This is a genomic window from Enterococcus sp. AZ119 (assembly GCF_050546175.1).
In the GTDB taxonomy this organism is placed as follows: domain Bacteria; phylum Bacillota; class Bacilli; order Lactobacillales; family Enterococcaceae; genus Enterococcus; species Enterococcus faecalis.
This window is the reverse complement of record NZ_CP172951.1, coordinates 807,501-922,843: the sequence shown is the minus strand read 5'-3', so window position 1 is coordinate 922,843 and position 115,343 is coordinate 807,501. Positions and strand designations below refer to the sequence as shown.

110 protein-coding genes, 2 other RNA genes, 2 pseudogenes, 2 riboswitches and 1 other annotated feature (2 of these 117 cut by a window edge) are annotated in these 115,343 nt (G+C 37.4%); of the genes and pseudogenes, 29 read left to right on the top strand and 85 right to left on the bottom strand.

All coding sequences use genetic code 11. The annotated features are described in order from the left end of the window. From IGL37_RS04520 to IGL37_RS04510, 3 genes are all read right to left on the bottom strand, one after another. Positions 1-1,218: the 5' portion of a UDP-N-acetylglucosamine 1-carboxyvinyltransferase gene (locus IGL37_RS04520; RefSeq protein ID WP_002357969.1), read on the bottom strand. The gene continues 75 nt to the left of window position 1, outside the view; the window shows 1,218 of its 1,293 coding nt (coding positions 1-1,218); the start codon lies at positions 1,216-1,218; the stop codon falls past the left edge of the window. A 173-nt stretch (positions 1,219-1,391) separates the two neighbouring features. Further along, entirely contained in the window at positions 1,392-2,261 is an 870-nt protein-coding gene (locus tag IGL37_RS04515; RefSeq protein WP_002357972.1) for a class II fructose-bisphosphate aldolase, read from the bottom strand. 202 nt (positions 2,262-2,463) lie between these two features. Next, positions 2,464-3,420, bottom strand: a complete 957-nt coding sequence (locus tag IGL37_RS04510) for a YitT family protein (protein ID WP_002381974.1) — start codon at positions 3,418-3,420, stop codon at positions 2,464-2,466. Positions 3,421-3,654: 234 nt separating this feature from the next. Here IGL37_RS04510 and IGL37_RS04505 point away from each other — a divergent pair, with 234 nt between their 5' ends. Continuing rightward, the gene (locus IGL37_RS04505; RefSeq protein WP_002357974.1) at positions 3,655-4,149 is read left to right on the top strand and encodes a YajQ family cyclic di-GMP-binding protein; all 495 of its coding nucleotides are present in this window, start codon (positions 3,655-3,657) and stop codon (positions 4,147-4,149) included. A gap of 16 nt (positions 4,150-4,165) precedes the next feature. Here the strand turns inward: IGL37_RS04505 and IGL37_RS04500 are convergent, their stop codons facing one another. The 16 genes from IGL37_RS04500 to IGL37_RS04425 form a co-directional block, all read right to left on the bottom strand. Beyond that, positions 4,166-4,849 (bottom strand): HD domain-containing protein, encoded by a 684-nt coding sequence (locus IGL37_RS04500; RefSeq protein ID WP_033918046.1) that lies wholly within the window; start codon positions 4,847-4,849, stop codon positions 4,166-4,168. A gap of 21 nt (positions 4,850-4,870) precedes the next feature. Next, positions 4,871-5,836 carry an asparaginase gene (locus IGL37_RS04495; RefSeq protein ID WP_033918045.1) on the bottom strand — a complete coding sequence of 322 codons (966 nt, stop codon included), beginning with the start codon at positions 5,834-5,836 and terminating at the stop codon, positions 4,871-4,873. Next, positions 5,833-8,295, bottom strand: coding sequence for a helicase C-terminal domain-containing protein (locus tag IGL37_RS04490; protein ID WP_002386632.1), 2,463 nt, complete (start codon positions 8,293-8,295; stop codon positions 5,833-5,835). Before IGL37_RS04490 ends, IGL37_RS04495 begins: the two co-directional genes overlap by 4 nt. Positions 8,296-8,331: 36 nt before the next feature. Further along, positions 8,332-8,850 (bottom strand): GrdB-related putative oxidoreductase, encoded by a 519-nt coding sequence (locus IGL37_RS04485; RefSeq protein WP_033786039.1) that lies wholly within the window; start codon positions 8,848-8,850, stop codon positions 8,332-8,334. A 17-nt stretch (positions 8,851-8,867) separates the two neighbouring features. Further along, complete coding sequence (gene celB, locus IGL37_RS04480) at positions 8,868-10,223, bottom strand: PTS cellobiose transporter subunit IIC (RefSeq protein WP_002384702.1); 1,356 nt, start codon at positions 10,221-10,223, stop codon at positions 8,868-8,870. Between the two features lie 18 nt (positions 10,224-10,241). Beyond that, a complete protein-coding gene (locus tag IGL37_RS04475; protein ID WP_002357981.1) occupies positions 10,242-10,571 on the bottom strand; it encodes a PTS sugar transporter subunit IIB in 330 nt (109 codons plus the stop codon). A 19-nt stretch (positions 10,572-10,590) separates the two neighbouring features. Beyond that, positions 10,591-11,544: a N(4)-(beta-N-acetylglucosaminyl)-L-asparaginase gene (locus IGL37_RS04470; RefSeq protein ID WP_002361636.1), complete on the bottom strand. Its 954-nt coding sequence runs from the start codon at positions 11,542-11,544 to the stop codon at positions 10,591-10,593. A 169-nt stretch (positions 11,545-11,713) separates the two neighbouring features. Next, on the bottom strand, positions 11,714-13,012 hold the full coding sequence (locus IGL37_RS04465) for a Sapep family Mn(2+)-dependent dipeptidase (RefSeq protein ID WP_002396912.1): 1,299 nt from the start codon (positions 13,010-13,012) through the stop codon (positions 11,714-11,716). Next, positions 13,009-13,773, bottom strand: a complete 765-nt coding sequence (locus IGL37_RS04460) for a GntR family transcriptional regulator, LSA1692 subfamily (RefSeq protein ID WP_002357984.1) — start codon at positions 13,771-13,773, stop codon at positions 13,009-13,011. Before IGL37_RS04460 ends, IGL37_RS04465 begins: the two co-directional genes overlap by 4 nt. Positions 13,774-13,946: 173 nt before the next feature. Next, entirely contained in the window at positions 13,947-14,594 is a 648-nt protein-coding gene (gene nth, locus IGL37_RS04455; protein ID WP_002357985.1) for an endonuclease III, read from the bottom strand. A gap of 14 nt (positions 14,595-14,608) precedes the next feature. Next, positions 14,609-15,325 carry a DnaD domain protein gene (locus IGL37_RS04450; protein WP_033918044.1) on the bottom strand — a complete coding sequence of 239 codons (717 nt, stop codon included), beginning with the start codon at positions 15,323-15,325 and terminating at the stop codon, positions 14,609-14,611. A 32-nt stretch (positions 15,326-15,357) separates the two neighbouring features. Further along, positions 15,358-16,854, bottom strand: coding sequence for a carboxypeptidase M32 (locus tag IGL37_RS04445; RefSeq protein ID WP_002360566.1), 1,497 nt, complete (start codon positions 16,852-16,854; stop codon positions 15,358-15,360). A gap of 18 nt (positions 16,855-16,872) precedes the next feature. Further along, a complete protein-coding gene (locus IGL37_RS04440) occupies positions 16,873-18,036 on the bottom strand; it encodes a THUMP domain-containing class I SAM-dependent RNA methyltransferase (RefSeq protein ID WP_002357989.1) in 1,164 nt (387 codons plus the stop codon). A gap of 237 nt (positions 18,037-18,273) precedes the next feature. Continuing rightward, positions 18,274-18,642, bottom strand: an RNA gene (gene rnpB, locus IGL37_RS04435) — RNase P RNA component class B. Positions 18,643-18,749: 107 nt separating this feature from the next. After that, positions 18,750-19,160: a cell division regulator GpsB gene (gene gpsB, locus IGL37_RS04430; RefSeq protein WP_002357990.1), complete on the bottom strand. Its 411-nt coding sequence runs from the start codon at positions 19,158-19,160 to the stop codon at positions 18,750-18,752. A 93-nt stretch (positions 19,161-19,253) separates the two neighbouring features. Next, entirely contained in the window at positions 19,254-19,796 is a 543-nt protein-coding gene (locus tag IGL37_RS04425; RefSeq protein WP_002360568.1) for a DUF1273 domain-containing protein, read from the bottom strand. Positions 19,797-19,858: 62 nt separating this feature from the next. Here IGL37_RS04425 and recU point away from each other — a divergent pair, with 62 nt between their 5' ends. Then, the gene (gene recU, locus IGL37_RS04420; protein WP_002388848.1) at positions 19,859-20,476 is read left to right on the top strand and encodes a Holliday junction resolvase RecU; all 618 of its coding nucleotides are present in this window, start codon (positions 19,859-19,861) and stop codon (positions 20,474-20,476) included. Between the two features lie 41 nt (positions 20,477-20,517). Beyond that, positions 20,518-22,854 carry a PBP1A family penicillin-binding protein gene (locus IGL37_RS04415; RefSeq protein ID WP_002360569.1) on the top strand — a complete coding sequence of 779 codons (2,337 nt, stop codon included), beginning with the start codon at positions 20,518-20,520 and terminating at the stop codon, positions 22,852-22,854. 83 nt (positions 22,855-22,937) lie between these two features. Here IGL37_RS04415 and IGL37_RS04410 read toward each other — a convergent pair whose 3' ends face one another. The 3 genes from IGL37_RS04410 to IGL37_RS04400 form a co-directional block, all read right to left on the bottom strand. After that, on the bottom strand, positions 22,938-24,548 hold the full coding sequence (locus IGL37_RS04410) for a CTP synthase (RefSeq protein ID WP_002357995.1): 1,611 nt from the start codon (positions 24,546-24,548) through the stop codon (positions 22,938-22,940). Between the two features lie 307 nt (positions 24,549-24,855). Continuing rightward, positions 24,856-25,473 carry a DNA-directed RNA polymerase subunit delta gene (gene rpoE, locus IGL37_RS04405; RefSeq protein WP_002357996.1) on the bottom strand — a complete coding sequence of 206 codons (618 nt, stop codon included), beginning with the start codon at positions 25,471-25,473 and terminating at the stop codon, positions 24,856-24,858. A gap of 76 nt (positions 25,474-25,549) precedes the next feature. Next, on the bottom strand, positions 25,550-25,987 hold the full coding sequence (locus tag IGL37_RS04400) for a DUF1934 domain-containing protein (RefSeq protein ID WP_002382132.1): 438 nt from the start codon (positions 25,985-25,987) through the stop codon (positions 25,550-25,552). Positions 25,988-26,318: 331 nt separating this feature from the next. Between IGL37_RS04400 and IGL37_RS04395 the strand changes: the two genes are divergently transcribed. Genes IGL37_RS04395 through yidA form a run of 3 tightly spaced genes read left to right on the top strand, consistent with a single transcriptional unit; the run spans position 26,319 to position 29,332 of the window. Further along, positions 26,319-27,134 carry a lipoate--protein ligase family protein gene (locus IGL37_RS04395; protein ID WP_016618669.1) on the top strand — a complete coding sequence of 272 codons (816 nt, stop codon included), beginning with the start codon at positions 26,319-26,321 and terminating at the stop codon, positions 27,132-27,134. Next, the gene (locus IGL37_RS04390; RefSeq protein WP_002407097.1) at positions 27,131-28,501 is read left to right on the top strand and encodes a dNTPase; all 1,371 of its coding nucleotides are present in this window, start codon (positions 27,131-27,133) and stop codon (positions 28,499-28,501) included. The genes IGL37_RS04395 and IGL37_RS04390 overlap by 4 nt, the downstream gene beginning before the upstream one ends. A gap of 18 nt (positions 28,502-28,519) precedes the next feature. Beyond that, on the top strand, positions 28,520-29,332 hold the full coding sequence (gene yidA, locus IGL37_RS04385; RefSeq protein WP_002361624.1) for a sugar-phosphatase: 813 nt from the start codon (positions 28,520-28,522) through the stop codon (positions 29,330-29,332). Positions 29,333-29,398: 66 nt separating this feature from the next. On the opposite strand, the gene IGL37_RS04380 is transcribed toward yidA, so the two are convergent. After that, positions 29,399-29,845, bottom strand: coding sequence for an NUDIX hydrolase (locus tag IGL37_RS04380; protein ID WP_002363716.1), 447 nt, complete (start codon positions 29,843-29,845; stop codon positions 29,399-29,401). Between the two features lie 148 nt (positions 29,846-29,993). Here IGL37_RS04380 and gloA point away from each other — a divergent pair, with 148 nt between their 5' ends. Continuing rightward, positions 29,994-30,368 carry a lactoylglutathione lyase gene (gloA, locus tag IGL37_RS04375; RefSeq protein WP_002358003.1) on the top strand — a complete coding sequence of 125 codons (375 nt, stop codon included), beginning with the start codon at positions 29,994-29,996 and terminating at the stop codon, positions 30,366-30,368. Between the two features lie 142 nt (positions 30,369-30,510). Beyond that, entirely contained in the window at positions 30,511-31,233 is a 723-nt protein-coding gene (locus IGL37_RS04370) for a gamma-glutamyl-gamma-aminobutyrate hydrolase family protein (protein WP_002358005.1), read from the top strand. 50 nt (positions 31,234-31,283) lie between these two features. Here IGL37_RS04370 and IGL37_RS04365 read toward each other — a convergent pair whose 3' ends face one another. Together IGL37_RS04365 and IGL37_RS04360 are read right to left on the bottom strand one after the other, a co-directional pair. After that, on the bottom strand, positions 31,284-32,156 hold the full coding sequence (locus tag IGL37_RS04365) for an aldo/keto reductase (protein WP_002393437.1): 873 nt from the start codon (positions 32,154-32,156) through the stop codon (positions 31,284-31,286). Between the two features lie 28 nt (positions 32,157-32,184). Beyond that, positions 32,185-32,547 carry a hypothetical protein gene (locus tag IGL37_RS04360; RefSeq protein WP_002358008.1) on the bottom strand — a complete coding sequence of 121 codons (363 nt, stop codon included), beginning with the start codon at positions 32,545-32,547 and terminating at the stop codon, positions 32,185-32,187. A gap of 169 nt (positions 32,548-32,716) precedes the next feature. Between IGL37_RS04360 and IGL37_RS04355 the strand changes: the two genes are divergently transcribed. Then, positions 32,717-33,637, top strand: coding sequence for a mechanosensitive ion channel family protein (locus tag IGL37_RS04355; RefSeq protein ID WP_002382128.1), 921 nt, complete (start codon positions 32,717-32,719; stop codon positions 33,635-33,637). Between the two features lie 44 nt (positions 33,638-33,681). On the opposite strand, the gene IGL37_RS04350 is transcribed toward IGL37_RS04355, so the two are convergent. From IGL37_RS04350 to ulaG, 10 genes are all read right to left on the bottom strand, one after another. Next, positions 33,682-34,851, bottom strand: coding sequence for an N-acetyldiaminopimelate deacetylase (locus IGL37_RS04350; protein ID WP_033918043.1), 1,170 nt, complete (start codon positions 34,849-34,851; stop codon positions 33,682-33,684). 36 nt (positions 34,852-34,887) lie between these two features. After that, positions 34,888-35,589, bottom strand: a complete 702-nt coding sequence (dapD, locus tag IGL37_RS04345; RefSeq protein ID WP_002410358.1) for a 2,3,4,5-tetrahydropyridine-2,6-dicarboxylate N-acetyltransferase — start codon at positions 35,587-35,589, stop codon at positions 34,888-34,890. 80 nt (positions 35,590-35,669) lie between these two features. Continuing rightward, positions 35,670-36,158, bottom strand: a complete 489-nt coding sequence (cbpB, locus tag IGL37_RS04340; protein WP_002358013.1) for a cyclic-di-AMP-binding protein CbpB — start codon at positions 36,156-36,158, stop codon at positions 35,670-35,672. A gap of 256 nt (positions 36,159-36,414) precedes the next feature. Further along, complete coding sequence (locus IGL37_RS04335) at positions 36,415-37,125, bottom strand: L-ribulose-5-phosphate 4-epimerase (RefSeq protein WP_002378186.1); 711 nt, start codon at positions 37,123-37,125, stop codon at positions 36,415-36,417. Continuing rightward, positions 37,115-37,975, bottom strand: coding sequence for an L-ribulose-5-phosphate 3-epimerase (locus IGL37_RS04330; RefSeq protein WP_002410357.1), 861 nt, complete (start codon positions 37,973-37,975; stop codon positions 37,115-37,117). Before IGL37_RS04330 ends, IGL37_RS04335 begins: the two co-directional genes overlap by 11 nt. Positions 37,976-37,979: 4 nt before the next feature. Then, positions 37,980-38,618 (bottom strand): 3-keto-L-gulonate-6-phosphate decarboxylase UlaD, encoded by a 639-nt coding sequence (locus IGL37_RS04325; protein WP_002381985.1) that lies wholly within the window; start codon positions 38,616-38,618, stop codon positions 37,980-37,982. A gap of 13 nt (positions 38,619-38,631) precedes the next feature. After that, the gene (locus IGL37_RS04320; protein WP_002358018.1) at positions 38,632-38,931 is read right to left on the bottom strand and encodes a PTS sugar transporter subunit IIB; all 300 of its coding nucleotides are present in this window, start codon (positions 38,929-38,931) and stop codon (positions 38,632-38,634) included. 14 nt (positions 38,932-38,945) lie between these two features. Continuing rightward, entirely contained in the window at positions 38,946-40,433 is a 1,488-nt protein-coding gene (locus tag IGL37_RS04315; protein ID WP_002361608.1) for a PTS ascorbate transporter subunit IIC, read from the bottom strand. 12 nt (positions 40,434-40,445) lie between these two features. Beyond that, complete coding sequence (locus IGL37_RS04310; protein ID WP_002366459.1) at positions 40,446-40,904, bottom strand: PTS sugar transporter subunit IIA; 459 nt, start codon at positions 40,902-40,904, stop codon at positions 40,446-40,448. 17 nt (positions 40,905-40,921) lie between these two features. Beyond that, a complete protein-coding gene (gene ulaG / locus IGL37_RS04305; protein WP_016634750.1) occupies positions 40,922-41,989 on the bottom strand; it encodes an L-ascorbate 6-phosphate lactonase in 1,068 nt (355 codons plus the stop codon). 193 nt (positions 41,990-42,182) lie between these two features. Between ulaG and IGL37_RS04300 the strand changes: the two genes are divergently transcribed. Beyond that, positions 42,183-42,947: a DeoR/GlpR family DNA-binding transcription regulator gene (locus IGL37_RS04300; protein WP_002382117.1), complete on the top strand. Its 765-nt coding sequence runs from the start codon at positions 42,183-42,185 to the stop codon at positions 42,945-42,947. 93 nt (positions 42,948-43,040) lie between these two features. On the opposite strand, the gene IGL37_RS04295 is transcribed toward IGL37_RS04300, so the two are convergent. From IGL37_RS04295 to racE, 3 genes are read right to left on the bottom strand one after another with little or no spacing between them, the layout of a single operon-like run. Further along, complete coding sequence (locus IGL37_RS04295) at positions 43,041-43,553, bottom strand: metallophosphoesterase (protein ID WP_002386618.1); 513 nt, start codon at positions 43,551-43,553, stop codon at positions 43,041-43,043. Between the two features lie 12 nt (positions 43,554-43,565). Further along, positions 43,566-44,921, bottom strand: coding sequence for a ribonuclease PH (gene rph / locus IGL37_RS04290; protein ID WP_002358026.1), 1,356 nt, complete (start codon positions 44,919-44,921; stop codon positions 43,566-43,568). Then, positions 44,914-45,741 (bottom strand): glutamate racemase, encoded by an 828-nt coding sequence (gene racE, locus IGL37_RS04285; RefSeq protein WP_002358027.1) that lies wholly within the window; start codon positions 45,739-45,741, stop codon positions 44,914-44,916. The genes rph and racE overlap by 8 nt, the downstream gene beginning before the upstream one ends. A 264-nt stretch (positions 45,742-46,005) precedes the next feature. Here racE and IGL37_RS04280 point away from each other — a divergent pair, with 264 nt between their 5' ends. The 4 genes from IGL37_RS04280 to IGL37_RS04265 are packed head-to-tail and all read left to right on the top strand — an operon-like array spanning position 46,006 to position 49,035. Then, entirely contained in the window at positions 46,006-46,737 is a 732-nt protein-coding gene (locus IGL37_RS04280) for an amino acid ABC transporter ATP-binding protein (RefSeq protein ID WP_002358029.1), read from the top strand. Between the two features lie 34 nt (positions 46,738-46,771). Continuing rightward, a complete protein-coding gene (locus IGL37_RS04275; RefSeq protein ID WP_002360586.1) occupies positions 46,772-47,599 on the top strand; it encodes a transporter substrate-binding domain-containing protein in 828 nt (275 codons plus the stop codon). A 45-nt stretch (positions 47,600-47,644) separates the two neighbouring features. Beyond that, positions 47,645-48,358 (top strand): amino acid ABC transporter permease, encoded by a 714-nt coding sequence (locus tag IGL37_RS04270; protein ID WP_002363695.1) that lies wholly within the window; start codon positions 47,645-47,647, stop codon positions 48,356-48,358. Between the two features lie 11 nt (positions 48,359-48,369). Further along, positions 48,370-49,035: an amino acid ABC transporter permease gene (locus IGL37_RS04265; RefSeq protein ID WP_002382114.1), complete on the top strand. Its 666-nt coding sequence runs from the start codon at positions 48,370-48,372 to the stop codon at positions 49,033-49,035. 197 nt (positions 49,036-49,232) lie between these two features. Here IGL37_RS04265 and pheT read toward each other — a convergent pair whose 3' ends face one another. The 9 genes from pheT to IGL37_RS04220 all read right to left on the bottom strand — a co-directional run bounded on the left by pheT (position 49,233) and on the right by IGL37_RS04220 (position 64,658). After that, entirely contained in the window at positions 49,233-51,656 is a 2,424-nt protein-coding gene (pheT, locus tag IGL37_RS04260) for a phenylalanine--tRNA ligase subunit beta (protein ID WP_033918042.1), read from the bottom strand. Between the two features lie 7 nt (positions 51,657-51,663). Beyond that, positions 51,664-52,710: a phenylalanine--tRNA ligase subunit alpha gene (gene pheS / locus IGL37_RS04255; RefSeq protein ID WP_002396900.1), complete on the bottom strand. Its 1,047-nt coding sequence runs from the start codon at positions 52,708-52,710 to the stop codon at positions 51,664-51,666. Between the two features lie 56 nt (positions 52,711-52,766). Next, positions 52,767-52,985: a binding site (T-box leader), on the bottom strand. Positions 52,986-53,028: 43 nt separating this feature from the next. Further along, on the bottom strand, positions 53,029-53,373 hold the full coding sequence (locus IGL37_RS04250; RefSeq protein ID WP_002358035.1) for a winged helix-turn-helix transcriptional regulator: 345 nt from the start codon (positions 53,371-53,373) through the stop codon (positions 53,029-53,031). A gap of 69 nt (positions 53,374-53,442) precedes the next feature. After that, positions 53,443-57,237, bottom strand: coding sequence for a helicase-exonuclease AddAB subunit AddA (gene addA / locus IGL37_RS04245; protein ID WP_033918041.1), 3,795 nt, complete (start codon positions 57,235-57,237; stop codon positions 53,443-53,445). Further along, a complete protein-coding gene (locus IGL37_RS04240) occupies positions 57,230-60,820 on the bottom strand; it encodes a PD-(D/E)XK nuclease family protein (RefSeq protein ID WP_033918040.1) in 3,591 nt (1,196 codons plus the stop codon). The genes addA and IGL37_RS04240 overlap by 8 nt, the downstream gene beginning before the upstream one ends. Before the next feature lie 110 nt (positions 60,821-60,930). Beyond that, a complete protein-coding gene (gene lepB, locus IGL37_RS04235) occupies positions 60,931-61,479 on the bottom strand; it encodes a signal peptidase I (RefSeq protein WP_002358039.1) in 549 nt (182 codons plus the stop codon). A 220-nt stretch (positions 61,480-61,699) separates the two neighbouring features. Beyond that, positions 61,700-62,419 carry a LutC/YkgG family protein gene (locus IGL37_RS04230; RefSeq protein WP_033918039.1) on the bottom strand — a complete coding sequence of 240 codons (720 nt, stop codon included), beginning with the start codon at positions 62,417-62,419 and terminating at the stop codon, positions 61,700-61,702. Then, the gene (locus IGL37_RS04225; protein WP_002361596.1) at positions 62,412-63,884 is read right to left on the bottom strand and encodes a LutB/LldF family L-lactate oxidation iron-sulfur protein; all 1,473 of its coding nucleotides are present in this window, start codon (positions 63,882-63,884) and stop codon (positions 62,412-62,414) included. The genes IGL37_RS04230 and IGL37_RS04225 overlap by 8 nt, the downstream gene beginning before the upstream one ends. 12 nt (positions 63,885-63,896) lie before the next feature. Beyond that, on the bottom strand, positions 63,897-64,658 hold the full coding sequence (locus IGL37_RS04220; protein ID WP_002360596.1) for a (Fe-S)-binding protein: 762 nt from the start codon (positions 64,656-64,658) through the stop codon (positions 63,897-63,899). Between the two features lie 369 nt (positions 64,659-65,027). Here IGL37_RS04220 and IGL37_RS04215 point away from each other — a divergent pair, with 369 nt between their 5' ends. From IGL37_RS04215 to IGL37_RS04200, 4 genes are all read left to right on the top strand, one after another. Beyond that, positions 65,028-65,315: a hypothetical protein gene (locus tag IGL37_RS04215; protein ID WP_002386008.1), complete on the top strand. Its 288-nt coding sequence runs from the start codon at positions 65,028-65,030 to the stop codon at positions 65,313-65,315. Positions 65,316-65,495: 180 nt separating this feature from the next. Beyond that, the gene (locus IGL37_RS04210; protein WP_002358046.1) at positions 65,496-65,681 is read left to right on the top strand and encodes a hypothetical protein; all 186 of its coding nucleotides are present in this window, start codon (positions 65,496-65,498) and stop codon (positions 65,679-65,681) included. A gap of 170 nt (positions 65,682-65,851) precedes the next feature. Further along, positions 65,852-67,204: an amino acid permease gene (locus IGL37_RS04205; RefSeq protein ID WP_002390076.1), complete on the top strand. Its 1,353-nt coding sequence runs from the start codon at positions 65,852-65,854 to the stop codon at positions 67,202-67,204. 111 nt (positions 67,205-67,315) lie between these two features. After that, entirely contained in the window at positions 67,316-67,717 is a 402-nt protein-coding gene (locus IGL37_RS04200) for a YxeA family protein (RefSeq protein WP_002369637.1), read from the top strand. Here the strand turns inward: IGL37_RS04200 and IGL37_RS04195 are convergent. The 3 genes from IGL37_RS04195 to IGL37_RS04185 all read right to left on the bottom strand — a co-directional run bounded on the left by IGL37_RS04195 (position 67,714) and on the right by IGL37_RS04185 (position 72,403). Continuing rightward, positions 67,714-68,448, bottom strand: a complete 735-nt coding sequence (locus IGL37_RS04195) for a class I SAM-dependent methyltransferase (RefSeq protein WP_002403296.1) — start codon at positions 68,446-68,448, stop codon at positions 67,714-67,716. The two genes, IGL37_RS04200 and IGL37_RS04195, sit on opposite strands and share 4 nt — an antisense overlap. 69 nt (positions 68,449-68,517) lie before the next feature. Continuing rightward, a complete protein-coding gene (locus IGL37_RS04190) occupies positions 68,518-70,113 on the bottom strand; it encodes an ATP-binding cassette domain-containing protein (protein ID WP_002371336.1) in 1,596 nt (531 codons plus the stop codon). 124 nt (positions 70,114-70,237) lie between these two features. Continuing rightward, on the bottom strand, positions 70,238-72,403 hold the full coding sequence (locus IGL37_RS04185; RefSeq protein WP_202583859.1) for a collagen binding domain-containing protein: 2,166 nt from the start codon (positions 72,401-72,403) through the stop codon (positions 70,238-70,240). A 334-nt stretch (positions 72,404-72,737) separates the two neighbouring features. Here IGL37_RS04185 and IGL37_RS04180 point away from each other — a divergent pair, with 334 nt between their 5' ends. Together IGL37_RS04180 and ssrA are read left to right on the top strand one after the other, a co-directional pair. Next, a complete protein-coding gene (locus tag IGL37_RS04180; RefSeq protein ID WP_002360604.1) occupies positions 72,738-73,043 on the top strand; it encodes a DUF898 family protein in 306 nt (101 codons plus the stop codon). 138 nt (positions 73,044-73,181) lie between these two features. Then, positions 73,182-73,548, top strand: a transfer-messenger RNA (tmRNA) gene (ssrA, locus tag IGL37_RS04175). A 134-nt stretch (positions 73,549-73,682) separates the two neighbouring features. Here the strand turns inward: ssrA and IGL37_RS04170 are convergent. The 3 genes from IGL37_RS04170 to IGL37_RS04160 form a co-directional block, all read right to left on the bottom strand. Next, the gene (locus IGL37_RS04170; protein WP_002384733.1) at positions 73,683-73,868 is read right to left on the bottom strand and encodes a hypothetical protein; all 186 of its coding nucleotides are present in this window, start codon (positions 73,866-73,868) and stop codon (positions 73,683-73,685) included. Further along, positions 73,853-74,365, bottom strand: coding sequence for an enterococcin EntV (gene entV, locus IGL37_RS04165; protein ID WP_002358120.1), 513 nt, complete (start codon positions 74,363-74,365; stop codon positions 73,853-73,855). Before entV ends, IGL37_RS04170 begins: the two co-directional genes overlap by 16 nt. 359 nt (positions 74,366-74,724) lie before the next feature. Continuing rightward, the gene (locus IGL37_RS04160) at positions 74,725-74,928 is read right to left on the bottom strand and encodes a DUF378 domain-containing protein (protein WP_002381996.1); all 204 of its coding nucleotides are present in this window, start codon (positions 74,926-74,928) and stop codon (positions 74,725-74,727) included. A gap of 195 nt (positions 74,929-75,123) precedes the next feature. Between IGL37_RS04160 and IGL37_RS04155 the strand changes: the two genes are divergently transcribed. After that, a complete protein-coding gene (locus tag IGL37_RS04155) occupies positions 75,124-75,417 on the top strand; it encodes a hypothetical protein (protein WP_002358125.1) in 294 nt (97 codons plus the stop codon). A gap of 67 nt (positions 75,418-75,484) precedes the next feature. Here IGL37_RS04155 and srtC read toward each other — a convergent pair whose 3' ends face one another. The 4 genes from srtC to ebpA all read right to left on the bottom strand — a co-directional run bounded on the left by srtC (position 75,485) and on the right by ebpA (position 83,211). Next, positions 75,485-76,339, bottom strand: a complete 855-nt coding sequence (gene srtC, locus IGL37_RS04150; protein WP_002369656.1) for an Ebp pilus assembly class C sortase — start codon at positions 76,337-76,339, stop codon at positions 75,485-75,487. Positions 76,340-76,432: 93 nt separating this feature from the next. Continuing rightward, positions 76,433-78,316, bottom strand: coding sequence for an endocarditis and biofilm-associated pilus major subunit EbpC (ebpC, locus tag IGL37_RS04145; protein WP_002407083.1), 1,884 nt, complete (start codon positions 78,314-78,316; stop codon positions 76,433-76,435). Further along, a complete protein-coding gene (ebpB, locus tag IGL37_RS04140; protein ID WP_033918037.1) occupies positions 78,313-79,743 on the bottom strand; it encodes an endocarditis and biofilm-associated pilus minor subunit EbpB in 1,431 nt (476 codons plus the stop codon). Before ebpB ends, ebpC begins: the two co-directional genes overlap by 4 nt. Before the next feature lie 3 nt (positions 79,744-79,746). After that, positions 79,747-83,211, bottom strand: a complete 3,465-nt coding sequence (gene ebpA / locus IGL37_RS04135; RefSeq protein WP_002371344.1) for an endocarditis and biofilm-associated pilus tip protein EbpA — start codon at positions 83,209-83,211, stop codon at positions 79,747-79,749. A gap of 174 nt (positions 83,212-83,385) precedes the next feature. Here ebpA and IGL37_RS04130 point away from each other — a divergent pair, with 174 nt between their 5' ends. Beyond that, complete coding sequence (locus IGL37_RS04130) at positions 83,386-84,807, top strand: helix-turn-helix domain-containing protein (protein ID WP_002382000.1); 1,422 nt, start codon at positions 83,386-83,388, stop codon at positions 84,805-84,807. Between the two features lie 185 nt (positions 84,808-84,992). Here IGL37_RS04130 and IGL37_RS04125 read toward each other — a convergent pair whose 3' ends face one another. From IGL37_RS04125 to IGL37_RS04030, 20 genes and pseudogenes are all read right to left on the bottom strand, one after another. Then, positions 84,993-85,388 carry a DUF805 domain-containing protein gene (locus tag IGL37_RS04125; protein WP_002358131.1) on the bottom strand — a complete coding sequence of 132 codons (396 nt, stop codon included), beginning with the start codon at positions 85,386-85,388 and terminating at the stop codon, positions 84,993-84,995. A 70-nt stretch (positions 85,389-85,458) separates the two neighbouring features. Further along, positions 85,459-86,172: a DsbA family oxidoreductase gene (locus tag IGL37_RS04120; RefSeq protein WP_002371347.1), complete on the bottom strand. Its 714-nt coding sequence runs from the start codon at positions 86,170-86,172 to the stop codon at positions 85,459-85,461. 139 nt (positions 86,173-86,311) lie between these two features. Beyond that, positions 86,312-86,758, bottom strand: a complete 447-nt coding sequence (locus IGL37_RS04115; RefSeq protein ID WP_002386013.1) for a GNAT family N-acetyltransferase — start codon at positions 86,756-86,758, stop codon at positions 86,312-86,314. 369 nt (positions 86,759-87,127) lie between these two features. Further along, on the bottom strand, positions 87,128-87,370 hold the full coding sequence (locus tag IGL37_RS04110; protein ID WP_002358134.1) for a hypothetical protein: 243 nt from the start codon (positions 87,368-87,370) through the stop codon (positions 87,128-87,130). Positions 87,371-87,440: 70 nt separating this feature from the next. Beyond that, positions 87,441-87,872: a universal stress protein gene (locus IGL37_RS04105; RefSeq protein ID WP_002382001.1), complete on the bottom strand. Its 432-nt coding sequence runs from the start codon at positions 87,870-87,872 to the stop codon at positions 87,441-87,443. A gap of 52 nt (positions 87,873-87,924) precedes the next feature. Further along, positions 87,925-88,230: a hypothetical protein gene (locus tag IGL37_RS04100; RefSeq protein WP_002358136.1), complete on the bottom strand. Its 306-nt coding sequence runs from the start codon at positions 88,228-88,230 to the stop codon at positions 87,925-87,927. A gap of 17 nt (positions 88,231-88,247) precedes the next feature. After that, the gene (locus IGL37_RS04095; protein WP_002358137.1) at positions 88,248-88,445 is read right to left on the bottom strand and encodes a hypothetical protein; all 198 of its coding nucleotides are present in this window, start codon (positions 88,443-88,445) and stop codon (positions 88,248-88,250) included. A gap of 71 nt (positions 88,446-88,516) precedes the next feature. Next, a complete protein-coding gene (locus tag IGL37_RS04090) occupies positions 88,517-88,906 on the bottom strand; it encodes a hypothetical protein (protein WP_002358138.1) in 390 nt (129 codons plus the stop codon). Between the two features lie 4 nt (positions 88,907-88,910). Next, a complete protein-coding gene (locus IGL37_RS04085) occupies positions 88,911-90,233 on the bottom strand; it encodes a Y-family DNA polymerase (protein WP_002386016.1) in 1,323 nt (440 codons plus the stop codon). A gap of 144 nt (positions 90,234-90,377) precedes the next feature. After that, positions 90,378-91,532, bottom strand: coding sequence for a multidrug efflux MFS transporter EmeA (gene emeA, locus IGL37_RS04080; protein ID WP_002358140.1), 1,155 nt, complete (start codon positions 91,530-91,532; stop codon positions 90,378-90,380). A gap of 192 nt (positions 91,533-91,724) precedes the next feature. After that, on the bottom strand, positions 91,725-92,165 hold the full coding sequence (locus tag IGL37_RS04075) for a GNAT family N-acetyltransferase (RefSeq protein ID WP_002378167.1): 441 nt from the start codon (positions 92,163-92,165) through the stop codon (positions 91,725-91,727). Positions 92,166-92,188: 23 nt separating this feature from the next. Beyond that, complete coding sequence (locus IGL37_RS04070) at positions 92,189-92,947, bottom strand: aminoglycoside adenylyltransferase domain-containing protein (RefSeq protein WP_002386017.1); 759 nt, start codon at positions 92,945-92,947, stop codon at positions 92,189-92,191. A gap of 30 nt (positions 92,948-92,977) precedes the next feature. Then, positions 92,978-93,490 carry a GNAT family N-acetyltransferase gene (locus tag IGL37_RS04065; protein WP_002386019.1) on the bottom strand — a complete coding sequence of 171 codons (513 nt, stop codon included), beginning with the start codon at positions 93,488-93,490 and terminating at the stop codon, positions 92,978-92,980. Positions 93,491-93,556: 66 nt separating this feature from the next. After that, on the bottom strand, positions 93,557-93,856 hold the full coding sequence (locus IGL37_RS04060; RefSeq protein ID WP_002384750.1) for a hypothetical protein: 300 nt from the start codon (positions 93,854-93,856) through the stop codon (positions 93,557-93,559). A gap of 27 nt (positions 93,857-93,883) precedes the next feature. After that, positions 93,884-94,201 (bottom strand): annotated as a pseudogene (locus IGL37_RS04055) (hypothetical protein); the annotation flags it as partial. Between the two features lie 160 nt (positions 94,202-94,361). Continuing rightward, a pseudogene (locus IGL37_RS04050) lies at positions 94,362-94,587 on the bottom strand (AAA family ATPase); the annotation flags it as partial. Between the two features lie 9 nt (positions 94,588-94,596). Continuing rightward, positions 94,597-95,601: a LacI family DNA-binding transcriptional regulator gene (locus IGL37_RS04045; RefSeq protein WP_080296913.1), complete on the bottom strand. Its 1,005-nt coding sequence runs from the start codon at positions 95,599-95,601 to the stop codon at positions 94,597-94,599. A 6-nt stretch (positions 95,602-95,607) separates the two neighbouring features. Further along, positions 95,608-97,098, bottom strand: a complete 1,491-nt coding sequence (gene galT, locus IGL37_RS04040; RefSeq protein WP_002360623.1) for a UDP-glucose--hexose-1-phosphate uridylyltransferase — start codon at positions 97,096-97,098, stop codon at positions 95,608-95,610. A gap of 14 nt (positions 97,099-97,112) precedes the next feature. Continuing rightward, positions 97,113-98,102 (bottom strand): UDP-glucose 4-epimerase GalE, encoded by a 990-nt coding sequence (gene galE / locus IGL37_RS04035; RefSeq protein ID WP_002361578.1) that lies wholly within the window; start codon positions 98,100-98,102, stop codon positions 97,113-97,115. Between the two features lie 15 nt (positions 98,103-98,117). Then, positions 98,118-99,281, bottom strand: a complete 1,164-nt coding sequence (locus tag IGL37_RS04030; protein WP_002382071.1) for a galactokinase — start codon at positions 99,279-99,281, stop codon at positions 98,118-98,120. Between the two features lie 198 nt (positions 99,282-99,479). Between IGL37_RS04030 and galM the strand changes: the two genes are divergently transcribed. The 3 genes from galM to IGL37_RS04015 all read left to right on the top strand — a co-directional run bounded on the left by galM (position 99,480) and on the right by IGL37_RS04015 (position 101,574). Continuing rightward, the gene (gene galM, locus IGL37_RS04025) at positions 99,480-100,538 is read left to right on the top strand and encodes a galactose-1-epimerase (protein ID WP_311921499.1); all 1,059 of its coding nucleotides are present in this window, start codon (positions 99,480-99,482) and stop codon (positions 100,536-100,538) included. A gap of 130 nt (positions 100,539-100,668) precedes the next feature. Next, positions 100,669-100,815: a hypothetical protein gene (locus IGL37_RS04020; RefSeq protein ID WP_002384758.1), complete on the top strand. Its 147-nt coding sequence runs from the start codon at positions 100,669-100,671 to the stop codon at positions 100,813-100,815. Positions 100,816-100,935: 120 nt separating this feature from the next. Continuing rightward, positions 100,936-101,574, top strand: coding sequence for a sugar O-acetyltransferase (locus IGL37_RS04015; protein ID WP_002379300.1), 639 nt, complete (start codon positions 100,936-100,938; stop codon positions 101,572-101,574). Between the two features lie 44 nt (positions 101,575-101,618). Here the strand turns inward: IGL37_RS04015 and IGL37_RS04010 are convergent, their stop codons facing one another. The 5 genes from IGL37_RS04010 to IGL37_RS03990 all read right to left on the bottom strand — a co-directional run bounded on the left by IGL37_RS04010 (position 101,619) and on the right by IGL37_RS03990 (position 106,957). Continuing rightward, positions 101,619-102,050 (bottom strand): VOC family protein, encoded by a 432-nt coding sequence (locus IGL37_RS04010; protein WP_002399473.1) that lies wholly within the window; start codon positions 102,048-102,050, stop codon positions 101,619-101,621. Positions 102,051-102,116: 66 nt separating this feature from the next. Next, complete coding sequence (locus IGL37_RS04005; protein WP_002360627.1) at positions 102,117-102,596, bottom strand: GAF domain-containing protein; 480 nt, start codon at positions 102,594-102,596, stop codon at positions 102,117-102,119. A gap of 234 nt (positions 102,597-102,830) precedes the next feature. Next, complete coding sequence (locus IGL37_RS04000; RefSeq protein WP_430598815.1) at positions 102,831-104,048, bottom strand: amidohydrolase; 1,218 nt, start codon at positions 104,046-104,048, stop codon at positions 102,831-102,833. Further along, a complete protein-coding gene (locus IGL37_RS03995) occupies positions 104,045-105,295 on the bottom strand; it encodes an amidohydrolase family protein (protein WP_195757647.1) in 1,251 nt (416 codons plus the stop codon). The genes IGL37_RS04000 and IGL37_RS03995 overlap by 4 nt, the downstream gene beginning before the upstream one ends. Continuing rightward, on the bottom strand, positions 105,296-106,957 hold the full coding sequence (locus IGL37_RS03990) for a peptide ABC transporter substrate-binding protein (RefSeq protein WP_002406993.1): 1,662 nt from the start codon (positions 106,955-106,957) through the stop codon (positions 105,296-105,298). A gap of 380 nt (positions 106,958-107,337) precedes the next feature. Between IGL37_RS03990 and IGL37_RS03985 the strand changes: the two genes are divergently transcribed. After that, a complete protein-coding gene (locus tag IGL37_RS03985) occupies positions 107,338-109,008 on the top strand; it encodes a PucR family transcriptional regulator (RefSeq protein WP_002358159.1) in 1,671 nt (556 codons plus the stop codon). Positions 109,009-109,062: 54 nt separating this feature from the next. Here the strand turns inward: IGL37_RS03985 and IGL37_RS03980 are convergent, their stop codons facing one another. The 3 genes from IGL37_RS03980 to IGL37_RS03970 form a co-directional block, all read right to left on the bottom strand. After that, positions 109,063-109,488, bottom strand: coding sequence for a universal stress protein (locus IGL37_RS03980; RefSeq protein ID WP_002358161.1), 426 nt, complete (start codon positions 109,486-109,488; stop codon positions 109,063-109,065). Further along, complete coding sequence (locus IGL37_RS03975) at positions 109,488-111,086, bottom strand: Nramp family divalent metal transporter (RefSeq protein ID WP_002382010.1); 1,599 nt, start codon at positions 111,084-111,086, stop codon at positions 109,488-109,490. The genes IGL37_RS03980 and IGL37_RS03975 overlap by 1 nt, the downstream gene beginning before the upstream one ends. A 268-nt stretch (positions 111,087-111,354) precedes the next feature. After that, positions 111,355-111,870: an AAA family ATPase gene (locus IGL37_RS03970; RefSeq protein WP_033918208.1), complete on the bottom strand. Its 516-nt coding sequence runs from the start codon at positions 111,868-111,870 to the stop codon at positions 111,355-111,357. A 314-nt stretch (positions 111,871-112,184) separates the two neighbouring features. Then, positions 112,185-112,352, top strand: a riboswitch (M-box (ykoK) riboswitch). Positions 112,353-112,396: 44 nt separating this feature from the next. Between IGL37_RS03970 and IGL37_RS03965 the strand changes: the two genes are divergently transcribed. From IGL37_RS03965 to IGL37_RS03955, 3 genes are all read left to right on the top strand, one after another. Further along, positions 112,397-114,169, top strand: coding sequence for an ABC transporter permease subunit (locus IGL37_RS03965; RefSeq protein WP_002384764.1), 1,773 nt, complete (start codon positions 112,397-112,399; stop codon positions 114,167-114,169). An 88-nt stretch (positions 114,170-114,257) separates the two neighbouring features. After that, positions 114,258-115,037 carry an ABC transporter ATP-binding protein gene (locus tag IGL37_RS03960; RefSeq protein ID WP_002360638.1) on the top strand — a complete coding sequence of 260 codons (780 nt, stop codon included), beginning with the start codon at positions 114,258-114,260 and terminating at the stop codon, positions 115,035-115,037. Positions 115,038-115,099: 62 nt separating this feature from the next. Further along, a riboswitch (M-box (ykoK) riboswitch) is annotated at positions 115,100-115,267 on the top strand. A 64-nt stretch (positions 115,268-115,331) separates the two neighbouring features. Continuing rightward, positions 115,332-115,343, top strand: the 5' end (the start) of a protein-coding gene (locus tag IGL37_RS03955) for a hypothetical protein (RefSeq protein WP_002363651.1). The gene runs 249 nt beyond the window's last position; only the first 12 of its 261 coding nucleotides appear in the window; it begins with the start codon at positions 115,332-115,334; its stop codon lies beyond the right edge, outside the window.

Below are 115,343 nucleotides of genomic sequence, written 5' to 3'. Positions count from 1 at the left end.
CTTTTCGATAATGTGGTCGTACCCACGTAAAATATATTCTACATTATAAATAGTGGTCGTACCTTCAGCCATCAAGCCGGCAGTGACTAGGCAAGCGCCTGCCCGTAAATCAGAGGCGACTACTTCTGCACCGTGCAATTGATTTGGACCATTTAAAATAATCATATTGCCTTCAACCGAAGCATCAGCCCCCATCCGCACTAACTCAGGGATATGCTTATTTCGTTGAGCATAAATCGTATCAATAATTTCACCAGTTCCTTGCGCTTTTAAAAGTAATGGCGTTAACGGTTGTTGCAAGTCTGTGGCAAAACCAGGATACGGATAGGTTTTCACCGTCGTCATTTTCAGATCATGTGACGGATGAACTTCAATCATGTCTTCTTCAATTGTCATCTTAACGCCCATTTCTTGCAATTTCGCAATGAAGCTTTCTAAATGCTCATAAATAACATTTCGAACCTTGATTCCTTCACCCATAGCTGCTGCCATAGCTAAATAAGTCCCAGCTTCAATTCGATCTGGAATAATCGAGTGACGACAGCCATGTAATTCTTCGACACCTTCAATCCGAATAACGTCCGTTCCAGCTCCTCGAACTTTTGCACCCATGTTATTTAATAATGTAGCAATATCAATAATTTCTGGCTCACGCGCAGCATTTTCAATAATCGTTTTGCCTTTGGCTTTAACTGCGGCTAACATGACATTGATTGTAGCGCCAATAGATACCATATCCATAAAAATTCGGGTTCCTTGTAAGCCAGCTTCGTCTGTTCTCAAGTACATCGCCCCATGTTCGTTGGTTACATGAGCGCCTAATGCTTCAAATCCTTTGATATGTAAATCAATTGGACGAGGGCCTAAGTAACAACCGCCAGGTAAGCCGACAACGCCTTCCCCAAATCGACCAAGAAGTGAGCCCATAAAATAATAGGACGCACGTAAGCTATTGATTTTTCCTTTTGGCATTGGCACAGAAACAACTTCTGTTGGGTCAATAATTAATGTATTATTTTCAAAAGTAATTTTAGCACCCATAATTTCTAAAATTTCAATTAATGAGTGAACATCCTGAATGTCAGGAACGCCATCTAAAGTCACGGGCGAATCTGCTAAAATAGCAGCTGGAATTAAAGCGACCACACTATTTTTAGCGCCGCTAATGGTTACTTCGCCTTTTAATGGACGATTCCCATTGATTACGATTTTTTTCATTTATATTCTCACCTATCTGTAATATACGTTTTCTAAATAAACTACCCAATCATTCTATCATAATCAAGCTTAAGAAAAAAGAAAACTTCTCAGGTATTTTAATAGAATGAAAAAATAACAAAAAATAAAAAAGACAGCCACGTGCTGTGGCTGTCTTTAACGTAACTAGTTGATTAAGCTTTGTTAGCTGAACCGAACCAATCAATGTGTTCTTCTGCATCTTTGATGATTGCAGCTTTACCTGGTGCTAATAATTTACGAGGGTCAAATCCTTTACCTTCTAAATCTTTACCAGCTTCAATATATTCGCGCGTTGCTTTAGCGAATGATAATTGGAATTCTGTATTTACGTTAACTTTTGAGATACCCATTGAAATTGCTTTTTCAATTTGTTCTTGAGGAATACCAGAACCTCCGTGTAATACTAGAGGTACATCAGAACCGACAGCTTCAGCAATTGCTTGTAAGTGATCAAATGCTAAACCTTTCCAGTTTTCTGGATATTGACCATGGATGTTACCGATACCACATGCTAAGTAGTCAATACCTGTAGCAACCATTTGTTTACATTCTTCGATATCAGCTAATTCGCCAGTACCGATGATTCCGTCTTCTTCACCACCGATTGAACCAACTTCACATTCAACAGAAATACCTTTAGCATGAGCTTTTTCAACTACATCTTTCGCTAATTTTAAGTTTTCTTCGAATGGTAAGTGAGAACCATCAAACATGATTGAAGTATAGCCAACTTCGATACATTCTAAAGCAGCTTCGTAGTCACCGTGGTCTAAGTGAATTGCTACTGGAACTGTGATATTCATTGAGTCTACTAAATTAGTAATCATGTCTTTAGCTACTTTGTAGCCGCCCATGTATTTAGCAGCGCCCATTGATGTTTGGATTAGAACTGGTGCTTTTTTAGCTTCTGCTGCTTCTAAAATCGCTTGTGTCCATTCTAAGTTATTTGTGTTATAGCCACCTACTGCATAGCCGCCTTTACGTGCTGCTTTTAAGAATTCTGCTCCTGATACTACTGGCATAAAAAATTCCTCCTAAGTTTTTAAAAACTTTATTTGTTAGGTGTTCCCTAACCAACGGTTCTATTTTAGCAGAATTCCTGACACTTTTCTAGTAAAATTCCCTTTTTCAGAAAATTTTTGTCTATTCTTTCACATAACCTTCATTTTTATAAAAAAACCTCCAGTTTTCCCGTTATCACTTTGGGATCTGAAGGCCGACTTGCTATTTTAATTTTTTCTTTGGTGGATAACGTTTCACCTTGTAGGATTGAAGCTCAGGAAATGTTCCTGTACTATGAAAAATCCGTTGTTCATCTTCATTGGCAAAACGCCCTAAAACCGATTGTGTTGGTAAAATATTTACAAAGGCATTCTCATCGATACTGTAAACTGCTTGTTCTAAATCATAGAGCTCGTAGCGAGTAATGACCATCATAATCATCCGACCTTCTGCACCTGAATAGCCGCCGATTGAAGGCAACAAGGTCATGCCACGAGCGATTTGTTGAGAAACTTCTAAGGCAACAGCTTCTGGTCTCGTGGTGACAATCATTGCTGTGACTTTTTGGTGACTAGTATGAATCATGTCGACCACCTGACTCAAACAGTAAATAGAAATAATAGTATACAACGCACTTTCCCAGTTAAATACAAAACCAGCCAACAGCACAATAATACCATTTAATAAGAACATAAAATTACCAACTGTTTTCCCTGTTGTTTTTGAAAGAATCAGTGAAATAATGTCCATGCCGCCAGTGTTAAAGCCCATTTTCAATGAAAGCCCTGCGCCAACGCCGACTAAGACACCACCCATAATTGCGTTCATCAAAGGATTCGTTGTGACTGTTACGATTGGCACAAACATAGTGACAACGGAAATGCCAATAACATTGATGAAACTAAGAATCGTTGATTGTTTCCCTAATTTTACAAACCCTAGAATGAAGACGGGAATGTTTAAAAATAAAATGAAGATCCCTGTATTAATATGGATTCCTAAATTTGTATATAATAATGTAGCAATGATTTGAGCAATTCCGTTCATCCCTGCCGAAAAAACTTTTGCCGGAATCAAAAAGAAATTCAAACCGACCGCAGAAGTCAAAGCGGTTATCGCCATCACTGCTATTTTTTTTATCGATTCATTTCTTTGGTAAGTACTAACCAATCGACTCATTTTTCTTCGCTCCTTCGCTATTCTTCTGACTTAGAATAACAGGTTCTATCCTAAAAGAAAAGGGGCTAAAAGCGAACATTGAAAAAAATTTTTTTGCAACGTTTCCATGAAAGAATGCGGGAAGATATCCCTAAAAACTGATCTTCTTATTTCTCTATTCAAAATGATTCTAGCCTAACCTTTTTTACTATTTCATGATATGATGAAGCAAAGAATATTTTAGGGGGTTTTTACATGGCTGCAAAAGAAGCAAGTTTTGATGTAGTTTCAGAGGTCAATATGGAGGAAGTCAAAAACGCGATTCAAATTGCCTTGAAAGAATTGAAAAATCGTTTTGACTTTAAAGGGTCAATTGCTGATATTAAATTGGAAAACGATAAATTAGTAGTCGTAGCTGAAGATGATTATAAAGTCGAGCAAGTGAAGGATATTTTATTTGGAAAATTAGTCAAACGCAATGTTCCGATTAAAAATATTCATTTCTCAGAAAGTGAAAAAGCCTTAGGCGGTACTGCTCGCCAATATGGTGATTTAATCAGTGGTATTGATAAAGAAAATGCGAAAAAAATCAACACAGCTATCAAAAACTCTGGGATTAAAGTTAAGTCACAAATCCAAGAAGACAAAATTCGGGTAACTGGAAAAAGTCGGGATGATTTACAAAAAGTCATGGCTCTTTTACGAGAATTAGATTTACCAATGGCTCTTGAGTTTAATAATTATCGCTAAAAAAATCCTTCAACTGTTAATGAACAGTTGAAGGATTTTTTAGTTTTGGTACCGGCCATTCTTGATTATTCAATAAAACGATTGGTCGGCGTTGGATTTTTTCTGAAAAAGCGGCAATTGCTTTGAAAACCTTTGGCATAAAATAAAACGCATTTAATTCTTCTAAATCCAGTTCTTCTTCTGCCGTAAACGAGACACAAACCTCTTGTTCTGAAAGCATAATTTCAATTTTCTTTAAAAATTGAAATTGCCGCATTCCTGGCACGAAATAACCAGCCTTGGCAACACGAGAGGTTGTAATATCTAACTTATCACTAATGATTAGCGCTAGTGTCATTAACTCTTCCGAATCAAAGCCATTACTATGATTTTCTATAGAAGATAAAATTTCTGCTTGATAAGGCAAACAAATCTTTTGCTTACGAAAATATGCTTCTGCAAATTGTTTCCCACGAAGTGCATGTCCTGCTTTTCCTTGTAGCGCACCCACATCATGGAGCAGTGCCGCAATTTTTGCCGCCTCTAAATACTCCTCTGAAACAGCAAGTTGTTTCAAAATCATTTCCGTCATGGCTACGACATTGGTTACATGAAACCAATTATGGTATGCCCACCCAGCTTCTTCATCTTCCATTTGACCAATTGCATCATAAATTTGTCGAATTTCAGTATCTTGATGAATGCGTTCAAACAGCTTCATTTATTTTCTCCTTAAAATTAGTTACTGTTCCAAAAATTCTTTTAACTCTGCAGGATTTTTTCCGCTGTTTAAACCAACAATTAAACGAATCCGCGCTTTCGGTCCGTTTAAACCACGGGCAAAAACGACCCCCATTTTTTTCAAGCCAACGCCACCACCAGCATAATCATAGATATCTTCAGCAATGCCATTGGAACAACGAGAAACTAAAACGACTGGAATCCCGTTATCTAGCATTTTTTGTAATGCTGGGAGCGTTTCTGGCGGTAAATTCCCCGCACCTAGCGCTTCAATTACTAACCCATCCGTTTCTGGGGTGTTTAATAATTCAAACATCCGTTCACCCATCCCCGCATAGGCCTTCACTACGTGAACATTTCCTTTCACAGAAGAAACATCGCAGACTTCTTGCGGTAAGACCTCTTTCGCAAAAAAAGCACGTTCTTTCGCAATGGTTCCTATTGGTCCAAAAGTTGGCGTCCGAAACGTCGCTACGTTCGTTGTATGTGTTTTTGTCACATAACGCGCCGTATGAATTTCATCATTCATCACGACTAAAACACCTTTATCGTACGATTCTTCTGAACAAGCAGTCCAAATAGCACTGATGAAATTATACAAGCCATCACTACCGATTTCGTTACTTGACCGCATTGCTCCTGTTAAAACAATGGGGATTTTTTTCTCTAAGGTTATATCTAAAAAATAAGCAGTTTCTTCTAATGTATCTGTTCCATGCGTAATAACCACGCCATCAATTGGTTCAGAATAAGCTTTTTGAATCCGTTCTTTTAATTGAAACATCCGTTCTAAGGTCATGTGTGGTGAGGGAATATTAAAAATATCTTCAACAACTAAATGAACCTTGCCAGAAAATAATGCTTCTTGTTCCATCAACGGATTTTTTTCATTCGGGGCAACACTTCCTCCTGCTACTTTCGACATGGAAATGGTCCCACCTGTATGAAGGACTAAAATGGTCTTCATTTGTTTCCTCCTTTGTTTTCTTTATTTTTTAACCAAAATTGTTTCACTTGTTGAATGAGTTGTTCATTGGTGTTTGCCTTACGATGCGCCAACCAATGCGGCGGAAAGAAACGCTGGACACTTGGTAATTCAAATCGTTCGTCTAATAACAACACAAAGCCTTTATCTTGCGCATCTCGAATGACACGTCCAGCCGCTTGCAAGACTTTATTCATGCCAGGAATTTGATACGCAAATTGAAACCCTTGCCCTCGCTCTTCTTGATAAAAAGTGCGAATCAGTTCTTGCTCCGGATTCATTTGTGGTAGCCCGACACTAACAATTATCGTACCAATCAATCGGGTACCTTTCAAGTCAATTCCTTCTGAAAATATACCACCTAAAACACAAAAACCGATGAAAGTTTCTTGAGGATTCTCTTTAAATTCAGCTAAAAATGCTTCTCGCTCTTTTTCGTTTAAGTCCGTTCCCTGAATTTGAGTTTTTACTTGCGGGTAACGTTGGCTAAATACTTGATAGACATCATCCATATAGGCATAAGAAGGGAAGAAAATTAAATAATTACCTGTTTTTGTTTCACTTAACTTCCCTAAAAGTTCACTAATCTGTGGATAACTTTTTTCACGGTTTTTATAGGTTGTTTGAAGATGACTACCAATCATCAACAATTGATTTTCTTCTGGAAAAGGATACGGAATCCGATAACGTAGGCTTTCTTCACCTCCACCAAGCACTTCTTGATAATAATTCAGAGGTGTTAAACTTGCCGAAAATAAGATACTCGCTTTCCCTTTATCTAATCGTTGTGACAATAAATAAGCCGGATCGACACAAAATTGTTTCACAACGCAGTCATAGTTTCGCAAAGAAATAGACGTATAAAAGCCGTTGTCGTAATACTCGCTGATTCGAAGATAACTTAAACAATCAAAATAAAAACTGAGAATCGACGCCAATTCCTCAATGTGTTGATTTTCTGGCAACCATTCTGCAATTACTTCTGTTAATCGATGTATCTGTTTAACTAATGAATCAATTGGCGCACGTTGGGCAAAAAAATCCGTGTCTTTTTCTTCACAGATTGCTTCAATATCATCAAACGTAGTTAAGACTTTTTGACAAGCTCTTTTTAATTGAACAGATTCTTTTTGCAATCTTTTTTGAATTTGCAAAACCGCATTTCTAGAAATAGCGGCCGAATACATCTCCCGTGAACGATTAACCAAATTATGGGTTTCATCCACTAAAAAAATATTCTCTTCTGCACTTTGGGGTTCTTCAAAGAAGCGCCGTAAATAAACCGTTGGATCAAATAGATAATTGTAATCGCCAATAATTAAATCACACCAAAGACTTGCATCTAGCGACAACTCGAATGGACACAATTGGTGCTTTTGTGCATACCGTTCAATAACCTCTCTCGTTAAATGATTTTCATGTTGCAATAAATCCCACAGTCCCTCATTTAAACGATCATAATAGCCGTCAGCAAACGGGCAATGTTCTGGTGTACAATTTCGTTCAGTTAAAAAACAAATTTTATCTTTTGCTGTTAACGTAATACTCTTAGTTTGCGCTTGTTTTTCGGACAGCGCTTTGACGGCATCTTCAGCCACTTGCCGCGTGATGGTCTTAGCTGTTAAATAAAAAATCCGTTCGCCTTCTTCTTCACCAATTGCTTTCATCGCTGGAAAAAGAGTGGACATTGTCTTGCCTGTTCCAGTTGGTGCTTCCACGAAGAGCCGCTGTTTACTAAGAATTGTTTTATAGACGGCTACCGCCAATTCTCGTTGCCCTTTGCGATACTCCCCGTAAGGAAAACTAAGATTTTTTAATGATTTATTTCTCAAAATACGCCATTCTTCTTTAAAAATTACCCACTGTTCATAGCGCTTCATCAAATCAGTAAAAAACTCCGCTAATGCAGCTTCTGTAAAATGGCGTTCTTGTCGTGTGATTTGTTTTGTGGTGGTCTGATAATAAGTGAGTTGAAGCGTTATTTCAGAAAGTTGTTCTTGTTGGCAATACATGTGACCATAACACATCGCTTGATACCAAAACAATTCGACCTTTTCTGGCGGCAATTCTTCAAACGCTGGCTCGGATGTTTTAATTTCATCAATGACCACTTGCCCAGTTTCTTTCACAAAAATGCCGTCTGCACGACCTTCTACACAATAATTATGGCCATTTAAAGGCACCTCAATTTTTAAAGATACTTCCTTTTGATAAAGGCTCCCCGCTTCCTTTTGCAACATTCGATGAAGGCGACTACCTTCTTGTGGTGTATGTTCACTCACATGGCGAGAATCGATACTTCCCCGCCTTAAAATAAATTCGACCACTTGACGCACCGCAATTTTTCTCGTTGATTTCACGTAATCCCACCTATCTGCCTCCCTATTATAGAACATACATTCGCTAAACAAAAGCAAAAAATCCAAAACGAACACAATCATGCGTTCATTCTGGATTTCTCTTTAGATTATCAACAATTAAAAACAACTTGTTTCTTCTAACTGTTTGGTTTCTTTTCCATTTGCTTTTGCCACGACCAATTGCGCCATTTGTTTAAACGAATTATTTAAACCAATGCCGCCCTTTTTGGGCATCTTCACAATCGGTACTTGCTGATAATAGTGATTAACTGCTGGATTTTCTTCTGCCATCGCTGCAATTGCAGGAATGCCCGCAGCATTAAACTTACAAGCTAGACGAGCGGCCATTTCTCCAAAATTAGGATAATGCATGGCAGGTCCGCAAAGAACCACATCGGCATGAAACTTTTTTGCAAAGCCAATAAATTTCTTTGCTACCTCTTCCTCGTTTTCCAAATAATATTGGTCACCACAATAAAGTGTCGCAACAATTTCCGCTCCTTGCTTCTGTAAAAATGGTAGCAATGTTACCCCTGGCCCTAAGGGAGCTTTTTTACCACTTGGTTTCAGCTGAGCTTGTTCATCACTGCCAAATCCTGCTAAACTGTGGTTTAAGACTAAAAGGATTTTTTTCACGCCTATTTCCTCCTTTTTTATAAATCATCGAAGTCAAAGGAATCAAAATCAATTTCTTCACTCTCTTCTTCTTGTGCTTTCCATTCTTCACGTAAATATTGGTCATCCATAACTCGAATAAAAGGATAATAAATGAACATTCCTAGTACCAATAAGAGAGCTTGCAGAATTGATCCTTGCCAACCGCTGACTAAAAATCCTGAGATAATTGGTGGGGTCGTCCACGGCAATTGAATACCATTCGTCAATGGAACTAAGCCCCAATCCATAGCAAAATAGGCAATAATAATATTAATTGCGGGTACTAATACAAATGGAATTAAAAGGATTGGATTTAAAACAATTGGCAACCCAAAAATGATTGGTTCGTTAATCCCAAAAACACCAGGAATTAGTGAAAGTTGCGAAAGCTTTTTAATTCGTTGACTTTTACAGAATAAGACCATCACAATGATTAATGAGAGTGTGGAACCGGCGCCACCAAATGTTGCAAACATATCTTGAAATTGTCCAGTGATGATGTTGGGAATTTCATGACCGTCTTTAAATGCTTGTAAATTTTCAACAGACAATGCCCGCAAAACAGGATTAAAGACTGCGCCAACCACACTACCTCCGTTAATGCCAAAGAACCAAAAGAAGTGTAAAAATAAATAAGCAATGCTCATTGCACCTAAGGTATTACCAAGACTCAATAAGGGCGTTTGTAGAAATTCAAAAATAACATCTTGTAAATTACCATAAGGAGTTAAAGCAGCCAGCCAATTGACTAAAAACATGAGAGTAACAACTAAAAAACTCGGAATCAGGGCCTCAAAAGACTTAACCACTGTTGGTGGCACTCCTTCTGGCATTTTTATTGTCCACCCTTTACGAACAATGGCCACAAATAAACGAGTCGCAATTAATGCGACAATCATTCCTAAAAACAAGCCACTGGAACCCATCCATTTTAAAGGTAAACTAGTAACTTCATAAACCTTTGAACTATTTTCCGGTGTAAATAATGTTTGATAAGGCGTTACAATAAAAAATGAAACCAATGCGATAATTCCTGCTTGCATTGCATCCACATTGAATTGTTTTCCTAAACTATAGGCAATACCGACAACGGCCAGAATAGTCATTACATCAAAACTAGCACTAGCTGGAACAGACATCATTGTCGCCCAGTCTTTACCAAGCAAATGAGACATCCAAGTATCCCATTGTGGCAAAGGAAAATTAGCAATTAATAAGAAGACCGAACCAACAATCAACAAGGGCGTTGATAAAAGGAAGCCATCACGAATCGCTACTAAATACTTATTTTCTCCTATCACTTTTGCCAAAGGGGTCAATACGCGCTCTAACCAATCCAAAAATTTTTGCACGGTCGTCACTCCTATCTATTATTTTTTATTTTGCTTAATTAACCGCAGCGCTTCTTTCAATGCTTTTTCGCCATCCATCATGCCATAAATTTCTGGCGCAATTGCAGCGACAGGAATCCCTTGAGGAGCAAATTGTTCTTTTGTTTTTTCTAATAAAAAACGGACTTGTGGTCCTAATAAAATAGCAACAGGCTTCTCTGCTTCAACCACTTCTTGTGCTCTTGCAATAGGAAAAGCAGTAATCATTAAAGGCATTTGATGTTTTTCCACCACTTCCATCATTTTATTCACCATAATACTTGTAGACATCCCTGCATCACAAAAAAGATAAATTTGTTTTTTACTCATGTTCCTTCACTCTCCTCATTTATTCAATTGGTGCTTTGATTCTTTTTTCATAGGCCGCTAACCATTCTTGTGAAATCGGCTGAATCTCTGTGGTATGATTCTTGCCTGGATTTGCAATATAGATTTCTGGTTGCTGCATATCAGTACCAACCGTAAAAGTAAATTCCACATTCGTAGCTACGCCCCAGTCTCCCTGTTTGTTCATGGCCACTAGTGAAAAAGCTCCTGCTTTCCCATAACGTTGGGTCAATTTTTCATGAAAAGCATAGACGGCTTGATCACATGCTTGTTGTGGCGAGCGCCCTTCCCCCATTAAACGAACGATTTCATAAGAAAGACAGCCTTTCATTAAATCTTCACCTAAGCCTGTAGCCGCAGCACCACCAATTTCGCTATCAACATAAAAACCAGAACCTGACAGTGGTGAATCGCCAACACGTCCTGCTTTTTTCATGAAGAGTCCCGAACTGGAAGTGCCAGCTGCCATTGATCCTGTTTGGTCTAACGTAATAGCGCCGACAGTATCATGCCCATCATAGGGGTTCAACTGATTTTCCTGAATTTCTTTTAAACGCTTTTGCCACCATTGATTAGCGCGTTCTGTCAACATATTCTTTCTTTCAAAACCGTGCAACATTGAATATTTCGTTGCACCTGCGCCAACACGAAAACTATTAAACTTCTCTTTACTTAATGCTTTAGCCACTGAAATCGGATTTTTAACATCTGTAATTCCTGCCACAGCACCAATTGCAAATGTGTCTCCATCCATATAGGCAGCATCCATTTCTAAAATCCCTTCCTCATTAGGTAAACCGCCGTAGCCCACTGACTTATAAAAAGGATAGTCTTCTACTTCTTTAATTAATTGTTCCACGGCCGTGCCTGCAGCACCTCCTTGTTGTAATTCTTCTGTAGCTTTTAGTAACCCATCATGTGCCATCCGCCATGTCGCAATTGCACCCCAAGTCATTTTCCATCCGCCCTTTCGTTAACGCTTACATTTCTTCACCATTATAAACTAGTATATACTGTTTTGTATATACTGAAAATGAAATTTTATACAGAAAAATAGAAGATACACGTATGCGACCTCTACGAAACACATTGGCTTCTTCTCATACGTGTATCTTCTATTGGTTTTACGCTTCTGTTAATGCAATCATCGCTTGCATATAGATTTCCAGATTAAGCAGTAAATCTTTTTCATCCATATATTCATCTTGGTTATGCGCAATGCCTTTTTGACCAGGAAATGATGGACCAAAAGCAACGATATTCGGCATAAAACGAGCATACGTAGCACCTGTAGTTGTGACTGGCGTCCCATCTAAGCCAGTAATTTGTTCATAAACCTTGGTTAATTTTTGAACATTGCGCTCATCTTTTGGAAACAGCGTACTAGGGAGGCGGCGGATGACGGTCACTTCACTTTCTGGAAATAGTGCCTTCGTTAGCTGCGTGGTTACTTCGTTTTCTGTAATAGAAACAGGATAACGCACGGCCAATGATAACACCAATTGCTGTCCTCGTTTTTCCAACGCATAGGGCGTTAAAATCAATTGCCCACTATCCTGATCCTTAAAGTCCAGAGCTACTCCTTCGCCATAGTGCTTTTCGTGAAAACTAGCGGTTAACCAGTCGAAATACTGTAATAAATTTCCTTTGACTAACTGTTCCTCGCTAATTTTCTGTGCCAATAAAGTAATCGCGTTCTTGCCTAGTTCTGGCGCATTGGAAGGGGCGCGTTTTCCCGTGATTGCTGTTGTTTTTCCCGCAATCACCACACTTAATTGATCAGGTACGTGGTCTTTTGCTTGATCACCCATAATCTGACCAATTTGTTCACTTGAATCATCTGGGATGGTCGTTGTGATTTCATAATTAACAATCCCTCGCTCCCCATAAACTACTGGATATTTACAATCTGGAGTAAATCCAAAAACGGGTGCGTTTTCCTTCTCTAAATATAAGGGGATATCTCCACTCCCACTTTCTTCATCCGTGCCAAACATTAAGCGAATGGTTTTCTTTGGTTGGTAACCAAGTTCTTTCAGTAATTTCATTCCATACAGGCAAGCCAAGATAGGACCTTTATTATCTAGAATTCCTCTACCATACAAACGTTGATTTTTTTTCGTTAATTGAAAGGGCGGCACTGACCAACCAGAACCTTCTGGTACTACATCTAAATGACCAATAATTCCCAGATATTCTTCCGCTGTTCCCCATTGCGCATAGCCAACTGCGTCATTGACAATCCCAGTTTGAAAACCATAACGCTCTGCCAGTTTCAGCGTTTCTTCCAAGGCTCTTTTCGGTCCTTCGCCAAAAGGTGCCTCTTTTTTAGGCGACCCTTTCACACTTCGAATCGCCATAATTTTGTTTAAGTCTTCATAAAATAAATCTTTTTGAGCGGCTATTTCTTCTTTTATCTTCATTCGTTCCAAGAACCTCCTAGCTCCACTTGGTTGTTTTCAGACGGGCTATAGCGGGTCAGTGTGTTTTTAAATGTGTACCGATCTGCTCGATATAAAGAGACATCATATAAAATGGGGGTTGCATCAAGCGCATAGGTGATAGAATGGACTTGTAAAAGTGGTTGGCCCACAGGAACATTCAATAATTCTGAAATTTCCGCTTCAACTAAGATTGCTTCAATTTCTTGATGCGAATAAGCAATCTCGACGTTCTTCTCGATTAAGCAGAAAAGAGAGCCCTCGAAGTCTTGCTTCGTATGGCCTTGTACGTATGCCTGTGGCAAATAAATTTTTTCAACTGTCATTGGCTCGCCGTCTAACATTCGGCGGCGAATCAGTTCATAAATCGCCTCATTTTTGCCTACTTGGAGCGCCTCCCGAATTTTCTCAGCGGGATGTACTACTTCTTCAAAGGAAATGACTTCTGTCTGGCTTTTTTTCCCGTAAGCTTTGGCTGCCTCAGTAAAACCTTGTAAGCCAGCGCGACCACTTTGAATTTTCGCTTGCGACATCACATAACTACCTTTACCATGTCGTTTTACCAAAATATTTTTGCGGATCAAATCATCAATCGCTTTACGGATGGTCAAGCGACTGCAGTTATATTCTTTAGCTAAATCATATTCTGAAGGTAATTTTTGTGCACTTACATACAGACCGTCTCGAATCTTCTTTTCAATTTCTGCAGAAATTTGCTTAAATTTGGGTGCATTTTCTGTCATTTCATCGCCTATCTTTCTTCAAAAAAATAAATTTTCTAGTATATACCACACTGTCTATACTAAATCAATTTTTAAGAAACCGCAATCATTTGTTGCGTTTCTTAAAAATCAAAAAAAGAAAGCGAGCCACAAGTCGGTTGGACTTGTGGCTCGCTTTTTTAGGAAAAAATGTGTTATTTCCCTTTCATCCGTTCTTTGCCTTCTTGACACATATAGAGTAGCGGACAGGCTTCACATTTAGGCGCTCTTGCTAGGCAGTGATAACGCCCAAAGAAAATCATGGTATGGTGCGTTTTCACCCAGAGTTCTTTCGGAACTTTACGCATTAAGGTTTGCTCAACTTCAGTAACATTCGCATTTAGCTTACAAATTCTAAGGCGCTTGGACACTCGTTCCACATGTGTATCTACTGCAAAAGCCGGTTCGCCGAAAGCATCTCCCATTACTACATTGGCTGTTTTTCTCCCCACGCCAGGTAAACTGACCAGTTCATCTCTGGTTTGCGGAACTTCTCCATTGAAACGTTCTAAAAGTTGTTGTGCGCACGCTTTAATATTTTTTGCTTTATTGCGATATAAGCCAATGGTTTTTATTTTAGCAATAATCTCCTCCACCGGCGCAGCTGCTAAAGCTTCTGGTGTTGGAAAAGCTGCGAATAAACCAGGAGTCGCTTTATTTACCGATACATCGGTTGCTTGCGCACTTAAAATCACAGCAATTAATAATTCAAAAGGATTCTTATGTTTTAATTCACATTCTGCATTTGGAAACATCTCATACATAATTTCAATAGCTTCCATCGTTTTCTCTTTTGATAGCATGGCCCACCTCCTTTTTATTCACTGTCTTCTGGATTTAACCAATTGTGTAATGTAACCTTTGGTAACGATTCTTGTGTCTGACCTTGTTGTTCAATCTCATTTTGAATCATAGAATCTTTTCGTTTTTTCTGATCAGCAGCCACTTGTTCTTTGGTGGTAATATTTTTACGCTCCCACGCAAGTAAAATACGATCAATATATTTCAAACTATACGCCTGATTTAAAACGGCTTCTCGCAACGCTAACCGGATTAATTCAGGGGAATAATGGTCCGTGTTCAACCACTGACCAATCATTTCTAATTCAATTGGTGAAAGTGGACGTCCGAATTCTTTTTCAAAGCCTTGGTAAAGCTGTTTAATTTCATCTTCGTGGTTTGCGACAACTTGTTTTTCTTTGCTCGTTTGTAAAAATAATTGAATCTTTTGAAAAACAGGCAGTAAATCATACGTATCCATCATTTGACCTTTTTGGTTTTGTTGTGTTTCAATTCGAATAAATCTGCGAGAAACCAATTGATTTAACAACTTATAAATCGTATCTGGCGTTTTGCCCATCGTCTCTGCAATCGCCATTAAGTCTGGAAATAAATCGCCTGCATTTTGCGAACGAAAAAGTTGCAGTAAAAAGAGAAATTCATCATCTTTCAAACCAATTTTTTGGTAATGATCAAATAGTAAGTTTGAGATTGTTGTTTCACCAGCTTCTAAATATTCACGAATTGATAACATTGTTGTTGTCCACTTCCCCTTGCTTGTTTCACTTATTGCACATGATAAACATCAAAATAAATAGCTTTCATATAATCAATTAAATAACTAGGATTCAATTCTTCTCCCGTTGCATCATAAATTAATTGATTTGGTTTACGTGAAGCGCCGTACTGATGAATATGTTGTGTTAACCATTTACGGATATCAGAATAATCCTCCGAAGCTAAAATTTCATCAACAGATAATTCTTGTTTCATTGCGTGAAATAGTTGCGCGGCGTACATATAACCCAAGGCATAAGATGGGAAATAACCAAAGCTACCTCCAGACCAATGAACATCTTGAAGGACACCTTCTAAATCATTTTCAGGTGATACGCCTAAGTACTCTTGGTATTTTTCGTTCCACACTTTTGGCAAATCAGCGACTTCCAAAGAACCATTAAACAACATTTTCTCAATTTCATAACGAATAATGATATGCAAAGGATAGGTGAGACTATCGGAATCAATCCGAATCAAACTTGCTTTCGTTTCTTTTAAAGAAGCATAGAAATCTTCAAAAGCAATATCATCAAAAGTACCTTCTGCGCATTCTTGGAAAAACGGGTATTGTTTTTGCCAAAAAGCCCGGTTGCTACCAATGATAATTTCATTAAAGAGCGATTGTGATTCGTGAATCCCCATAGAGGCACCTTCGCTTAGCGGCGTAAAGTCAAATTTAGGATCAAAATTTTGTTCATACATCCCATGACCCGCTTCATGAATCACACCAAATGTTGCCATTGAGAAATTATTTTCTTCCCAGCGCGTAGTAATCCGCGCATCATTTCGATTTAGAGCTGTCATAAATGGATGAACTGTATCATCTAATCGGCCTTTTGAAAAATCATAGCCTAATTGTTCAACCACACCAATCACAAAACGGCGTTGTTGTTCTTTGGTCATTTTTCTAGATAAAAAGTCAGTTCTAGGCGGCGTACCTTTTTCCGCTAAAACGGTCCGAATTTCTTGAATCCCTTGTTTTACTTGGTCGAATACTTGGTCTAGCTTCTCAACCGTCATTCCCGGTTCAAATTGATTTAATAACACATCATACGGAGTTTTTTCTTCTTTTTGCCAATAAGGAATGAACTCTTTTTGGAACGCAACGACCTTCGTTAAGGTTTCTTCTAACAAGCCGAAATCTTGTGCAGCGCGTGCTTTTAGCCAATCTGTATGTGCTTGGTTTAATACTTTAACATATTCTTGCATACGTTCAGCTGGAACATTTTTATTCAAAGCATATTCTTCTTTTACTTTTTCAAAAACCAGTTTCCCTAATTCAGATAATTCTTCAGGGCGTGTCTCAAAATAGGCCAATGCTTCTTGAATAACTGGGCCAATACTTCGTTCAAAATATAATCCGGTTAAATACCCTTCTACTTCTCCTCGAAAAGGACTACTTTTTTCTGGCATCCCAGTTGATGAATCCCAGTCTAATAATGTCAAGGCATTTTTTAGTAATTGAATTTCTTTCACTTCTTGTAAAAATACAGCTTCCTTCATTTTTTTACACCAGCTTTCTTAGTCTTCCCGTGGTTTTCTTGGTGGACGTGTTCCCCAGTATTGGAATAAATCTGTTCGTAAGGCTCCGTTGTAAAGCTTCCGTTTTTTAGTAGCTTTGGCACCATAATATTCTTCAAAAGCAAGATCACTCGTCAGTATATACTTGCTCCAAGTAGTTAACGGACGGAAAACATGGCCCATTTCTTTATACAAACGACGAACACTTTCCTCTTCTCCTAAACGCTCACCATAAGGCGGGTTAGCTACCATTACACCATATTCCTTCTCGGTTGTAAAATCTTTTAATGCCAATTGTTTAAAGGTAATTGAATCACCTAAACCAACTTCCTCAGCATTCGCTCGTGCGACTTCAATCATTCGCCCATCAACATCTGAGCCACAGATATCTAATTCAACATCGTAGTCTGCCTTTGCCTCGGCTTCGTTACGTACTTTTTCAAAAATTGCTGGATCAACCCAATCCCATGTTTCACAAGTGAAACTACGATTAAAGCCAGGGGCAATGTTATGGCCAATTAATGCTGCTTCAATACAAATTGTTCCAGAACCACAAACTGGATCATAAAAAGGACGATCTTTGCGCCAATTGGTCAACATCACTAAAGCAGCTGCCATGTTTTCCTTAAGAGGTGCGCCCCCCTTTTCAATGCGATAGCCTCGTTTAAATAAACTTGGTCCAGTCGTGTCCAACGTCAACGTCACTTTATCTTTTAGCAGAGCCACTTCTAATTTAAACAAAGCTCCTGTTTCGGTTAAAGGCACCGTCGCTGGACGATGGTAAACTTCTCTTAAACGGTTAACAATGGCTTTTTTGGTGATGGCTTGGCAATCAGGAACACTATACAATTTTGACTTAATTGATTTACCTGCAACTGGAAATTCTGCATCTAAAGGCAAATAATCTTCCCAAGGAAGTGCTTTAACTTTTTCAAATAATTCATCAAAACTATAGGCGTTAAATTCGCCAACGACGATTTTAATCCGATCTGCTGTGCGTAGCCATAAATTGGCAGTAGCAATTGTTTCAACAGTGCCTTCAAAGACGGCCCGGCCATTTTCTACTTCACAGGGAATCCCTAAATCACGCAATTCTTTTCCAACTAATGCTTCTAAGCCACTAGCAGCCGTTGCAACAAGTTTGAATGTTTTTTCTTTCGTCATAAAAACTCCTTCTTGACTCTTTTTTATTGTCTGGAGCTAACAGTCCTGCCGACTACTGCTCCGCTTGTTTTTTATAATTGTCCGCTTTCTCTGAACTAAACGGTCCTGTCGCGGCCTCTTTAGAACAGACAGCTTACTACTTTTATCTCAGTTTCTTTATTTTAACATTTTTTTATTCTTTTCGTAAAAAAAGCCTTCACAACTACGTTGGAAGGTCTTCCTGAATTACTTGTAATTTTCTATAAGCCATGTTCTGTATCACCAATTCTTCAGGAAAAATTGGTGACGGTCATCATCTATCTGCAGAGTAAACTCTGCCTCTTCTACTCGTTCATTTCCTTTAGAAGAGCGCCCCTACCATTGTTTGGGTTGCTCGCTCGAGGGGTTTACCGCGTTCCACCGATGGAGTTTCCCACATCGCTTCGTCACTGTGGCACTTTCAAGGATACTTTGACATAGTCGAAACCTTAGTCATTTTTCCTGCCGTTACTCTAAAAGAGTACCTTAGCTTATGATTTCGCTAAGCACGAACACTACAAGCATCTCAGCTTGTGCGAGCATGGACTTTCCTCAGCTTGCAAAAGCAAACCGCGATCACCCGAAAATTACAAATCTGTTTAGACGAACAGCAAAAATTTACACACTACAACAAGTGTCCGCTATTCTAACAAATGCTTTTTGTTCCTCGTGAAAACTTGACTTAAATTGTCTTGTTAAAATTGACGTGTTTGTGCATTATCAACATCATGGTTCGCTGGTTCTGCAGTCATTGACGGTGCAGAAGGCGTTACAGGTGTTGAAGGTGTTTCATCTAACTTTTTACCAAAAACTTCACGCTCTAAGTTTGATAAACGTTTTAAAATATCAAAGTTGGTCACTGCTGCACTTTTTGGTACTTCTTGAGCAACACGAGGCGTTGGTTGGGCTTTTGATAATTGGTCTAATTTTGCCATTAAGCGGCTGTTTTCTTCTTGCAAGCTTAATAATTCTTTATTATAAGCTTCGTAGTCTTTAATAACATTGTCTAAAAATTCGTCTACTTCAATTGGGTCATACCCGTTCATCATTTTCGTTTTAAATTCTTTTTGTAAAATGTCTTTAGGACTATATACTAAATTTGCCATGTTTACACCTCATTTGTTTATTTACGATAGAAAATTTCATAGTTCCACAAATACTATTGTAACGAAAAATAGCTAGAAAATCAAACAGATTCTCTAATCAATCACCGAGTTTTGTAAATCATCCATTGTAATTAAGCGAATATCATAGGGTTCTCGTTCCGAAAAATGTTGTGCGTCCTTTAAAAAATACTCCGTTTTGCCAGGGTACTCTTTGTCATAAATAAGTAAGCTGCCTCCAGAATGTTCCAAAAGAAATTTTGTATGCATTTTTAATTGTGCTGGCGATTGATAGGGCTGGTGACTTACTGAGTTGATATAATCAGCCAAACTTTCCGCTTTCGTTAACAGTTCTCGATTTTGTTCATTCCAATTATTGCCAAAGTCTTTAAATGGATAAAGCAAACCTAGCTGAACTTCTGGATATTCCGTTTTTAATTCCCCAACTACTTCAGCTGTCCAAAGTTCAACACCTAAATTGCCAGAAATCAAAATCCATTCTACTCCCGCTTCAATATAACTGGCTAACTCTTTTTTTAAGACATTTTTAATAACTGTGATTTTCGGGTCTTTTCCTTGAAATATCCCCAATTCAAAGCTGCGATAACCGGTGACATAGAGGGTTTTTATCATTTCCATAAGTCATCCCTTTTCTTTCAGGTCTTTTTTTTGGTATAATACAGGCTAGGAGTGTGATAAACGTGACGTTCCATTATCCTAACGGAATACCTTATAATCATCATGAAGCACAATCACCAAAAAAACAAGTAAAAAAGAAACGCCCCGTTGAATTTGGTAATCGCGGGATGGATTTCGAAGAAGCGATCAATCAAAGCAATCAATATTATCTATTGAATAAGCAAGCAGTCGTTCATAAGAAACCCACTCCTGTTCAAATTGTTAAAGTAGATTATCCCAAACGAAGTGCGGCTGTTATTAAGGAGGCCTACTTTAGACAAGCTTCAACGACTGATTATAACGGTGTATATCAAGGCCGTTACATAGATTTTGAAGCGAAAGAAACGAAAAATACCACGTCCTTTCCCTTTAAAAATTTTCATCAACATCAAATTGATCATATGGAACAATGTATAGCACAACAAGGGATTTGTTTTGTGCTATTATGGTTTTCAAGCTTAAAACGCTGCTTCTTTTTTAGTGGTGAAAATCTAATAACGCATTGGAAAAACCAAGCAGTTACTGGAAAAAAATCTATGCCGCTTGCACTCATCGAGAAAGAAGGAATTGAATTATCTTTTGGAATCGCACCGCGAATCCCTTATCTCGACGCAGTGGAACAATATATTCAGACACACTAGATTCATAAAGTTTTGAAAGTATAACAAAGGAGTTGCTATTTATGCCAACCGCAAATTCAGGCTCGCGAGCTGCTAGACATGCATCCAACACCTCATCGAAGTCGAGTTACAAGAAAAAGACACAACCGCCGAAAAAGAAAAAACGGCTTGTTTTAAAAATCTTTCTTGGCTTACTTATCGCTGGGATGGTCGCTTTTTTAGCAGGCGTTGGTCTTTTTTGGTTCTATGCACGACAAGCCCCAAAATTAGAAGATGACAAACTGAATGCGACAGTTTCATCGAAGCTTTACGATATTAATAATGAAATTTTTGAGGATTTAGGCGCAGAAAAGCGTGAATTAATTCAACCAAATGATGTGCCTCAATTATTAAAAGATGCCATTGTTTCTGTCGAGGACCGTCGTTTCTATAAACACATTGGTGTGGATCCGATTCGGATTATCGGTTCTGCCCTTTCAAATGTCAAAAATGGTGGATTACAAGGCGGAAGTACCTTAACCCAACAATTAATTAAATTGTCCTACTTCTCTACAAAAGAATCTGACCAAACCTTGAAACGGAAAGCACAAGAAGCATGGATGGCTGTTCGTTTAGAACGTGAAAAATCAAAAGAAGAAATTTTAACTTACTACATTAACAAAGTCTACATGGCGAATGGTTTTTATGGAATGGAAACAGCGGCTGAAAATTATTATGGTAAACATTTATCTGAACTTGATTTACCACAAACGGCCCTACTGGCAGGAATGCCGCAAGCGCCAAACTCATACGATCCCTATACAAAACCAGATACTGCTAAAGAACGTCGGGATGTTGTACTTTACACAATGTACGACAATAAAAAAATCTCGAAAGCAGAGTACGAAAAAGCTAAAGCGACCCCAATCGATGAAGGCTTAGTGCCATTAAAAGCCAGTGATGACAATCGAAAAGTCGTAGATAATTACGTCAAAGAAGTAATCAATGAAGTGAAAGCAAAAACTGGTAAAAATGTTTACACAGACGGACTAGATATCTACACAAACTTAGATATGAATGCCCAAAAACAACTTTACGATATTGTCAACAGTGATCAATACGTTGCGTTTCCAGATGATAAAATGCAAGTGGCTTCAACCGTTATTGATGTTGCCTCTGGACAGGTCCGAGCACAAATTGGTGGTCGTCACATTCCTGATGATGTGCAATTAGGAAACAATTTAGCTGTTAACACCCAACGTGATGTTGGTTCAACCGTGAAACCAATCATGGATTATGGTCCCGCAATTGAGAATTTAAATTATTCGACAGGTCGCCTCATGGTGGATAAACCAACGAAATATCCTGGTACCGACATTGATGTCTTCAACTCTGATTTAACATATCAAGGCGTCATTACTATGCGCCGTGCGATTATGGGTTCTCGTAACACCACCGCGGTCCAGACGTTTGATGAAGTTGGTAAAGAAAACATCATGCCTTTCATTAAAGGGCTAGGAATTGACTATAAAAACTTAGAAGCCTCGAATGCCATTTCAAGTAACACAAGCGATGTAGATGGCGATAAATATGGAATTTCCTCATTGAAGTTAGCAGCAGCTTATGCGGCTTTCGCCAATAACGGGATTTACAACAAACCGTATTACGTAAACAAAGTCGTTTTCAATGATGGAACTAGCGTTGATTATCAACCTGATGGTAAACGTGCGATGAAAGACTCTACCGCCTATATGATGACGGATATGTTAAAAGATGTTTTAAACGGCGGAACAGGATTTAACGGCGCCATTCCAGGCTTAATCCAAGCGGCCAAAACAGGGACTTCTAACTATACTGATGAAGATTTAGCGCGAATGGGGACAACAGAAAAAGGAATTGCCCCGGATAGTACCTTTGTTGGTTATACAACACACTATGCCGTTTCTGTTTGGACTGGATACAATGATCGAAATACACCAATCTATCAAGAATACTATGGGATTGCCTCGGATGTTTATCGTGAAATAATGAGTTACTTGTCTCAAAATGTTTCAAACGATGACTGGGTGCAGCCAGACAGTGTTGTGCGGGTAGGTAATGAATTATACGTGAAAGATGCCTATGAGGTACCAAATGTACAAGTTTTACCAAGTACTACCTCTTCAGCACCACAGCCGGAATCTAGCAGTACGGTGGAATCCTCTTCCACAAAAGAAGCGGAAAGTTCATCAAGTTCTAGTTCAGAAAGTGCGCCTTCTTCCTCTGAAGCGCCACCCTCAACCGAACAACCGGCAAGCTCTTCCTCAGCAGAGCAACCGGCAACATCGGAACAACCACCTGAACCATCAAGTTCTAGTTCACAAGAACCGCCGCAACCACCTGAAAGTAGTTCTAAACCAGATGAAAATAAAGCAGCATAAAAAGTACGGGGCTCATGATGAGCCCCGTACTTTTTTAGATTAAAAATGGACGAAGTGAACTGAATCACTTCGTCCATTTTTGCTTATTTACTTTCTTTATTTGCCAAAGCTGCACCAACAAATCCTTTGATTAAGCGTTGTGGGCGATTTGGACGAGAAATTAATTCTGGGTGGAATTGACAAGCCACAAAGAATTGTTTTTCAGGAATTTCAACAATCTCAACTAAACGATTATCTGGTGAAACTCCAGAGAAGACTAAGCCATTTTCTTCAAATAATTGACGGTATTTGTTGTTAAATTCATAACGATGACGGTGACGTTCTTGGACAACATCTTCATTTCCGTATGCTGCCGCAGTTTTCGTTCCTTTTTTCAATTTACATGGATATAAACCTAAACGTAGTGTGCCACCTAAATTCTCGATGTTTTCTTGATCTGCCATTAAATCAATAATGTTATTTGTCACGTCAGGATTAGTTTCTGCAGAACCAGCATCTTCTAAGCCCACAACGTTACGACCAAATTCTACACAGGCCATTTGCATACCTAAGCAAATGCCAAGGAATGGTACGTCATTTTCGCGAGCAAAACGAATCGCTTCAATTTTCCCTTCAATTCCACGATCACCAAAACCACCAGGAACCAAAATACCATCTGCTGAACCAATTCTTTCAGCGACATTTTCAGCAGTTAATTCTTGTGAATCAACCCAATCAATTTCGATATCTGAATCAAAATCAAACCCAGCATGTTTTAATGCTTCTACAACAGAAATATAGGCATCTGGTAATTCAACATATTTACCAACCAGCGCAATTTTTGTTTTCTTTTTCAAGTTAAGAACTTTTTCTTCTAATGCACGCCACTCAGTCATGTCTGCAGCCGGTGCATCCAATTTTAAATGATCACAAACAATTTGATCCATGTTTTGTGCTTGAAGTGCTAATGGAATGGAGTATAACGTTTCAACATCACGAGATTCAATTACCGCTTCCGGATTAACATCACAGAATTGTGCTAATTTGTTTTTAGTGTTTTGAGAAACAGGTAATTCCGTACGGACCACTAAAATATTTGGTTGAATCCCTAAACTTCTTAATTCTTTGACACTATGTTGTGTTGGTTTAGTTTTCATTTCGCCAGCCGCTTTTAAGTAAGGAATCAAGGTTGTATGGATGTACATTACGTTGTCACTACCCATATCAGCTTTCATTTGACGCAATGCTTCTAGGAAAGGTAATGATTCGATGTCGCCGACAGTACCACCTACTTCTGTGATAATCACATCGGCATCCGTCATTTTCGCTGCACGCATGATTTTTTCTTTGATTTCATTGGTAATGTGTGGAATAACTTGCACTGTTGCACCTAAGTATTCCCCTTTACGTTCTTTACGTAAGACTTCTGAATAAATTTTTCCAGTGGTTACGTTTGAGTATTTATTTAAGTTAATATCAATAAAACGTTCATAGTGACCTAAGTCCAAATCTGTTTCGGCACCATCATCTGTGACAAAAACCTCTCCATGTTGGTAAGGACTCATTGTCCCCGGATCCACATTAATATATGGATCGAATTTTTGAATCGTTACTTTTAATCCACGATTTTTTAATAATCGTCCTAAAGATGCTGCGACAATCCCTTTTCCGATAGAAGAAACCACGCCACCTGTAACAAAGATGTATTTTGTCATAATAGTTAAAAACCCTTTCTTTGATAATATTTTGTAGAGAGAAGTAAAACAACTTTGAGACTCTTACGTTTCTCCAAATAAAAAAGAAACAAAAATAGAAAAGCTCCCTATCCATTACGAATAGGGAGCTTGTAAGTTCGTTCAAACTTCTGACCTTCTTAAAGGTGCCCAAGTAGTATAATACAAGCAAACGGACATCAGGTCAAGTACTTCTATTCAAGAAAATAATTTTTTCTATTTTCTCATTTTTCTTAAGCATTCAACTAAAAAGCTTGACTCCTTCTTAGGAATCAAGCTTTTTAGTTTCTTACTCTTCAGAATATTCGTCATCAAAATCGTCTTCATCTTCAACATCATCGTCATCAATGATCGTTAAATCTTCTTCGATTTGCGGAATGTCTTCTTCATCATCGTCTGAATCTGCACCAATCTCTTGTAAGTCAGAGTTGTATGCTTTGATTTCTTCATCTTCATCTTCTTCATCATCGTACAAGATGTCTTCTTCATCATCATTTGTTAATTCAGCATCTTCTGGATCGTCATCGTTATAGTCAATTACATCTTCATCGTTTGGATTAGTGATGAAGGCATTTACTTTTTTACGTTTTCTACGACGTGGTGCATCTTCTTCGTCTTCTTCCAAGCCATGTGTAACTTCTTCATCGATTGAATCGATTGGATACCATGAACGTAAGCCCCAACGATTGTCTCCCAATGAGATAAAGCTACCGTCGATGTTTAAATCTGTATAAAATTGTGCTAATTGGTCACGAATTTCACTATCAGACTTGCCAAGATAATTTTGGATTTGGTTAACTAAATCAGAAAAATCCATTACATCTGCATGTTGTTCTAAAATAGCGTGTGCTACTTCAATCATGGATAATTCTTTTTTGTTTAACCCTTCAAATACATTAATTTCCAAGAGGTACACGTCCTTTCACAGTCTACTCCTTATCATACAAAAACATTGAAAAAAAATCAATTCTATTCTGCAATATTTATGCAGTAAATTCTAATTCTAAATGATATTCTCCGATTCGCTCTGTTTGAGAGTATAAATCATAATCAACTAAAATCTTACCAGACATTGGTTGATCTTTTAAACTAACACGCAAATTATGTGTAAACGTACTAATCTGTAGCAAGCCATAAGGGGTTCGATAACTTGTATCTAATTTTTCCTGATAGCCAAATCTTAAACGCATCCGTAATTCGCCGGCACGAATCAGCTGAACATGCCCGTCTGGTTCAATTTTAATGGTTACGGGGGTTGGTTCTGTATCCTCTAATAATTCTTCTTTGTAACGAATGTATAATGTATCACCCATTTTTACTAATTGACCTTCTAGGTCAAAGAAAAAATCTTTTTGTTCGTTGCCTTGTTGGACAATCGTTTTTAGTTGAATCGATACAGGAACGCCTGTTGATAAATCCATAATGGTCACTCCTTTTCCAAAATATAACTTTCTTATTGTTGACTTTTTCAATATATTTGTCAACTAAAGTCAATTTTTCCTTGTTTATGTACCTTTTCTTATTGTATAAGCTCTTTTCACGGGTTGCAAGCATTTGTTTCATCTATTTAATAAGAAAACCGTTTACTATTTTAGAGAATTCCTTCAGAATTCGTTTATATAACATGCTTTTTTGCGTTTTTTGTATATAATATAAGAGAGAGTAAGAAAATAAACGTATTAAATGACGTAATTATAAATAGACAGGACGTTTTTTATGAGCACAACTTTTCCCCTTCACACCGAATCATTTATGCTCCTTGATTCAGGTTGTTTAACAAACAGTGACTATTTTTTACCTTTTGCCTTGACCGATGTTTTAACTACTTTTTCAGGAATGCATCACCAACCAATCATTCATTTCTGGCAATTGGATCAAGCAATGATTCTTGGCATGAAAGATACCCGTGTACCACATCTAAAAGAAGGCATCACTTCTCTGCAAGAAAACGATTATTCTGTAGTCGTTCGCAATGCCGGCGGTTTAGGGGTGATTGCCGATTCGGGTATTTTAAATGTTTCACTTATTTTACCAAATAATTCTGAACACAAATTAAGTATCGATGCGGCTTATGAATTAATGTGGGCTTGGCTCCGTCAGAGTTTTCCGGAGAAAGAGATTGACGCCTTTGAAATTACTACATCCTATTGTCCTGGTACTTATGATTTAAGTATTGGCGGTCAAAAGTTTGCTGGGATTGCCCAACGACGCGTCAAAGACGGTATTGCTGTCATGATTTACATCAGCGTTAACGGCAATCAACTTGCTCGTGGAGAAGTGGTTCGAGACTTTTACCTTGCTGGCTTACAAGAACAATTTGGTGAAAATGGCTATCCACCCGTTGATCCAGCAGTGATGGCAAATTTAGAAACCCTGATTGAGACTCCATTAACAATAGACGCCGTAAAAACCCGTTTAATCGAAGCATTACCTCAACAATTTGAAAAATCTATTGATCCAAACTTAACCGAACCAATTATAACCTCAGAATGGTTCCAAACAAATTTAACTGTCCAGCTGGAAAAAATGGCGCAACGAAACGCCTTAATTAAAGGAGAGATCGTATGACGATTCCGTATAAAGAGCAACGATTACCAATCGAAAAAGTTTTTCGTGATCCCGTCCATAATTATATTCATGTCCAACATCAAGTGATTTTAGACCTTATTAATTCTGCTGAAGTGCAACGATTACGTCGCATTAAGCAACTAGGTACTTCTTCTTTTACGTTTCACGGTGCCGAACATAGTCGTTTTTCCCATTCTTTGGGTGTTTACGAAATTACACGTCGGATTTGTGAAATTTTCCAACGTAACTACTCTGTGGAACGATTAGGTGAAAACGGCTGGAATGACGACGAGCGCCTGATTACACTTTGCGCAGCTTTATTACATGATGTCGGTCATGGTCCTTATTCACATACATTCGAGCATATTTTTGATACAAACCATGAAGCAATCACGGTCCAAATCATCACCTCACCAGAAACGGAAGTCTATCAAATTTTAAACCGTGTTTCGGCAGATTTTCCTGAAAAAGTCGCCAGCGTTATTACTAAACAATACCCAAATCCTCAAGTGGTGCAAATGATTTCTAGTCAAATTGATGCCGATCGCATGGACTATCTGTTACGTGATGCTTACTTTACAGGGACGGAATACGGAACTTTCGATTTAACTAGAATCTTACGTGTGATTCGACCCTACAAAGGAGGCATTGCCTTTGCTATGAATGGGATGCATGCTGTGGAAGACTATATCGTTAGTCGTTACCAAATGTATGTCCAAGTCTATTTCCACCCTGTTTCTCGAGGGATGGAAGTGATTCTTGATCATTTATTGCATCGGGCGAAAGAATTATTTGAAAACCCTGAATTTGACTATGATTTACAAGCCTCTCTGCTTGTACCATTCTTTAAAGGGGACTTCACCTTACAAGAATATTTAAAATTGGATGATGGCGTCCTCTCTACGTACTTTACACAATGGATGGATGTGCCTGATTCAATTCTAGGTGATTTAGCCAAACGTTTCCTTATGCGTAAGCCTCTGAAGTCAGCCACCTTTACGAACGAAAAAGAGAGCGCAGCAACGATTGCTTATTTAAGGGAATTGATTGAAAAAGTTGGTTTCAACCCTAAATATTATACTGCCATTAATTCAAGCTATGATTTACCTTACGATTTTTATCGTCCAAATAAAGACCGTCATCGTACACAAATTGAATTGATGCAAAAAGATGGCTCATTAGTGGAATTGGCAACGGTCAGTCCCCTAGTTGCAGCACTTGCTGGTCAGAGTCAAGGAGATGAACGTTTCTATTTCCCTAAAGAAATGCTTGACCAAGTAAATAAAAAACATTACGATTTATTTGATGAGACGTATCGTGAGTTTTCAAGTTACATTCATAATGGTGCGTTAGTTTTAAAAAAATAGGTTTTCTAGGAGGATTCTATGTCAATTAAGTTAGTTGCTATTGATATCGACGGAACATTGCTAAATTCACAACACAAGATTACCCCACGGGTCAAAGAAGCGCTCCAAAAAGCAAATGATCAAGGCGTTCGTATTGTTTTATGTACAGGCCGTCCTTTGCCAGGCGTGAAAGAACAATTGGATGAATTAGCCTTATATGGTGAAAATGATTTCGTGATTACCTACAACGGTTCGCTTGTCCAAGCAACCAAAGATAATACGATTATTTCACGCTATACCTTGAGTTATGAGGATTTTTTAGAAATTGAAATGTATTCTCGTAAAGTCGGCGCTCACTTGCATACAATTGATGATTCCGCTATTTACACTGCCAATCGCAATATTGGTAAATATACGATTCACGAAGCATCTTTAGTGAACATGCCTTTGAAATATCGTACGGTGGATGAAATGACACCAGAGATGAACATTATTAAAATGATGATGATTGATGAGCCGGAAGTTTTAGATCCTGCCATTGCAAAATTACCATTACATTTTACCGAAAAATATACGACTGTTAAAAGTACGCCTTTTTACTATGAAATCATGAATAAAAATGCTAGCAAAGGCAATGCTCTAGCAAAATTGGCAGACCATTTAGGCTTAAATAAAGACGAAGTGATGGCCATTGGTGACAATGAAAATGACTTATCCATGATTGATTACGCTGGGATTGGTGTTGCGATGGGCAATGCGACAGAAAATGTTAAAACAATTGCCGATGTGCATACCACTAGTAATGACGAAGATGGTGTCGCTCAAATTATTGAAAAAATGGTTTTAATTTAAACATTCTTTTCAATAACAATAACCCTCAATCTAATCAACATAGATTGAGGGTTATTCGTTGTTATTTTATGATGCTGCCGCTAGCCATTTTTCAACGGCCCAACGGTGGCTTCCTCTTTTTAATAAACGGACTGCTTCTTCTGGTGCAACCCAGTGTAAAGTATTGGTCCTTTCTAAGGGTTCGCTAAGTTGCCGCCAAGTATTCGCTACATAAAAATAGCCAGGATTATAATAGGCCGTTTGGCGATGGTTCGAATAAAAATATTCATCAGCTTCCCCTAAATAACGGCCAATTTCTACACTAATTCCTAATTCTTCTAGCACTTCTCGATGGATCGCTTCTTCTTTCGTTTCGGTGCCTTCAATTTCGCCTCCTGGTAAAAAATAAGCTCCATTTGGCGCTTGTACCAGAACCATTGTGTTATTTTCTGGCTTTGAAACAATAATGTATGCAGCATATCTTGTTTGATAGGTCAATGTCTCTTCTCTTTTTCCAAACGTTGGCGTTTTCATTGGCGCACCTCTTCTCTTTTCATCTATTTTACCTGAGAAATTCCTTTAGAACAAGTCAGAAACCAAGCGTTTTTCTCTACATTTCACGTTTATCTATGCTACTATTAACGTTGGAAATATAATTAAGTTTGAAAGGGAGTTTTTAACTATGAAAATGGCTCATACATGTGTGCGTGTAAAAGATTTAGAGGCATCATTAGATTTCTATCAAAAAGCCTTCAATTTTGAAGAAAGTCGCCGTCGTGATTTTCCAGAAAATAAATTTACTTTGGTTTATCTAACTTTACCAGGAGACGACTACGAACTAGAACTAACTTATAATTATGATCATGAAGCATACGATTTAGGAAACGGTTATGGTCATATCGCCATCAGTACAGATGATTTAGAAGGATTACACGAAAAACATCAAGCGGCTGGCTTAACTGTCACTGACTTAAAAGGCTTACCTGGAACTGCACCATCTTATTACTTTGTTGTCGACCCAGATGGTTATAAAATCGAAGTCATTCGTGAACGTTAAAAAGTTTCACTTGTTCACTTACTGAGCTTTTTGTGTTTGAGAGCTGTCCGAGACAAAACTTGTCTCGACTTCTTCTCAAACACTTTTTTCAAAAAAAGTGCTACAATAGAACGTATGAATTTATTGAGGATGTGATGTTATTATGACAAAAAAAATTATTGGAATCGCTGGCAATCAACTTTTGCAGGCAGCTGAAGTGTTTCACGGTAACCAAGTGACTTACACCCCACAAGGTTTTGTTAGCGCTGTTCAAGCCGCAGGTGGCGTTCCTCTCGTTTTGCCAATTGGCCCCAAAGAATTAGCCGCTACGTATATACAACAAATTGATAAACTACTTTTAGCAGGCGGTCAAGATGTTGCCCCTGAATTTTACGGACAAGAACCCCATATAAAATTAGAAGAAACGAATCGTGATCGTGACGAGTTTGAATTAGCCCTAATTGAAGAAGCCTTAAAACAAAACAAACCTATTTTTGCGGTTTGCCGTGGAATGCAATTAGTCAATGTTGCTTTAGGTGGCACATTATATCAAGATTTATCGATGTATCCTCAATGGTCAGTTAAGCACGGACAACAACCCACTCAACCAATCTTTGCGACGCATCGTATTGATGTTGAACCAGACAGTCAATTATCAAACATATATGGTACAACTGGTCAAGTCAACTCGTACCATCACCAAGCACTACATACTTTAGGAAAAGATTTACGCGTTACTGCTTGGTCCTCTGATGGCCTTGCAGAAGCAGTGGAATCAACAAATGAACAGCAGCCTTTATTAGCTGTTCAATGGCATCCTGAACTAATGTACGCACGTGATGCCAAATCCCAAGCACTCTTTAACTACTTTGTTCAAAAATTATAGTAAAAACGGAGGGACGTCTTTCGCCCCTCCGTTTTTACTTGCTATCATACTTAAAAATCAAAATTATCTGGATCTGCACCAAAACGATGATCCTTATTTAACTGATTAATTGCGGTTATTTCTTCTGGTGTTAATTCAAAATCAAAGACAGCAAAATTTTCCTGAATTCTTTTTTCGTGAACAGATTTAGGAATCACGATAATATCATTTTGTAAGTGCCAACGAATAATCACTTGGGCCGCTGATTTACCATATTTTTCACCAATTTTCACTAGTACTGGTTCAGATAATAAATTACCTTGTCCTAGAGGAGACCAAGCCTCCACGGCAATCTTATTTTCGGCTAAATATTTTCGTAGCGGTTCTTGTGTTAACGTAGGATGTAATTCAATTTGATCCACCATTGGCACAACATTTGCTTCTGTTAATAAATCTTCCAAATGATGTTGATGAAAATTGGAAACGCCAATTGCTTTGGCACGACCACTTGCGTAAATTTCTTCTAATGCTTTCCATGATTCTTTATATTTACCAGCAACAGGCCAGTGAATTAAATATAAATCAACATAGTCTAGCCCTAATTTTTCTAAGCTTTTATCAAACGCTTTAATCGCATTTTCATAGCCTTGATCTTCATTCCATAATTTCGTCGTCACGAAAATTTCTTCGCGGGGAATACCCGATTGACGAATGCCTTCGCCCACCCCTACTTCGTTTTTATAAACGGCTGCCGTATCAATCAAGCGATAACCCGCTTCTAAAGCCCATTTTACTGAATTTGTTGCTTCTGAGCCATCTTCTACACGCCAAACACCTAAACCTAGGCGTGGCATTTCATTGCCGTTTGCTAATTTTTTTGTTTTATCCAAAGTCATGTGTTTCTTCAGTCCCTTCATTTTCATTACTTTTAGTATACTACGCATTCTTCTTTCACGAAACAATCACGACTTGTCAGGTCATTTTCTTTATTTTTAATAAGTAACGACGCCAATAAGTCAGCACTCCGATTAGTGCTACAACTACAATTGTTCGACCGCTAACGCTTCCAATCCACAGTTTAACTGCAAGTAACCAGATACAAAAGAGATAAACACAGGACCAATTAAAGGAAACTTTCAATGTACATGATTCCGCAATTTCGATTATCTGACTACTAAAAAAACGACTCCCTAATCGTAAAGCGACTGGATTATGGAAGATAAATGTTCGTCGCTTGTCAGCCGTCAAGCGAGTAGCACATCGCTCATCAATAAAAATTGTTACAGGTAATTTAGAAAGTAAATCATTTTTTGCCCATTCAATTGAAACTTTCACGCAGCACTCACAACCTTTAACAAAATTATAAAATATATTATTTATTTACAAAATTATAACATTCCTAAAAAAACATGTTAAGTCTTTAAAAAAACTTTCTATTTTCTTCCCCTTTCGCCGAGAGATTTAGTATACTAAAAGAAGAAATTTTAGAGAAAGTTGGATTTTTATGTTGATACTTGGTTTAGCCAGTACTGAAACAGTCGATTCTTCTGCTCCTGATTTAGCAGAAGCGACCGTAAAAAAAGTGAGCGCGCTACAACGCTTTTGGAACAATATTAATTGGGATGCCATTGTCGCTACCTTAATTGAAAAAAGTTTATCAATTTTATTTTTAATTTTTCTATTTTTTATTATTCAGCGAATCGGGAAATATTTAATTGATCGCACCTATGCAAATTATAGTAAAAAGCAACATTTTAGTGAAAGCCGTTTAAAAACATTACACACTTTAATCATTAATGCATTTCAATATACGCTGTTCTTTTTCTTCATCTATTCTCTTTTGACCATTGTCGGTGTGCCTGTTGGCTCATTATTAGCTGGAGCGGGAATTGCCGGTGTTGCCATTGGTTTAGGGGCTCAAGGATTCATGAATGACTTAATTACCGGATTTTTCATTATTTTAGAACAACAAATGGATGTAGGTGATTATATTCGCTTATTGGCGTTAAATATTGAAGGAACTGTTACTTCTGTCGGATTACGAACCACTCAAATTAAAGCGGTTGATGGAACTGTTCATTTTATTCCAAACCGAAACATCACCACAATCAGTAACCTGTCTCGTGCCAATATGCAAGTGTTAATTGATGTCCGCATCAATCCTGAAGAAGGTTATGAAAAAATTTGTGAAGTGATTACAGAAGTCAATGAAACGTTAAAAGAAAAGTATATCGAAAGTATTCAAACTGGGCCAGATATTTTTGGTATGGTCGATTTAGGCAATGGTAACTTTGCGGTGCGAACGACCATGTATGTACTAAACGGCAAACAATTTGCGGTCAAAGAAGAATTTCTAGCTCAATATATCAAAGCATTAACAGAGGCCGGCTTTACGATTCCCAATACGCCCATTATTGCAAAATAAAAAACAGCCACCAGATATTTATTAGTTATCTGGTGGCTGTTTTTCTAATTGTCCAATGATTTTAAAAACCCACTAACTGCCTCCACTCCAAACAATAACGCCTCTTCGTTCGGTTCAAACTTAGCAGAATGAAGGCTGTAGGGACTTGCCACGCCTAACCAAAACATCGTGCCTGGGACTTTAGACAATAGATAGCCAAAATCTTCACCTGTCATTGCAACCGGTGCTTGTTGAAATTGAACTGTTGCTTGTTTGCTTATATATTCAATAAAATTCGTGGTACATGCGGGCTCATTCACTACAGGTAAATACCCTTTCTGATCAAGATGAACAGTTACTTCACATTGAAAAGATTGCGCAATACCTTCACTAATTTCGCGAATTCTTCGCTGCGTTTGTTCATTAGTTTCTGCTGTCAATGTGCGAATTGTACCAGATAAAGTTGCTTCTTCGGCAATCACATTGCAGGCAGTCCCTGCATGAAAAGTCCCAAAAGTAACGACTGCCCCAACCACAGGATCAACATTTCGACTAACGATCGTTTGCGCTTGCTGAATTAAATTGGTGGCCGCTAAGACCATATCATTCGCTTGATGCGGAAAAGCCGCATGTCCACCTTTTCCTTTTAAGGTAATGTTCACTTCACAAGTGGCAGCAAACAATGTCCCTACTCTGGTACTAATAGTTCCGACTGGCAAATCAGGATTAACATGAAGCGCATAAAATTCATCAGGTAACCACTCACCAAACGCATGGTCTTCATACATCAACATCCCCCCTGCTTCATTTTCTTCAGCAGGTTGAAATAAAAATAAAAAGTTATTGTCTGGTTGCTGTTGACTTAATTCTTTCAAAATCCCTAAACCGATTGTCATGTGAAAATCGTGCCCACAGGCATGCATAAACCCTGGTCGTTTTGATTGAAAAGCAGAAACCACTTCCTCTTGAATAGGCAAACCATCAATATCAGCACGCCAGCCGATGGTTTTCTGAGGATTTTTGCCTTCTATGAAGACTAAAATCCCCGTTTGCCATGTTCGAACTTGCAGATAAGGTTGCTTCATTTTATCAATTTCATTAAGTAAAAAGGCTTGTGTTTCCTTTTCTTCTAAACCGATTTCAGGTATTTGATGTAGTTGCCGTCTAATCGCAATTAATTCTTCTTGCTCCACAAAAGCCACTCCTTCATTTTTTGGGTAATCGAAAGCCGCCATGAAGAAGTTTCTTCATCGCGACTGACTAATTTATTTTTAGAGTTTACGTAATTCTTCTAAAATCTCTGTTTTACTCTTGGTTTTATCATCAATTTGTTTAATTACTTTTGCTGGCACGCCTGCAACAACGGTATGCGCTGGAACGTCTTCCACAACTACTGCCCCAGCAGCCACAACGGCACCTTCACCAACACGAACCCCTTCTAGTACGACCGCATTCGCTCCAATGACAACCTCGTTTTCAATAACCACAGGTGCGGCACTTGGTGGTTCAATGACACCAGCTAAAACCGTTCCTGCGCCAATATGACAATGCTTCCCTACAGTTGCACGACCGCCCAAAACAGCGCCCATATCAATCATAGTCCCTGCACCAACGACGGCGCCAATATTTAGAATAGCCCCCATCATAATCACCGCTTGATCGCCAATTTCAACTTTTTCGCGAATCAAAGCACCTGGTTCAATCCGAGCATTAATGTCTTTCAGATCAAGAAAAGGAATTGCTGAGTTACGTGCATCGTTTTCTACAACATAATCCTCAATTTTTTCTTTGTTTGCTTCTAAAAAAGGTTTTACGTCAGCCCAATCGCCAAACAATGTCCCAATTTTACAATTATTAAAGACCTTAATTGTTTCCGGAAACGTGACTTCTTTTAATTGCCCTTTCAGTGTTACTTTAACAGGCGTTTGCTTTTTGGCATCGCCAATATACTGAATAATCTCATATGCGTCCAATCACAGCACTCCTTTACTTCGTGTTATCATACAGAATAACGCATTTATGAGAAAAAAGTAAAGAGTTTCTTGCGTTTTATTTAAATTACTTTCATTTCTTCTTCTGATTTAGGCAGAACAAGATGATGTTTTTCTAATTCATGCGCCATATGATTGACCGCTTTTAAAATTTCTTTGCGTGTAATGATACCTTTAAAGCGTTGATTATCATCAACCACTGGTAAAAAAGAAGCATCTACTAATAAATGTAACACTTCTTCTAAATCCCACGATTCACCAATTACAGGAACATTGACTTCCATTACATCGGCCACAGTAAATTCATTCAATTTTTCAAAATCCACTGAAGTCAAATCAAACATTTTATCTACAACGTCTGTCAAGCCAATTAAGCCAACAAAGCGATCTCCCTTATCTAACACAGGAATCTTGGAATAGCGAACTTGCGATAAGACTAATGCCGCATGACTTAATGGATTTAAACACATTACGTTGGCGACATTTTCGGCGGGTACTAAAAACGTTTCTTGTTTTTCTAATAATAATTCTTTTACAGCAGTCCCTATCATGATTGGGTTGCCTCCATTTCTAATTCTTTAACACGTAACTTATTGTACCTAATTCTGCGGAAAAAGTCTTGGAATTCGCAAATTCTTCATAACTTAACAAACGAAAATTAACGTTTTGTTCTATTCTCTCCAAAAAAAGAGAACGCTTTCTTAAAAAAATAAAAACTTAGTTGTCCCATAACAGACAACTAAGTTTTTATAAAAGACCAATTAATCAGTCAATTATCCTTCTTTTTCACACGTTTCATCACAGCCATCACTGACCATAATAAGCGGAAATCCCATGTTTTCTAAGATAGTGTTTATCCAATAAAAAATGATCAATTGGTTCAACAGCTGGATTAATTATTTCCGTCAAACGTGCCATTGAACAGATTTCATCTAAAATCAAACTGTTTTCAACTGCTTTTTCCGGAGTCATTCCCCAAGTAAATGGGCCATGTCCATAAACTAGCACTCCTGGAACTGCTAAAGGATCTAGTTCTTGTTCATGAAATGTTTCAACAATGACTTTGCCAGTCTCTTCTTCATAGTTTTCTTTAATTTCACTTTCATAGAGCGCTCTTGTGCAAGGTACAGCGCCATAAAAAGCATCCGCATGGGTGGTACCGTAAGGAGGTAAGGCTCGCCCTGCTTGAGCCCACGTAACACTATTCAGGGAGTGCGTGTGCGCAATCGCTCCAATTTCTGGCATTTTTTGATAAAGATAAAGATGCGTGGGTAAATCAGAAGACGGCTTTAATGCATTGGTTTCCAATAGTTGTCCCTTTAAATCAGTCACTACCATCTGTTCCTTGGTCATTTCTTGATATTTGACGCCGCTTGGTTTAATTACGATAATTCCTAATGACCGATTGATTTCACTAACATTGCCCCACGTTAATTTGACTAAGCCCAGTTTTGGCAAAGCCAGATTCGCTTCATAAACACGTTGTTTCATTGCTTGGATGATCGCTTTATTGTTCATAATAACCCACCTCTGCTAATTTGGGATAGAGATACTGCTGCGCGGCTTGAATTTTTTCTTGAAAATTCAAATCCGTTTCATTCCACATTTCAATTAAAAAAGGACCACTATAGTTTAACCGCTTGAGTGTTTTCAATAAGCCTGTAAAATCAACACAGCCTTCTCCAAAAGTAACTTCCCGAAACTTCCCTTCAAATGTGTCTGTTACAGCGAAGGTATCTTTTAAGTGAATAGCAGCGATTTCAGCAATTCCCTTTTCAAGCTCAACCGCCGGATTATTTTCCGGCCAAGCAGACAAATTACCTAAATCAGGATAAACATGCAAAAAAGGAGACGGAATTTGTTCCTTAATTTCTAGAAATTTTTGTATGCTATTCATAAAAGGGTCATCCATAATCTCAACAGCCAGAATGACACCGTATTGTGCAGCTTCCTCAACGCCCTTTTTCAGACCTTGAAGAAAAAATTCCCTTGTTTCGGCAGTTTTTTCTTCGTAAAAGACGTCATAGCCAGCTATTTGAATTACCCGTATGTTTAATTGATGAGCCAAACGAATCGCTTGAGATAAAATTTTCCGCCCTTTTTCACGTGTTTCTTTATTTAAAGAGCCTAAAGGAAACCGCCGATGACCACTTAAACACAAAGAATGGATAAAAAAATCTTCTTTCACCATTAATTGATAAAGTTCTTGTAACTGGCTTGGTGTCCAAGCCAATCGTGCTAAACGTTCATCGGATTCATCAATTGACATTTCTAAAAAATCAAACCCTAACTTTTTGGCCCATGTTAATCGTTCTGCCCAAGTTAAATTTTGCGGGAGTGCTTTTTCATACAGTCCAATTCGTGCCATTTTATCACTTCCAAATCTGATCGATTTTTTTTTGAAAATCTTTGGCTGCTTGTTCAGGATTTTTTGATTCGGTAATCCCACGGCCCGCAATAAATGTTGCAACTGCCATTGTTTGAAACAATTCAAGCGTTTCGACAGTTAAACCACCTGTGACGGACACTTCAAAGCCTAAGTCAATTAGTTCTTGAACTTTATTCAAATCTTTTTCTCCCCAGCTGCCGCCAGCTAAAAGAGCATCTCTACTTTGATGATAAATCACCTGATTAATCCCTAATTCTCGCCATTGTCGAGCTTGTTGCATTGTCCAATTTCCATATAGTTCTACTTGTAATTCTCGGACTTCTTTTTGAGCTGCAGCCATCGTTGGTAAGGTGGCGCAACAAATGACCGTCATGAAATCAGCGCCTGCTTGTGCGACATTACGAGCAACTGTACCACCCGCATCAGCACATTTTGTATCAGCAACAATCGTTTTATTAGGAAACATGCGTTTTAAACAACGAATTGCTTTTTGGCCTTCTTGTAAACACAAAATAGTGCCAACTTCGATAATATCGACAATTTCTCCAACTTTCATACAATCTGCTAAAGCGTCTTCTAAGCTATTATGATCTAAAGCGATTTGTAAGTTTGGTCTTTTCATCTTTCCCACCCTTTTATTCAGATTTTTGATAACGATCTGAAGCCATATATTTTTCTTGAATTTCTTTTGCAGACATTACATTTTTAATGCCAATCACTGTGACTCCACGTTTTTCTGCTTGCTGAAACATTTGTAAAAAATTGACTGGAGTAAAAACAACGTCGTATTGGCTAGCAGAGCTTTTTCCTTCTGAAATGGCGCAATGATGAATTTTTGTAATCGGTACGCCTAGTTCTTTCATTGCTTTTTCAACACTCCGCATCATCATTAGACTCGTGCCAGAACCATTGGCACAGGAAACAAGTATTCTCATTTCAAATTCCTCCTTTAATTCTCTTGAAATTTTTTAGCATATTGTTCATAATCATTGACAATCATAAAGTAACCTTCTGGATTTCTACGATACTGAAGTTGCGGAATTATTAGTAACCCAATCACCACCACTGCTACGCCAACATAGCCTAGAACTTTCATAATGATTGTAAATAACGGCCAAGCTGTTGCCCAATCGAACATGCCCAAATAACCGCCATATTGAGATAATCCAATCCATGTAGCAAATAAAGCTGAGCCACCTACTTGGATTAAACCTGAAAGGAAGGGGAATAAACAAGCAGCTTTTACTCCACCACGATTATTTGCATAAACAGCTATGACAGCGTTATCAAAAAACAATGGGATAAAACCCGCAATAACGATTGTCGGAGACTTTAATAGAATCAGTAAGCCAATCATTAAAAACTGGCCTAATGCGCCAAAGAGAAACCCAATTGTTACTGCGTTGGGCGAGCCAAATCCGAAAGTCGCTGCTACGTCAATCCCAGGAACAGCGCCTGGTAAAATGGTATTTGAAATCCCTTGGAATGACTGCGTCAACTCGTCGACAAAGGTTCTAACACCCAATTGTAAGATAGCTAAATAGACAGCAAAATTTAATGAAGTGGTCATGATATAAAAGAAGAAACTCTGCCCTTCTTGCATAAATTTAGCTTGAATTAAATAATCTTGTCCCAAAACAAGCAAGATAATGCCAAAGAAAAAGAGCATCAAAATGGACGTAGCAACCATATTTTCATTAAAAATGGATAGAAATCCTGGTAATTCGATATCTTCCAATTTTTTATCGACCTTCTCTGAACGATGTTTCTTTTGATCACGTTTTTTCAACCATTCTGCTAATTTTGCAAAAATAAATATGCCAAACATTTGTTGATGGGCTACCGCAAAACCAGCACCTTCTGTTAATTCCTGCGTAATCCCTACCGTTAAATTTGAAGCAACTGCCCAATAACACCCAAGAATTAAGCCCATAAAAATTAGTACTTCGATTCTACCTAAGTTAGGAAAACAAAAGAGTAAAATCCAGAAAGCGGTAGCTGCTTGTTGAATCTGAACATTCCCTGTTGTAAAAACGGCTCTCAATTTTGTATATTTTTGAAAACGAACCAACAAAATATTCATAATAAATGCGATCAATAACAAAATCATCACATCACCAAAGGTTCGTCCAAAGGTTTTCATCAATCCAGCATCGACTGCATTTTGCCCGAAATATGGATCGGTAACCATTGCCTGTAAATTAAATCGCTCTTTCAAGCCTACTAGAATAGGGCGAAAATTATTAACCAAACCACCAGAACCAACACTCAAAATAAAATAACCAACTGTCGCTTTCAGAAAACCTGCTAAACATTCATAAAAGGGCCTCCGTAACAAGAGATAACCTAATAACACGATGAAACCAATCAAATATGCTGGCTGTGTTAAAACGTTCGTAGCAAAATAAGTCCAACTATTTAACAAGAACTCCCCCATTGATTTTTCCCCCTATAATTGATATTTCTCCATAACTTCTTTAAAATCCATTGGCGTATTTGTTTCTAACAAGTCAGCAATCACGCCATCCGTCATCAATAAATCCATCAATTGCTGAATATTTTCAAGATGTTCGGCGGGATTTTGGGCTGCCAATGTAAAAAATAATGTTGCTGTTTTTGCTTCTTGATCGCCAGTAAAAGTGACTGCTTGCTTAAATTTTGTAAAAGAAATGGCCGTTCCAAAAACGCCTGCGCTTTCCTCTGATGAATGTGGCATGGCTACTTCAGGAGCAATGATGATATAAGGTCCAAACGTTTCGACACACTGAATAATCTCATCGACATAACTCTGATCGATGACGTGTTTTTGGAGTAAAATCAAACAACTTTCCTGAATCGCCTCTTGCCAACTAACCGGTTCTTTATCAGGGTAATGAATAAGCTCTTGCTCCCAAAAATAAGTTAACATTGTACATCCAGCCTTTCTTACAAGAATGAAGGAAATGGTGTATCATTTTCTTTAACAAAAACATCATCAAAGCCACGATCAAAGTTAAATTCTAAGTTGTCTTTGTCATTTGGATAAACAAATTTGCCACCCACTTGCCAAATATATGGTTTAAATTGATAATGTAAACGATCTTTTTTAAATTTCCAAATTTCCATGATTTCTTTTGGATCCGCCATAAAATTAGACCAAATATCATAATGAACAGGAATGACTACTTTCGCATTTAAAGATTCTGCCATTCTCAACATATCAACAGAAGTTATTTTATCTGTGATACCGCGAGGATTTTCGCCATATGCTCCTAAGCAAACATCAATTGCATATTGATTACCATGTTTCGCAAACAAGTTAGAATAATGAGAGTCTCCGGCGTGATATACCGTACCACCTGAGGTTTCAAATAGATAATTGACAGCTAGTTCATTCATGTCCTGAGGCATTTTACCTTTAAATGTATTTTCAGGATCATCAGAAGTAATTAGCGCGGTTCGATCAAAAGCTTCCAAGGCCACTACATTCACATCATTCACTTTTATTTCTTGACCAGGCTCTATAACCCGTGTTTTTTCTGCCGGAACACCCCAACGCTGCCATGTTTTCACTACTTCTTTTGGACCAATAAATAGAGCCTTAGGACAATTTTGATGAACAGCAGCAGCTGTGTGAATATCCAAATGGTCTGAATGAATATGTGTGACAACTAAAGCATCTACCTCTTTTATTTCAAAAGGATCAATCACAAAAGGTTGTGTTCTTAAATTAGGTTGCATTTTTTGGCAACCACTCATGCGCATCATTTGATGGCCATTTTTCATTAAGCCGTTCCCGTGCGTTTGTTTTCCTGTTCCACACCATAAATCACATAAAATATTCGTGTTCTCATGCGTTTTCAGCCAAATGCCTGTACAACCAAGCCACCAGAGTGCAACCGTTCCTTGAAGCACATTTGTCTGATTAATTTCTTCGTTTAAATAAGTGCCCCATTCTGGAAATGTCGCCTTCAACCAACTTTCTTTTGTAATTTCATGAATCGATTTGCTCATGCTACCACTCCTCTTCTCAAATGATTGTGTTATGCTTTATAAGAAAATCATAGCCGCAAAAAATCACAATGAAAACCCTTTTATATGATTGTTTGCACTTTTAATGATTCTTTTACGTGTTTTGTTTTCCTATGAGTTATACTATTTCATGGGGGACCGTGTCCAAAAAAATAACTAAAGGAGGTTGTATTACTTGAAAAGTTCATTAGAAACCATTGAAAAAAGGCAACAAAACATTCTCGCGCTGCTGCAAAAAAACAAACAAATGACTACCTATAAATTAGCAGATGCTTTAAATGTTTCCTTAAGCACAATTCGTCGTGATTTAAATGTCTTAGAAACTAAGAATGACATCATTCGAAAATATGGGTATTGTATTTACAACGACCAAAATCAGAAAGACTTTGATCAATCAGGACCGGAGTTATTAAAACAAGCCATTGCTCGTGTTGCTTGTAGCTATCTAAGTGATTATGATACCGTTTTCATTAATTCAAGTTCCACTGCTTTGAATATTCTCCATTATTTAAAGGCCGACCATCTGACCATCGTAACGAATAATTTAAAAATTGCCACCAAGCCTCATGTTTCTCAATACAATTATATTTTGACCGGAGGCGAATTACGTTTTCCCAAAGAAGTTCTGGTAGGAGATATTGCCATTAACACAATCACCGCAACGCATGCCGATGTTTGCGTAATTGGCTGTAGCGGGGTCAGTTTAGAACATGGCGTCACTACAAAAATTTTCAATGAAGCAAAAATTAATGAGCTTATGATAAAACAAACAACAAAAGTAAAAATTCTGGTCGCGGACCATCGAAAAATCGGCTTGACGTCTAAATTTAAAATTGCTGATATTACCGCTTTTGATTGTTTGATTACAGACAAACATTGCTCATCAACTTTAATTACAGAACTTCGTAAGACCGGCTTAAAGGTTATCCAAGTCGACTAAAAAAAGAGCGTAGGACAAAAATCAAAAAGAGATTTTTGTCCTACGCTCAAAATCTGATAAATAAAAAAGTAGCACTTATTTCTTAACATTCACTTACTTCGTAAACGTTGCCTTTAATCGTTCCAACGGTTGGTGCTCTTTGTTATAATACTGAACGAGATATTGTTCAGGTGTACTTTCAATTATGGCATATGTTTTCTCTTGAACTGGTCCACGAGGTAAACGAATACTTCCCGGATTAACAAAGAGAATGTTATTGTGTCGCTCTGCGCCGAGTACATGAGTGTGACCAAATAAGGCAATTGTCGCTCCTGCTTCTTCCGCTTGTAAAGCAAGTGTCGTGAGCCCCATTCTAACATTGGCCAAATGACCATGTGTCATATAAATAACTTGATCCCCCACTTTTTTAGTCACAGTTTTGGGAAATTCATCATAAAAATCACAATTTCCTTGGACTACAATGAATTTTTGCCAAAGTTCATCTGTCGGTTCTAATTCAGAATCACCACAGTGAAAGAGTGCATCGACTTGTCCTTCATAATGATTCACTAAATCAACTAAACAGTCACGGTCGCCATGATTATCGCTTACTACCAAGATTTTCATACGTTTCAACTCCTATTTTTTTAGCCATTCTTCCCATTGTTCTTTTAATTTTGCCACTGCTTGTCCACGATGACTAACTTTATTTTTCTCTTCTCCAGACAATTCAGCTGCCGTCTTACCAAGCTCTGGAACATAGAAAAGTGAATCGTACCCAAAGCCTCCTTCACCACGAGGAATCGTACCGACTTCTCCTGGCCATTCAGCTTCGACCACCAGACTTTCTTTCTTTGGTTCAGCAAAAACCAATGTACAATGGAAACGCGCTTGTCTTTTTTCTTTTGGCACGCCCGTTAACTCATGTAGTAGTTTCGCATTATTTGAAGCATCGTTAGTTGGCTCACCAGCAAAACGAGCAGAATAAATCCCTGGCATTCCTCCTAAGGCATCAACAATTAATCCTGAATCATCTGCTAGTACTGGTTTCTGTAAAATTTCTGCAATTGTTTCAGCTTTTAGACGAGCATTTTCTTCAAATGTTCGACCAGTTTCTTCTACATCTGGCAAATTCGGATAATCTAATAACGTCTTAACTGTATATCCTTTTTCACCAAAAATTGAACTAAACTCTTTCGCTTTACCAGGATTTCTAGTCGCAATGACAATCACTTTCTCTTCTGAATCTTGCGAAGGGACTTCTTCAGAGGCTAAAGCATAAAGCGCTTCTTTCTGATACGCAATTAATTCCTCAATCCCTGTTTTTCCATAAAAGAGCATGGCATTTAACTCATCTCCTGAGAAGGTAGCTTCTTCACCCGTTCCTTGAATTTCCACAAATTCACCAGACTCGGTCATCACGATGTTCATATCCACTGCAGCATTCGAGTCCTCTGCGTAATCTAAGTCCAGCACACAATAACCATCGGGTAAAATACCCACGCTGACAGCAGCTAAATGCTCTTTAATTGGGTCTTCCGCTAGTGCACCAGTCATCAATAAATGATTGACTGCTAAGCGTAGAGCAACAAAAGCGCCTGTAATACTAGCTGTACGGGTTCCCCCATCTGCTTGAATCACATCACAATCGACAACAATGCTCCGTTCCCCTAACTTTTCTAAGTCAACAACAGCTCGCAATGACCGCCCAATCAAACGTTGAATCTCCATTGTTCGCCCTGTTAATTTTCCTTTCGCACTTTCCCGAATATTTCTTGTGTTCGTCGCGCGAGGGAGCATGCTATATTCAGCTGCTACCCAACCTGTTCCCGCGCCTCGTAAAAATGGGGGAACCTTTTCTTCGACAGTGGCTGAGCAAATTACTTTGGTATCGCCAAACGAAATAACCACCGAACCTTCTGGATGTTTAAAAACATTGGTTTCAATAGTGATCTTTCGCAATTCTTTTGGTGCACGACTATCATGTCTAATCATTTTCGTTTCCTCCTAAGTGAATCTGTTGTGCTTTTAAGTTCTCTATACCAAGCCAACTGCTTGCAATCTCTTCAAACATTTTTGCAGAACCAGTTGTATAAAATTCATGGGGCTGTGTAGGCGCTTCAGGCGTGTGGGCAATGTCAAAATAATCGAGAAGCATGCTGACTTCGCCAACTGTTTCGGCTCCTGAGTCAATTAATGTCACATGACTCCCCATCACATTTTGAATCACCGGACGTAACAACGGGTAATGGGTACAACCTAAAATCAACGTATCAAGTCCTTTTAATTGTAGTGCTTGAAGTGTTTCTGCCACAATTTTTTTTGCTACGGAAGAACGATATTGATTACTTTCAACAATGGGGACAAATTTAGGGCAAGCTAAACTAGTCACCTCAATTGCTGGTGCCTTACTTTTAATGGCGATTTCATAGGAAGCACTTTTGATTGTCCCTAAGGTACCTATGACACCAATTTTGTTATTTTTTGTGACTTTAACGGCTGCTCGTGCGCCAGGTAAAATAACACCGACAACTGGAATTGGCAAGGCAGCTTTAATTTCTTCTAATGCGACAGCCGTCGCGGTATTACATGCGATTACTAGCATTTTTATTCGTTTTTTCAATAAAAAATCGGCCATTTCCCAAGTAAACTGAACGACTTGTTCGGCTGGTCGTGGACCATATGGGCAACGGGCTGTATCTCCTAAATAAATTAATCGTTCATTTGGTAATTGTTTTAGCGCTTCCTTTAAAACAGTTAATCCACCAACGCCAGAATCAATTAATCCAATGGCTTCTTGATTGCTCATTCTCATCCTACCTTTGCCTTTTATTCACTGCCTTTATTTTCTACTTTTTAAGGACTATTGTCAATTTTTCCTGTTTTGCTCTCATTTATTTCTTTTTTTGAAGGAAATCTTTTTCGATTAAAAAACTAGTAATTCATTTTTTTGTATGTTATAATTCCTAACATTGAGAATACAATTAGAAATACATTTGGTTAATTTAATTTAAATAACACGTTTCTCACCGAATCCTCTGTTATCTTTTCTACCAAATGATTGCAAAGGAGACTGCCTATGATTTCTTTAGAACATGTAAATAAGTATTTTGGGGAGCATCACGTTTTAAAAGATATTACTTTGAATGTAGAGCAAGGAGAAAAAATTGTCATTATCGGACCCTCCGGCTCTGGCAAAAGTACATTAATTCGGTGTATGAACCAATTGGAAAAAGTCAATGATGGTTCCGTCGTAATTGATAACATTGACATCACCAAACCGAAAGCACCGATTCAAAAGGTTCGCCAGAAAGTTGCCATGGTCTTTCAAAATTTTAACTTATATGCTCACAAAACGATTATTGATAATTTAACGTTAGCACCGATTAAAGTGATGGGCGTTTCCAAAGACGAAGCGATTCGTACTGGCATGGAGTATTTAGAACGAGTCGGTTTGGCTGATAAAGCTTCTGCTTATCCTTCGCAGCTTTCTGGCGGGCAGCAACAACGGGTCGCTATTGCTCGTGCCTTAAATATGCATCCTGAGATTATCCTTTTTGATGAACCGACTTCGGCACTTGATCCAGAAATGATTCAAGAAGTTTTAGATGTAATGGTCGATCTTTCCAAACAAAATATTACCATGGTTTGTGTCACACATGAGATGGGCTTTGCTCGTCAAGTGGCTGACCGTGTAATCTTCATGGACCAAGGACAGATTATTGAACAAGGAACGCCTGAACATTTCTTTACAAGCACTGAAAACCCTCGTGCAAAAGAATTTCTAAGTAAAATTATTCATAACGGGTAATGAATAAAAAACAAAAAATTGGAGGAATGAAGGAATGAAAAAACAAAATAAATGGCTGGCTGGACTCTCCTTACTTGTATTAGCAGGCATCATTGTGGGCTGTGGTAGCGGCAACAATGACTCAACTTCCAAAAGTGCTTCATCAAACAAAACGGTCACAGTAGAACAATTAAAAAAAGCGGGGAAAATTAAAGTAGGTGTCAAAGAAGACATTCCTAATTTTGGCTATATGAATCCTGATACAAACAAAAATGAAGGAATGGAACCAGATATTGCACGCTTGATTGCGAAAGAAATTACCGGCAGCGAAGAGAATGTGGAATTTGTGGGCGTGACAGCGAAAACGCGCGGTCCCCTTTTAGACAATGGTGAACTAGATATGGTAATTGCTACATTTACAATTACTGATGAACGTAAAAAGACTTATAATTTTACAACTCCTTATTATACAGATGAGATTGGTTTCCTTGTGCGCAAAGAGGATAACTTCTCAAGTATGAAAGATTTAGACGGAAAAACAATCGGCGTTGCACAATCTGCTACGACAAAAGAAAACTTAGAGAAAAAAGCGCAAGAGGAAGGAATCAAATTTACTTATCAAGAATTAGGTTCCTATCCAGAATTAAAAACAGCGTTAACTTCTAAACGAATTGATGCATTTTCAGTGGATAAATCAATCCTATCTGGCTATGTGGATGGCAAGACAGAAATTTTAAAAGATGGTTTTTCGCCACAAGAATATGGAATTACCACAAAGAAAGCAAATACTGAATTAAATGATTATCTAAATGGTTTAATTGAAAAATGGGAAAAAGACGGCACACTAGAAAAAATTTATCAAGACTGGGGCTTAAAAAATTAATCATTCCTAAGACTTGAAGAATCAAAAATTTTAGGAGGGATTTTTATGTTTTTGTTAGCCAATATTTCCTGGCTTGAAGAAGGGCCATTTGCCTTATATCGTTGGGAAGCTTTATTTCAAGATTGGCGAATTTTTGGTCAGGCATTTCTCTATACTATTCTGCTTTCTTTAGGAGCGATCTTAGTTGCCTTTGCTTTAGGCATTTTCTTTGGCAGTTTATCAGCGACCAAAAGTAAACTTTTACACGCAATTAGTCGTGTCTATGTAGAATTTTTTCAAAACACACCTTTGTTGATTCAATTTATCGTAGTCTATTATGGCTTTCCTCTGCTAAGCCCGCTGCTTTCATTTTCTATTACTACGATTGCCATTCTGTGTGTAGGCCTCTATCATGGCGCCTACATTTCTGAAGTGGTTCGCTCAGGAATCGGAGCTGTCCCAAGAGGGCAATTTGAAGCGGCTTACTCCCAAGGATTAACGTATGGTCAAACGATGCGGTATGTGATTTTACCACAAGCATGGCGGATTATGTTACCGCCTTTAACCAATCAAGTAGTGAACCTAATTAAAAATACGTCAACAGTTGCCATTATTTCTGGCGCTGACGTAATGTTTGCTGCCAATAGTTGGTCGTCTGTCAACTTGAACTATATTCCCGCCTTTGCGCTTGCTGGTTTCTTATATTTCATTCTTTGCTTCCCATTAGCGAATTTGGCTAGAAAAATGGAAGAAAAAAATAAGAAAGCATATAGCAGATAGGAGGAAAACAGATGCCTTTTTCAGAAGAAATGCGTCAATTACTGACAGCAAATAATTTTCAATTTCTATTTAACGGCTTAAAATTGACGCTCTATATTTCCTTCGTCTCAATTATTTTGAGTACGATTTTTGGCACCATTCTAGCCGTTTTGCGAAATCAAACCCATGGACCACTGAAGTTACTTGCCAGTATTTATGTAGAAGTAGTGCGTAATATTCCAAACTTATTGTGGATTTATGTTATTTTTTTGATTTTCAAAATCAAATCCACACCTGCTGGAATTGTGAGTTTTACTGTGTTTACCACCGCTGCTTTAGCGGAAATTATTCGTGGTGGTTTAAATGGGGTCGACAAAGGCCAAATTGAAGCGGCACGTTCTCAAGGTTTTTCAAATTGGCAAATTCTTTATCATATTGTTTTGCCTCAAGCCATTCGCAATGTCTTACCAGCAATTGTTTCTCAGTTTGTTACTGTCATCAAGGATACAAGTTTCTTGTATTCCGTGATTGCTTTACAAGAACTCTTTGGCAAATCTTATATCTTAATGGGGCGCTACGCACAAACAGGACAAGTATTCACTATTTACGGAATCGTCGCCCTAATTTATTTCATTATTAACTTTAGTATCTCACAATTTTCACGTTGGCTTTCACGAAATTGGGCGAAAAGTTATTAATGTAGTTAAAAACAGGAGGCTGAGACAAAAGTGTTTAGCTCCAAGAAATAAGAAGGAATTTCCGAAAATTGTTCTTTAATTTTTGGAGAATTTCGGCTTATTTCCGAAGGAGCTGCTTTTGTTCAGCTGATTATCTTAAGATTTAGAAAGTGGGGCATAAGTCATTTCGACTTATGCCCCACTTTCCTGTTTTTATTTTATCTTACTTCTACTTGATGTTTTTCAATTAGCGCTTTTTCAACTTTTTCCATTGAACGGTTAATTTCTTCATCCACTAATGTCGCTTCTGCATTAACGAAAGTTAAACTATACGCCATTGATTTTTTGTCAGCGCCTAGTTTTTCACCTTGATATACATCAAATAAATGAATCTCTTTCAAATATTTACCTGCGTTATCTGAAATAGTTTTAACTAGTTCTTGATTGGTAACTGTTTCATCGACTAATAAAGCAATATCTCGAGAAACTGCTGGGAATTTAGACACTGCTTCATAAGTAACCCTGCCTGCTTCTGTGGCTACTAATTGTTGCAAGTTTAATTCAGCAACATATGTTTCAGGAATATCGTACGCTTTCGCTGTCGTTGGGTGAACTTGTCCGACAAAACCAACCACTTCATCTTCTAAATAAATCCATGCTGTCCGGCCTGGATGCATTTCTGGAATCGCCGTTGTCGCTTGATAACTGATTTTTTCTGTTAATCCTAAAACAGCTACAATACTTTCCACTAAGCCTTTTACTGTATAAAAATCAACGGCTGTTGCTTTTGTTTGCCAATCTTTAACCATTGTATTACCAGTTAAAGCAAGTGCTAAGTGATTTTCTTCTGTAGGTAAATTTTTTGTTGGATCTTCTGTTTGGTAGAAAACGCGTCCTACTTCGTAGAAGGCGATATTATTATTTTTACGTGCCACATTGTATGCGACATCATCTAATAAACCAGAAATTAAGTTCATACGTAACACAGAACGCTCTTCACTCATTGGCCATTGCAAACGTGTTGTTTGACTTTCTTTCATCATAAATTGACGGGATTTTTCTTCTGTTGTCAATGCATAGCTGATGGCTTCACTCGTACCATGACCTTCCAGTAAGCTCTTTAATTGGCGCGTAACATGTTGTGCTTTGGTTAGGCTTCCAGCAACTGTTTCTCCACTTGGCAATGTTGAAGGTAAATGATCATATCCATAAATGCGCGCCACTTCTTCAATAATATCTGCTTCAATTGCAATATCCCAACGTCTTGGTGGAATCGTAATTTCATATGCGCCTTGATTTACTTCATAAGCAAAACCGAGTGCTTCAAAAATTTCATTCACCGTTGCTTCATCTAATGCAGTGCCTAAATATTGGTTGATTCGCTCTAAAGTCACAGCTACCTGCGCTTCTTTAACGGCCACTTCAGAACCAACTGCAGTGCCTGAGACCACTGTTCCGTTGGCTAACTCTGCAATCATCGCGGCTGCCACATCACAAGCTAGCCCAACTGTCGCTTGGTTGATGCCTTTTTCAAATCTACTTGAAGATTCACTCCGTAAATTGAATTGTTTAGACGTTTTGCGAATAGACAATGGATTGAACAATGCCGCTTCTAAAGCCACAGTTGTTGTTTCTTGACTGATTTCAGAATTAGCCCCACCCATTACTCCGGCTAAGCCGACAGGCGTTTTTCCATTCGTAATGACGATATTTTCTTCTGTTAATTGACGTGTTTCACCATCTAATGTAATTAGTTCTTCTGCTGCTGTTGCTCGACGAACCAAGATTTCTTTGCTATCTAATTTTTGATAATCAAATGCATGCAATGGTTGACCAAATAATAATAAAATATAATTTGTCACGTCCACCACATTGTTAATCGGACGGATTCCTTCATTCATCAATCGGTTTTGCAACCACTGAGGACTTTCTGCAATCGTCACATCTTTAATGACACGAATTTGATACGCTGGTGCATCTTGTGAATCTTCAACAGTCACTGTTACGTAATTTCCCACGTTATCTGAAGCATCTTCTTTGAGTTCGGGATCATTAAACTGAGGCGTTTGACGATAAATTGCGCCAACTTCATAGGCTACCCCTCTCATACTTAGTGCATCTGCACGGTTTGGTGTAATTGATAATTCAATAATCGCATCATCCATGTCTAAATAAGGGAAAACAGGTGTCCCATTCACTGCTTCTTGAGGTAAATAATAAATCCCTTCAGCGTAGGCTTTTGGTACGACATTATCTGAATACCCTAGCTCTTCTAACGAACAAATCATTCCGTTAGAGACTTCGCCACGCATTTTACCTTTTTTAATTTTTTGATTTCCTGCAATTCTTGAACCAGGTAACGCTACGATGACTTTAATTCCTGCTTTTACATTTGGTGCTCCACAAACAATTTGTGACAATTCTTCTTCACCGATGTCTACTTGGCAAATTGATAAGTGGTCAGAGTTTGGATGAGGAACACATTCTTTTACTTCACCGACAACAATTTTCTTTAATCCTTCTTCAGGTACAGCAACGCCCTCAACTTCGATACCTGTCACAGACATTTTGTCCGCTAATTCTTGCGGAGTAACGTTTGAAAGATTAACATATTCATTTAACCATTTATAAGAAACTAACATTTTTCAACTACTCCTTTACCTTGAATTGATTTAAGAAACGTAAATCATTTTGATAAAAATTACGGATATCATTTACACCGTAACGTAACATAGCAACGCGATCTGGTCCTAAGCCAAAGGCAAAGCCTGAGTACTCTGTTGGATCAATCCCTGACATTTGTAACACATCTGGATGAACCATGCCCGCACCTAAAATTTCAATCCAACCTGTATGTTTGCAGACGTTACAACCTGCGCCGCCACATTTAAAACAGCTAACATCTACTTCGACTGAAGGTTCTGTAAAAGGGAAATAGCTAGGACGTAAACGAATTTTACGATCTTCACCAAACATTTTTTTCATCATGACTTCTAACGTCCCTTTTAAATCACCCATTGTGACATTTTTATCGACAACAAGGCCTTCAATCTGATGGAATTGGTGACTATGTGTCGCATCATCTGTATCACGACGGAATACTTTCCCAGGAGAAATCATTCGTAATGCACCTTTTGAAAAATCGTGTTTTTCCATTGTTCGAGCTTGAACTGGTGAAGTATGCGTACGAATTAACATCTCATCTGAAATATAAAACGTATCTTGCATGTCGCGTGCCGGATGATCTTTTGGTAGATTCATGCGTTCGAAATTATAATGATCGGATTCTACTTCGTATCCTTCCACTACTTGATAACCCATGCCTAAGAAAATATCTTCAATCTCTTCCATAACTTGTGTCAAAATATGACGTGTGCCTTGAGGCATTTGTTTTCCAGGTAAAGTTACATCTAAACTTTCTTCTTTTAGTGCCGCATTTAACTCTTCGTTTTCTAAAACAACTTTGCGCGCTTCAATTGCTTCTGTTAATAAATCACGAATTTCATTTGCAAAGCCCCCCACCACTGGTCGTTCTTCTGGTGAAAGGTTTTTCATGCCTCTTAATACTTCGGTGATTGGCCCTTTTTTTCCTAATGTTTCTACGCGAATTTGGTTTAATTCTTTTAAAGTAGCAACTTGTGCGATTTCTTTGAGCGTATTGTCTCTAAGAGCTTCTAATTGCGCTTGTAATGTCATTATGCGTTCCCCTCTATCTTTTATTTAAACTAAAAAAAACGATAACCCATTCCTTTCAAAGGAACGAGCTATCGTGTTACCATCCTAATTCATAACAAATTGTTGTCATGCACTCATTTCATTTAACGGCAATTACCGGTTTGCTTTCTTCTTGAAAACAAACAAACTCAGGAAGTGAATTTCGCTTGGTGACTGTGTAAATCAGCTTCCAGTCTCTGGCTGACTCTCCCTAAAACACGTCAATTCAAACTACTTGTTTCCATCACTGTTTTTTTAGTTATTTAATTACGTTTAGTTTACAAGAAGTTTTGCTTGCGGTCAACTGCATTCTTCGTCTTTTACCCATTTTTCTGCCCAATGTTGAATTTGTTCCATTGCTAATTGCAAGTCTTCGCCTTTTTCGGTCAGGAAATATTCTAAGCGATTTCCTTCACCGCAACGAACAGCTTTGGTGATAATTCCTTCAGCTTCTAGTTCCTTCAATCGCTCTACTAAGACACGATCACTTAACATTGGAATTTTTTCTTTTAATTCGCCAAAACGTTGAGGACCTCGTTCTAATAAAACATCAATAATTAAACCATTCCATTTTTTACCAAGTATTGAAAATGATTTTTCAAATTTGGGACAAAGTACAAACGATTCTGTTTTTACTTTTTCCATCTTCCTCACCTCTTCAATGAGTATAGCACATTCCTTACAAAATGTAAGTGTTTCTGCTTCTAATTTTTTCTACTTTATAAAATCTACAACATTTCCTGTCTGCATGTCAATAATTACTCCTCCATTTAATAAAATTAAATAGACGTGCGACACCTCTTTATGCGTTGCCTCTTGTAGTGCTCTACGATAAAGATTCATCTGTCCGCGATACCGTTCGACAATTTCAGAAATCGCTTGGGGAGAGGTGCTTTTTACATGATCGGTTTTATAGTCATACAAAATGCATTGATTGTCTAATTCGATATAGCCATCAATAATCCCATGAATTAATAAATCATCTTGTATCGTCTCTGGATAATTTTGAATGAGCTCTTCTGCTTCAATCAGCATAGAAAAAGGTTGTTCCCTTCTAACGGTTTGATGGTGTTGAATCAATTGTTTTCCTAAGGCGGTGTCAAAGAAGGCCACGATTTGTTCCAGATTCATTTTTTCAGCAATTGCTGGTAAAATCAATTTATTTTCCACTAAGCGTTCTTGAACAGCTCGCACTTCCTCGTAAGAAGGTTGCTTACTTAAATCAATTAGTTGTAATAAATAATGGGTTGCTGTCCCAATTTCAGCTGCTGAGGGCGCTTGAACCGTATCTAAAAATTTAGGCTTACTTAAATCTCCTTCAATCATTCGATTGACAATCAACGGTTGCGCTTGAATAGTATTGTCTTCCCGAACCTCAATTTTACCAATTTCTTTGTTATCGGGGTCATCAAATACTCGCTTGATTTCAGAAACAGACTGATAACTGGTGGTCCGAGTAGCCACTTCAAACGGATAATTGAAACTTAACCGTGCAAGACCACGATTGATTTTGTCAGCAGATAATTGCGCTTTTTCGGCTAAATCCTCTGCTTGTCTTTCTGGCAATTGTAATTGCTGAATGGCTGCTCGTAGTTGTTCTTCGTTGAACCACTGAATATGAAAGTTAGCTGGGTGCTTTTTGACTTGCGGAACGTTACTTACTACTACTTCTTGCTGATATTCATCGGCTTTTTGATGACGTACCAATGTCATCCCAACCCAATTCATTAAACTACTTTTACTTTGCAAGCGATTTTCAGCTGGTAGCACCAGTGTTTCTACATCGCCAACTTTCAGCCACTCTTTCCACATCGCCGCTTGGTCTTTATAGGAGCCCACCAGAAAAAGTTTCTGTTCTGCACGTGTCAACGCCACATATAACTTCCGCATTTCTTCGGATAGTAATTTTCTCAATCGTACTTGTTTAATCGCCAAAAATGGTAAAGTATCGTACATAACTCGTTCTTCAGGTTGTAAATAACGAATGCCTACCCCTAAATTTTCTTCAAAGATATAGCGTTCATTCAAATCACTGACATTAAATTCTTTGGTCATATCTAAAACGAATACCACCGGAAATTCTAACCCTTTACTAGCGTGAATCGTCATGACGCGTACGGCATTCTCTTCACTTAAAACGACTGGTTCCGCTAAATCTTTGTCTTTTTCTTGCATTTTTTCGATGAAGCGAACAAATTGAAATAATCCGCGGAAGGTTGTTTTTTCATACGCCGCGGCCCGATCGACCAACGCATATAAATTGGCTTGGCGTTGTTTGCCAACAGGCAACCCGCCAACATAATCAAGATAGGCCGTTTCACGATAAATCGTCCACAGCAAGTTGCTAATCTGGTTGCGTCGAGCCTGTTCCCGCCATTTTTCTAATGATTCAGCAAAACGTATAGTTTTTTCCTGAACAACTGCTTCCTCCATGGTTGGTTCCATCTTTTGATTAAACGTTAAAAATGCTTCGTAGTAACTGGTTTCCTTATTAGCCAAACGAATAAGCACTAATTCGTTTTCTTTTAATCCAACAATTGGTGAACGTAACACAGCTGCCAAAGGAATGTCTTGATAGGGATTATCAATCAATTGAAGCAAGGCAATCATTGTACGAATTTCCGTTGCTTGGAAATAATTTTGAGCATCATTGACTTGAACTGGAATTTCTAATGATTTAAAAACATCTAAAATAGTTAAATTATTTTTCTTTGTAGGCGTTAATAAGACAATATCTTGATAAGTAATCGGTCGATCCGTTTTCAGCTTTTTATCATAAATTAAGAAATTTTGGTCAATTAATTCACGAATTTTCAAAGCAGTAACGTAAAGTTCCCCTTCTGTCTTATCTTCAATCAACAACTCAGGGGATTGTAATTCTGGAAATTCAACTGATTCTGTTGCTTTTTTTTCATAAATTAGCAATTCAGTTGAATAATCAGCCGCCTCCGAAAATTGATCAAAACCATGAACCAAAGCAGCTGACTCATCGTAAGCAATTTGGCCCACTCGCTCATCCATTAATTGACTAAATACTAAATTCGTAAAGTCTAAAACGTCTTTGCGGGAACGAAAATTTTCAGCTAGAATGATTCGTTTACCCTCTTTGCCTTGCCCATACTGATTGTATTTTTCAATAAACAATGTAGGATCTGCCAAGCGGAAAGAATAAATAGACTGTTTCACATCTCCTACCATAAAAAGGTTTCCTTCTGTGCTAAGCGGACGGCGCAACCAATACAAAATAGATTCTTGTAATTGATTGATATCTTGGTATTCATCGACTAACACTTCATCAAATTTTTCGCGATAGTAAACCGAGGCTTCTGATGCATGCCAGCCATCTGCCTGATTTTTCGCTAAAATAGCTAACGTATAATGTTCTAAATCGTTAAAATCCACTAAATTTTTAAGCCGTTTTTCTGCGCCATAGGCCTCCATAAATTGTTTCCCCACGTGAGCCATTTCTTGAACAATGGGCGTGGCCTCTTTCAAGACTTGTTTCATGGCATCTGGAGAAAGTGTAAACAGTTGCTTTTTCAAATCATTTAACGCTTTTTTATTTTGTTCTCGTAACTGTTTGGCTTGTTCCGCGGTTGGTTTCAACTCTTCGGCACGAACCGTTGGGTAGCGGTCAAAGCTTAACAATTCAGTCAAATTATAGGCGCTTTCTAAATCATTTCTCTCTAAAAATTGTAAAAATTGTTTTGTTTGTTCCTTTTCATTTTGAGCTAAATACCAAATCTTTTGAAGTTTCTCTTCGCCCTCTGTTAAGGTCACCATTTCTTCGTAACGCTGAAGAGTTCGTTGTAACGTCTCAACGGCTAGCGGTTTTAAATACGTCTGAAATAACGTTGATTCGCCTAGCTGATCCCCTACTTCGTAGGCTTGTGTTAAGCCATTAATCCACGCCTCTGGATCAGGATTGGCTTTGGCAAATTCATAAAAAGAAAAAATTAAGTTAGTGAGTCCGTCATCACTACGGTCATTGGAAAAATTCGCTGTTAATTGGTAAAACGCTTCTTGATTTTCCGCATAAAATTGTTCACGTAATGCATCCCAAACATCTTCTTTTAATAACAATGTTTCTGTTTCATCTGTTAACATCCGAAAAACTGGATCTATGTCAATTAAATAATAAAAACGACGAATAACAGTTAAACAAAAGGCATGTAACGTGCTGATATTGGCTGTTGGCAAAAGAGCAATTTGACGAGAAAAATGCCGTCTTCTTTCTGGATCTTGTTCTTCATTCATTGCCTTTTGTAAAGCCACTTGGATACGTTCTTTCATCTCACGGGCGGCGGCTTCAGTGTACGTCACAATCAAGAGACGATCGATATCGACGCCGCTTTTGACTTTTTCAATGACACGGCGGACTAAAACGGTGGTTTTTCCTGAGCCAGCCGAAGCAGAAACTAAGATATTTTCATCGCCATCAAACACCGCTTGCCATTGACTGTCGGTGAATTGCTCATTGGCTGGACGTAGTGGAATTGTTTTACTCATCTTCGGTTGCTCCTTCCTCATCTTTGTTTAACAAGCGCGCCATAATTTCCTCTTTGGATAAATTCTCAATACGATGATAATTATTTTCTTTTAACATCACATCAAAATCACAGACACTTCGAAACGGACAATAACGACAAGCAATCCGTTCCTTGCCTTGATAAGCGGGATTAAGTTGAACTTCGCCGCCAATAATTTGATTCCCCGCTTCAATAAATTTATTTCGGTTATGGGAAAGCAACGCGCCTAGTTCTGGTTCTGTCACAAATTTATCTTCTTGGCGACGACCAGGTTTAATTTGTTCTTTGGCGGATTCTTCAATCGGAAACAGCAACGAACTTTGTTTAGCTTGCAGACTCGTATCTAAATGATCCAATAAATCTGGGTCTTTCATCAAAAGACCATCAAACTGATATTTTTTAAGCATTTGTTGTTCAATGTCGTCTTTGCCTTCATAAGATAATGTAGGATTGTGTACATGCAGATAAAGTGAGCCAGCAGGTTTAGCTTCTTGACCAACTAATTGCACAGCATCCATTAAAGCCACATCCAAGTACGTCAGCATTTGCATGGCTAAGCCGTAATACGCTTCTGTCATATTAAATTTACGGTGACTCGATTTATAATCAATCACACCTAAATAGGTTGATTCGGGTGTAACCAATTGATCAATCCGGTCGATTTTTCCCCGAACATGAATTTTCCCTTGATTTTTTAATGGTAATTCCAAACCAGAAATTCCTTTTTTAGCGGCAATTTGGCCAAATAACACTTCCGTTTGAACAGTCGTCATGCCACTTCGTTGGCTTTGGCGTTTCAGCGCCCAACTGACTTTTTTAATTGTTTGACTCAATTGATAGCGAATATAGTTCATGCGACTAGAGGTCGTTAATACAGAAAAACGTGCATCCCCTAAAATACTATTTAGTACTTCCTCCGCCAATAAATTGACTTCCTGATCGGTTAATTCAGATAAGTTCCGTTGATTCATAATCAATAATTTAAAGAACTGATCCAATGCTTCATGGAAAAATTCCCCTGTAGCTGCTGGCGAAAGCCCAAAGACATCTCTTTCTTTCAAACGTAAGCCATAGCGAGAAAAGTATTGATATTGACACCGATAAAAACTCTCCATCCGAGAAACGGATGTATAAATATCTTTACCATATAAAGGTTCTGCTAAGACCTCATCAATCTTTTCAGGAATATTTTGATGCGTTAAACTTTCGAAAACTTGCTTGGCTAGCGGCGCAATTGATTGGTTCATTAGCGCTTTTTCCATATTTAACCAGAAAGGCAACAATCCTTCTTGTGTTTCTTTCCGTTGTCTTTTCAAACGCGTTAATTCACCGATTAACGTCCGATACGTACTAATATGGGCTAAACTGGTCGTTTCATCATCGAAAATGGTTGTTTCATTTTTTTCAAAAACGGGCAAGTTTAAATCTTTTTGGATATTTTTAAAATAAGGAGACGGTTTGACTTCTTGAGCGGTGTCTTTAACACTTGGATAGGTTAAATATAACCGTTCTCGCGCTGAAGAAAAGACGAGATACGCAACATAAGGTTCTTGCGCAATTTTGCGTCCGGTTGTCCCACGTAAATATTGGTTTTCCGTTAAAGTATCATTGATTGTCTGCCGTTCTTCATCAGACAATAGTGTTTTATTTTCAATCTTTTGTGGAAAAATTTCTTCCGTCATCCCAATAGCAAAAGTAACCTTGGCAGCGCCAGGTCGAGTTAAATCCATTGCGCGAACTTGTACTTGGTCAATCGCTGTCGGCACTTTACTATAGTGCAAACCTTCCAAGCCACTAACAAATATTTCTTGAAACGTTGTAAAATCAAACGAACTTTCTCCGTAAACAGTGACGTATTCATCTAGTAACGACATCAATGCATCCCAAGTCTGTTCATGGTTACGAGCTGTTTCTAGTTGACCTGCTTCGATAGCTTGTAAGCGCCACATTTTTAATTGTGTTGCCACACCACTTTGCAGTAAAAAGTGATAGAAGACGGTCGCTGCTTCCAAACCAGTTTTGGCACTTATCATTGCTTGAAAGTAACTAGGTAGCAGCCGTTGAAGCGATTGACGAATCGCATTTGACTCTTCTTCCATCGTAGTGACATCTTCTTGCTCTTCCGCTTCAAAATCATACCGAATAAATTCCCAATCTTTTTCTTGCGACCAATAATAACCTTCATAGCCGTATGCCAGGACTACATTTTCGGTAATATCAACTTTTCTGCGCCAAGCGTTCCGTTGGTTTAACCAATCAGTCAAGCTTTCTTCAGAAGTAGCGAGTTGATTCATTGGCATAAATAATTCCGTTCTCAAAAAACGGAGCACATCACGATAACGATAATTGTACGAATGAATAGCAAATAAAGATTCAATCCATTCGACTAAAGGATGCCGATCCATAGCCATATCTCGGTCGACATAAACAGGAATCTCGTGTTCCGCAAAAATCGGTTCTAATAAATTTTCATAACAATCTAAATCACGAGTCAACACCTGAATTTCTTTGTACCGATACCCTTCTTCCACCACTAAACGGCGAATTTCGGTTGCAACATGTGTTAATTCTTCTTTAACGTTTTCAGCACGCCAGAGAAATAAGCCATCGCCACTCCAGTCAGATGTGCTTAATGGAGGCAGGTGTTCTTGCGATTGAATCCAATAATCGTTTAATCCTTGCAAGTCTGGATTTGTAATTAATACCTCTTTCTTTTCCACATAATCTGAAAGAATCGGGATTTGCTTCTGTCTTGCTAGTTGATAAAGCTGATGATAGGTTTGTCCCGCTTCATAAAATAACGACCGCGGATCAGGTAAGTCATGCGGATATTGTTTGTCCAATAAAAGGGCTACTTTCACAGAACCTGCTTGCGCCATTAGCACTTCAATCAACTTTAATTCTCTGGCAGTAAACTGCTGATAGCCTGAAATAACGAATTGAACATTCGACAAATCAACCGTTTGTAAATACTCGCTTAAATGTTGAATAATCTCCGCTGATTCATAGCCATACTGACTCATTTGTAATTGGAATCGCGTAAAAATTAACGTTAAATCTTGAAACTTAAGTTGTAAATCTTGTCCTTTAGGGTTCTCCGTTTGTTTTTCTAAAAATGGATAAAGCTCCGCAATCTCAATATTGCCTTCGCGCATTTCTTGATAAAGCTGAAATAGTTGCTGAATAAAGCCAGGCTTGTTAATTTCACCTCTAAAAATTTGTAACTCTTCTTCTGCTTCTACTAAAATTTTGCGGAAAATCATCGCAGCACCTGCGTCAGATAAAACATCTGCCGAGTAAAAAGGTGTATGTTGTAAATAGTACCAAGCCAAACGATAAAAACTAAAAACCTGCAGACGGGTACTGGTTATTGAATCAGACGTAGTTGTCTGTAATTGACGTAACTTTTGCAAGACTTGAATTTCTTGCTCAAACTTAATATGGTTCGGGACTAAATAGAATACTTCATGCTGTGCGTCTTCCTCTAGCCATTGTTTTGTCGCCTGTATAAGTGGCGCTTCTAAGTCTGCCACGGCGGTTCCTCTAATAAACTGCACACTCATGGTTTCACATCCTTTTCCTTTGCACTGCCTTTATTTTACCACAAAAGAAGGACGGAAACATGTGTTTGTTTTTACACATTTCCGTCCTTCTCTTTTACTCATTGTATCTTTTATTGTTTTGACACTTCTGGTATTGGACCAAACCGTGAGAATGGCCACATAACAAATTTCACTTCACCCAAAATATCTTTTTTATGAATAAAGCCAATGACACGACCGTCTTTTGAATTCCGTCGATTATCACCTAAAACAAAGTAGCTATCTGCTGGTACTTTTTCTTTTAATGAAAAATCGCCTGTCAAAGGTTGACCATCTGTTAAGGCTTTTTTAAATTCATCTAAATAGGGTTCGTCAACTTCTTTTCCATTGATGTACAACGTATCATCCTTGTACGCAATTGTATCTCCAGGTAAACCAATCACACGTTTAATATAATTTTTATCTGGTTCATCTGGCGCTGGGAAAGTAATAATATCGAAACGATTAATTTCTGTGTTTTTTAACGTAATTACCCGTTCACCATCTGCTAACGTTGGATCCATTGAATGACCTCTCACTACGACAGGCGTAAATACAAATTGTCTCAGTAAAAACAGACCCAAAGCTAAACAGGCAAAAAAGACGACTGTTTTAATTAATTCTTTTGATTTCAAACTCATTCCTCCAAAAACCTTATTATCTTATGTCTCATATTCTACCACAAAGTAAATCAATCCTATAGTGCTTAACACCCAATTAATTTTTATGTACGCTTTTTTTACAAAATGGTCAGAAAAAAAACGTATTTCTTTCAAATTTGATTCTTACTTTTTTGATCCTGCTCATAAAAAAAGCATAATCAATTCTAAAAAGGGCTGAATTGATTATGCTTCTAGCGTTTTAGCGATCCATCACAACCACGTAACAAACTTCTAAAGGACCATGCAACCCGACAACCAGTTGCATTTCAATATCTCCTGAATTAGAAGGCCCTGAAATAAAGTGAATCGCTGAGCCAATTTTTTCGCCTTTTTCTATTTTATCTGTATAAAAAGCTGCTGGCTGAGTCGAACGTGGAACGAGTTTGCTAAACGGTATAATTGAAATGTAATGCTTCGGTAAAAAATGTAAGGATCTGCCTTGTCCCGCATTGGACTCCACCACAATCGTTCCTGATTCAGCTAGTAAAAACTCAGCAAAGGCAATCGCAATATTTGCCTGAGCAGCTGTTTGAATATTCGCTTCTCGTTGCTCACTTCCAGGTTGCCATTGCTTAACAGAAACAGCCTCTAATGACTTAGCTAAATCAGCTAATCCATAGGCTTCAAAACGTGCATCTGTTGGCAATAAAAGATTGCCCCCACCAAACTCAGCAACAATTTGCTGAATCGTCGTCAGTAAATTTTCTTGTGTGGTTTCCACTAAGTTCGTGTGAATCGTTTCCACACGTTCTTTCACAATCGTTAATAGCTCTGCTGGTGTTTTATCTGCCAACTGTTCTTCTGGTAAATGATTAACTGGCTCAAATGGATGGGCCGAAACAGGCTGTTTTTCTACGCCTAATTTTTCTCGTAGATTTTGTAAAAAAGGTTCTCGATTTTGAATCGCTTCATTAGTCATTTTTTTCACCTTCTTGATGTTTTTTGAACCAACTTCTGAAGTTTTCTGAAGATTTTGGTGGTCTTGGCAAATCACGAACATCGGTCCAACCTTTTACTAACCCTGGTCCTTTATCAAGGTAGCCTCCATGATTGTACATGTTTTCAACAGTAATGTCTTTTTGTTTACTTAAAATGCCCGCTGCAGCATGATCGACTTTCATGGCTGCTTTAAACATTGCTGGTGAACCAGTGGCTTTACCTACCATACGCATTTGGAAATCTTCAAATCCATGTTTCATTTTCAGATCATCGGTCATCACTTTACGATGTTCAATTAATAATTCGTGCAATGGAATTTTCACAGGACACGTTTCCGTACATGCCCCACAAAGACTAGACGCATAAGGCAATTCCCCAAACTGTTTATATCCACCTAAAATTGGAGAAAGCACAGCACCAATTGGTCCTGGATAAATAGAGCCATAACCGTGCCCTCCAATATGGCGATAGACCGGACAAACATTCAGACAAGACCCACAACGAATACACTGTAAAACTGGCTGAAAGGCTGTTCCTAACGCTTTTGAACGTCCGTTATCCAAAATGACCACGTGAAATTCTTCTGGACCATCGGATTCATCCGCATTTTTTTGCCCGGCAAACGTCACATACGTTGTTAAATTTTGACCAACGGCACTTCTGGCTAAAAGGTTATCTAAAACCTCTGCTTCACGCATTGTTGGTACGATTCTTTCCATTCCCATTAACACGATTTGTGTCTTAGGAATACTGATGGTCAAATCAGCATTTCCTTCATTTGTATTTAAGTTAATTAAGCCGCTATCCGCAATAGCGAAATTACAACCTGTAATGCCAATCTCCGCTTCCAAAAAGAATTTGCGCATCACTTCTCGTGCACAGCGTGCCAAATTTACCGGGTCATTATCTCCTTGATACCCTAATTTTTCCGCAAAAACCTGACGAATCTGTTCGCGATTTTTATGAATACTTGGGAAAACAATATGTGACGGCTCATCCCAGTCATCCATTTGTAAAATGAATTCCGCCAAGTCTGTTTCCATCACACTGACATCGTCTAATCCCAATAACATTGGATCAATATCGACTTCGGTCGTCACCATTGATTTAGATTTTACAATTTTTTTCGCCTTTTTTTCTAGAACCACTTGTTTCACATATTCATTGGCCTCTTCGGCGGTTTGAGCAAAAAAGACTTTGCCACCTCGTTTGGCGACGTTATCACTGAACTCTTCTAAATAGTCAGGCAGATACTGAATTGTATGTTGGCGAATTTGTTCTCCCAGTTCACGCCATTGTGGCCAATTGCCTAAAGCTTCCCGCGCACCTTCTCGTTTCTCCCATTGGGCATCTTGTGCTTTGGCGACAGCCTTTTGCATAAACACATCTTTTTTACTTTCTTCAATTCGTTCACTTAACGGCTTATTGCTCGTTGATAATCCCACAGTTCTTCCCCCTTACCCTACCGATATGATTTGCGGTTGATCCATGCGTGCTTCATCCACTTCGTGATTAAGGACTTCTGCAATATGCATAATCTTAATCTTTTTCCCATCACGATTGAATTTACCCCCGATATTCATCAGGCAACCCATATCCGCACTAATTAAAATTTCTGCGCCTGTATCAATCACATCGTTCATTTTTTCCGTCACCATTTGTTCAGAAATAGCTGGCATTTTCACTGAAAACGTTCCGCCAAATCCGCAACAATTTTCAAGATGTCCTAAAGGAATCATTTCTAATCCTTTCACATGATCCAACAAAACAAAGGGCGATTCTCGTTCATTTAAAATTCGCGTCATATGACAAGAACGATGATAAGTGGCTTTCCCATATAGCGTTGCGCCAACATCTTTGACCCCTAAGACACGATAAAGAAACTGACTAAACTCATAAGTTCGCTCAGCTAAACGTTGTGCTTTTGGTCCATAAATAGGATCATCTGCTAAAAATTTGTGGTATTCTTTCATCATGCCGACACAAGACCCCGCAGGTCCCACCACATAATCGGCACCGTCAAAACTATCAATTTGATTCTTAAGCGTTGTCGTGCTCTCTGTCACATAGCCACTATTGTACGTTGGCTGACCACAACACGTTTGGCTTGTTGGTAAAACCGTTTCACAGCCATAACGTTCCAAAACCTCTACCATTGCTTGCCCTACATTTGGAAAAAGTAGATCCACCACGCATGTCGAAAATATACTCACTTTCACGCAAAATAACCTCCTCGTTTTCTACGAAAAGGCTCCATGAAATTAATTGGGCGGCTGTCATTAAAAGTCACTTGGCTGTCGTCTCTAACTACTTCACAGTGCCTTTTCAACAAATACGTTATTTGTAACAAAAATCGTTTTTTAAAATGATTCTTATACAATAATTATTTTACCAGTATCTGGTTTTAACAGCAAACGATTCCAGAAATTTTGTGCATTTTCACACAAAAAAGGAGGCTTTTTTATCAAAGTTTCTTTTAACCCCTTTGAAATTCGTTTTTTCTGAAGAAAAGAGTGACGAAATTTTGAAATTTTGGTAAACTAAGAAAAAACGAGAAACGAGGGCCATGCATGTTCATTTCATTTAACATGTTTATTCTATTAATTGTTGCAACGATCCTAATGATTTTTCTGATTATCTATTTGACAGTCACTGGAAATGATAAAAATAATAAAAAGAAACAAAAGAAAGAAACAAAAAGAACTACGCCAACTTTAAACAAAAAAACAACTGTCCCCCCTTCTCAGAAGCCAAATGTTGTGACTGATGTTGCCAAAAAGAGCGAGCCGGAAAAGCAAGCCGTACAACGAACACAACAACCAACCACTAGAGAGGACGAGACTTCTCAATTTACACGAAGCCAACGTCATAAATGAAAATGGGCCATAAGTCGAGATGACTTATGTCCCATTTTCTAATTCTTAAGATAATCAGCTGAACAAAAAATCCGCTAGTGGTTTCACTTTTTCTTTTAATTAATGATAGTTTATTCTTCTTTTCAGGTGTATACTAAATGATTGAAAAGAGACTTTAACTAATTAGGAAGAGGTGATTTTTTGTCTGCAAAGCGGTTTATTCAATTATTCATTTGTTATGCTATTTCAATGATTGTCGCAATACTTTTAACGGACTTATTTAATTTCTCGAGTCCTATAGCTTATTTAGTAGTGGCTAGTATCATCGGCTATGTAGTCATTACTGTTCCATTAACAATTATGACTCTATTAAAAAATAAAAATTAATAAAAAAATTGAGCGATTTTAATCACTTAAATTGCTCGATTTTTTTATTTTCATAATATTTTTCACTTATTTTTTCATTTTCATTGACAGAATAGTTGTAATTGTCAGAAAATTGTATATAATAAAGAAAGTTATTTTCATATTATTTTTTTCAATTAAAGGAGAATCCTATGAGTGAAACACAACAAACAACCTTAAAAAAACAATTAAGCTCGCGCCACATTACGATGTTAGCCTTAGGGGGAGCGATTGGCGCAGGTCTTTTTAAAGGAAGTGGCGAAGCAATTGGTATTGCTGGTCCTTCTGTTTTAATCGCCTTTCTAATTGGCGGTGCTGTTCTCTTCATCGTCATGAGTGGTTTAGGAAAACTCGTTTTAGATGGCGGAGACACACATCATGGTTTGTCTGGCTTAGTTCGACCATTTTTAGGTGCACATTCTGCTGACTTTATTGATTGGGTTTATTATTCCATGTGGACAATTAATATTATCGCAGAAGCGGTTGCCGCAGCTTCCTTTTTACAACTTTGGTTTCCTAATATTCCTGCTTGGTTTTTTGTTTTTATTTTAGCTATTTTAACGACGCTCATTAATCTTTACTCGGTTCGTTTATTTGCAGAAACAGAATATTGGTTGGCGTTTGCTAAAATTAGTGTCATCATTTTGTTAATTATTTTTGGTGTTTATCTGGTGGGACAACAAATGCTAGGCAGTGGTGTCTTCCCTACTTTACAAAGTATCACCAAGCATGGTGGCTTCGCCCCACATGGCATGAAAGGTATTGTTAATTCTTTATTAGTAGTTATTTATTCTTATGGCGGTTCAGAATTAATCGCGATTACTGTCAGTGAAGCAGATGATCCTAAAAAAGCCATTCCTAAAGCGATTCGTGGTGTGATGGGACGGATTATTTCCTTCTATATCATTCCATTATTCTTACTTTTGATTATTTTCCCTTGGAATACATTAGCAGGCACAACGGTGAGTCCATTTGTTATGGTTTTTGAAAAAATGAATATTCCTTTTGCTGCTGACATCGTAAATTTTGTGATTATTTTAGCCTTGTTTTCTTCTATTAATTCTGGGGTATACGCCTCTTCTCGCCTTTTATATTTTCGCTTAAAAGATAAAAAAGGACCCATGAGTAAACTAGCGGTTTTAAACAAGCACCAAGTACCTCAACGTTCAGTTTTCTTCTGCGCCAGTGTTTTATATCTGGGCGTTATTCTTTCTTATTTTGTTGGCGATGAATTATTTGGTTACTTAGCCGGTTCTCTCTCTTACACTGTCTTGCTAATTTGGATTTTAATTAGCGCTGCGGCGTTTGTTCTTTCTTTAAAACGAGGGTCTCTCTTTGAAAAAAGTATTAATCTCCTTGCTTTAATCATTTTAGGTCTCATCTTTATTGGCATCTTATTTACGAATTCGTTAGGCGTCACTCTTTTAACAGGCCTACTGTACTTTGTTATTTTCTTTAGTTATCGTAAGAAAAATGATTCCTTTCTACTCTCTGATGAAAGCTAAATAGACCAAAAAAAAACGAACAGTTTTGTAAGACAACTGTTCGTTTTTTCGATGTTCCATCTCCTTCTTCTTTTGCTATGCTATTTTTGTAAATTGTTAGGAGGAGAAAAAATGAAAAAAATTGGCGCTATTTTATTTATTGGCTTATTGATTGTTGGTGGTTATACAGGCTATCGTTATTATGCAGATACATATAAGGGTGAAAAAGCCTATGCACAAGTTCCTCTAGAAATTCCTGAACGAAAACAAACAGTAGATGACAATCAAAAAAGCATAGATGGCCAATATTCTTTACACTATCGACTAACTTTTGTTAAAAGTAATGGAAAAACGCAAGTTATGGACTACGAACGGACAGACAAAAATCCTCAACCTTTGGAACCAAATGCTTACATAGAAGCAACCATTAGTAAAAAAAGAATCATCCAATCTCCTGTCAAAATTGATAAAAAAGAGATTCCAGAAAAAGCTTTCGCACAATTAAATAACCGAAAAACAACCAGCGATAATTAGTCATCGCTGGTTGTTTTTTTACATGGAATAACAATTAATTCATAAATAATGGTACGCTGATTTTGCTTAATTTCATGAGAACCAAAAATTTCTTGTATGCGTTGTTCTAAAATTGGAACTGACCATTGTTCTTCAAAATAGTTGCGGAAAAAGTCTTTTGAAATAGCTTCTGATGCTTCAAAGAAAAATTTTTTTGTGAAAAAAGGTCGCTGTTCTTTTTTTAGAAATGCTTTGTATTGTGCCATCCAATTTAACTGCGGGTTGCTCTCTTGCTCAAAAGGAGAAAACAACGAATCTTGCTCTTCCACTAGCCGAAATATAAGACACCATTCTTCACTTAATTGGCACAATGCATTAACTTTTTCCGGCGTATCCAAAGCAGGGTTCATCGCTGAAAAAACGACTTGAAATTTTTTCCCAGTCTCAATCAGTCTTTCTTGGCTTTGGTGAAGAAAAACAACGTTGCTTTGTGCTTTTGCTTCCGCAATCTCCAACATTCTCTGAGAAATATCGGCTAGCGTATACTCCGTGACTTGCTCTTGAAAAAAAGGTAAATATCGTCCCGTCCCACCTGCGATATCCAGAAATGTCTGACACGGAAAAATGCCTTCTTGGACCAAGAAATCACGTAATTCTCGAGCAATTGGATATGGCGATTCTTGTTGAATTTCTTCATATTCTTCTGCAAATTCATCCCAAAATTCCGCTAATTCTTGCTCATTATTATTCATCAACAGTTGCCCCTTTCTCTCAATTCTTATAAAAATTGTAGCAAAAGAAGCGCCAAACAGCTAACAAGTTCACTCATTTAAATCAATAATTTCATCTACAAATCGCAGGGTTTTAGGTCGATGAGTAACCAAAATATTCAACTTATTGTGGGTAAATTTTTGTACTTCTTGTAACACTTTTTCTTCGGTCTTTTCGTCCAATGCAGAAGTCGCCTCATCTAAAATAAGGATCTCTGCTTGTGTAAATGCTAAGCGTGTGAAAGCAATCCGTTGTTTTTCACCACCAGAAAAATTCATTCCTTTTTCACTCACAATAGTGTTTAAACCTTCCGGCAACCGTTCATAAAGTTCCCCCAACTGAAAACGATACATAGCTTCAATTACTTGTTCATCAGAAATTTCTTGATTCAATACAATATTTTCTTTCAACGTTCCTTGAAATATTGGCACATCTTGAGATAAATAAAAAACTTTTTCATAATAATCTTCCAAATTAAATTGTGTTAGAGGAAATTGATTCACATAAACTGTCCCCTCTGTCGGCTTCAATAATCCTAAAATCAATTTAATCAGGGTAGATTTACCTGTCCCACTTTTTCCAATCAAGCCATAGGTTTTATTCATTGAAAATTGTCGATTTTGTTGGGACATAATCGTTTGACTATCTACGCTAAAACACACATCTTTTAATGAAATTGTTTGAATTTCAGGTAACGCTTTGCCGGAAACCGCTAAGTCAGGATCATCTTCTTTTTTATAAAAATCTTCCAAGCGCTGATAGGCTACTTTATCCAAATTATATTGAACAAATAAAACATTAAATATGGCTATCGGCGTATAAATTCGATCGATATACATCACTATCGCTACAAGTCCACCTAAACTTAGCGTCACGACGTTAGTAAAACTAAGTACGACAATACTTACTTTGATAAGTGCAACTAACAAGGCAAAAAAGCCAAAGAAAAATTCATGGATCATAGTCATTTTTGTTATATTTTGACTATTTTCCTCTGCCATTAACGCGTAATTTTCAATCTCTTTTTTATATTTTCGATTAATTCTAAAAGTTACTAGTTCTGTCATCCCTCGTATCAAAGTAGCATTCATTGCTTCTTCAGAAATAAGTGTTTTTTCTTTCATTTTTTGTAGCGTTTTCAAAAGTATTTTGGTTAAAATAAATACAATCACATAACCAATTAGAATTGCTGGTAGTAATTTTTTATCAATCAATGCTATGAAAAATAAATTAAATAACGTCTCTGGAATTAGCTCTCGAAATAAGCGCCCATAAAAATTCAAGTGGATATTTCTCCCAGCTGCTGCACCAACTTCTACTTTTTGTAGTAAAGCCCCCGCTCCCAGTTTTAGATATTCTTCATAGGAAATCTTGCTCATTTTTATTAAACTTAATTTCTTCAAATAGAAATAGATGCCATTAGTTAAGTAAGCTTTCGGTTTCTGTTCACAGTAAGACAATAGCGGAATTAAAATAATTGTCGTTCCATACGCTACTAACAACCCTAGTTGGAAACTTTTTTGATAATGATCTAACAACTGTTGAAAAAAATAAATTGCTAAAGCACTACATAATGAAACAATCACACCAATCAAAATGTACCAAGTGAAGCTTTTCTGAAAGTGCGACCATATTTTTTTAGTCATTTACTCCCTCCTTTTCGAGCAGTACATACCTTACTGTAGCATAGTTTTTGATTGGCGCCTATCAGCAATTTATCTCCAGATAATAGAAAAGCCCCCCAGCGAAAGCTGGATGGCTTTTCTATTGTTAATTCTTTCTGATTTGTAGATAACTTACACCTAAAACGGCAAATGTACTTGCCAGTATTCCTGCTATTAGCATAAACGGTGTTTTTGTTGTGCCTGTTTTGGGAAGTTCTCGTTGCCCGTTTGCTTCATTTAATTTTTGAATTGGTTCACTAAGCAGTTGGGGAGCCAATTGTGGGCTTCCTTCATTTTTCAATGTATTTAATGGAGCGTTTAGTATTTGTGGTTGATTTTTTGATGTAATAGTTTTATTTTTCTCCACAGTTGTTTCTGTGGATGGCTGTTTTTTCTCAGTTGTAGTAATTTCTTTTGTTGGTGAGACATGAACTTCTGGCTGGCTGCTTTCTGCAGTTTCTGTTGCGCCATTCTCTTCAGTTGTTACGCTTGGTTTTTCAGGTATGATTGGTGCAATTGTACCTAACGTTTCACTTTCATCTGGATTTTCTTCTTCTGTTGGCGACACATGAACTTCTGGTTGGCTGCTTTCTGCAGTTTCCGTTGTGCCGTTCTCTTCAGTTGTCACACTTGGTTTTTCAGGAATAATTGGTGAAATTGTACCTAACGTTTCACTTTCATCTGGATTTTCTTCTTCCGTTGGTGAGACATGAACTTCTGGTTGACTGCTTTCTGCGGTTTCTGTTGTGCCGTTCTCTTCAGTTGTCACACTTGGTTTTTCAGGTATGATTGGCTCAATCGTGCCTAGTGTTTCACTTTCATCTGGATTTTCTTCTTCCGTTGGTGAGACATGAACTTCTGGTTGACTGCTTTCTGCGGTTTCTGTTGTGCCGTTCTCTTCAGTTGTCACACTTGGTTTTTCAGGTATGATTGGCTCAATCGTGCCTAGTGTTTCACTTTCATCTGGGTTTTCTTCTTCTGTTGGCGACACATGGACTTCTGGTTGACTGCTTTCTGCAGTTTCTCTTGCGCCGTTCTCTTCAGTTGTCACACTTGGTTTTTCAGGTATGATTGGCTCAATCGTGCCTAGTGTTTCACTTTCATCTGGATTTTCTTCTTCTGTCGGCGAGACATGAACTTCTGGTTGGCTGCTTTCTACGGTTTCTGTTGTGTCTGTCTTTTCACTTGTTTCTGTTGCCTGTTCCGAAGTAGGTGTCTTTGGTTCCCATTCATCTATTGTCTCTAAAGGAATGTCTAGACTTTCTTCTGTTGGCATTTCCACATTTTGATTACCGCTTGCCTCGCCTTCTACAAAAACATTTTTAACCTGTGATGTATTTTTTTCATTCGTTGCGTCTTGATTGTTTAGTTGATAATTGATGTCATAACTATTTTCAAATGTTGCTTGATGTTGGCCTGCTTCTGTGATTGTCGAAGTGTAACGGACGATAAAGGAAGTAAAGCGTGCTTTATCCCGATAAAAACGTAAATTAAAATCATTATCTGTTACGAAGTAAATTTTGCCATAACCTTGTTGCTCAAACTCGGCAAGTGAAATATATTTAGTTTCTTTGTCATTCACAATATCAAATGTAAAACTCTCTTTATTTAATTGTTGACCACTTCCTTGTCGATCCGCAATTGAAATATCTTCTGTGACATCGGATTTATTGAGGTTCACATTTAAAAACCAACGTACTTGATTTGACTCTCCAGCCAAATCGCCTACTTTATAAAAAAACGGATAGTCTTGCTCAATTTGGCCAGTCTCTGTGTTAGTCATTCCTTCAATTGTCAAACGTTGAGTCGCCGTTGCTGTTCCGAAATCCGTTTCTATCACATTCGGTTGAGAACTATTGGTGATAAGCGTTTTAATCCCGAAAGAAAAATGCCCATTCACATTATGTAAAGATTCAACTTTTTCGTTAAATGTTGCTACAACATGATCTTTATAGATAAAAACTTCCCCTAAACCATTTAAATTGATTTTTCGTGGTGAACTATCGTTCTCGGTCATTCCAACTAGTGCGTCTGGTAAAGTTAAAGTAATAGTATCTCCAGGTTTTATTTTCTGATTTTCTTTGTCACTAAAAGATACTTTAATTGAGGTCATCTCTCCTTGATATAAAGTAGTGTGATCTAATTCTACTTTGTCAACGATTGAACTTTTGCTCAATTCGGCGCCAAACGAAATTGGACCAATCAATAACGCCCCCGCAATTGGTAGAATCATTACCAACAGTAACACTAAAAATTTTACACTTTTTGTCATAAAAAATTATTCACCCTTCTTTTCTCTTATTTTTTCCACTTAGTGGTCTTTTTCAGAAGTTGACAATAGCAAAAAGATATATCTCACACAATATTAATGCTCATTTAAATAGCCTTTTTTTAAAATTTCTAATTCACTTTCTAAGGAAAACGGTTTATTATGGTAGTTACATTAGATAACATTTGTTACAAAATATCTAATGCTGCCAAATTTGAGTTGCATAAATAACATATTTCACATCAATAATGAATAAAAATACTTATTTCATCCTCATTTTGTTTCCCAGGCCATTTATTCTTGTTATAATAAAGTTTATGAGATAAGGAGGAAAAGAATGAAAAATTCATATTTTGACGGTGGTTTAGCAACGTATATCGGGACTTCAATTTTAGCAACCTTGATTACTGTCTTTACATTAGGCATTTGCGCACCTTGGGGAATTTGTATGATGTACAACTGGAAAATCAAGCATACCGTTATTGATGGTAAACGCCTTTATTTTGACGGTACAGCTATGCAATTATTCGGTCATTGGATTAAATGGCTTTTATTAACTATAATTACTTTAGGAATTTATGGTTTTTGGTTGAATATCCGTTTGCAACAATGGATTACAAAACATACCCACACACTTTCATAAAAAGAGGAAGGATGAACTGAGTTACGGTCCATCCTTCCTCTTTTTATGAATATCTAACAGAGTGTTATCCTACTCTTTGAAAAAACAAGGAATTTATGCTATACTTTGATAAGTATCAAGGGATACTTATGTTATTTCGGGGGCGTTACGGATTCGACAGGCATAGTTGAGCTTGAATTGCGTTTCGTAGGTTACGGCTACGTTAAAACGTTACAGTTAAATATAACTGCTAAAAACGAAAACAATTCTTTCGCTTTAGCTGCCTAAAAACCAGCTAGCGAAGATCCTCCCGGCATCGCCCATGTGCTCGGGTCAGGGTCCTAATCGAAGTGGGATACGCTAAATTTTTCCGTCTGTAAAATTTAGAGGAGCTTACCAGACTAGCAATACAGAATGCCTGTCACTCGGCACGCTGTAAAGCGAACCTTTAAATGAGTGTCTATGAACGTAGAGATTTAAGTGGCAATATGTTTGGACGCGGGTTCGACTCCCGCCGTCTCCATTTTTAGAAAAGTAGAGAAAAACAAAAAAGAGCTAAAACCTTATAAAATAAAGGTTTTAGCTCTTTTTTTCTATAAGCAAGAGAAGGCTCGTTACCTCCTCTTACACTTCCTATCACATTATCTTTCTAAAACCACTTCATTTTCTTTTTCTATTGGTGATTTTGGGTATTGCATAGAACATGGCTAAAAATATTATTGTTATCAAAAGAGTTTTTAAGATTTCAATTTCTCCTGAATCTATCCAAGTATACACAAAAGCGATGATAAAAGTAATTACTATTTCCGTAACATGATCTTTTAAATTCATTAGCTTAGCCCACATTGAACTGCCCATAAAGCTAGTTGTCCAGCTACAATAATAGCATTCGTCTTTAACCCATTGGCTTTAGCGAAGCGTAATACAGTCACTGCTAATTCTTTCCAGGCTTTCTTTTGTGCAGCTTTTACAATTGCGCTGATACTAATCATTGCAAAAAACTCATCTTTGATTTTGTTAGCAACGCAACTTCCTAATGCATTCCAATTAAAACGTGCTTGAACTACTGTTGAAGCATCAGAAATATTTACATTTAATTCTTCCTCAACTGAAGAAATCTCTTGCTGAGCAAAATTATTTTTGACATAGTTTTTAAAGTTATCTTCCGTCACTCCATTCGCATACATTTCTTCCAGTCCTTTTGCTACAGCCTCAACTTCTGAATCCTCTAGCTGGTCAGATGCATAAACACTTGTACCAGCGCTGATAAAAATACCTAATGTCATTAGTAATGCCATCGCCAAACAAAAAAATTTAGCCTTTTTTGTCACCTGTAATTCCATAAATAAATCCCTACTTTCTTTTTCCTTGTTATAATCATAACAAGGAAAAAGATAATTTATCATCGAAATCCCTATTTGATGCTTATATTTTCCTATATATCCTAGAGCTGATTTTTCTCACTAGTGATCACATCAATTTGAACTAATGATTCAAAAAAAGACACAGGTTATTTGAGGTACGTTCGAGGTAATGCTAGGTTCTATTTTGAAAACAACGCAGCTCTCTTGAAATATTTTTTGAGCTTGTCTAAACCTTCTGAAACGAATATAGAAAATAAAAAAAGAGTCCCCTTTCTCAAGGAAACTCTCAATTGCTAAGTCAAAATAACTTCACGTTATCTAAATCTTTTAAATCAATCCTATGGTTCGCGGAACAAAGGAGCTAAAAACTTAATAGAATAAATCGCACAAATTCCGACAATAATATAGATAATTTTTGCTAATGGTGTGGTTGCACCGCCACTAATTGTTGCAACTAAATCAAAATTAAATGCACCAACTAATAACCAGTTTAAACCTCCGACAATCAATAAAATTAAAGCAATAATATCCAGATATTTCATTTTTAACACTCCTTCCAAATTTGATAAGCCAAGAGTAACACGTTTATTCTTTATTTACGAAAATAATGATTCAGGAAAAAAAACTTTTTTCAATTATTTTCTCGGATAATTTTTTCATTATTAAGAATTTTATGATATAACTAAAGAGTAGACAAAAACAGATTCATTATCTCTGATAAGAAATGGTGGTTTATTATGCGTGCTAAGTTATTTTTAATTTTGCGGAATCGAGTGTTATCCCGTGTTGTCTTTGTCATTCTATTTTTACATGTGCTTTTTACCACAAATGATTTCACGGTGTTGCTACTCCTCTTACTATTGAATTATTTACTCACGCTTGAGGATAGCGCGAAAAAAAACAGAAAAATCCAAACTTGGCAGGAATTTAAACAGTCGATTGATTGGCCCTTTGTCGCTTTTTATTCAGGGCTTGCTCTTTTAGTTATTTCGTTAATACTTCTGTTTCTCTGGTTCAATTATGCACGATAAGGAGGATTAAAAATTGAAAAGCTATTTTTTTACTCTTTTTTTTAGTATGTTTAGCCTTTTCGTCATACTACTTTGGTTTTCTGGTCGTCTTTTTCCGCCGCTTGTACCAGATAATGAAGCCGCTAATAATTAACGCACAGGCAATTAAAAGTAATGTCCATAATAGTAAATTTTGTTGTTGTACCACTTTTTTCATCCCCGCTGCTGCTTTTTCTGGTTGATATGGGATACGATGTCCTCGAACTAATAACCGATGACTGTTTATCATATACGGTGTGCAAGTTAATAAAGTGACGAGATCTTGGCCAGACTCAATGTGTAAATCTTTTGTATCAGTTGGTTCAACGGTTTTTATTTGATCCACTTGATAAGCGAGCGTCTTCCCATTGACTTCGATATAAAATTCATCGCCTTTTTTTAATTCTGGCAAATCTGTAAATAATTTGGCTTGAGGGAGACCACGATGTCCTGAAATGACCGCATGTGTATTCGCACCACCTGTAGGATAGGAGGTTCCTTCTAACAAGGAGCTTCCTTTTTCCAATAGCAATGCATTCGTTTTATCAAAAATTGGTAAACGGACATTTATTTTTGGAATGGTTAAAACACCAATCGTATGACTTTCAAAATAGGATTTGTCTGGTTTTTTCGTTGTTTTTTGCGTTTCAGAAAAAGGATCTAATCCAGGATTGCTGCCTTTTTTCGCTAATTCTTGGTTTTTCTTTTCCATTTTTTCTTGAAGTTCAGCCATTTCTTTGGTGTTTTCTTGGCTTGCTTTTGCTTGATAATGAGCGATAATTTGTTGATCCAGATAGTTATTTAATGCATCGCTAACAAAAGGATACGCAAATGCACCTATTCCAATAATCAGTAAAAGAATCATAAAACCATCAATGATACGACGTTTCTTTTTTGACTTCATTGCTTCCTCCTTAAAAATAAAGCATGAAAGCCTGGGACAGTGATTGGCCCAGGCTCTTTGTTTTTCTAAAAATTTCTTCGGTGATGCTAGAAATTAAGCATTTTCTTTTCTACGTCTAGCAAAGTAGACTCCTGCAATAAGTAGCAAGACTGCGCCACTTCCTAAGTAAACGTAGATTCCTTTGCCACCTGTTGAAGGTAAGGTACCTTTGTGTTTGTTTGGTACTTTTTCTGGTGAAACTAGGTTTTCTGTTGTGCCATATGATTGTTCATTGACCACAAATTCAATCCGATTTGTTAACAAGACATAATCATCAGGAGCTACAGTTTCTTCTAAATAATAGGTACCGTATTTAAGCCCTGTGATATCAACTAATCCATCAGCCGTTGTTGTAAAAGTAGTTGCTTCAGCTTTTGTTTTCACCCAAGTTGCTGCTTTCGTTGTTTCATCGATTTTCAAATAATTTGCTGTGTCGCTGTTTTGATCACGGACGACAAAGGAAGCTCCCGCCAAGGCTTGTGTCGCTGTCACATCGCCATCGACTTTAATGAAACGTTTCCCACCTGTCACCACTTCAACAGTTGGTGGTGTTTGGTCGTCGGTATGACCGTTATCAACATTCGCCTCATTTTTAAAGCCTTTCGTAGGATCTGCTTTTTCATTTAAATGCATAAAGTAAACGAATTTTAGTGTGCCGCCTGGTGTTAGCGTAGGAATATACGCTGGATTAACGGCGACAGTGAAGCCATTTGCTTGTTCAGTCACTTGATAATTTTCAGGAGCGATCATTGTATCCCCATCATATAACGCATAGGCATACTCTCCAGAAGTCACGTTATCAAAAGTTAAGGCTGCATCATGTTTATCAACTAAATTGAATTTGACGTATTTATTAGCGTCGCCTTCTTTGTCTGCAATCCCCAATGGAATATTTACAGAAATTTGATATTTAATTTTTTCGCCAATTGCCACATCTTTACCATCTAAGTTTGGTGTTGTTTTATCAACTTTAGAGGTATCATTTTTGACTGTTTTTTCAACAGGTGTTTGATTGTTTGCTTCAATTGTAAATGGTGTTTTTGTTTGATTTTCAATTAATTCTGCATTATTTGGAGCTTTTACTTCTTCTAAAATATACGAACCAACCTCAAGATTTTTAACTGTTAATTCTCCCGTTCCATTCTCTGCTTCTGTGAAATCATTTTCGCCAATTTCATAACTTTTCCCAGTAATAAAGCGTTTTGCTTGTTCTTTATCCGTTGTCCATGTATATAATCCATCTTTGACTCCTTGGATATATTTTACTGTGCCTGGTGAGCCTTCGCTTTTGGAAATAACAAATTCTGCGCCATTTAATCCTTCATTTTCAGCAGTTCCTACTTTTTTCACATGTAAACTACCATCATTGGCTACCACATTTTTAGGATAAATATGAACAACCGCTAATTCTTCTGTTCCATATTTATAGGAACCATCTGCTTGCTTGATCATTTCGTAAACTGGGAACGCCACCACCATATTCGTAGCAGCAACTACACCCTCTTTTGGTTCTTCTTTAATGGTATACACTGCATCTTTACCATTTTGTTTTTTAGGTAACTGAACAGTGACATTCCCATTTGCATCGGTGGTTCCTTGAGCAACAGGTTTCCCAGGAGTTAAACTTTGGACAGCTTGTTTAGCTGCATCGACGCTTGCGCCTGCCGCTCGTTGCTCGTAAAATTCGCTCGTCACGTTATAAATACTAAACGTCACATCTGCCAGTCCTTGATATTTATCAAACTCGCTCATTTCTTTCCCGCTATTTTGAATAAGCGGATCTGGTAAATCCGTCATTTTCTTTTTGTGAATCACGAGCTGTGCGCTCTCCCCATTTTCTTCTGCAAATGCAGTTGTTGTCCCTAATACACTCGTGAAAAGTGGCAAAATTAGTAACAAGGTACTAACGGTGTACCAAACTTTTTTTAATTGCTTCATTTTCTCTCTCCTCTTTTTTGTTTTTGATAAAATAGCCAAATGACTACCATCCCAATGATTAGCAGGCCTGCAATCGTCAACCAAATAGAACGTTCTTCATTTGTTTTTGGTAAGAAGCCTGACTCTTTTACTTTTTTATTGATTACATGTAACGGTGCTGTTCGTTGTCCGTTCGTTGCATAAGAATTTTTTTCCACCGTAAAAGGAATTTCTGTTTGATTCAGAAGATAACCTTTTGGTGCAGAGATTTCTTCTAAGAAGTACTGGCCATCTTTTAAGCCTTTAACTGAAAATTCACCGGCTTGATTAGACGTGAATTTTTTAGCTAATGCTTTTTCTTTTTGCCAACGATACCCGTTTGCTGTTTCATCGAGGTATTCCCCCGCTTGATTTTTGACGATAAAAGCAGCCTCTGGCAAGGTGATTTTCGCATTTTCACTATCAACTTTGACAAAAGACTTGCCGCCTGTACGAACTGCGGCTCTTTTAGTCAAGGTATGTTTGTCCGTGACTAATTGTCCTTCGTTGTTAATCGCAGTGTCAGGTTCAGCGGTCTTTTCTAAACGCATTTGATACGACACAGTCATTGTTTGATTTGCAAAGTTTTGTAAGTCTTTAATTGAAAAATCAAGCGTAAATCCATGCTTTTGCGTCGTCAGTGTGTAACCTGTAGTAACTGTTTTTCCAGCCACTTTTACCTCAATTGATTCTGGTAAAAGTGTCAACGTTGTATCCGCCTTATCTGACAAACGGAATTCCTGATATCCTAAAATATTCGCTGGAATCTGAGTCGTTAACTGATAGTTAATGTGCTCTCCTTGATTAAAGCCTTGTTGCTTATCGAGTACCGTTTTTTCAAGTGGTGGTAAGTCATAGGCATTTTCTTCATTTTTTGGATATAAATGAATATGCGTTAACGATTGCCCTTGTGGATCTTGAACAGGCAAAATCACTACTAGGTTGCTAGCTTTTTCCTTTACCACTTCCGGTGCTTCCGCTTCAACAAATAAATAGGCTTTATCTCGTTGCTGCGAATCTTTGCTAGCTAATGAAAAAGAAACCACTCCATCTTCTCCATTTATTGTCTGTGTTTTATCTTCTGCAATCGGTTTTCTATTTGTTGCACCGGTTTCTGCTAATTGACGCTGTGCCTCTTGGACCGTTTTTCCTTCAGAACGAAGCTGATAAAACGGATCCGTCACATCATAGACTTGATAAGTGACGTCATTTAAGCCCCGATAATTTTGAAGCAGCGTTCCCTCTTCCCCTGTGTTTTGCTGCTGTTCTGGTAATTGACCATCAGGGAACAATAATTTGTGCAACGTAACTTGAACGCTTGCTTGCGATGCTTCTGCTAATGCTTGCTGTGAAAACCCGAAAAGAGCGAGTAGCATGACGCAAATACTTAACCAACGTGCGTTTTTCATTGATTACACACTCCCTTCTGGTCGTCTAATAAAGAGATAAACACCCGCTATCACGAATGTACTAATCGCTATCAAGTAAAACCACAAGCGTCCTATGCCACCAGTTTCAGGTAAAGGAACCTTTGCTTGGTTCGTAACATCTAAAGTAATTTGATTATTCTTCTCTCCAGAAATTAAAACATCTGCTACTTTTTCCCCATCTATCGTGACTGAACCATCTTCACGAATTATTAATTCGATTGGTTCTTTTAACCCCTGATATCCTTCTGGCGTAAAGGTTTCTGTTAGGACATATTTCCCTGGTTTTAAGTTTTCAAAAACAAAAGTATCCGTTTCTTTGCCATCTTTTGGTAATTCAATATCCGTATCTGGTCCTGTTAAACGGAATTTCGCTCCTTTAAGTGGCGTCTGATTATCGGCTTTTTTATGAACCGTTAAGTCAAAAGGTTTCAAATGATTTTGATGTGTCAGTGTCCATTCTGGCGCATTTTCTTCAATATTTTTGCCTGCATAGTGAATTTCCCCATATTTATCAACAGTAAATTCATAATTTCCAGCAAGAGTGTCGTAGCCTAATGGTCCTGATTGTTCCACCATTCGATACTCACCAGGTTCACTAATTTTAAAATAGCTCAATCCTGCAGTATCTGTTTTTTGAGTTGCCACAGTTTGGTAACTTCCTTGAGCATTTTTTCTTTGCAACGCAAAAGTCGCCTCTGCTAAGTTCACTTGTTTGCCATTTTGCATGGTGTATTTTCTAATTCTGATTGGCAAAGAAGAAAATTTATTTTCAATTTCCAATGGAATAACTTGATTTGTGGTGGTCACTTCTTGTCCATCGATGCTTACTTTGCCTTGCTCATTCACCTCAATTTGCCAAGTCGTTTTCTTACCTAACTCATGTCCTGCAGGTGCTTTTACTTCAGTTAATGTATAGCGTTCCCCTTTTTGTAGGCGCACATCTTTTGGCAAGGAATAGCTCCCATCTTTATTGTCCACTAATGTGGTTTGAACATTTTTACCACTCAATTCAAAGACGGCTCCCACTAAGTTTTTCTCACCTGAGGAAGAATTTTTGATTACTTTTAAATCTAATGGCTTGAACTGCTTCGTGTTTTTCCAAGTAGTATCGTCGATTTTTTCTTGACTGTAACCAGGAACTGCTAATTCACGGGTTGTTTGGTAATTGAAAGCTTGTCCTTGATTATTGTATTGGGGAAGTCCAAGAACTTCTTGATAGCTTTCATCCGCGGTTTTGGAAAGTTGGGTTACATTTTTGCGCTCCCAACTATTGCTGGTATCATTTTCTGGTTTTGATAATTTAATATACCCAGTTTGCCAGTTGGCTGTGTCAGTTACTTGCTTTCTACTAATTTCATAAATCACGTTATCTGGCCGACTTGTTGGGTCTTGATCATACTCTTCCCAGATTTTTTTCACGTTTAACTTCACGCCAGGTGCTTTTCCCGAAGGAACCCCAAAATCAACTTTTTCAGGGGCCGTGGCTAATGGCTGAAACGTTGTCCGACCATTCATTTGATACCAAAAATCAGGTTTGAAGTTTTCTGACTCTGTTTGAATACGTACTTGATAATGAATTTGAATTTCTTGCCCTTTACCCAAATAAATCTCATTACTATTAATTGTAGCGCCTGTTAGCGACACTTCTGGTAATGTTTGAACCTGAACAGGACCCACACTTTTCATTGATAATGTATTTGGCTCGTATTTAAAAGGTTCAGCAATTGGATCAACTACTTTTCCGTTTACAACCGTTCCTGAAATCTGAACGGCTTTTTTCGCTAAATAATCAGAAATGTCTGGTGCATAATCCGCGGATTCATAATAAAGGTCTCCATTTTCATCGGCTGACACCATCTCACGCATTTTATCTTCAACTTGTTGTTTAGATAAATTAGCTCGTGGATCGCTTTGCAATTGAATGCCCAATCCATGTATTTCAATCCCACGTTGTTTTAAGGCCATTGCCTCACCTATCGTGGCGATAAACGTACTGTTAATCCGTTTATTGATATTGTTTTGATCTGGCGCATTATAGCTACCAGAGATATAAGAAGTGCTACCTGGTTGATCTTGTCGATTCGTAAATTGTGTCCCGTAAAAGCGACCATCCGCCTCTGTTTGAACTCGACTCACTTTATAAGAGAAGGTTGGGACGCCATCCGTTAAAAGTACAATGACTTTCTTATGTCCATTTGGCGTTGCTAACATATCACCAGCATCTCTTAATGCTTTTTGAGTGAAAGTTCCTCCTCTAGTGCTACTTGGCGTAATATTTTTAATTGGATTTTTGACTGTATCAAACGGCCCCATTTGAATGGCGTTGTTATTATAACCGTCACTTGAGTAGCCAACATAGCCCATGTTGATGTTATTGGTAATACCGCTATCTGCCAATGTATCAACAAAACGGTTCACTCCTTTTTGAACTTCACCAATCCGATTGTTTTCATTCATACTACCGGACCAGTCAACGACTAAGACCAAATCCAATGGCGTGATTTCTTTCTGAACATTCCCACGCACATTAAGATATACATCAAAAAGCCCTGGTGTTGTTGTTTCTCTAGCATATTTTCGGATGGCATAATCGGCTTGGTCTCCTGTACCGCCATACTCAATATAAGAATTTGTGCGATTAGTAGGGTCCCCATTCCAACTCGTTTGGCCATCCCATTGGGCACCACCATCTTTATTCCCTTGATGGTTTAACACATTTTGATTGCCTGTGGGCTGCCAATTAGCTGTCGGATAAGTCCCAGAATTATCCGTCGTGTATTGTGGTGCAATTAAAGGCAGTGCCAGATTCGCTCTCAAAGTAGCTGGCGCCATTCTTGCTTCTGCAAATGGATTGGTTACCTCTTCTGTTGCGGTCGGCTGTTCTGTTTTTTCTGGAGCCGAATCATTTTTGTTAGTTTCTTTCGTATTTTCTGGTACAGTTATTTTTTCTGGTTCAGTTGATTCTTTAGCAGAATCCTCTACTGTTATTTTTTCAGAAGTAACTGAAACATCATATTCGTTGTTTTCATACAATAACTTAGGTGGCTGAGCTGTTTGAAGCGAACTTTGCTCAACAGCTAACGAAAGCTGTACCGGCTTTTTTACTTGTGCGTCCAAAGTCAGATAAAGCGTACCATTAGTCACTTGGTAAGAATATCCGTCTTTTTCAATTACAGCAGTATCCATGAACTGTGCATTTTTCAATTGAATTTCTCGTTGTAATGGCTGCTCTGTTTGGTTGAGAAGATTTAACTCGATATTAATATTCGTTTTATCATTCTCATCTGTTATCATTTGAGCGGATGTAATTTCAACTTCTTTGGCTGTTTCTGCATAGCCAACGAGCGGTATGAAATAGGATGAGACAAGTAAAAAGACTACGCCGAAAACCCCAAATTTCTTTAGTAATTTAATGTCTGTTCTCTCCTTTCTTTTATGAATTAACAGTTAAATTAGAATTGCCTAGCACGTAAAATTTCATTATTCTAATCTGATAATTATTATACAGAGAAGGAGCTCATTAAATCACACCAGCTTTCATACCAAGCGGTTTCATTTCTGAAATTGCGTTATTGTTTCGATGATTGTTTCATTAAAGTAAAGGACTTGGGAGGAAACAATATGATTAGGTTTTTAGAAAAAAATTATCGGAAAATGGAAGAAATCATTCGTGTCTTATCCATTTCTGATAAATGGATGACTAAAAAAGAACTTGCAAAATATATTGGTAGTTCTGAGTCTACTTTTATTCGTTATATTGAGGAGATTAAACAGCGTTGGGGCGAAAGTTTAACCATTAAAACATCGCATAAATTAGGCTATCGTTTAGAAAACTTTAATGTGTCCTTATATTTAAACGTGCTGACGGATATGGCAAAAACGTCAACGACCACCCAATTGCTCCATGAGTTTATCCAAAATCCTGGCAAAACCATCGAATATTATTGCGATACCATTAATATTAGTCGCTCTTCTTTTGCTCGAAAATTGAAGCAGTGTAATCAGGTCTTGGAAACTTACTCTCTTCGCGTTATCGTTGATCAAGGCTATCAATTAACTAGCCAAACAGAAGAATTGCCTTTACGTATTTTTACAACCTTTTTCTTTTTAATGTATTATGGTCATTATGAATTGCCTTATCAATTAGATAAGCAGGAAATCAAACAATTAATGCGTCGTAATCAATGCCAATTAAATATTATTAGTATGGATAACAGTTATGAACACGATTTCTTTATTATGTATTTTATTGTTGATTTATTAAGAGAGCATCAAGGATTTCAACAACGTTTCCAGAAAAAAACAGATAAAAAGAGTCCAATCAAAATGGAAGATTATCTTTTACTCAGTCGTCATTTTACTGGGCTCAGCCGTGAAACCTATCGAGAAGTTCTACGGTATTTTCAAAGAGGCGCTTTTCAGCAATACTACTCCGAAGACCAAGAAGTCATCAGTCAAAGAATACGTGAAAATTTAAAATTTAATGCTTTTTCACAGATTGAACAATTAACAGAAGAAGTCGTCGACTTCGCTGTTCACTTGTTAACCTGTCTTTATTTGTTTTCTCAATTAGTGCCTTTTGACACCTCCGAATTGACACAAAGGGCCACCTTTTTCACTCGACAAATTCATTTTACTCAGCTTCACTTATATGCACGATTAAAAGCAGAATTGCATTTCTTTTCCGCTCTTTTAGAAACAAATCTATTAAACTATTCATCTTCTTATATTTTTTGGTTGCTTAATACTTTTCCAGAAATTAACCAGAGTTTCGACTCAAAAAAGATTTTGATTATTAGCGACATGGGCCTGAATCATAGTCAATATATTGGAAACTATGTCCACGATATTTTAGCTTTGCATCGGATTCGTTCAAATACGTTAGCAATTACGGAAGAACAATTAGGTGACCATCGACTCGAAGAATTTGACTTGATTATTACCAATCAACCAATTATTGAAACCAGTGTTCCAAGTATTTTAATTAATGATGCTATCTTATTTTCTAACAAAAGAGAATTGCTCGATTTATTAAACTTTTAACGTCTTAATGGTTTTCCCTATCTACCAAAAAGATAGCCCTTTTATCAAGAACCGCGTAATGTGAGGTGCCATCATACAGAAGATATTTTTATTTTTCTGAAATAAAAAAGAAAATAGGACATAAGTCGAAATGACTTATGTCCTATTTTCACTCTTAAGATAATCAGCTAAACGAAACCAGCAAATTAAATTTCTGATTGATTCACTGGCCATCTTGTGTGACTTTTACTTGGCAAAATTAATGTAATGAAGATCACTAAAGTACCGATAAAAGGAAGTAAATAGAATAAAATCCACCAGTTACTGTGGTCGCGATCATGCAATCTTCTTGCTCGAACAGTAAAGTTTGCCAACCAAATTAAAGCAGTCAGCAAGAAAAAGATAATGGTCACAGTATTCCATTCTTTAATGATTGTTCCATCATTGGGTGTTACTTCAATATATCTGTAAACGCCCGTAATTGCTGAATAAATCCCTAACACCAAATAATTAATTAATTGTGGCCACCAATATTGTGCTCGTGTTGCTGACGCATTCATTGTTGTAATATTATTCCAGTATTCTCTATACGCGTTAAACATATTATCACCCCCGCATTAACTATTACAGAAGTCTTTCGTTTTGTCAAAGAATAACGTTATTTTATGCTGTTTAATGACACGTCCATGTGCCTTCCTTAAACTCACACGAAGCTGACTCTTCAGAAGAAGGAGTCAATGAAACTAACGGTTGCTGTTGTTTTTCTTCTGCGAGAATTTTTTGAATAGTTTGGCTGATTTGCTGTTTCGGTACTGCACCATTAATTAAATATTTTTGATTAATGATTAGTGCGGGAACTCCTTGTAAACCATAAGCAGAAGCTAGCGCAAAATCTTCTTGAACCGCCGTCCAAACAGCCTCGGAAGCAACAGCTTCTTTCCATAAAGTAAAATCAATCGTTGTCTCTTTTACTAGCTCCTCAATTACTTCTGGCTCTTCAATATTTAAACTTCTCATAAATAAACCTTCTTGTAACTTATCAAACAGTAACCAATAAGTGTCTTGGTTGCCAATGTATCCAGCTGCTTTTGCTGCTAATAATGCATTCTTTGATGTTGGAAAATCAAATCGTTGCTTCCTCATCCCTTCAATATTAAAACGATGCTTTGAATCGTTTTGATTGGCATGCACCCAATGCGTCAAAACTTCTTCTTTTACTGCTGATCGTGAGCCAAACATTGTTTCAAAATCGTTTGCTGCCCATCCTAACGCAAACGACCGATGAATCAATTCAATTTCAGGAAATTCTTGTTGAATCTCATGCATGCGGTCAGACATTGGAAAACAAAAACTACAAATAACATCATGGAAAAATTCTATTTTCATCCTTACCCTCCAGTAACTCTTTTTTCAAAACAGATTGAACTAAATTTACCATTTTACTTACTAAAAGTAAACAAATGAAGCCAATTAAAAGAAAAAGATGAAACAAAATGCGCTATGGCTTTTGTCTCACCTGTTCTATCTACTTATTCTGATGTGTCCATTCCATTACCCGCTCACCATTCGTATCTAATTCACCATTAAATACAAAACCAAGTTGTTGATACAACCGAATTGCTGAGCTGTTCGTATCATAAACACTCAAGTATAGCTTGTTTGTTTGGTATTTTTCTATTAGCTTTAACATTAAAAGTCGACAGGCTGCTTTCCCATAACCTTGTCCTTGGAACCGTTGATCAATTAAAAAGCGGTCTAGCCAAACGCGCCCATCTTGCCAACGTCCATACATGGCATAGCCGATTAATTGATTGCCGTCATAAATACCTGCCGATTCCCATTCTGGAAATTGGTCTGATTCTTTTAGATTTTCTGCCATTGATTCAATGAAGGTTTGTTGTTCAGCGAAAACTTGTAGGTTTTCCACTGCTTTACGATTATCGCTTGTTACTTTTTCAAAATGTATTTCCATTGTTTTCACCTAATTAGTTGTTATTTTCAGCATACTTGTATTCTTTCTTGCTTCTTATTTTAACATACTTATTTCCCTTTGCTTTCTCTAACTCTCTGTGATTATACGTTTCTCTTTTTTATGGGAAATCTTCCCTATAAATGGAGACTCTTTTCAAGAGATTTCTTTTTACACTACCCGTTTCAAATGATATAAATGATATATAGAGTGTTTTAACTATGTGCAACATGATTAAAAGTTAACTGTTGGGGAGCAGTTAACTTTTTCTTTTTAACCACAAAAGAGAGGATCCGCTGTGAGAAATAACTGCAGTGGATGCTCCCTTTTGTATATTATTTATTTACTAGCCGATAGTTGAAAACTTTCCCGTTACTCAGTAGTATCGATTTTGTCTTCTTGACTATCTAAAGAACGGTCAACTTTTTCGTCGTAACTTTCCATGGAATTTTCATTTTTATGTTTCTGCTTATCGACCGTTTTATCGACTTTTTCTTTCTGTCGATCAATTGTTTTTTCCATCTCTTCGCCAGCCGAGGTACAACCACTCAGTAAAAGGAAACTTGTGAATAAAAACGCTGACAAGATAACTGTTTTTCCGATTTTTGTTTTCATAAACTCACCTCTCGTTTAATTTAAAAAAACGTCCCGATAAAACATTGTTTCCTTGATTATTTACTCACAATTAGCGAACGACTAAGACATTGCACAAAGCATGGTTAACCACATAATCTGTAGTAGAACCAATCAAGGTTCGTTGAATAGCACCTCTTCCCGTGGCACCTAGCACAATTAAATCTATGGCATAATTTTCAGAAATCGTATTGGCAAGATAACGTTTTGGGCTCCCAAGTTCAACAATTTTTTTGACTGTTTTTACACCAATTTCACTCGCTTGTTTTGCCTTTCCAGTGAGCATCTCTTCTGACTTGTGTTTTTCTAAATCATACAATTCTTCAAAAGAAAATGGACTCGTCGTAAATTCAGCATCATTAATAATTGTAGCTAAATAAAGAGTAGATTGTTCCTCTTTGGCAATCCTGACAGCTTCATGAAAAGCTTTTTCAGATTGATCTGAGCCATCAAGAGCAACCAAAATATGTTGATATACTGACATTTTATCCGCCTCCTTAACCAAATTAAGAATCAAAACTAACACAACAGCTGTGTTACATTTTAGTGGCTATCTGTTGTAATTTTTCCACGGTTAATGCTTGATAATTTGTTTCTTCAAGTAGTCCCGTTTGAATTTCAACAGAAACATCTTCCGTACATGTTTCTAAAAACATTGTGGCATAATCAAACTGTTGCTCTAAGAATGTTTCATACTCCAGTCGACAACGTAAAAATTCTTTCGCGGTATCCGAAACATGTAAACACATGCGGCGCTTATTCGCTTTCTTGGTTATCACAAAATAGGTTCCCTCTAAAATCGTGGTAATCTCTTCAATAATATACGCTGCATCTTTTACCATTCCGTCAATCCAGTCCTTTATTTGTTTTCAGTGTCGTTGCTTTTTTCTTTGTCGTCACTTAACAGCTCTTTAATTTTTTCACGATTGTCGTATAACTTTTTTCCTACGCCCAATAAGGCGCCGCCTGCCAATAACTTTGTTAAAAAGCCGCCATTTGCGTTTGTTTTTTTGCCATGGTGTCCTTTTAAATGATGTCCCATCCTAGCCACCTCCATAATTTTTATTTCTATTACCTATGAACATTATCTCATATGTTTTCACAAAACACACGTATAACAATAGTTTTTTAATCAAGGCTCGACCACTTTGTAAACTCATGACTTTTAATATGCCGAATCTCTTCAAATAAAATATGTGTATGTCCAACTTTTGCATACTCCATTGAACTCATCCCTTCAAAAACACCAACAATTGGCGGTTGAACACGGCCAAAATCATCCAATGTATTCAATTGGATTTCTAAAACCTGGTTATTTTTTAAAGACTGCTCTAAGTATTCTTCAATTTCTTCTGTTGTCTGTTGCGGTAAGCGTTCAAACGCTCTCTTAGAATATTCGTCAGAAGCTTCGATTCCTTCTTGTAACTCCCCCAATGCAAAAGCGGTCGCCCATTTCAGTTCAAAGGGCCGATCATGGTACTCATTATAAGGTGTAAATTCTTTTTTTGTTCGTTTCATGATGTTATCCTCCTAAACCGACATTTCCTCCAGCATGTCCACCGACTAATCCTGAACGATGAATTGCCGTCGCGCCTTCCAACAAAGAAGAGGCGTGAATTAAAGCTTGAAAGCCAAATTTTTGTCGGATTTTATCAATCAGATAGTTTAACTCCATTTCACTAATTTGCTCTTCTGGTTCCGAAAATAAATCTAATTGTAAAGATTCATTCCAAACTAATTTTCCATAAGAAAGCCCTAATTGCCGGACATCGGTTCCCGCTAGATAATGTTCTCTAAAAAGGGCTAATACATAGGTAATCAAAACTTTTGTATTGTTTGTTGCAGGAATCGTTTGTTGTTTTCGCCAACCAGTTCGTCCTTCACGGTCAATTTGTCCTTTGGAATAACCAACGTAGACTGTGATACATTCCGTTTGACAATGCGCTTTTCTTAAACGAGCAGCCACTTGTTCTGTCAGTTCCTTTAAGACTAGTTCAATCTGATCTCTTCGCGCATAATCTCTCGGTAAAATCTGACTATTCCCAAATGATTTTTCAGCTTTATGTGGTGCTTTTTTCCCTAAAAAGGTACGATCAATCCCCCATGAATGAGCATACAATTGAAGCCCCATCACGCCAAATGTTTCTTGTAAAAGATGCGGATTCGCTTGCGCTAACTCATATACAGAATCAATTCCTAAACGATTCAGTCGTTTAGCCATTCTGCGACCAATCCCACAAAAATCTGTCAAAGAAGGCAACTGCCAGACAGTATCTGGTACACGATCATACCGCCATTCTGCAATAAAATCTGGCGAATGTTTGGCGCCATTGTCCAACGCCAATTTAGCCAGTAACGGATTGTCCCCTATCCCAACGGTCACATAAATACCCACATGATTATAAACGACTCTTTGGATAATCCGAGCCATCTTATAGGCGGTTTCACAATGAAAATAACTTAAAGAAGCAGTTACATCAAGAAATGATTCATCTACACTAAACACAGAGTGATCTTCATCTGCGACAAACTTTTTATATAAATTATTGATTTCTTGATTTTTTTTCATGTACAAATTCATTCGTGGCGGAACCACATATAAATCAGGATGAGCGGGCACTTGATTTTTACGCGTAACATTTGAAACACCTAAAACTTTTTTTGCCATTGGCGATGCTGATAAAACTAATCCCCCCGCATTTTCGGCATTACTCATCACTACCAACATCGTTTTCAACGGATCTAACCCACGTTCTGCGCATTCTACACTAGCGTAAAAACTTTTGCAATCAATACAAAGAATATCGCGACTAGGTTCTTTTTCATAATCAAATTTCACAAACATCACCTCACTTGCAAAATCATTATACGAACAAACGTTCGATTAATCAAGCGAACACTGTTTATTTTTTTGTTTTTTTCAAGAACGGTCGGTGATCAAAAAAATAAGTATTCGGAATTATTATATTCCAAATACTTATTTTTTATTTTACATCTTATTTCGATTTAAAAATAACGATAAAAAGCCCGTTCCTAACAGAATTACTGCTGAAACATAATAAGGGAAAAAGTGATTGATATCAAATAAAGCTCCTGCTGCCATTGGTCCTAAAATATTACCAAAACTTGTAAATGTCGAATTTAGTCCGTTGATGGTTCCTTGTTGATCTCCAGCATGTTTGGATAAATAAGTAGTTACTGCTGGTCTAAACAAGTCAAACGCTAAAAAGACAATAAACGTTGAAAATACAACAACTAAATTATTTTTTGTAAAGGCAATCACGGCAATAAAAATGGCACTTGCAAAAAAGGTTAATTGGATTAAACCCATTTCACCTATTTTTTGGACGATTGCATCAAAGAAAAACAGCTGACAAATCAACGCTAAAATACCACTAACCGTAATCACGATTGCTATTTCACTTGTGGTAAAGCCAAAATTAATGGTCGCCATAATACTATAAATAGATTCGAACGCTTGCAGGCCAAAAGAGGAAATTAAGATAATCACAAATAATGAGGTAAACATTGGATTTCTTAAAATATCCATAAATGAACCTTTTTTCGCTTCAACAGCGGCTAAAATTCGTTTCTCTGGCTCCTTCAAAACAGTTAATGTCAAAATAAAACCAATAAACGCTAAAAATGCGGCCGCAAAAAATGGAGCGCGAATTCCTAAATAAGCAATAAAACCACCAACTCCTGGTCCGATAATAAAACCACCACTAATTGCAGCTGACACAAGCCCCATCGCTTTCGGACGTTCAGAAATCGTGGTCATATCTGCCACAAAGGCTGTCACTGACGGCATTAATAACGCGGCGGCAATCCCACCTAAACCACGAGAAATATAAAAACCGCTTTTCGCTTGGGCTAAACCAAATAATAACTCAGAAATTGAAAACACCAACATGCCCGTCGCAATCATTTTTTTCCGACCAATTTTATCCGAAAGGACACCTGCGATTGGCGATGTGATTAATTGGGCAATCGCAAAAATAGAAATCATCATTCCCATTGTGGTACCAGAAAAATGCATTTCTTCTTTTAATTGGGGAATTACGGGAATGACTAGGCCTACGCCTAGAAAAACAAGAAATAAGTTAGAAATTGCTAAGTACATCATACTATTTTTTTTCGTCATAATTTGCCTCCTCCATAAAAAAACAGCCATCAAAAATGGCTATTTCTGTTTCTTTGTATGTACTTTCTTTGACAGTGTATCGGCTGAAACACTCGTTGAGTCATTGAGATACATTTTACACTAATTCACTGAAAATTTCACTAGTTTTTACTTATTTTTTTAAAGGAAATTGTTATTTTTTAAAGACATAACTTAAGTATCCAAGTATTTAATGAATCGCTTTTGTTTTTTATCAGAAACATAGCCAATGTGTTCATAAAATTGATGTGCTGCTGTACGCTGTTCCCCTGAATTTAAGCGAATCGCAGACAAGTTATACTTTTTAGCTTCCGTTTCTAGTTTCGTCATTAATTGTTTGCCAATTCCACGGCCTTCTGCTTCTTTTGCCACTGCTAACCCCAGAACGTTCAATAACGTTTGGGAATAAATTGTTTCATACAGTTGCGCATGCACATAGCCTAAAATCTTGCCTGTCTTCGTTTCTTCATAAACATATAAAAACTCTCTGTCACTGGCTAGTAGTAATTTCTCAATCTGTTTACAGGTCACGTCAACGGGAACTTCATAGCCCAATTGTTCTTTATTAATGATAGTTAACGCCGCTGCATCTGTTGGCTTCATTTTTCTAATCAAGGGTAACACCCTCCTTTACATTCTTACTTAAATAATAACGAAAGCGTAATATCCGCAAAATCATTTAATTCTGAATCATTGTATTGCTCTAACAAAACTGTTTCGCCTCGATACTCTTTTAAAGCTAGTTGTATCAGCGAATGATAATTAGTAGGAAAATGTACTAGGCCCCATTCCCCGCCAGCCCTTTTTGATAAAATTTTATTCTCTTGCTTAAATGCCATTACTCTACACAGATTTAAAATAACGTACATAGGTTGTTGAACAATTTCTTTTTTTGCCTCTTTCACATCAGCTACAATGCTTTCAAAATATTTCTTTTGATCTATCCAGCCAAAAACGGAATCAATCGGTTTTCCTACGAGTACTTTTCCATATAATTTTGTAATCATAAGATGTGCCACTAGATCCTCATCGTATCCCATCATATCTTCAATATATTTATTTTTATTAGTCAGATATCTGGAACGATGTATCGGAGAAAAATGTAAATCGAAGGGAATCGGATAACTCAAATTTATTGTATCTTTTAATTGTAGCACATGGAATTCTATCCCTTTTTTTGGTGCCCACTTATCTAAAATATTAATTGTATAATCTAATAATTGTTTCTTCTCATCAATAGTAAGCTTTTCATAAACCACAATCAGTACATCCAAATCACTTACTGAATGACAATAGGTTCCAAAAGCATAAGAACCATGAAGATATATTCCAACTAAATTTTCTTTTATTATTTTCATATATCCATTTTCCATTTGAGCTAATAATTGATGAACCACGATTATTCCTCCATTATTGATTGACAATTGCTATAGTTTTTTCGATAAATAAAGAACTAACGCATCATCATTAACACACCGATCGTTTGGTTTCAGCTGCTTATTTTGAAACCAAACTCCTGAACCATCTGGCACATATCCTTGTTTGATATATAATCTTTGCGCTGCACCATAACCAGGATGCAGGCCTACTCCCAAGGAAACAGTATCTGCATAACTTTTGGCAACATTTTCTGCACGATTTAATAATAACCGCCCCACTCCTTGTTTTTGAAATGGCAAGAATACATTGAAATCAGCTATTTCAGGATATAAATTTTTAAAAGGTCCTTCCTTAGCTAATGGCAGTAACGTCACATAACCTAACAGCGTTGCCTTTTTCTCCGCTACAAAAACCGTTCGTTGCTTGACTAATTGTTCTTCTAAATAGTTCATTAAAATCTCTTGGCGACTTGGCCAACCTTGTTGGACAAATTGAGTATCCAGCGCTAAGATATCTTTCTCTTGCATTTCTCTAATAACCACTAGCTCAGACATTAGCATTTCCTCCCGAAAAGCGTTTTCATTTTATAAAACGAAGCGAATACTTCTTCGCTCCCTTATTCATTTTCAAAAACCATCGAGTTGATGATATTTGGGCAAAACAGCAACACATGTTTTTTCTGAATTAACAGCAATAACGAACCCTTGCCATAAGGACCACGTCACCGCTTCACCTAATTTCTCTTTCACTCGTTGAATCATTTCAGCTTGCGTTAAGTCTCGTGCAGGAAAATGTTGAACTTTATCGTTACTGATTAAAAAAATAAATGATTCTGAAAAAGCTGTCATGACTTCAGGTGGTAAATTTTTTAATCGTTCTTGGTAATCCATTGAAACCACTCCTTCTTTTTTATCATACCACAACATCCATTTCTCTAAAAAGCGCAGCACTTACTACTGAATATCTGCTAAAATTTGCCTGATAATCTGCTTTTCAGACAGTTGTTCAGATAACCGCTGTTCTCCCGCAAGCCCTAAATAATCTTCTGGTAGCCACCAACGTTTCATTTCCACGACACCAAATTCTTGATTCTTGTTTCTCTGGCTATGTCTTTTCAGCGTTTCTTCAAAAGAAATATCAAAATAATAAACCTGAACGTTTCCTTCAAAGAGATGAATTATTTCCTGAAAAAAGGAATGATAAATGGCTTTTTGAAAAATCCCTTCAACAATCACATACTGGCATTCTTGATACCCAAAAGCCAGAGGTCGGGACAGGAGTGTTTAGCTTCAAGAAATAAGAAGGAATTTCCGAAAGATGCTTTTCGTCTTTCGAGGAATTTCAGCTTATTTCCGAAGAAGCTGCTCCTCTCCCGCCGTTTATCTTAAGATTCAAGTCTAAGAAGGTAAGTCGTTTCGACTTACCTTCAAAAGACTGTTTCATCTTTAACACGAAGCATTTCTCTGCGCACCACATCTTGAGAAATCAATAACGATTGTTCTTTAAGACACTGATGAAGCGCTTTAGCTATCGTTGTTTTACCACTACCAGAATTACCACGTAAAATAATTAATTTCGGTTGCATCTGTTTCCCTCCATTTTCTTGATTGTTGAAAACCAGCAGAAAAGAGCAAAAAACTTGGAAAAAACTCTCCAAGTTTTGCTGTTATTTTGATGAATGTTTCGTTGAATCTCGCTGAATGAATTCCGTTCCGACAATAATTTTTCTAGGAACTGGTGGGGTATTCAAGCATAACTCTTTCATTGTCTCAACTGCTAGCTCACCCATCCATTCAGTATGAACTTTAACTGTTGTTAATGTTGGTGAAACATATTTTGCGACACTAATATCATTAAAACCAATGATAGAAATATCTTCTGGCACACGAATTGCTCCTTCTTGTAACGCCCGCATCGCACCAATGGCCAACGTATCACTTGCAGCGAAAAAAGCGGTTGGACGAGTGTCCGCTTTTTCAATAAAGTCTTTCATCGCTTGATAGCCTTCTTCAACAGAAAAAGCTGCTTCGACAACCCATTCTTGATGATAAAGGTCCAGATCTTTTAAGGTTTCTTTAAAAGCGACAAAACGTGGATCAACCAATGCCACGCGGGACTCTTTCGTATATTCTTGCCCAGAAAGCATACCAATTTTCTGATGCCCTTGCGCCAAAAATTCTTGCACAATTGTTTTAACACTTCCAGCAAAATCAACAACAATGGAGTTTTGGCCAAAAGCCATTGCATCAAAGTCTACAAATAGAAGAGGTGCGCCTAAGGCGGCTAAGGCCGCCACTTGCTTTTCATCAAATTTTCCTAGGGCAATTGTCCCATCAAATCTTTTTTGAGACAGGTTTGTCAGAGATTCTTTGACTAAAAGAAAACCCAATTCCTCTGCCCGCTTTTCAACACCTAAACGAATCGATAAATAGTAAATATCATCCAGTTCTTCTGGATCGCTGAACCATTGGACAAACCGAATTTTCTTTTTGCCTGCTTGTTTTTTTCTGGCTCGCTTTTTATAATTTAACGTTTCTGCTGTTTCAAATATTTTCTTCTTCGTTTCATCACTAACTGATAATGTTTCATCATAGTTCAAAACTCTCGAAACTGTCGCTGAAGAAACACCGACTTGCTCTGCTATATCTTTAATGGTTACGATGTTCCTCACCTCAAACTAATCATTTTCTATACATTGAATAAATCGTTCAAAAGCACGACGACCTTCTTCGTCACGTTTAAAGACGCCGGCATCTGTTAAAATTTGAACAAAAATTGTCCCAATTCCTTGTTGGATCACTTCTTTGACATTGGCTTCAGTGATGGTTTGCTGACTGAGTTCATCCGCCCAAGCTCGATGACTTTCAGCAATTTGATTGGGTTGCTTTAATAAATACTTTTCGACTTCTCTTAATTCTTGTGCCAGCCTTGGTGGCAAAATAGCTAGTCCCATTACTTCAATTAAGCCAATATTTTCTTGCTTAATATGTTGTACTTCTGGATGTGGATGAAAAATGCCATCTGGAAATTCCTCCGAAACATTATTATCTCGTAAAACTAAATCCAATTCAAATAATGACCCTTTGCGTCGAGCAATTGGCGTAATCGTATGATGCGGTGTGCCATCTTCTGAATAGGCCCGAACTGAGACTCGTTCATCAGAATAATTGCGCCATTTGGTCAAAATTAATTCGGCCGCCTCAACGAGTTCCTCTTGATGATCACTTTGAAGACGAATCACAGACATCGGCCATTTTAAAATACCCGCAGTTATCTCAGGATATTTTTTCAAAGAAAATCTTTTTTCCATTGGTGCTAAATCCATTGGAAATGTATGACGTCCTGCTTGGTAATGATCATGAGATAAAATAGAACCACCAACAATTGGCAAATCTGCATTAGAGCCCACAAAATATTCAGGGAATAACTCCGTAATTTTAAGGAGCCGCTGGAACGTTTTTTTCTCGATTTTCATTTCTCGATGTTGTTGGTCCAAGAAAATCGCATGCTCATTATAGTAAGCATATGGTGAATATTGAAAGCCCCAAGCTTCGTCCTCTAAATTTAGTCGGATAATCCGATGGTTTGTCCGTGCTGGATAATTCACACGACCATAATAGCCTTCATTCTCCATACATAACATACACGCTGGATATTTTTTTTGACTCATTTTCTTTTCAGCCAAAATTTTTCGAGCATCCTTTTCTGGCTTCGATAAGTTAATGGTAATTTCTAGTTTACCATAGGGTGAGTCCATTGGGAAAATAATATTTTTGGCGATTGCTTTCGTTTTAATGTAGTTATTCGTTTTACATAACTGATAAAAATAATCCGTTGCTTTTCGTGGAGACTCTTGATAATAATCCATAAACTTCCGATTAATGATGGTTGGGGTCGGCGTAATAAAATCCATTAACTCCGCTTCTAGTTGTTCTGCTTCCGTAATTGAGTCATCGATTTGGTGATTGGCTTGTGCAATGTTTAAAAGATGTTCCACCACACGCAACGGTTCTTGCTCACAAGCAACCGCTTCTGGTTGTTCAAAAAAATCACAGCCAACTAGTTTGGCAATCCGATTCGTCAAATAATAGCGGTCTGTTTCCGTCCAATCACCATTTTCTATGATTATCTCTACAAATGCAGCAATCCATTTACTACTTTCTTTCATCATCTGATGTTCTCCTATTCATTATAGCCTTGAGGATGTTTCACATGCCATTGCCAAGCGGTGGCGATAATATCCTTGACCTCAGTTACTTCTGGTTGCCAGCCTAAAACTCGTTTGGCTTTTTCACTAGAAGCAATTAATGTACTAGGATCCCCTGCTCGGCGTGGCGCGATTGTCGCAGGGATTTCTTGACCTGTTACTTCGCGAGCAGCATCTAACATTTCTTTAACAGAATAGCCGTTGTTGCTACCAAGGTTAAAGACGTCACTTTCGCCGCCATTTTTCAAGTATTCTAAAGCCAAAATATGTGCTGCAATCAAGTCTTCAATATAAACATAATCTCGAATGCACGTGCCATCGGGTGTATCATAATCATCCCCAAAAATACTTAGCTCTGCTCGTTGGCCTAATGCCACTTGTAAAATAATTGGCACAATATGCGTTTCTGGCGTGTGATCCTCACCAATTGAGGCATCTTTTTTTGCTCCTGCAACATTAAAATAACGCAAAGCAACATATTTCATTCCATAAGCGTTGTCGCACCATTTCATGATTTTTTCCATCATTAATTTACTTTCCCCATACGGGTTTTTAGGATTCGTTGGGGTTTCTTCTGTAATAGGCATTGCTTTTGGTTCGCCATAAGTGGCCGCTGTGGAAGAAAAAACAATATGTTTCACTCCAAATTCTTGCATGACTTCCAAGGCAATTTGCGTGCCGTGAACATTGTTATTGAAATACATTAACGGTTTCTCCACGGATTCTCCTACTAAAGAATTGGCCGCAAAGTGCAACACCCCTTCAATTGATTCCTTTTCAAAGACACTACGTAAAAAAGCTTTATCACGAATATCGCCTTCATAGAAAGTCGCTTGTTCATGAACTGCTGAACGATGTCCCGTTAATAAATTATCAACAACCACAACGGCATACCCTTTTGAAATTAATTGATCGACGGCATGTGAGCCAATGTAGCCTGCGCCACCTAATACTAAAATAGACATTTAAAGCCTTCCTTTCTAAAATAACTTTCTGGCACCATCATCAATTGATGCAGGATAAAAATCAGCAGCATAGCCAATTTTATCTTGATAACTCTGGCCAACAGCTTCAATAAATGCATCTATATTTTGCTTTGGTACCAAAGCAATACTACAACCGCCAAACCCTGCACCAGTCATCCGTGCGCCCAAAACGCCTGGTTGTTCTTGCGCACAAGCCACTAAGGTATCTAACTCAATGCCAGTTACTTCGTAATCTTCTTTTAGCGAACGATGTGAGGCATTTAATAATAAGCCAAATTCTTCCAAATCCCCTTCAGTTAGCGCTTGTTTTGCCAATAAAGTTCGTTCATTTTCTGTGACGGCATGACGCGCTCGTTTAATCAACGTTGGATCTCCAATCAATGCTTGATATTGTTCAAATGTCTCGCTGTCTAATTCACCTAAAAATTCAATAGATAACTCTTTTTGAAGCAAACGAACGGCTTCTTCGCATTCTGCACGGCGTTCATTATATTTTGAATCTGCTAATTCACGACGTTTGTTAGTATTCATAATGACAATCGTATACTCACCTAATTTGGCGGGAACCATTTCATAGTGCATATTATTGGTATCTAGTAGAATAGCTTGATCTTTTTCTCCCATCCCCACGGCAAATTGGTCCATAATTCCTGAATTAACGCCAATAAATTCATTCTCCACTTTTTTACCGATTTGCACCAATTCAAGCATTGGACAGTGTAAAGCATATAAATCATTACAGATCGTTCCCATTAAAAGTTCAATAGAAGCAGAAGAAGACAAGCCAGCACCATTAGGAATCGTACCGTAGAAGAGCACATCTAAGCCAGAATCAATATTGTGTCCGCTTTCAATCAAGTAATTTAAAACGCCTTTAGGATAATTTGCCCAATCATCTGAATCTGAATAGGTTAAATCTTCTAATGAAAATTCGATGAGACCAACCTCTTTAAAATTATCAGAAAACATCCGAATTTTTTGGTCGTCTCTTTTTCTTGCCACACCAAATGTCCCTAACGTAATAGCCGCTGGGAAAACATGACCGCCATTGTAATCTGTATGTTCACCAATCAAATTAATTCTTCCAGGGGCAAAATAACAGGCTGTCCCTTTCTCACCAAATATTTCTACAAATCGATTCATTAACAGTTCTTCCATCACTAATCGCTCCTTTCACTAGTAAACAAATTGTATAATATTTACTAAACTTTTGCAAATGTTTACTTAATATTTTCTTAATTGTCATTTCAATTGAAAACGTGTACAATACAATTAAATAAAGATTTATTTTCTTAGCATTTCTTTTTGACTATTTAAATAATCTAAACAACAAAGTTAAATTTACTAAATATTTACTTGAAGGAAGGATTGATTATTTTGACTATTTCAACTGAATCATTTGGACAAGGAATGCTTCTTTACACACTGACGAATAAAAATGGTGTGACTTTAAAAGCAACAGATTTTGGTGCGCGAATTGTTGCGCTCGACGTTCCTCTTACAAAAAATGAATCCCGATCACTCGTGCTAGGCTTTCCCTCAGCAGATGAATATTTGTCTAAAGACTTATATTTTGGTGCAACAATTGGTCGAACAGCTGGCCGAATTGCCGATGGCTCCTTTGAACTAGCGGGTAAAAAGTATCAAACGATGATTAATACTCCTACTCAAACAACACTTCACGGCGGCACACCTGGGTTTGAAAGTAAAAAATGGCACAGCGAAATCCAAGAGGCACAAGTGAATCCTTCTGTGAAATTTTGGCTAGAGAGTCCTGCTGGTGAAAATGGTTTTCCTGGAAATCTCACTGTTTCAGTCACGTATACATTGACTGAAGAAAATGAATGGCAAATTGAGTATCAGGCAACTACAGATGAACAAACACTTTTTAATCCAACCAATCATGTCTACTTTAATTTAACTGGAAATCCTGCAATTCCCATTGATGCGCATGAGTTACAAATAAATGCCCAAAAGTTTGTCCCGCTTGATGAAAGAGTTTTACCGCTTGGAGAATTAGCTTCCGTCGACCAGACAGCTTTTGATTTACAAAAACCTAAAAAATTAGCTGAGGTTTTTTCAAGTACCGATGAACAAATTCAAAAGATGAACGGCTTCGATCACCCTTTCATCTTAACCAATCATGATTTAATTAACCCAGATGTTATCTTAAAAAGTCCTACTAAAGATATCACCTTAGAGATGTTCACTGATCAACCTTCAGTTGTTATTTTTTCAGCAAATTTTGCTGATAACGGTCCCGATATTCAAGGGCAAAAATTAGTCAATCACGGAGCGCTCACATTTGAAACCCAAGTCTGTCCTGGTGCTGAAAGATTTACGTTGTTCGGTTCTATCACCCTCTCACCTGAACAGGAATTTCACTCAACGACCCGTTTCAAACTAATTTATTAAGTGAAATGGTGCTCTTAACCAAGCTTATCTTCGAACTAAAAAAGATAAGAATGGTTAAGAGCACTTCTATTATTTGACATTTTTAATCGCTCCATTTACACTATTTTCAATTAGAAAGGCGGTGATGTCTATGTATGCAATCAAATTTTTTCATGGCTATTTAACTGCAGATGGCAAACGTACGCGAGATAAATCAGGTTGTTTAGTTTACCACTCTGAAAAAGAAGCACAAAAATTAGCAGATAAAATTGGCGGGAGAGTTAAAAAAATTGGATAACCTTAGGTAAAGGATAGATAAGCAAGGCTATTTTGCTATCTGTCCTTTTTTATTTTACATATTCCTCGACTTATTGTATTGATTTGATACAATAGAGAAAAAGCCTAAAGGAGCGCTTACATGAAACAAAATGACTTTGATTATATGCAAATGTTAAAAGGTGAATTATATTACGCCCCCACCATTTTACCCGAAAACAAATCAACAAAAGGCAAGGTGTTAGCTCAAAAAATCAATCAACTTCCTATCGATAATGTGAAAGAAATTGTGGCCCTAGAAAAAGAATTATTAGGAAAAACTGGCAATGAGTTATATATCACCCCACCCCTCCATGTAGATTACGGTCGCCATATTGAGGTAGGAGAAAATTTTTATGCAAATATGGATTGCATTTTTTTAGATGTAAACAAAATCATCTTCGGTGATAATGTCATGGTTGGCCCTCGTGCTAGTTTTTATACTGCCGGCCATCCAATTGATCCAACGATTCGAACTGCAGAATTAGAATTCGGGACGCCAATTATTGTTGAAGATAACGTGTGGATTGGCGGAAGTGCCACCATTTTACCTGGCGTTACAATTGGAAAAAATGCTATTGTCGCTGCTGGTGCTGTGGTTACAAAAGACGTTCCTGCCAACACGATTGTTGGAGGTAATCCAGCAAAAGTCATTCGCAAAATTGATGAAAACGATCAGCAATTTTGGACAGAAAAGCAACGGCAGTATCAAATCGCTAAGAAGCAATTCTTTCATGAATAAAAAATCCCCAATCCAATGAAAATAACGGATTGGGGATTTTTATTTTAATTTTCTTCATAATAATTAAACATCCAATGGATGCCAAACTGATCTTTTAGGGAACCATACTTTTTGGACCAAAAAGTTTCAGATAATGGCATTGTAACAGTGCCACCTTCAGATAATCGTTTAAATAAGCGATCAATTTTTTCATCATCATCTGTGCTAACCACGAGCGAAAGGTTATTTCCTTCCGTAACTTCAAAACCAAACATATCAGGAACATCTGAAATCATTACATAGGTTCCTTCAATAATGATACTTGCGTTCATCACTAAATCCTTTATCTCGTCGTTTATAGGATGCTCAGGATCTTCAGGTGCTTCGCCAAAAGTCATTAAATTTTGACATTTTGTATCAAAAACATCTTCATAGAACGCAATTGCTTCTTTTGCTTCACCTTTAAAATTTATATACAGCTCTAACAAATGACTCACCTTCTTTCATGATCAAATTTTATACTTTATTTTCTCATGATTTGTCAGAAAGCAAAAATAGTCTGCTTAAAAATCTGATTTTTCTAGTAACAAGGTAACAAATTTTTCCAAATACAGTTGGTCAACCGCATCATAGCTATTTGTTACACCACTATCAATATCTAAAACACCGACCAATTGATGATTTTTTACCATCGGTACAACGATTTCAGACATCGCAGCTGAGTCACAAGAAATATAATTGGCGTGTGTCTTCACGTTATCAACAATCAATGTAGCTTGTTTTTCCGCTGATTCACCGCAGACACCTTTGCCCATTTTAATTCTGGTACAAGAGACTTTCCCTTGAAAAGGCCCCAAAACTAATTCTTCATCTTTATATAAATAATACCCAGCAAAAACGGTATCTGGTAATGTTTGTGCAAGTAACGCGGACGAGTTTGCTAAATTTGCAATAGCATCCGTTTCTATTTCTAACAAACCGCTCAATTGTTGTAAGCACAATTCGTAGGCTGCTTTTTTGTTTTCTCTCGTTTGTTCAGTCATGCTTGGTTCATCTCCTTCATTTTGTCTTATTATAAAGGAAGATACGCAAAAGTGCTATGTTAAAGTGAGTCAAACAAACTTGAAACGCTGATCCACGTTGTGAGCAGAAGCACTTTATAAGGATTAAACTGTGACGAGTAACCGCTGGACTGACACTATGCGTTGCTCAGAGCTGAACCCTGTTTCCTCTGTTTGGCTTTTTAACATTCTATTTCTACCTAATTTTAAAGCAAGTTAAACCCATTGTCCTTTCAACATAATCTTGCGTTTCTGCGGTTTTCTAGCAATCACTTCTGCTGTAGAAGCTGCTTCTGTAAAAATAAAGTTTGCTTCGTCTCCTTCTGTAAACCAAAGGCGTTCTTCTTCAAATGAAAAAGGTGCTTCTTTGCCACAGCTATGGACGTAAGCTTGAGTAAGTTGCTCTTCTGTAATCTTTCCTGTCATTTCACAAAAATTACGTAATTTTTCAAATAAATCACCTGAAACATTAGAACTCCAAGAGTCAAAAAAGCCATCACTACCTAAATGAACCGATACACCAGCTTGGCGTAACACATCAATTGGTGGCAATAAATAACGAGGATCATAGGGAATTGTAGACATAATCGCTGTTTGATGCGTTGCCAAGCGTTGGTATAGTTTTTCTTTTTCTGCTGGTCGTACATCTAGCAGCGCAAAGGCGTGACTGATAGCTGTTCGCTGAGTAAATTTTTGTTCTTCCAAAATGTCTAAAAATTTATCAATTGTATAAACACCCACTTCCCCCGTATCATGCAAGTGAATATCGATTCCTACTTGAAATTCTTCTGCCAGATCGAAAATAGTTTCTAAAGATTCTTCAATTGCATAATCAATGCCTGCAGGATCTAAACCGCCAACCATTGTTCCACCATTTTTTAGGGCTTCTCTCATGAGTAAAACCGTTTGGGGATTTTTTAATAATCCATGCTGTGGAAAGACAACAATATCATAATCAATCACATGCGCATATTTTTCTAAGGCTCTTTTGACGCCCCAGAAGTTTTCTAGTTCTACATAAGGATCAATGTTGACATGTGTCCGAATATAAGAGGCTCCATAACCAATCAATTTTTCAATCATGGCCGTCGCTCGTTGTTCTGTTGACGGCGCTAACAATTTAAGTTCACTGGCTTCGTCTGCTAAACGCTCTTTTAAATTTTTAACAGGTTGGCTAGCACGCCAGCCTAATGAAAGGTAGGTTTTATCTAAGTGATTATGGCTCTCTTGAAAAGCGGGAATAGCCAGTTGTCCGTTTAAATCAGTGCCTTGTTGCTTTTCAGTGACTTGATTTTGCGGAATAATCGCTTGGATTTTGCCTTCTTGAATCGCTAAAGTATAGCGTGCGGTTTTAGTATACGTTAATTCGTGGTGGTCTTTAGCAAAACCAGTTTCTAAACGAACATTATTCAAATAAACAATGGATGCTGTCATTCTTTTTCCCCCTTTTGAACGGCTTCAACCAGTTGTCCTTTTAGTATCAGTTGTTGGATTGGCTGTTGGCGTGCAATCACGTGAGCAGTGCTCTCAGCATTAAATAGTAGGAAATCTGCAGAATCGCCGACGTTAGGCCAAACTCGCTGCCCGTTAGGATCAAGAGGCGTTACAAAATTACTCGCTAAGCCCCATAAACGATTCAAGCGATACTCATCGCTAATTTTAAATCTTTGAGCGGCTGTATTTAATTTTTCTATTGTATTGCCACTGCCAAAAGGCGACCAATGATCCGTCAAACTGTCATGAGCCACAGAGATCTTAACACCTTGTTCAACCAAGGTTGGAATCGGCATGGTGGGTATTCCAATTGGTACAGTCGAAGTCAAATCAATACCTGTTTCGATGAATTTTTGCGCAATGTCTCTAATTGCTGCTTCTTCTAAGCCCCCTAAGGCTAAAGCATGACTTAAAGTGACTTCTCCAAACATCTTTGCTTGTTCTGTATAATCAACAAATTTATTAAATTCATAAAGTCCCAAAGTATCACGGGCGTGTAAATGAACATCAATTTTTTTATTAAATGTGGTAGCTAATTCAAATATTTTTGCGATTGAATGATCCACATGACGATCCACAAGGGCTGGATCAACGCCGCCGACATGAGTTGCCCCCATGCGTAAGGCTTCGCGCATCAAAGGTTCGACTTGTGAGCGGAGTAATCCGTGTTGAGGAAAAGCCACAATTTCATGAGTAATGTATTGTTCATATCGACTAAATGCTTCTTTAGTAATTTCAATATGTTTCGTTCCAATAGATGGATCTACATTACAATGACTGCGAATATGATAATGGCCTTGTTGAATATACTGCTCAATAACTTGGCAAGCACGTTCTAAACTAGTTGGTAATTGTTCAGGTAACAGCCAAGTTTCTTCTTCAATACGTGTTAAAATTCCTTTCGTTAGTGGACGACAGGCCTTCCAAGGTCCCCCAAAATACGTTTTATCAATATGAATATGCATTTCTCTTAGAGCAGGTAAAACGAGTTGCTGATTCACATCGATAACTGTTTCGTTCTCTAAAGGCCTTAACTGCGGTGCGACCGCAGTACAGATCTCGTTTTCAATTCGAATATCATAGCTAGCTGTCTCTGTCGCAACAATTCGCTGATTCACAGTAGAAAATCCTGTTTCTAATTTACAGTTTTTTAAAAGCATGACAAACCCCTTCCTACCTTCATTCAATTAGTTAACATAAGCCCATTTTAAACTGTACGTAGGTCCAAATGAATGCCAATACAGATCCTTGATTTTTTGATTAGCTAATACAGAAATGCTTCGATTGTAGATTGGTGCTAAAACCGTTTCCTGATTCACCAAAATATCTTGTGCTTGAGCAAAGTCATTTAAACGAGCCTCTTGATCAGCCGCATGTGTTGTTCTAGTCTCTTGGATTAATTGATCATACGTATCACTCTTGAACGTTACGCCGCCCAAGGTACTATCCGAAGTAAAGATGCGCATAACTGTTAATGGATCACGATAATCGGTTCCCCAACCAGATAATTCTAAATCATAGTCTCTCGTTTGATCACGATCAACACGAATAGTAAAAGGAACTTGAGTAACATTCACTTCTAATCCATCTAGATTTTCTTCCAATTGAAATTGGAAAAACTCAGCAGCTTTTTTGGCGCTGTCTGTATCATCTGTTAAAAATTCTAATTTGATTTTATCCAGCCCAATTTCTTTTTTCCCTTTTTCCCAGAATTCTTTTGCTTTCGCTGTATCGTAGGTTAAGTAGCTATTTTTCTTAGCAGCTAGTTTTGTGAAATCTGTTCCATCTGGCGCAATCGTTTGTCCCGGCGGAATTACTTGATCTGTAGCCGTGGATTGATCTTGCAAGACTTCTTTTACAAAACTTTCTTTATCAAAAGCTTGTGCCAACGCTTTACGAATATTGTTGTTCGCTAAAGCCGGATTTTCTTTTCCATCACGAACACTGTTCATTTTTAAAAAGTATGTGACGAATTGAGGAATTGAAAGAAAGGCTGGATTATCAACATAACCAGGAATAAATTCACCACTTAGCTTATTCACTACATCCAATTCATTCGAGTCAAACAAATTCACCGCTGTCGTTGGGCTCTTAATTACTGAAACTTTCGCTTCTGTTAATTTAACTTTTTCAGCATCCCAATACGTATCATTTTTTTCGTAGGTCCAGTCATCGGAAGAGGCATTATCCCATTCTTTCAATTTAAAAGGACCATTATAAATCAAATGTTCTGCATCAGTGGCATATTTATCCCCTTGTTCTTTGATATATTTTTCATTTTGCGGAAACAAAACAGGAAACGAAAGCAAAGATTTCAAATAAGGGGTGGGCCGTTCTAAAGTTATTTCTAACGTTTTATCATCTAGCGCCTTAACCCCAAGAGTATTCACATCTGCGCCTTCTAAAGCAATTTCCTTAGCATTTTTAATGACATCAAAAAATAACGCTTGATGAATCGACCCTGATTTAGGGGAAGCAACTTGTTGCCATGCATAAACAAAGTCATTTGCTGTTACTGGATCATCATTCGACCATTTGGCATCTTCTCTAATCTTAAATGTATAAACGGTTTCATCTTCAGAAATCGCTGGTTCTTCGGCAGCGACCCCCAACTCTAATTCATCTTCTTTACCTAAAACATAGAGTCCTTCATAAACTTGATTCATGACTAAAGTCGAGGTCGTATCCCCCGCTGTGTGTGGTTCCATTGTCGAAATAGCCGCTTCAGAACTAATTGCAATTTTTTGTTCCGCTGCTTTGTTACTATCAGCCGAGTTTCCCGTTCCCGCCTGACAAGCCGTTAAAGCTAAAAGCAAACCGACGCATCCTAACATTTTTAATTTCTTCATACCGATCCCTCCATTTTACAAACTATAACCTTCAAAGTTACCAGAATTTTCTGATAAAATATAGAAAAAGAAGCCTATCTGATAAGAGTCTCAAAAAACTTACAGATTATAGAAATACTTGAGAAATTTAAAGTAGCTGAAACAATAGTAAAAGCATTAAAAATTAAGTATACTATTGCTATATCTTTAAACGATGCGTTTCTATAGGTTGTAAGCGCTGATTGTTCTTATTTGGTCACTTGTGACTACCAATCACGTGATGACTTGGAACTTTTTTCTATTAGTATAAGGATACCTTATTTTCCCTAAAATAGTTTTGTAACATCTTACAATAAATACGCTTAATTTTTAGATAATTCATACAAAAGGAGGCCTTGCTAATGATGACGGTCAATGATCTACTCCATGCAGAAGAACTACCTGGTTTAACCTTATTGACGCACGAGACCAATTTAGATGCGCCAATTCTACAAGCTAATATTTTAGAAAATCCTGATGCTTTTGACTGGTTAACGCCAGGAGAAATTTTATTAACTACCGGCTATATTTTCAAAGATCAGCCTTGCTTGCAAAAACGTCTTATTCAAGAACTAGCAAATATGAACTGCGCTGCTCTAGGTTTTAAAGTCCAACGTTATTTCAATGAAGTTCCACAAGAGATGATCCAATTAGCGAATGACGTCGGATTACCAATTCTCTCAATCCCTTATAATTACAACTTTTCTCAAATTATTTCATTGGTCAATCGCCGAGTCAATCAACCTGACGAAACGATTAGCCAACATTCTGTTCATATGCATAATAAATTTTATACAATTATCAAAGCTGGCGGAAAAAGTACCCAATTACTGGAAGTATTAAGTGCCGCGATTCAAGCGCCTGTAATGCTTTTAGACGAGCGTTTTCAGATTATGAATCATTTTGATTTACCTGATGCGCCAACAAGAATCACCAGTATTTTAAATAACGCGACTCTCAAAAAACAGTTTGAGACAGCTTTAAAAGCCCAGAACAATGAGCTCCTATTATTTTATAAAGAACCATTGACTGTTGAATTTTCCTTAGCGAACCATCAGTTATCTTTGCGAATTTTACCCATCAAAAAGAAAAATCTCAGCTTATCTTACTTAGTGATTTGGCAAACTACCAAAAAATTACAGACGATTGATTTATTATCTGTGGAGGTCTGTGCTCACTACCTTTTACCACAACTTCAATTAGAATCTTCGGAAAATTTAACAACGAGGCAAAAGATCGGGGCGCTGTTTCAAGACCTTATCCAAGAAAAAAATACCAATCCTCAAGCTTGGCAAGAATTTAGTAATTATCTGCAATTAAATGAAAAAGATACATTTAGTCTCTTGCTTGTAGCCATTGAACAATTGGAACAACTGTTTAATCCGACTATTCAAATGAATAGCATTGGCCATCAATTGAATCATATTTTAGAAGGATATCGACAAAAAATTACTGCCTTTCCTACACAAACTGGCTTTATTTTATTACTAGAAAATCCAGCGCAAGAGGAAGCTACCTACCTTGCACAAACCACTCATCTTGCCAAGAATTTACTAGAGCAACTAATGAAACTGAATCCAAAATTATCATTTAAATTAGCGATTGGACCAACTGTCAAAAAAATCACCAATCTGTGTGATTCTTATAAATTAGCACAAGAAACATTCCACTTAGCACAAGCAAGTCAAGAATTACAACAACGAACTATTTTGAATTATGACGACCTCTTTTTTTATCGTTTAATGATCGAAACCCTGACCAAACAAGCCAAACAAAAAATATATCAACGATTGATTGAACCATTGGAAAAAGAAGATCAAAAACATGAAAGTTCCCTACTAGAAACCATCAACACCTACTTTCAATCGAATAAAAATATTTCGTTGACTGCCACAAATATGTATGTACATCGTAATACAATTATTTACCGCTTAAAAAAAATAGAAGAGATTCTTCACTTAACTTTAGAATTTCCTGATAGTTCGCTACAACTAAGTTTGGCTGTTTATTTATATAAACAAAAATTACTATAAAAAGGCCACCACGAATAGTAAATCGTGGCGGCTTTTTTAACTGTTTCAATTTTGTTAGCGAATAATCATTACAGAAATTGGGGCATATCGAGCCATATAAGCTGCTTGGCTACCAAAAAAGCTTTTTAATTTGCTAGTTGACTTGGAGCCAATAATTAACAAATCTGGTTTATTCAAAGGAATAAGCTTATTAATAATTAATTCTCCTGGGTTCCCTTCATTGACAATTACACTTACTTTATCGATGCCATTCGCTAACGCTTCTTGTTGATATTTTTCCGTTTGTTTCTCTAATTTCGCCAACTGTTCTTGCCAATAATTTTTATCTAACGATTGGTAAACATTAATCTCTTTCTCTTCTAAAATCGAAACAATAACCAATTCAGCTTGTTCTTCTTTTGCTTTTTGGATAGCATAATGAAATGCTTTTAACGCATCTGGCGACTCTTCAACACCAACCATAATTTTTGAAAATTTCATTATTTAACCTCCTCTACTTGTTGCTCCATAGCTGCAAGCTGCTGTGCATATCGTTTATCGCCTTTATATAATTCCACAACCGTCCAAACTAACAAGAGGATGACGAGTGCTATGATGACATAGGCGATATTATCGGCTAACGTAATTTGACTCGCTGTCGGATTATCACCGAAAAATCCTTCAATTTGATCAGGTAAGCCTTTCATATTGAGGTAAATTAAGCCAATGACAGAAACCCAGCCTAACAATTTAATTAACCACGAGTTTTTAAAATGTTCACCCATTTCAACACGGCTATCTGTAAACATCAGTAAAGGCAACATCGAAAATGGCAAAGCAAATGCTAGAAAAACTTGTGAATTGTTCATTAAATTATTAATCGCAATATGCTCCTCCACTGTACTTTTTCCGCTGGTCATTAAAACACAAATTAAGACAGGAATAACAGATAACAAACGTGTGACCATCCGACGTAACCAAATTGGTACGCGCATATGAATAAACCCTTCCATAATAATTTGACCAGTTAAGGTTCCTGTAATTGTTGAATTTTGTCCTGATGCCAATAAGGCTACCGCAAATAAAATTGATAAAATTCCAGAACCTGCAATATGCGCTAAAATAGAATTACTCATAACCGCTGGATTTGATAAAGCATCAAACAAACCAAAGAATGAAGGATCTTTGACACTGCCGGATTTAAAAACGGCCACACCCATAATCAATAACAAAGAGTTAACAAAAAATGCCATCGTTAATTGAATATTAGAATCCCAAGTTGAAAAGCGTAAAGCGCGTTGAATATCGGTTTTATCTTTACGATCAATTTTACGACTTTGGACAACAGAAGAATGTAAATATAAATTATGAGGCATCACTGTTGCTCCAATAATCCCCAATGCACCTGTCAGTGGCGTTTGCCCATTCACCGCATGTGATGTAGAAAAAGCTTCTGCGCTAGGAACCAGCCCTTTAATTACATCTCCCCATACTGGATTTGACAATGCCACTTGATAAGCAAAAATCACAAAAATAACAACAATTAAAGCAACAACAATAGCTTCAATTTTTCTAAAACCAATTTTTGTCAATAACAACAAAAGTAAAACATCAAATACCGTAATGAAGACAGCCAGACCTAAAGGAATATGAAATAATAAATATAAGGCAATTGCGCCCCCGATAACTTCAGCGATATCTGTAGCCATAATTGCTAACTCTGTTAAAATCCATAATACAATACCTAACGTCTTACTAGTTCTAGCACGAATCGCTTGTGCTAAATCCATCTGTGAAACAATACCTAATTTAGCAGCCATATATTGGAGCAACATTGCAATCAAACTGGAAATTAAAATAATCGACATCAATAAATATTGAAAATTTTGTCCCCCAGTAATTGAAGTAGACCAGTTTCCTGGATCCATATACCCCACTGCTACCAATGCTCCTGGACCTGAGTAAGCAAATAACGTTTTCCAAAAACTCATATTTTTAGGCACGTCGATGGTGCCATTAATTTCTTCAAGCGAAGGACCATTTGCATATTCAATCAAATGATGTCTTTGCTTTGGTTCATGTTCTTCTGAATTTTTCAATTCAATTCCTTCTTTCGTTTTGCAATAATTTTAAAAGGCCCTTCCCGTTAGAAGGTTAACCTCTAATATATTTTAGGTACACCTAAAATATACTGCTAAAAATAACAAAATGCAAGACTTGAAAGAAAATTTTGACAGTGTAAAAATAGATTGTCGTAAATGTGCGATCTTAAAGTTTGAAGAAATCAGGGTAGCTGGTAGTTGATTATCTTAAGAAGTAGAAAATAAGGGACCTAAGTCATTTCGGCTTAGGTCCCTTATTTTATTTTTATTCGGTTATTCTATTAAGAATGGATGCTACAATTTCTGTCGTGTCAGCTGAATGATTTCTAAAAATCTCGGTAAACTTAATCTGACGAAAACCTTCAAGTACTTCGGGCAACTTATTTTTCCCCCATTCAAAAGTTCCATCATTTCTTTTCAATAATCTCTGTAAAATTTCTTCTTTCTCGACCGCTAACAAAAAATGATAAACGTCAATGCCTGCTCGTCTCAGATATCCAATCAGCTCTTCTTCATATTCATTTTTATAAAGGGTCATTGGAACAATAATCGGCCGTCCAGACTCTTTGGACATTCGTTTTAATAAATGAGCATTCCAGCAACGCCATTCCTGATACTCCTGAAAATCATTTTCTTTCATTTCTTCGGGAACTAACTCCATCAATGCACTACCAATAATTTCTGGATCATAAATGATTGCATTGGGAAGTTTTTGTTGTAACTCATGTGCAATGGTCGTTTTTCCGGCTCCAAACGCACCGTTTAACCAAATAATCATCATAATTTCCTTTCTTCTGAACAAATTTCTTTGTTGTTTAATTTAGGTGCTAGATTACTTTTAATTTTTTTAGCCATTCACTTATAGTTACTACTTACATCTTTAACAGTAAACGAGACAAACTAAAAATACAACATCCTACGCTATTAACCTTGCGTTACATAACATACTCATCTGATAATTTTCCCCTAAAAAAACAGAATGTGGGCAATCTTTTTAAGAATCATTGAATAGAATAACAACAAACAGTAATTCAGGTATAACCAGCTAGAAATTGTTTTATTTTTAGTCACGAGTATGATAAGCATGTAAATCAAATAGAATCATATTAGGTGAGGTTACTCTGAAGAACACAGGTTATCGCTCGGAAATGTCGAGAGACAGTAACGAGTAAAGCAGGGATTGTCGAATTAAGGCTTTCCTAAGATAACTAGAATTTTTTTCTTACGTCTCAGAAAGCCAAAGCTCAATTATTGTGATTACCCTATAATCTTCTTCTTTTATTCGGCGACCTCTTTAATATGATTAATTGGAGGTTTTTAAATTGAAAGCTGTCACTGCATCATCTAAGAAAAATACCCTACTTGCTAAAAGTATCGGGAATCTTACCTTGCTCATCATTTTAGGCATTTTCATTTTTATCATCGTATTCTCTTGGCTAAAAATGAATCGCCCTCTCCACACCCTTCCCTCAGAAGAATTCCTCGCAACACCAAGTAAAACAGATGATTTCTTATCTCCATCAAATCTTTTTTACTTTTCAATTCGAACCATGTTTCGAATGATTGTGGGTATGGCTTGGTCCTTCCTGTTTTCCTTTGTTTTTGGTATTTTAGCCGTAAAATATAAAACGGCACGAAGAGTCATTTTACCATTAGTTAATTTCCTTGAATCTGTTCCATTGCTAGGTTTTTTGACCTTTACAACTGCTTGGTTACTTGGTTTATTTCCAGGAAATGTGATGGGCGCAGAAGCGGTTGCTATTTTTGCCATCTTCACAGGTCAAGCTTGGAACATCATGTTGACTCTTTATCAAATAATGGAAGTTATTCCTTCAGATCTAGTCAATGTGACCGATCAGTTCAAGTACAATGCTTGGGAAAAATTTTGGCGGCTTGAATTTGTTTACTCAATTCCTGGCTTACTTTGGAACGTTATTATTTCTCAAACTGCGGCTTGGTTTGCCTTGGTGGCCAGCGAGCAAGCTTCTGTTGCCTTTCCTAAAGAAACCAACCTTTATTTACCAGGAATTGGTTCTTATATCCAAGTAGCATTAAATCGAGCCGACTTTAAATCCTGTTTATGGGCTGTTTTTGCCTTATTAATCAATGTGGTGATTTTAAACTTTTTAGTTTTTCAACCTTTAGTTCGAGCCACTTATTATTTTAAATATGAAACAGATGTCGAAAGTACGACGCCACCTAAATCCATCATTTATCATTTATTAAAAAAAGCAACTTTAACGAAATACTTTTCAAAAGCTTTTGTGAAATTCAGTCATTTTTGGATTTACGATTTACCAAAAGTTTGGTACTTTTTCAAGCTAGACTATCTCTATCGATTACTAGCAAAATTACGCCATTTCTTCAAAACATTATGGTATGTCAGCTTAACCATTATTGGGGTTTATTGTTCTATTAAGCTCTATCATTTTTTGCCCCATCAAGATTTCAGCATGATTCCTAGATTAACCCTTTATACTACGCTACGGGTTACCTTGGCTATGGTCGTTGCTGGCATTATCTTTACTCCCTTAGCAATCTGGGTTGCGAATGATAATCGGCGCTTAAGTATCGTTCAACCGATTGGACAAATTTTAGGCTCCATTCCGTCAAATGTTTATACTCCATTCATTGTGTTGATTATTAGTATGGGCTTCAACAAATTAGAATGGTGGATTCTACCACTCATCATGGTTGGTTGCCAATGGTATTTTTTCTTTAATGTAATTGCTGGCTACTTAGCCATCCCTGATGATATTCGTGACGTAACCAAACTTTTTAAATTATCTAAATGGCAATGGTGGACAAAATTTTTGATCCCTTCTATTTTACCTTACCTCATTACAGCAATTATTAACGCTGCTGGTGCTGCTTGGAACGCTGATATCGCAGCAGAAAGCATTCAATGGGGCAAAAAATCAATAGATGTTACTGGCCTAGGACAATATATTGCGGCAAACGATGGCGTAAAAGATAAATCTGCCTTAGGAACCTTAGCGATGTGTTTCGTTGTTGGTTTATGTATCGCCTTTGTTTGGCAACCTTTATATCGAGCAGCAAAACAAAAATTTCACTATTAATAGCTGGACGACTCAACTCGACTAAATTTTTAAGATAAACTAGAGAGGAGAACGATAGGTGATTTCCCTTGACCTATCTAATAAGACGATGGAAAATAAAGAATTATTAAGCATAAAATCAGTATATAAAGAATTTGAAATTGAAGGACATTCAGAACATTTAAAAGTCCTTGAAAATATTGATTTAACAGTTAAAACGAATGAATTTTTAAGTATTATCGGACAATCAGGAACAGGAAAATCAACGTTGCTCAGAAGTATCGCTGGACTTCTTCGTACAACTAGAGGTGAAATTACTTTTGAAGATAAAATCATTAATGAGCCTGATGCCAATATCGGCATGGTTTTTCAACATTTTGCCCTTTTTCCTTGGTTGACAGTTGAAAAAAATATCAGCTTTGGCTTAGAAAACCGTAAAGAAATTTCTCGCGAACAAATAAATAAAAGAGTCAGTAATCTCATTGAAATGATTGGTTTAACTGGTTTTGAAAAAGCTTATCCCAGAGAGTTATCTGGTGGAATGAAACAGCGTGTAGGCTTTGCTCGTGCTTTAGCCATCGAACCTAGCTTATTGCTCTTAGACGAACCTTTTTCAGCTTTAGATATCATTACAGCCAGCCAATTATCTAACGATTTATTAGAAATTTGGCTAAACAATCAAATTGCGACTAAATCAATTGTAATGATCACGCATGACGTTCAACAAGCAGTCCAACTTTCTGATCGGGTTGTATTAATGGATGCAAATCCTGGTCGTATTGCCAAAATTTACTCAATCGATATCCCCAGAAATCAACGTTCGCCAAAAACAACCATTGATATTGTAGAACAAATAACAGAAGAAATGGTTCGTCGCATTCATTTGTAAATAGAACTGTTTTGACTTCTGCTTATGTCTTGACAAAGAGTTACTTAAAAGACTATTATTTCTTTGTAATAAGTTAGGTGAGGCTCCTATACAAACATAGGCTATTGCTCAGAAATGTCGAGAGACACCAATGAGTAGAACAAGACTGGTCGAGGAGAAGGCTTTTCTCAAAATAGCTAAGAGTGATCTTTACGTTGTATAGTGCTAAAGCTCAACGTTCATGTTGATGTATCTTTTTAGTCTCTAGTTAATCAGTTAAGTACTTTTATTTAAAATTAAGAGAGGAGTGAAAGTATGACTACTATG

Bases quoted from the DNA above. Each gene is read 5' to 3' on its own strand.
- lepB (WP_002358039.1), bottom strand. From the start codon at position 61,479: ATGAGTTTGAAATCAAAAGAATTAATTAAAACAGTCGTCTTTTTTGCC.
- IGL37_RS04200 (WP_002369637.1), top strand. From the start codon at position 67,316: ATGAAAAAAATTGGCGCTATTTTATTTATTGGCTTATTGATTGTTGGT.
- IGL37_RS04100 (WP_002358136.1), bottom strand. From the start codon at position 88,230: ATGGTAAAAGATGCAGCGTATATTATTGAAGAGATTACCACGATTTTA.
- IGL37_RS04205 (WP_002390076.1), top strand. From the start codon at position 65,852: ATGAGTGAAACACAACAAACAACCTTAAAAAAACAATTAAGCTCGCGC.
- IGL37_RS04095 (WP_002358137.1), bottom strand. From the start codon at position 88,445: ATGGAGGTGGCTAGGATGGGACATCATTTAAAAGGACACCATGGCAAA.
- gpsB (WP_002357990.1), bottom strand. From the start codon at position 19,160: ATGGCAAATTTAGTATATAGTCCTAAAGACATTTTACAAAAAGAATTT.
- cbpB (WP_002358013.1), bottom strand. From the start codon at position 36,158: ATGATAGGGACTGCTGTAAAAGAATTATTATTAGAAAAACAAGAAACG.
- IGL37_RS04410 (WP_002357995.1), bottom strand. From the start codon at position 24,548: ATGACAAAATACATCTTTGTTACAGGTGGCGTGGTTTCTTCTATCGGA.
- IGL37_RS04160 (WP_002381996.1), bottom strand. From the start codon at position 74,928: ATGAAATATCTGGATATTATTGCTTTAATTTTATTGATTGTCGGAGGT.
- galE (WP_002361578.1), bottom strand. From the start codon at position 98,102: ATGTCTATTTTAGTATTAGGTGGCGCAGGCTACATTGGCTCACATGCC.
- addA (WP_033918041.1), bottom strand. From the start codon at position 57,237: ATGAGTAAAACAATTCCACTACGTCCAGCCAATGAGCAATTCACCGAC.
- IGL37_RS04330 (WP_002410357.1), bottom strand. From the start codon at position 37,975: ATGGCACGAATTGGACTGTATGAAAAAGCACTCCCGCAAAATTTAACT.
- IGL37_RS04090 (WP_002358138.1), bottom strand. From the start codon at position 88,906: ATGAAACGAACAAAAAAAGAATTTACACCTTATAATGAGTACCATGAT.
- IGL37_RS04185 (WP_202583859.1), bottom strand. From the start codon at position 72,403: ATGACAAAAAGTGTAAAATTTTTAGTGTTACTGTTGGTAATGATTCTA.
- IGL37_RS04310 (WP_002366459.1), bottom strand. From the start codon at position 40,904: ATGTTAACTTATTTTTGGGAGCAAGAGCTTATTCATTACCCTGATAAA.
- IGL37_RS04355 (WP_002382128.1), top strand. From the start codon at position 32,717: ATGTTGATACTTGGTTTAGCCAGTACTGAAACAGTCGATTCTTCTGCT.
- IGL37_RS03985 (WP_002358159.1), top strand. From the start codon at position 107,338: ATGATGACGGTCAATGATCTACTCCATGCAGAAGAACTACCTGGTTTA.
- IGL37_RS04240 (WP_033918040.1), bottom strand. From the start codon at position 60,820: ATGAGTGTGCAGTTTATTAGAGGAACCGCCGTGGCAGACTTAGAAGCG.
- IGL37_RS04390 (WP_002407097.1), top strand. From the start codon at position 27,131: ATGACGATTCCGTATAAAGAGCAACGATTACCAATCGAAAAAGTTTTT.
- IGL37_RS04155 (WP_002358125.1), top strand. From the start codon at position 75,124: ATGCGTGCTAAGTTATTTTTAATTTTGCGGAATCGAGTGTTATCCCGT.
- IGL37_RS04465 (WP_002396912.1), bottom strand. From the start codon at position 13,012: ATGAAGATAAAAGAAGAAATAGCCGCTCAAAAAGATTTATTTTATGAA.
- IGL37_RS04085 (WP_002386016.1), bottom strand. From the start codon at position 90,233: ATGTTTGTGAAATTTGATTATGAAAAAGAACCTAGTCGCGATATTCTT.
- IGL37_RS04395 (WP_016618669.1), top strand. From the start codon at position 26,319: ATGCTCCTTGATTCAGGTTGTTTAACAAACAGTGACTATTTTTTACCT.
- IGL37_RS04270 (WP_002363695.1), top strand. From the start codon at position 47,645: ATGTTTTTGTTAGCCAATATTTCCTGGCTTGAAGAAGGGCCATTTGCC.
- IGL37_RS04380 (WP_002363716.1), bottom strand. From the start codon at position 29,845: ATGAAAACGCCAACGTTTGGAAAAAGAGAAGAGACATTGACCTATCAA.
- IGL37_RS04105 (WP_002382001.1), bottom strand. From the start codon at position 87,872: ATGTCAGTATATCAACATATTTTGGTTGCTCTTGATGGCTCAGATCAA.
- IGL37_RS04195 (WP_002403296.1), bottom strand. From the start codon at position 68,448: ATGAATAATAATGAGCAAGAATTAGCGGAATTTTGGGATGAATTTGCA.
- IGL37_RS04515 (WP_002357972.1), bottom strand. From the start codon at position 2,261: ATGCCAGTAGTATCAGGAGCAGAATTCTTAAAAGCAGCACGTAAAGGC.
- galT (WP_002360623.1), bottom strand. From the start codon at position 97,098: ATGAAAGAAAGTAGTAAATGGATTGCTGCATTTGTAGAGATAATCATA.
- IGL37_RS04065 (WP_002386019.1), bottom strand. From the start codon at position 93,490: ATGCTAATGTCTGAGCTAGTGGTTATTAGAGAAATGCAAGAGAAAGAT.
- IGL37_RS04125 (WP_002358131.1), bottom strand. From the start codon at position 85,388: ATGTTTAACGCGTATAGAGAATACTGGAATAATATTACAACAATGAAT.
- ebpC (WP_002407083.1), bottom strand. From the start codon at position 78,316: ATGAAGCAATTAAAAAAAGTTTGGTACACCGTTAGTACCTTGTTACTA.
- IGL37_RS04295 (WP_002386618.1), bottom strand. From the start codon at position 43,553: ATGAAAATCTTGGTAGTAAGCGATAATCATGGCGACCGTGACTGTTTA.
- IGL37_RS04130 (WP_002382000.1), top strand. From the start codon at position 83,386: ATGATTAGGTTTTTAGAAAAAAATTATCGGAAAATGGAAGAAATCATT.
- IGL37_RS04450 (WP_033918044.1), bottom strand. From the start codon at position 15,325: ATGTTATCAATTCGTGAATATTTAGAAGCTGGTGAAACAACAATCTCA.
- IGL37_RS04215 (WP_002386008.1), top strand. From the start codon at position 65,028: ATGTTTATTCTATTAATTGTTGCAACGATCCTAATGATTTTTCTGATT.
- IGL37_RS04370 (WP_002358005.1), top strand. From the start codon at position 30,511: ATGACAAAAAAAATTATTGGAATCGCTGGCAATCAACTTTTGCAGGCA.
- IGL37_RS04335 (WP_002378186.1), bottom strand. From the start codon at position 37,125: ATGAACAATAAAGCGATCATCCAAGCAATGAAACAACGTGTTTATGAA.
- IGL37_RS03990 (WP_002406993.1), bottom strand. From the start codon at position 106,957: ATGAAGAAATTAAAAATGTTAGGATGCGTCGGTTTGCTTTTAGCTTTA.
- srtC (WP_002369656.1), bottom strand. From the start codon at position 76,339: ATGAAGTCAAAAAAGAAACGTCGTATCATTGATGGTTTTATGATTCTT.
- IGL37_RS04170 (WP_002384733.1), bottom strand. From the start codon at position 73,868: ATGTGGGCTAAGCTAATGAATTTAAAAGATCATGTTACGGAAATAGTA.
- IGL37_RS04180 (WP_002360604.1), top strand. From the start codon at position 72,738: ATGAAAAATTCATATTTTGACGGTGGTTTAGCAACGTATATCGGGACT.
- IGL37_RS04495 (WP_033918045.1), bottom strand. From the start codon at position 5,836: ATGAAGACCATTTTAGTCCTTCATACAGGTGGGACCATTTCCATGTCG.
- rph (WP_002358026.1), bottom strand. From the start codon at position 44,921: ATGATTAGACATGATAGTCGTGCACCAAAAGAATTGCGAAAGATCACT.
- IGL37_RS04005 (WP_002360627.1), bottom strand. From the start codon at position 102,596: ATGACTGAACAAACGAGAGAAAACAAAAAAGCAGCCTACGAATTGTGC.
- IGL37_RS04115 (WP_002386013.1), bottom strand. From the start codon at position 86,758: ATGGAAATACATTTTGAAAAAGTAACAAGCGATAATCGTAAAGCAGTG.
- IGL37_RS03980 (WP_002358161.1), bottom strand. From the start codon at position 109,488: ATGAAATTTTCAAAAATTATGGTTGGTGTTGAAGAGTCGCCAGATGCG.
- IGL37_RS04110 (WP_002358134.1), bottom strand. From the start codon at position 87,370: ATGAAAACAAAAATCGGAAAAACAGTTATCTTGTCAGCGTTTTTATTC.
- IGL37_RS04020 (WP_002384758.1), top strand. From the start codon at position 100,669: ATGTATGCAATCAAATTTTTTCATGGCTATTTAACTGCAGATGGCAAA.
- IGL37_RS04250 (WP_002358035.1), bottom strand. From the start codon at position 53,373: ATGGAAAAAGTAAAAACAGAATCGTTTGTACTTTGTCCCAAATTTGAA.
- IGL37_RS04000 (WP_430598815.1), bottom strand. From the start codon at position 104,048: ATGACAGCATCCATTGTTTATTTGAATAATGTTCGTTTAGAAACTGGT.
- IGL37_RS04510 (WP_002381974.1), bottom strand. From the start codon at position 3,420: ATGAGTCGATTGGTTAGTACTTACCAAAGAAATGAATCGATAAAAAAA.
- IGL37_RS03960 (WP_002360638.1), top strand. From the start codon at position 114,258: ATGGAAAATAAAGAATTATTAAGCATAAAATCAGTATATAAAGAATTT.
- IGL37_RS04440 (WP_002357989.1), bottom strand. From the start codon at position 18,036: ATGACGAAAGAAAAAACATTCAAACTTGTTGCAACGGCTGCTAGTGGC.
- IGL37_RS04460 (WP_002357984.1), bottom strand. From the start codon at position 13,773: ATGACAGAAAATGCACCCAAATTTAAGCAAATTTCTGCAGAAATTGAA.
- IGL37_RS04325 (WP_002381985.1), bottom strand. From the start codon at position 38,618: ATGAAAAGACCAAACTTACAAATCGCTTTAGATCATAATAGCTTAGAA.
- IGL37_RS04415 (WP_002360569.1), top strand. From the start codon at position 20,518: ATGCCAACCGCAAATTCAGGCTCGCGAGCTGCTAGACATGCATCCAAC.
- IGL37_RS04030 (WP_002382071.1), bottom strand. From the start codon at position 99,281: ATGGAAGAACTGTTAATGAATCGATTTGTAGAAATATTTGGTGAGAAA.
- IGL37_RS04120 (WP_002371347.1), bottom strand. From the start codon at position 86,172: ATGAAAATAGAATTTTTCCATGATGTTATTTGTAGTTTTTGTTTTCCA.
- yidA (WP_002361624.1), top strand. From the start codon at position 28,520: ATGTCAATTAAGTTAGTTGCTATTGATATCGACGGAACATTGCTAAAT.
- IGL37_RS04425 (WP_002360568.1), bottom strand. From the start codon at position 19,796: ATGGAAATGATAAAAACCCTCTATGTCACCGGTTATCGCAGCTTTGAA.
- IGL37_RS04265 (WP_002382114.1), top strand. From the start codon at position 48,370: ATGCCTTTTTCAGAAGAAATGCGTCAATTACTGACAGCAAATAATTTT.
- pheS (WP_002396900.1), bottom strand. From the start codon at position 52,710: ATGACATTACAAGCGCAATTAGAAGCTCTTAGAGACAATACGCTCAAA.
- IGL37_RS03970 (WP_033918208.1), bottom strand. From the start codon at position 111,870: ATGATGATTATTTGGTTAAACGGTGCGTTTGGAGCCGGAAAAACGACC.
- gloA (WP_002358003.1), top strand. From the start codon at position 29,994: ATGAAAATGGCTCATACATGTGTGCGTGTAAAAGATTTAGAGGCATCA.
- IGL37_RS04315 (WP_002361608.1), bottom strand. From the start codon at position 40,433: ATGGGGGAGTTCTTGTTAAATAGTTGGACTTATTTTGCTACGAACGTT.
- emeA (WP_002358140.1), bottom strand. From the start codon at position 91,532: ATGACGAAAAAAAATAGTATGATGTACTTAGCAATTTCTAACTTATTT.
- entV (WP_002358120.1), bottom strand. From the start codon at position 74,365: ATGGAATTACAGGTGACAAAAAAGGCTAAATTTTTTTGTTTGGCGATG.
- IGL37_RS04365 (WP_002393437.1), bottom strand. From the start codon at position 32,156: ATGCGTAGTATACTAAAAGTAATGAAAATGAAGGGACTGAAGAAACAC.
- IGL37_RS04490 (WP_002386632.1), bottom strand. From the start codon at position 8,295: ATGATTGTGTTCGTTTTGGATTTTTTGCTTTTGTTTAGCGAATGTATG.
- racE (WP_002358027.1), bottom strand. From the start codon at position 45,741: ATGAGAATGAGCAATCAAGAAGCCATTGGATTAATTGATTCTGGCGTT.
- IGL37_RS04445 (WP_002360566.1), bottom strand. From the start codon at position 16,854: ATGAAGGAAGCTGTATTTTTACAAGAAGTGAAAGAAATTCAATTACTA.
- pheT (WP_033918042.1), bottom strand. From the start codon at position 51,656: ATGTTAGTTTCTTATAAATGGTTAAATGAATATGTTAATCTTTCAAAC.
- ulaG (WP_016634750.1), bottom strand. From the start codon at position 41,989: ATGAGCAAATCGATTCATGAAATTACAAAAGAAAGTTGGTTGAAGGCG.
- IGL37_RS04060 (WP_002384750.1), bottom strand. From the start codon at position 93,856: ATGTTGTGGTATGATAAAAAAGAAGGAGTGGTTTCAATGGATTACCAA.
- IGL37_RS04350 (WP_033918043.1), bottom strand. From the start codon at position 34,851: ATGGCGGCTTTCGATTACCCAAAAAATGAAGGAGTGGCTTTTGTGGAG.
- IGL37_RS04475 (WP_002357981.1), bottom strand. From the start codon at position 10,571: ATGAGTAAAAAACAAATTTATCTTTTTTGTGATGCAGGGATGTCTACA.
- IGL37_RS04015 (WP_002379300.1), top strand. From the start codon at position 100,936: ATGAAACAAAATGACTTTGATTATATGCAAATGTTAAAAGGTGAATTA.
- IGL37_RS04280 (WP_002358029.1), top strand. From the start codon at position 46,006: ATGATTTCTTTAGAACATGTAAATAAGTATTTTGGGGAGCATCACGTT.
- IGL37_RS04230 (WP_033918039.1), bottom strand. From the start codon at position 62,419: ATGACTAATGAAGCGATTCAAAATCGAGAACCTTTTTTACAAAATCTA.
- IGL37_RS04400 (WP_002382132.1), bottom strand. From the start codon at position 25,987: ATGGATTTATCAACAGGCGTTCCTGTATCGATTCAACTAAAAACGATT.
- nth (WP_002357985.1), bottom strand. From the start codon at position 14,594: ATGCTATCAAAAGAGAAAACGATGGAAGCTATTGAAATTATGTATGAG.
- IGL37_RS04275 (WP_002360586.1), top strand. From the start codon at position 46,772: ATGAAAAAACAAAATAAATGGCTGGCTGGACTCTCCTTACTTGTATTA.
- IGL37_RS04470 (WP_002361636.1), bottom strand. From the start codon at position 11,544: ATGACTTGGGGTGCAATTGCGACATGGCGGATGGCACATGATGGGTTA.
- IGL37_RS04190 (WP_002371336.1), bottom strand. From the start codon at position 70,113: ATGACTAAAAAAATATGGTCGCACTTTCAGAAAAGCTTCACTTGGTAC.
- ebpB (WP_033918037.1), bottom strand. From the start codon at position 79,743: ATGAAAAACGCACGTTGGTTAAGTATTTGCGTCATGCTACTCGCTCTT.
- IGL37_RS04505 (WP_002357974.1), top strand. From the start codon at position 3,655: ATGGCTGCAAAAGAAGCAAGTTTTGATGTAGTTTCAGAGGTCAATATG.
- IGL37_RS04500 (WP_033918046.1), bottom strand. From the start codon at position 4,849: ATGAAGCTGTTTGAACGCATTCATCAAGATACTGAAATTCGACAAATT.
- IGL37_RS04320 (WP_002358018.1), bottom strand. From the start codon at position 38,931: ATGAGAATACTTGTTTCCTGTGCCAATGGTTCTGGCACGAGTCTAATG.